105 protein-coding genes are annotated in these 113,949 nt (G+C 62.5%); 52 read left to right on the forward strand and 53 right to left on the reverse strand.

Going from position 1 to position 113,949, the window contains the following annotated elements:
• The first annotated feature begins 466 nt into the window (after positions 1-466).
• The gene (locus R0J92_RS10280) at positions 467-1,366 is read left to right on the forward strand and encodes a helix-turn-helix domain-containing protein (protein ID WP_411051605.1); all 900 of its coding nucleotides are present in this window, start codon (positions 467-469) and stop codon (positions 1,364-1,366) included.
• Between the two features lie 40 nt (positions 1,367-1,406).
• Here R0J92_RS10280 and R0J92_RS10285 read toward each other — a convergent pair whose 3' ends face one another.
• On the reverse strand, positions 1,407-3,506 hold the full coding sequence (locus tag R0J92_RS10285; protein ID WP_411051606.1) for a TonB-dependent siderophore receptor: 2,100 nt from the start codon (positions 3,504-3,506) through the stop codon (positions 1,407-1,409).
• Between the two features lie 342 nt (positions 3,507-3,848).
• Here R0J92_RS10285 and R0J92_RS10290 point away from each other — a divergent pair, with 342 nt between their 5' ends.
• The 5 genes from R0J92_RS10290 (at position 3,849) to R0J92_RS10310 (ending at position 10,518) form a co-directional block, all read left to right on the forward strand.
• A complete protein-coding gene (locus R0J92_RS10290) occupies positions 3,849-4,886 on the forward strand; it encodes an iron-siderophore ABC transporter substrate-binding protein (RefSeq protein ID WP_411051607.1) in 1,038 nt (345 codons plus the stop codon).
• Positions 4,887-4,969: 83 nt separating this feature from the next.
• Positions 4,970-5,947 carry a FecCD family ABC transporter permease gene (locus tag R0J92_RS10295; protein WP_411051760.1) on the forward strand — a complete coding sequence of 326 codons (978 nt, stop codon included), beginning with the start codon at positions 4,970-4,972 and terminating at the stop codon, positions 5,945-5,947.
• The gene (locus R0J92_RS10300; RefSeq protein ID WP_411051608.1) at positions 5,944-6,993 is read left to right on the forward strand and encodes a FecCD family ABC transporter permease; all 1,050 of its coding nucleotides are present in this window, start codon (positions 5,944-5,946) and stop codon (positions 6,991-6,993) included. The genes R0J92_RS10295 and R0J92_RS10300 overlap by 4 nt, the downstream gene beginning before the upstream one ends.
• Positions 6,990-7,808 (forward strand): ABC transporter ATP-binding protein, encoded by an 819-nt coding sequence (locus R0J92_RS10305; RefSeq protein WP_411051609.1) that lies wholly within the window; start codon positions 6,990-6,992, stop codon positions 7,806-7,808. The genes R0J92_RS10300 and R0J92_RS10305 overlap by 4 nt, the downstream gene beginning before the upstream one ends.
• Before the next feature lie 229 nt (positions 7,809-8,037).
• Entirely contained in the window at positions 8,038-10,518 is a 2,481-nt protein-coding gene (locus tag R0J92_RS10310) for an ATP-binding protein (RefSeq protein ID WP_411051610.1), read from the forward strand.
• Between the two features lie 88 nt (positions 10,519-10,606).
• Here R0J92_RS10310 and R0J92_RS10315 read toward each other — a convergent pair whose 3' ends face one another.
• Genes R0J92_RS10315 through R0J92_RS10330 form a run of 4 tightly spaced genes read right to left on the reverse strand, consistent with a single transcriptional unit; the run spans position 10,607 to position 14,381 of the window.
• Complete coding sequence (locus tag R0J92_RS10315; protein ID WP_411051611.1) at positions 10,607-11,425, reverse strand: heme ABC transporter ATP-binding protein; 819 nt, start codon at positions 11,423-11,425, stop codon at positions 10,607-10,609.
• On the reverse strand, positions 11,386-12,474 hold the full coding sequence (locus R0J92_RS10320) for a FecCD family ABC transporter permease (RefSeq protein ID WP_411051612.1): 1,089 nt from the start codon (positions 12,472-12,474) through the stop codon (positions 11,386-11,388). Before R0J92_RS10320 ends, R0J92_RS10315 begins: the two co-directional genes overlap by 40 nt.
• Positions 12,475-12,477: 3 nt before the next feature.
• On the reverse strand, positions 12,478-13,326 hold the full coding sequence (locus tag R0J92_RS10325) for a hemin ABC transporter substrate-binding protein (RefSeq protein WP_411051613.1): 849 nt from the start codon (positions 13,324-13,326) through the stop codon (positions 12,478-12,480).
• On the reverse strand, positions 13,326-14,381 hold the full coding sequence (locus R0J92_RS10330) for a hemin-degrading factor (RefSeq protein ID WP_411051614.1): 1,056 nt from the start codon (positions 14,379-14,381) through the stop codon (positions 13,326-13,328). The genes R0J92_RS10325 and R0J92_RS10330 overlap by 1 nt, the downstream gene beginning before the upstream one ends.
• A gap of 254 nt (positions 14,382-14,635) precedes the next feature.
• Here R0J92_RS10330 and R0J92_RS10335 point away from each other — a divergent pair, with 254 nt between their 5' ends.
• From R0J92_RS10335 to R0J92_RS10380, 10 genes are all read left to right on the forward strand, one after another.
• Positions 14,636-16,627, forward strand: a complete 1,992-nt coding sequence (locus R0J92_RS10335; protein ID WP_411051615.1) for a TonB-dependent receptor domain-containing protein — start codon at positions 14,636-14,638, stop codon at positions 16,625-16,627.
• 13 nt (positions 16,628-16,640) lie between these two features.
• The gene (locus R0J92_RS10340) at positions 16,641-17,087 is read left to right on the forward strand and encodes a hypothetical protein (protein ID WP_411051616.1); all 447 of its coding nucleotides are present in this window, start codon (positions 16,641-16,643) and stop codon (positions 17,085-17,087) included.
• Positions 17,084-17,764 (forward strand): MotA/TolQ/ExbB proton channel family protein, encoded by a 681-nt coding sequence (locus R0J92_RS10345; RefSeq protein WP_411051617.1) that lies wholly within the window; start codon positions 17,084-17,086, stop codon positions 17,762-17,764. Before R0J92_RS10340 ends, R0J92_RS10345 begins: the two co-directional genes overlap by 4 nt.
• Complete coding sequence (locus tag R0J92_RS10350; protein WP_411051618.1) at positions 17,764-18,156, forward strand: ExbD/TolR family protein; 393 nt, start codon at positions 17,764-17,766, stop codon at positions 18,154-18,156. The genes R0J92_RS10345 and R0J92_RS10350 overlap by 1 nt, the downstream gene beginning before the upstream one ends.
• A gap of 4 nt (positions 18,157-18,160) precedes the next feature.
• On the forward strand, positions 18,161-18,556 hold the full coding sequence (locus R0J92_RS10355) for an ExbD/TolR family protein (protein ID WP_317385348.1): 396 nt from the start codon (positions 18,161-18,163) through the stop codon (positions 18,554-18,556).
• Positions 18,553-19,467 (forward strand): TonB family protein, encoded by a 915-nt coding sequence (locus R0J92_RS10360; RefSeq protein ID WP_411051619.1) that lies wholly within the window; start codon positions 18,553-18,555, stop codon positions 19,465-19,467. The genes R0J92_RS10355 and R0J92_RS10360 overlap by 4 nt, the downstream gene beginning before the upstream one ends.
• 233 nt (positions 19,468-19,700) lie before the next feature.
• On the forward strand, positions 19,701-20,948 hold the full coding sequence (locus R0J92_RS10365; RefSeq protein ID WP_411051620.1) for an NAD(P)/FAD-dependent oxidoreductase: 1,248 nt from the start codon (positions 19,701-19,703) through the stop codon (positions 20,946-20,948).
• 36 nt (positions 20,949-20,984) lie between these two features.
• Positions 20,985-21,962, forward strand: a complete 978-nt coding sequence (locus R0J92_RS10370) for a TRAP transporter substrate-binding protein (protein ID WP_411051621.1) — start codon at positions 20,985-20,987, stop codon at positions 21,960-21,962.
• 79 nt (positions 21,963-22,041) lie between these two features.
• Positions 22,042-22,755, forward strand: a complete 714-nt coding sequence (locus tag R0J92_RS10375) for a TRAP transporter small permease (RefSeq protein ID WP_411051622.1) — start codon at positions 22,042-22,044, stop codon at positions 22,753-22,755.
• Positions 22,752-24,056, forward strand: a complete 1,305-nt coding sequence (locus tag R0J92_RS10380) for a TRAP transporter large permease (RefSeq protein ID WP_411051623.1) — start codon at positions 22,752-22,754, stop codon at positions 24,054-24,056. Before R0J92_RS10375 ends, R0J92_RS10380 begins: the two co-directional genes overlap by 4 nt.
• A gap of 58 nt (positions 24,057-24,114) precedes the next feature.
• Here R0J92_RS10380 and R0J92_RS10385 read toward each other — a convergent pair whose 3' ends face one another.
• Positions 24,115-25,566, reverse strand: coding sequence for an aldehyde dehydrogenase family protein (locus R0J92_RS10385; RefSeq protein WP_411051624.1), 1,452 nt, complete (start codon positions 25,564-25,566; stop codon positions 24,115-24,117).
• A 509-nt stretch (positions 25,567-26,075) separates the two neighbouring features.
• Here R0J92_RS10385 and R0J92_RS10390 point away from each other — a divergent pair.
• From R0J92_RS10390 to R0J92_RS10415, 6 genes are all read left to right on the forward strand, one after another.
• On the forward strand, positions 26,076-28,850 hold the full coding sequence (locus tag R0J92_RS10390; protein ID WP_411051625.1) for a methyl-accepting chemotaxis protein: 2,775 nt from the start codon (positions 26,076-26,078) through the stop codon (positions 28,848-28,850).
• Between the two features lie 194 nt (positions 28,851-29,044).
• A complete protein-coding gene (locus tag R0J92_RS10395; RefSeq protein WP_411051626.1) occupies positions 29,045-31,135 on the forward strand; it encodes a 3-hydroxyacyl-CoA dehydrogenase NAD-binding domain-containing protein in 2,091 nt (696 codons plus the stop codon).
• Between the two features lie 23 nt (positions 31,136-31,158).
• Complete coding sequence (locus R0J92_RS10400; RefSeq protein ID WP_106163897.1) at positions 31,159-32,337, forward strand: acetyl-CoA C-acyltransferase; 1,179 nt, start codon at positions 31,159-31,161, stop codon at positions 32,335-32,337.
• A 243-nt stretch (positions 32,338-32,580) separates the two neighbouring features.
• Positions 32,581-33,375, forward strand: coding sequence for an IclR family transcriptional regulator (locus R0J92_RS10405; protein ID WP_411051627.1), 795 nt, complete (start codon positions 32,581-32,583; stop codon positions 33,373-33,375).
• Between the two features lie 73 nt (positions 33,376-33,448).
• Entirely contained in the window at positions 33,449-34,186 is a 738-nt protein-coding gene (locus tag R0J92_RS10410; protein WP_411051628.1) for a DUF1868 domain-containing protein, read from the forward strand.
• 203 nt (positions 34,187-34,389) lie between these two features.
• A complete protein-coding gene (locus tag R0J92_RS10415) occupies positions 34,390-35,352 on the forward strand; it encodes an ROK family protein (RefSeq protein ID WP_411051629.1) in 963 nt (320 codons plus the stop codon).
• 73 nt (positions 35,353-35,425) lie between these two features.
• Here the strand turns inward: R0J92_RS10415 and R0J92_RS10420 are convergent, their stop codons facing one another.
• Both R0J92_RS10420 and R0J92_RS10425 read right to left on the reverse strand, forming a co-directional pair.
• Positions 35,426-36,532 carry a Gfo/Idh/MocA family protein gene (locus R0J92_RS10420; RefSeq protein WP_411051630.1) on the reverse strand — a complete coding sequence of 369 codons (1,107 nt, stop codon included), beginning with the start codon at positions 36,530-36,532 and terminating at the stop codon, positions 35,426-35,428.
• An 11-nt stretch (positions 36,533-36,543) separates the two neighbouring features.
• On the reverse strand, positions 36,544-37,266 hold the full coding sequence (locus R0J92_RS10425) for a GntR family transcriptional regulator (protein WP_106163892.1): 723 nt from the start codon (positions 37,264-37,266) through the stop codon (positions 36,544-36,546).
• A 111-nt stretch (positions 37,267-37,377) separates the two neighbouring features.
• On the opposite strand from R0J92_RS10425, the gene R0J92_RS10430 reads away from it, so the two are divergent.
• The 7 genes from R0J92_RS10430 (at position 37,378) to R0J92_RS10460 (ending at position 43,957) form a co-directional block, all read left to right on the forward strand.
• Positions 37,378-38,532 (forward strand): LLM class flavin-dependent oxidoreductase, encoded by a 1,155-nt coding sequence (locus R0J92_RS10430; protein WP_411051631.1) that lies wholly within the window; start codon positions 37,378-37,380, stop codon positions 38,530-38,532.
• Entirely contained in the window at positions 38,532-39,422 is an 891-nt protein-coding gene (locus R0J92_RS10435) for an aldo/keto reductase family oxidoreductase (RefSeq protein ID WP_411051632.1), read from the forward strand. Before R0J92_RS10430 ends, R0J92_RS10435 begins: the two co-directional genes overlap by 1 nt.
• 13 nt (positions 39,423-39,435) lie before the next feature.
• Positions 39,436-39,945: a flavin reductase family protein gene (locus R0J92_RS10440; RefSeq protein ID WP_106163939.1), complete on the forward strand. Its 510-nt coding sequence runs from the start codon at positions 39,436-39,438 to the stop codon at positions 39,943-39,945.
• 61 nt (positions 39,946-40,006) lie between these two features.
• Positions 40,007-40,597 (forward strand): TRAP transporter small permease, encoded by a 591-nt coding sequence (locus R0J92_RS10445; protein WP_411051633.1) that lies wholly within the window; start codon positions 40,007-40,009, stop codon positions 40,595-40,597.
• On the forward strand, positions 40,597-41,886 hold the full coding sequence (locus R0J92_RS10450; RefSeq protein ID WP_106163888.1) for a TRAP transporter large permease: 1,290 nt from the start codon (positions 40,597-40,599) through the stop codon (positions 41,884-41,886). The genes R0J92_RS10445 and R0J92_RS10450 overlap by 1 nt, the downstream gene beginning before the upstream one ends.
• A gap of 36 nt (positions 41,887-41,922) precedes the next feature.
• Positions 41,923-42,984 (forward strand): TRAP transporter substrate-binding protein DctP, encoded by a 1,062-nt coding sequence (gene dctP, locus R0J92_RS10455; RefSeq protein ID WP_317385363.1) that lies wholly within the window; start codon positions 41,923-41,925, stop codon positions 42,982-42,984.
• A gap of 178 nt (positions 42,985-43,162) precedes the next feature.
• A complete protein-coding gene (locus R0J92_RS10460; protein ID WP_106163886.1) occupies positions 43,163-43,957 on the forward strand; it encodes an ORF6N domain-containing protein in 795 nt (264 codons plus the stop codon).
• 34 nt (positions 43,958-43,991) lie between these two features.
• On the opposite strand, the gene R0J92_RS10465 is transcribed toward R0J92_RS10460, so the two are convergent.
• From R0J92_RS10465 to R0J92_RS10475, 3 genes are all read right to left on the reverse strand, one after another.
• Complete coding sequence (locus R0J92_RS10465; RefSeq protein ID WP_411051634.1) at positions 43,992-44,669, reverse strand: FadR/GntR family transcriptional regulator; 678 nt, start codon at positions 44,667-44,669, stop codon at positions 43,992-43,994.
• Positions 44,660-45,496 (reverse strand): sulfite exporter TauE/SafE family protein, encoded by an 837-nt coding sequence (locus tag R0J92_RS10470; RefSeq protein ID WP_411051635.1) that lies wholly within the window; start codon positions 45,494-45,496, stop codon positions 44,660-44,662. The genes R0J92_RS10465 and R0J92_RS10470 overlap by 10 nt, the downstream gene beginning before the upstream one ends.
• A gap of 110 nt (positions 45,497-45,606) precedes the next feature.
• Complete coding sequence (locus R0J92_RS10475; RefSeq protein WP_106163883.1) at positions 45,607-46,803, reverse strand: ROK family transcriptional regulator; 1,197 nt, start codon at positions 46,801-46,803, stop codon at positions 45,607-45,609.
• Positions 46,804-46,989: 186 nt separating this feature from the next.
• Between R0J92_RS10475 and R0J92_RS10480 the strand changes: the two genes are divergently transcribed.
• The 5 genes from R0J92_RS10480 to R0J92_RS10500 all read left to right on the forward strand — a co-directional run bounded on the left by R0J92_RS10480 (position 46,990) and on the right by R0J92_RS10500 (position 51,315).
• Positions 46,990-48,006 carry a sugar ABC transporter substrate-binding protein gene (locus tag R0J92_RS10480; protein ID WP_106163882.1) on the forward strand — a complete coding sequence of 339 codons (1,017 nt, stop codon included), beginning with the start codon at positions 46,990-46,992 and terminating at the stop codon, positions 48,004-48,006.
• Between the two features lie 143 nt (positions 48,007-48,149).
• Positions 48,150-49,211: an ABC transporter permease gene (locus R0J92_RS10485; RefSeq protein ID WP_317385367.1), complete on the forward strand. Its 1,062-nt coding sequence runs from the start codon at positions 48,150-48,152 to the stop codon at positions 49,209-49,211.
• On the forward strand, positions 49,211-49,987 hold the full coding sequence (locus R0J92_RS10490; protein WP_106163880.1) for an ATP-binding cassette domain-containing protein: 777 nt from the start codon (positions 49,211-49,213) through the stop codon (positions 49,985-49,987). The genes R0J92_RS10485 and R0J92_RS10490 overlap by 1 nt, the downstream gene beginning before the upstream one ends.
• Positions 49,987-50,610 carry a nucleoside triphosphate hydrolase gene (locus tag R0J92_RS10495; RefSeq protein ID WP_411051761.1) on the forward strand — a complete coding sequence of 208 codons (624 nt, stop codon included), beginning with the start codon at positions 49,987-49,989 and terminating at the stop codon, positions 50,608-50,610. Before R0J92_RS10490 ends, R0J92_RS10495 begins: the two co-directional genes overlap by 1 nt.
• A 39-nt stretch (positions 50,611-50,649) precedes the next feature.
• Positions 50,650-51,315, forward strand: a complete 666-nt coding sequence (locus R0J92_RS10500) for a D-lyxose/D-mannose family sugar isomerase (protein WP_411051636.1) — start codon at positions 50,650-50,652, stop codon at positions 51,313-51,315.
• Positions 51,316-51,414: 99 nt separating this feature from the next.
• Here R0J92_RS10500 and R0J92_RS10505 read toward each other — a convergent pair whose 3' ends face one another.
• The 10 genes from R0J92_RS10505 to pgi form a co-directional block, all read right to left on the reverse strand.
• Entirely contained in the window at positions 51,415-51,966 is a 552-nt protein-coding gene (locus R0J92_RS10505; protein WP_106163877.1) for an AAA family ATPase, read from the reverse strand.
• A 218-nt stretch (positions 51,967-52,184) separates the two neighbouring features.
• On the reverse strand, positions 52,185-53,060 hold the full coding sequence (locus R0J92_RS10510) for an NAD(P)H-binding protein (protein WP_411051637.1): 876 nt from the start codon (positions 53,058-53,060) through the stop codon (positions 52,185-52,187).
• A 206-nt stretch (positions 53,061-53,266) separates the two neighbouring features.
• The gene (locus tag R0J92_RS10515; RefSeq protein WP_411051638.1) at positions 53,267-55,456 is read right to left on the reverse strand and encodes a molybdopterin cofactor-binding domain-containing protein; all 2,190 of its coding nucleotides are present in this window, start codon (positions 55,454-55,456) and stop codon (positions 53,267-53,269) included.
• Positions 55,457-55,460: 4 nt separating this feature from the next.
• Complete coding sequence (locus tag R0J92_RS10520) at positions 55,461-55,925, reverse strand: (2Fe-2S)-binding protein (protein ID WP_106163874.1); 465 nt, start codon at positions 55,923-55,925, stop codon at positions 55,461-55,463.
• A 340-nt stretch (positions 55,926-56,265) separates the two neighbouring features.
• Positions 56,266-57,297 (reverse strand): helix-turn-helix domain-containing protein, encoded by a 1,032-nt coding sequence (locus R0J92_RS10525; protein WP_411051639.1) that lies wholly within the window; start codon positions 57,295-57,297, stop codon positions 56,266-56,268.
• A 309-nt stretch (positions 57,298-57,606) separates the two neighbouring features.
• Positions 57,607-58,581, reverse strand: a complete 975-nt coding sequence (locus R0J92_RS10530) for an alpha/beta hydrolase family protein (RefSeq protein WP_411051640.1) — start codon at positions 58,579-58,581, stop codon at positions 57,607-57,609.
• A gap of 342 nt (positions 58,582-58,923) precedes the next feature.
• Positions 58,924-59,574 (reverse strand): bifunctional 4-hydroxy-2-oxoglutarate aldolase/2-dehydro-3-deoxy-phosphogluconate aldolase, encoded by a 651-nt coding sequence (gene eda, locus R0J92_RS10535; protein WP_411051641.1) that lies wholly within the window; start codon positions 59,572-59,574, stop codon positions 58,924-58,926.
• 3 nt (positions 59,575-59,577) lie between these two features.
• Positions 59,578-61,389 (reverse strand): phosphogluconate dehydratase, encoded by a 1,812-nt coding sequence (edd, locus tag R0J92_RS10540; protein WP_411051642.1) that lies wholly within the window; start codon positions 61,387-61,389, stop codon positions 59,578-59,580.
• A gap of 52 nt (positions 61,390-61,441) precedes the next feature.
• Entirely contained in the window at positions 61,442-62,893 is a 1,452-nt protein-coding gene (gene zwf / locus R0J92_RS10545) for a glucose-6-phosphate dehydrogenase (protein ID WP_106163869.1), read from the reverse strand.
• 30 nt (positions 62,894-62,923) lie between these two features.
• A complete protein-coding gene (gene pgi / locus R0J92_RS10550; RefSeq protein ID WP_411051643.1) occupies positions 62,924-64,534 on the reverse strand; it encodes a glucose-6-phosphate isomerase in 1,611 nt (536 codons plus the stop codon).
• A gap of 359 nt (positions 64,535-64,893) precedes the next feature.
• On the opposite strand from pgi, the gene R0J92_RS10555 reads away from it, so the two are divergent.
• Positions 64,894-65,025 carry a hypothetical protein gene (locus tag R0J92_RS10555; RefSeq protein ID WP_411051644.1) on the forward strand — a complete coding sequence of 44 codons (132 nt, stop codon included), beginning with the start codon at positions 64,894-64,896 and terminating at the stop codon, positions 65,023-65,025.
• 136 nt (positions 65,026-65,161) lie between these two features.
• Here the strand turns inward: R0J92_RS10555 and ureG are convergent, their stop codons facing one another.
• The 10 genes from ureG to R0J92_RS10605 form a co-directional block, all read right to left on the reverse strand.
• Positions 65,162-65,803 carry an urease accessory protein UreG gene (gene ureG / locus R0J92_RS10560; RefSeq protein ID WP_411051645.1) on the reverse strand — a complete coding sequence of 214 codons (642 nt, stop codon included), beginning with the start codon at positions 65,801-65,803 and terminating at the stop codon, positions 65,162-65,164.
• Complete coding sequence (locus tag R0J92_RS10565) at positions 65,800-66,444, reverse strand: urease accessory protein UreF (protein WP_411051762.1); 645 nt, start codon at positions 66,442-66,444, stop codon at positions 65,800-65,802. The genes ureG and R0J92_RS10565 overlap by 4 nt, the downstream gene beginning before the upstream one ends.
• Before the next feature lies 1 nt (position 66,445).
• Positions 66,446-66,976 (reverse strand): urease accessory protein UreE, encoded by a 531-nt coding sequence (gene ureE / locus R0J92_RS10570; RefSeq protein ID WP_411051646.1) that lies wholly within the window; start codon positions 66,974-66,976, stop codon positions 66,446-66,448.
• 49 nt (positions 66,977-67,025) lie between these two features.
• Positions 67,026-67,253, reverse strand: coding sequence for a DUF1127 domain-containing protein (locus R0J92_RS10575; RefSeq protein ID WP_106163864.1), 228 nt, complete (start codon positions 67,251-67,253; stop codon positions 67,026-67,028).
• Between the two features lie 138 nt (positions 67,254-67,391).
• Positions 67,392-68,006: a hypothetical protein gene (locus R0J92_RS10580; RefSeq protein ID WP_411051647.1), complete on the reverse strand. Its 615-nt coding sequence runs from the start codon at positions 68,004-68,006 to the stop codon at positions 67,392-67,394.
• A gap of 33 nt (positions 68,007-68,039) precedes the next feature.
• On the reverse strand, positions 68,040-69,752 hold the full coding sequence (gene ureC, locus R0J92_RS10585; protein WP_411051648.1) for an urease subunit alpha: 1,713 nt from the start codon (positions 69,750-69,752) through the stop codon (positions 68,040-68,042).
• A 324-nt stretch (positions 69,753-70,076) separates the two neighbouring features.
• Positions 70,077-70,382, reverse strand: a complete 306-nt coding sequence (locus R0J92_RS10590; RefSeq protein ID WP_411051649.1) for an urease subunit beta — start codon at positions 70,380-70,382, stop codon at positions 70,077-70,079.
• Positions 70,379-70,546: a hypothetical protein gene (locus tag R0J92_RS10595; RefSeq protein WP_165798122.1), complete on the reverse strand. Its 168-nt coding sequence runs from the start codon at positions 70,544-70,546 to the stop codon at positions 70,379-70,381. Before R0J92_RS10595 ends, R0J92_RS10590 begins: the two co-directional genes overlap by 4 nt.
• A gap of 25 nt (positions 70,547-70,571) precedes the next feature.
• Positions 70,572-70,874, reverse strand: coding sequence for an urease subunit gamma (locus R0J92_RS10600; RefSeq protein WP_106163859.1), 303 nt, complete (start codon positions 70,872-70,874; stop codon positions 70,572-70,574).
• 4 nt (positions 70,875-70,878) lie between these two features.
• Positions 70,879-71,673, reverse strand: coding sequence for an urease accessory protein UreD (locus R0J92_RS10605; protein WP_411051650.1), 795 nt, complete (start codon positions 71,671-71,673; stop codon positions 70,879-70,881).
• A gap of 468 nt (positions 71,674-72,141) precedes the next feature.
• Between R0J92_RS10605 and R0J92_RS10610 the strand changes: the two genes are divergently transcribed.
• Positions 72,142-73,254, forward strand: coding sequence for a CaiB/BaiF CoA transferase family protein (locus R0J92_RS10610; protein ID WP_411051651.1), 1,113 nt, complete (start codon positions 72,142-72,144; stop codon positions 73,252-73,254).
• A gap of 7 nt (positions 73,255-73,261) precedes the next feature.
• Here R0J92_RS10610 and R0J92_RS10615 read toward each other — a convergent pair whose 3' ends face one another.
• Complete coding sequence (locus tag R0J92_RS10615; protein ID WP_411051652.1) at positions 73,262-74,062, reverse strand: helix-turn-helix transcriptional regulator; 801 nt, start codon at positions 74,060-74,062, stop codon at positions 73,262-73,264.
• Positions 74,063-74,190: 128 nt separating this feature from the next.
• Between R0J92_RS10615 and R0J92_RS10620 the strand changes: the two genes are divergently transcribed.
• Complete coding sequence (locus R0J92_RS10620; protein ID WP_411051653.1) at positions 74,191-76,179, forward strand: CocE/NonD family hydrolase; 1,989 nt, start codon at positions 74,191-74,193, stop codon at positions 76,177-76,179.
• A gap of 83 nt (positions 76,180-76,262) precedes the next feature.
• On the opposite strand, the gene R0J92_RS10625 is transcribed toward R0J92_RS10620, so the two are convergent.
• From R0J92_RS10625 to apbC, 4 genes are all read right to left on the reverse strand, one after another.
• Positions 76,263-76,811, reverse strand: coding sequence for a hypothetical protein (locus R0J92_RS10625; protein ID WP_106163855.1), 549 nt, complete (start codon positions 76,809-76,811; stop codon positions 76,263-76,265).
• A 156-nt stretch (positions 76,812-76,967) separates the two neighbouring features.
• Positions 76,968-77,447: a DUF6505 family protein gene (locus tag R0J92_RS10630; RefSeq protein WP_106163854.1), complete on the reverse strand. Its 480-nt coding sequence runs from the start codon at positions 77,445-77,447 to the stop codon at positions 76,968-76,970.
• 15 nt (positions 77,448-77,462) lie between these two features.
• Positions 77,463-78,167 carry a DUF4444 domain-containing protein gene (locus tag R0J92_RS10635; RefSeq protein WP_411051654.1) on the reverse strand — a complete coding sequence of 235 codons (705 nt, stop codon included), beginning with the start codon at positions 78,165-78,167 and terminating at the stop codon, positions 77,463-77,465.
• Complete coding sequence (gene apbC / locus R0J92_RS10640) at positions 78,164-79,234, reverse strand: iron-sulfur cluster carrier protein ApbC (RefSeq protein WP_411051655.1); 1,071 nt, start codon at positions 79,232-79,234, stop codon at positions 78,164-78,166. The genes R0J92_RS10635 and apbC overlap by 4 nt, the downstream gene beginning before the upstream one ends.
• Before the next feature lie 92 nt (positions 79,235-79,326).
• Between apbC and R0J92_RS10645 the strand changes: the two genes are divergently transcribed.
• The gene (locus tag R0J92_RS10645) at positions 79,327-80,097 is read left to right on the forward strand and encodes a hypothetical protein (RefSeq protein WP_411051656.1); all 771 of its coding nucleotides are present in this window, start codon (positions 79,327-79,329) and stop codon (positions 80,095-80,097) included.
• 18 nt (positions 80,098-80,115) lie between these two features.
• Here the strand turns inward: R0J92_RS10645 and R0J92_RS10650 are convergent, their stop codons facing one another.
• Complete coding sequence (locus tag R0J92_RS10650) at positions 80,116-82,074, reverse strand: 4Fe-4S binding protein (protein WP_411051657.1); 1,959 nt, start codon at positions 82,072-82,074, stop codon at positions 80,116-80,118.
• Between the two features lie 368 nt (positions 82,075-82,442).
• On the opposite strand from R0J92_RS10650, the gene R0J92_RS10655 reads away from it, so the two are divergent.
• From R0J92_RS10655 to R0J92_RS10695, 9 genes are all read left to right on the forward strand, one after another.
• A complete protein-coding gene (locus R0J92_RS10655; RefSeq protein WP_165798126.1) occupies positions 82,443-82,976 on the forward strand; it encodes a DUF3305 domain-containing protein in 534 nt (177 codons plus the stop codon).
• Positions 82,973-83,644 carry a DUF3306 domain-containing protein gene (locus tag R0J92_RS10660; protein ID WP_411051658.1) on the forward strand — a complete coding sequence of 224 codons (672 nt, stop codon included), beginning with the start codon at positions 82,973-82,975 and terminating at the stop codon, positions 83,642-83,644. The genes R0J92_RS10655 and R0J92_RS10660 overlap by 4 nt, the downstream gene beginning before the upstream one ends.
• Entirely contained in the window at positions 83,641-84,279 is a 639-nt protein-coding gene (locus R0J92_RS10665; protein ID WP_394805004.1) for a molecular chaperone, read from the forward strand. Before R0J92_RS10660 ends, R0J92_RS10665 begins: the two co-directional genes overlap by 4 nt.
• A gap of 111 nt (positions 84,280-84,390) precedes the next feature.
• Positions 84,391-84,579, forward strand: a complete 189-nt coding sequence (locus R0J92_RS10670; RefSeq protein WP_317385395.1) for a twin-arginine translocation signal domain-containing protein — start codon at positions 84,391-84,393, stop codon at positions 84,577-84,579.
• A gap of 112 nt (positions 84,580-84,691) precedes the next feature.
• Positions 84,692-87,703, forward strand: a complete 3,012-nt coding sequence (locus R0J92_RS10675) for a formate dehydrogenase subunit alpha (RefSeq protein ID WP_411051659.1) — start codon at positions 84,692-84,694, stop codon at positions 87,701-87,703.
• A 12-nt stretch (positions 87,704-87,715) separates the two neighbouring features.
• Positions 87,716-88,309: a formate dehydrogenase FDH3 subunit beta gene (gene fdh3B / locus R0J92_RS10680; protein ID WP_106163847.1), complete on the forward strand. Its 594-nt coding sequence runs from the start codon at positions 87,716-87,718 to the stop codon at positions 88,307-88,309.
• Between the two features lie 118 nt (positions 88,310-88,427).
• A complete protein-coding gene (locus R0J92_RS10685) occupies positions 88,428-89,642 on the forward strand; it encodes a formate dehydrogenase subunit gamma (RefSeq protein WP_411051660.1) in 1,215 nt (404 codons plus the stop codon).
• 323 nt (positions 89,643-89,965) lie between these two features.
• A complete protein-coding gene (locus tag R0J92_RS10690) occupies positions 89,966-90,091 on the forward strand; it encodes a hypothetical protein (protein ID WP_279327903.1) in 126 nt (41 codons plus the stop codon).
• 9 nt (positions 90,092-90,100) lie between these two features.
• Positions 90,101-91,450 carry a sigma-54-dependent transcriptional regulator gene (locus R0J92_RS10695; protein WP_106163845.1) on the forward strand — a complete coding sequence of 450 codons (1,350 nt, stop codon included), beginning with the start codon at positions 90,101-90,103 and terminating at the stop codon, positions 91,448-91,450.
• 57 nt (positions 91,451-91,507) lie between these two features.
• Here the strand turns inward: R0J92_RS10695 and R0J92_RS10700 are convergent, their stop codons facing one another.
• The 9 genes from R0J92_RS10700 to R0J92_RS10740 all read right to left on the reverse strand — a co-directional run bounded on the left by R0J92_RS10700 (position 91,508) and on the right by R0J92_RS10740 (position 100,594).
• Entirely contained in the window at positions 91,508-93,487 is a 1,980-nt protein-coding gene (locus tag R0J92_RS10700) for a cache domain-containing protein (protein WP_411051763.1), read from the reverse strand.
• A 146-nt stretch (positions 93,488-93,633) separates the two neighbouring features.
• Positions 93,634-94,365 carry an SDR family NAD(P)-dependent oxidoreductase gene (locus R0J92_RS10705; protein ID WP_411051661.1) on the reverse strand — a complete coding sequence of 244 codons (732 nt, stop codon included), beginning with the start codon at positions 94,363-94,365 and terminating at the stop codon, positions 93,634-93,636.
• Positions 94,362-95,084, reverse strand: a complete 723-nt coding sequence (locus R0J92_RS10710) for an SDR family NAD(P)-dependent oxidoreductase (RefSeq protein ID WP_411051662.1) — start codon at positions 95,082-95,084, stop codon at positions 94,362-94,364. Before R0J92_RS10710 ends, R0J92_RS10705 begins: the two co-directional genes overlap by 4 nt.
• On the reverse strand, positions 95,081-95,644 hold the full coding sequence (locus R0J92_RS10715; protein ID WP_411051663.1) for a DUF3833 domain-containing protein: 564 nt from the start codon (positions 95,642-95,644) through the stop codon (positions 95,081-95,083). The genes R0J92_RS10710 and R0J92_RS10715 overlap by 4 nt, the downstream gene beginning before the upstream one ends.
• Positions 95,641-96,864, reverse strand: a complete 1,224-nt coding sequence (locus R0J92_RS10720) for an MFS transporter (protein WP_411051664.1) — start codon at positions 96,862-96,864, stop codon at positions 95,641-95,643. Before R0J92_RS10720 ends, R0J92_RS10715 begins: the two co-directional genes overlap by 4 nt.
• Positions 96,861-97,373, reverse strand: coding sequence for a chalcone isomerase family protein (locus tag R0J92_RS10725; protein ID WP_411051665.1), 513 nt, complete (start codon positions 97,371-97,373; stop codon positions 96,861-96,863). The genes R0J92_RS10720 and R0J92_RS10725 overlap by 4 nt, the downstream gene beginning before the upstream one ends.
• Positions 97,363-98,523, reverse strand: a complete 1,161-nt coding sequence (locus tag R0J92_RS10730) for a class I SAM-dependent methyltransferase (protein WP_411051666.1) — start codon at positions 98,521-98,523, stop codon at positions 97,363-97,365. The genes R0J92_RS10725 and R0J92_RS10730 overlap by 11 nt, the downstream gene beginning before the upstream one ends.
• Positions 98,523-99,287 carry a DUF1365 domain-containing protein gene (locus tag R0J92_RS10735; protein ID WP_411051667.1) on the reverse strand — a complete coding sequence of 255 codons (765 nt, stop codon included), beginning with the start codon at positions 99,285-99,287 and terminating at the stop codon, positions 98,523-98,525. The genes R0J92_RS10730 and R0J92_RS10735 overlap by 1 nt, the downstream gene beginning before the upstream one ends.
• The gene (locus R0J92_RS10740) at positions 99,284-100,594 is read right to left on the reverse strand and encodes an NAD(P)/FAD-dependent oxidoreductase (protein ID WP_411051668.1); all 1,311 of its coding nucleotides are present in this window, start codon (positions 100,592-100,594) and stop codon (positions 99,284-99,286) included. Before R0J92_RS10740 ends, R0J92_RS10735 begins: the two co-directional genes overlap by 4 nt.
• Positions 100,595-100,893: 299 nt before the next feature.
• On the opposite strand from R0J92_RS10740, the gene R0J92_RS10745 reads away from it, so the two are divergent.
• Positions 100,894-101,415, forward strand: a complete 522-nt coding sequence (locus tag R0J92_RS10745) for a sigma-70 family RNA polymerase sigma factor (RefSeq protein ID WP_207796919.1) — start codon at positions 100,894-100,896, stop codon at positions 101,413-101,415.
• Positions 101,412-102,047 carry a ChrR family anti-sigma-E factor gene (locus R0J92_RS10750; protein ID WP_317385404.1) on the forward strand — a complete coding sequence of 212 codons (636 nt, stop codon included), beginning with the start codon at positions 101,412-101,414 and terminating at the stop codon, positions 102,045-102,047. Before R0J92_RS10745 ends, R0J92_RS10750 begins: the two co-directional genes overlap by 4 nt.
• A 129-nt stretch (positions 102,048-102,176) precedes the next feature.
• Here R0J92_RS10750 and gap read toward each other — a convergent pair whose 3' ends face one another.
• A complete protein-coding gene (gene gap / locus R0J92_RS10755) occupies positions 102,177-103,181 on the reverse strand; it encodes a type I glyceraldehyde-3-phosphate dehydrogenase (protein WP_317385405.1) in 1,005 nt (334 codons plus the stop codon).
• A gap of 343 nt (positions 103,182-103,524) precedes the next feature.
• Between gap and R0J92_RS10760 the strand changes: the two genes are divergently transcribed.
• The 3 genes from R0J92_RS10760 (at position 103,525) to R0J92_RS10770 (ending at position 106,298) form a co-directional block, all read left to right on the forward strand.
• Positions 103,525-105,267, forward strand: a complete 1,743-nt coding sequence (locus R0J92_RS10760; RefSeq protein WP_411051669.1) for a sugar phosphorylase — start codon at positions 103,525-103,527, stop codon at positions 105,265-105,267.
• Positions 105,268-105,461: 194 nt separating this feature from the next.
• The gene (locus R0J92_RS10765) at positions 105,462-105,719 is read left to right on the forward strand and encodes a YjhX family toxin (RefSeq protein WP_106163834.1); all 258 of its coding nucleotides are present in this window, start codon (positions 105,462-105,464) and stop codon (positions 105,717-105,719) included.
• Between the two features lie 84 nt (positions 105,720-105,803).
• Entirely contained in the window at positions 105,804-106,298 is a 495-nt protein-coding gene (locus R0J92_RS10770) for an N-acetyltransferase (RefSeq protein WP_317385407.1), read from the forward strand.
• 27 nt (positions 106,299-106,325) lie between these two features.
• On the opposite strand, the gene R0J92_RS10775 is transcribed toward R0J92_RS10770, so the two are convergent.
• The 6 genes from R0J92_RS10775 to R0J92_RS10800 all read right to left on the reverse strand — a co-directional run bounded on the left by R0J92_RS10775 (position 106,326) and on the right by R0J92_RS10800 (position 113,866).
• Entirely contained in the window at positions 106,326-107,552 is a 1,227-nt protein-coding gene (locus tag R0J92_RS10775; RefSeq protein WP_411051670.1) for a glycosyl transferase, read from the reverse strand.
• Positions 107,545-108,324, reverse strand: coding sequence for an HAD-IIB family hydrolase (locus R0J92_RS10780; RefSeq protein ID WP_106163831.1), 780 nt, complete (start codon positions 108,322-108,324; stop codon positions 107,545-107,547). Before R0J92_RS10780 ends, R0J92_RS10775 begins: the two co-directional genes overlap by 8 nt.
• Positions 108,325-108,733: 409 nt before the next feature.
• Positions 108,734-109,333 carry a sarcosine oxidase subunit gamma gene (locus tag R0J92_RS10785; protein ID WP_411051671.1) on the reverse strand — a complete coding sequence of 200 codons (600 nt, stop codon included), beginning with the start codon at positions 109,331-109,333 and terminating at the stop codon, positions 108,734-108,736.
• Entirely contained in the window at positions 109,326-112,277 is a 2,952-nt protein-coding gene (locus R0J92_RS10790) for a sarcosine oxidase subunit alpha family protein (protein WP_411051672.1), read from the reverse strand. The genes R0J92_RS10785 and R0J92_RS10790 overlap by 8 nt, the downstream gene beginning before the upstream one ends.
• On the reverse strand, positions 112,274-112,579 hold the full coding sequence (locus R0J92_RS10795; RefSeq protein ID WP_411051673.1) for a sarcosine oxidase subunit delta: 306 nt from the start codon (positions 112,577-112,579) through the stop codon (positions 112,274-112,276). The genes R0J92_RS10790 and R0J92_RS10795 overlap by 4 nt, the downstream gene beginning before the upstream one ends.
• A 36-nt stretch (positions 112,580-112,615) precedes the next feature.
• Positions 112,616-113,866: a sarcosine oxidase subunit beta family protein gene (locus R0J92_RS10800; RefSeq protein WP_411051674.1), complete on the reverse strand. Its 1,251-nt coding sequence runs from the start codon at positions 113,864-113,866 to the stop codon at positions 112,616-112,618.
• Positions 113,867-113,949: the final 83 nt, after the last annotated feature.

Genomic DNA, 113,949 nt, shown 5'->3' on the forward strand with positions numbered 1-113,949 from the left:
CTCTTGGCATACCCATCACAGAGCCCGTAGGATAAGTCCGTCTGGGGAAAGGGGAAGCCAGCTCAAAACCTGATTTGCGCAACAGAGCCCCCATCACCACTAGCTGAAAACTGTGAAAACACTCTTTTTGCGCTTGAGCCGCGGCAACAGACCGAAGTGGTTGGGTTTGCTTGAACAGGGTCCGGGCGTCTTCTCAGACGTTCTCCGCTGAACGAAGCTAATGAACGGCGCGTTTTGCCCGCGTGTCAGGCGGGCGCATATCTGCGGGTAGTCTGCCTTGCGATGCGTCGGCGGCATGAATGCCGGGTGGCCGATGGACAGTTGCATTGGTGAGATGTATTCAGCGGATCAAATCTACCTGAAAGCCCGCCATGCCCAGAGGGCGGTTTGATCGATAGCAATCGGTTTCGAGCCCCTGGTACAGCCTCGCCATCAGACAATCTGGACAGAGCGTGGAGAGACCGCGGTGGGGTTGCTGCAAAATTTCGAAGGAAAGACCGAAGGGATTGAGGTCACGGTTCCGGCCCGTTGGCGACGCTGTGCGCGGATGCTGGGGATACACTGGGAGGCCAGAAGTGATGTGGGGGCCCATGGGTCGTATTGGTCGGATGTGCCCCGATTGATGATCTTTCTCGATGACATGTCCTGCGTGCGCATCAGTGAGGGTCACGACACTGCAGCGCGGAGTGGCCAGTCGCTGTCGACGGCTCTGTTCGTTCCGGCGGGGCAGTCACTGAGCAGCTATTTTAGCAAGGCGCATGAATTTCGCCATCTGGACCTGCATTTCGAAGCGGCCTGGTTGCGTCAATTGTTGACGCCCTCGCTGGGGGAGCATGTGGTTGATGACATGTTCAGCCGCACAATCAGCACCGAAGGCTCTCCTCAGGTCGAGGCCCTTGCGCATCTGTTGATGTCGGAGATTTCCGATCCGGCGCATGATGAATTCTACTTTGAAAGCCTGTCCTGCGCGATGGTGATTGCAGCGCTCTCTCCGGCGCTGTCCAAGGCAAAACCCAGTGCCGGGCGATTGACTGCGCACCAGATGCGAAAGCTGCGACAGGGATTTGACCAGCGCGGTGGGCAGCGCATGTCGATCTCTGAGATGGCGCAATTGGTCGGCCTGTCGGAAAGCTGGTTCTCGCATGTCTTCAAGAGCACCACTGGTCTGACACCTGTCAGGTGGCAGAAGAACCGGCGGGTGAGCAACGCACAACGGTTGCTGAGAGATACGGATTTGAGCGTTGCAGACGTGGCGGCACGGCTCGGGTTTTCGGACCAGTCCCATTTCACCAAGGTGTTTCGGGATGTCTCCGGACATACGCCAGCAAGCTGGCGGCGGCTGTTGAATGATCGCGAAGGTGTGTAGCCCGGCCCCATGACAGGGCCGGACTGAAGCAAAGCAGCGTTTACCAGGTACGGGTCAGGGTGGCGCTGATGGTACGTGCGGGTGAATACCAGTTAGCGCCGATGCCACCTGAAACGTGTTTCTTGTCAAACAGGTTGGTGACGTTGAGGCGAAGGTTGGTATTCTCTCGGATGTCGTAGGAGAACGAGGCATCGACCACTGTGAAGGAGTCTCCCTCGCGTGTGTTGGCATTGTCGTACCACATTGTGCCTGTGTAGCGCGCACCAAGCCCGAACACCATGTCGCCCCGATTGCCAGCGCCCTCCAGCGTGTAGTTCACCCAGAGCGAGCCGACATTGCTGGGAACAAACTGCAGTGCATTGCCTTCATTGCCGCCGTCACCGTCATCGACGATTTCGGAATCCAGGTGCGAGTAGCCTGCAATGATCGAGAAGTTCCGGTAGAGGTCAACCTTCGCTTCGAGATCGAGACCGCGCACGCTGGATTCGCCGATGGTCTCATCCATCATGGTGGTCGGGTTCGTGACCGTCATGTTGTGTTTGGTCAGATCGTAGATCGAGGCGGACAGCAAGGCACGCCCACCGGCCGGACGGTATTTGACGCCTGCCTCCAGCTGACGACCGCGTTCCGGTTCAACAGTAAGGCCGGCCGGGACCACGGATTCAGAATAGCTGCCGTAGACGGACAGGTCCGGCGCGACCTTGTAAAGGAGACCCGCCCGCAGGGTTGTCTCGCCGTAGTCGCCGCTGGACGTGGCGCCGGTCTGCAGGTTGGTCTGCGTGGTTTCACCTTCGTCGTAGCGCAGGCCGAAGTTGGCGATCCATTGCTCGTTGAAGGTCAGCTCTTCCTGCAGATATACGCTTTTGGTGGTCTGATCTGTACGGCGCACCTGGTAGGGCGCGATACTGTCGAGGTCATAGCCGCCGCCTGTATAGGCGAAATTGGTGTGGTCGATCGGGTCGACGGCGGACCACCAGGCGGTATTGTAGTCGCTACTGTCGGAATATTCGATACCGACCAGCGTGCGGCTGTCGATGGCGCCAAAGCTGGCATCATACTGAAGATTTGCATTTATGACAAAGTCATCGCCGGATGAATCGTTGGCGAACAGAAAACGATCCACCACATTGGCGCCGGGCGCGATGTTCCTGCGGTCATCAAGATAGACATAGCCGTAGTCGGAGGCGCTGTCGGTGTAGCGCGCGGATACACCCAGCTGTAGCCCGTTGTCGAACTCATGATTGAACATGAGGGAGGCCGTGGTGCGATCAACGCCACGATAGTTGAAATCAGGCTCGCCAAAATAGCGGCTGGCGTCATAGTCCGTGTCCATTGGATGGCCGCCACCGCCCGGGACGCCATCCCGGTGCAGCCGATCCACCGCAAAGACGAGGCTGGTCATCGCAGTTGGACGCCAGGCAATGCTTGCGCCCAGGTAGGTCTCGTCATCACGCGAAAAATCCCATTCGGCATCTGCGTCGCGCACCAGGCCAACCAGACGATAGGAGAGGGTCCCATCCGCATTCAGATCGTCGCCGAAGTCAAACCCGACTTCTTTGCTGTTGAATGAGCCGAACGACAAATAGGCCTCGCCGTGGCGACCCTGTTTTGGCGTCTTGGTGACAAAGTTCACCGACCCACCGGGATCCGACACGCCAAAGGTGGTGGAGTTGCCGCCCTTCACGACCTCGACCCGTTCAAACGCATAGGGCTCTTCGCGCAGCCCACCGAAGGAGGCGCCGACCCTCAACCCGTCCCGATAGGTGTAGGCATCAAAACCACGGATTCTAAAGTAGTCGAAACGACTGTCTGCGCCGTAGTAGTCGGTCACCACGCTTGCAGTATAGTTCAGCACCTGCTCGATCGTCTGGGCGCCGCGCTGTTGGATTTCGCGTGCGGTTACGACCGAGACTGTGGCGGAGGTGTCCATCACATCCGTCGCAAGCCCGGAGCCGGAGGTCACTTCGCTTGCCACCAGCGTTTGCGTGTCGTCCTGAGCTTGAACCGTGATCGGTTCAAGCACGATCAATTCGTCATCGGCTTGCGCGATGGCAAGGCTCGGAACGGCGATCAGGGCCGTGCAACCTGCCATCAAGGCGCGCAGGCGTCGGCCTTTGATGTTTGGCGTTTCAAGGGTCATCCTAGAGGTCCCATTTGGTTATTGTTTTTCTGTTTCTGAGGCTTCGTTTGATGGTCCAAGAGCCAGGACCACCGGGCGAGGGGAACAGAGCACACGGGGGACTGGCGGCACTCACCCGAGGGAAAGTGGTTGCGTGGCTGTGGCCGGGCGTATGTTCGCGCCGCTGCCTATCCGCCGGGAGGGTGGCGCGTATTGTAAAAACCGACTTTTTTGGTCAGTTTATCTGGTTGTTTCCGCCTTGGTGGCGGTTTGGCCCTGATTTTCCTGCCTGCTTCGGTTGACCGGTGAGGGGCATCGTGAAACTCGAAATGGCAATGGAGATCATTGGCGTCGAGGAGGTTCATGATGTCTCAGCTGTTCCGTCGTTGTATGAAACAGGGGCGTTCCGGCGTCCTGCTGGCCTTTGCAGCGCTCGCGGCTATTGGCGCCGTCCCGGCCATGGCACAGGAGGACGCCAGCTTCGCTGCGCAGACCTTCCCTGTCGTTGTGGAACACGCGCTGGGCACCACGGTCGTGACGCAGAAACCCACCCGTATCGCGGCGATCGGCTGGAGCAATCACGAAGTCCCATTGGCGCTTGGGGTGGTGCCCGTGGGCTTTGCCAAGGTCAACTTCGGGGATGACGACGACAATGGTGTCTTCCCTTGGGTCGAAGAGAGGCTTGCCGAACTGGATGCGGACATGCCGCCGCTGTTCGACGAGGGCGATGGCATTGACTTCGAAGCCGTCGCCGCCACCGAACCCGATCTGATCCTCGCCGCCTATTCCGGCATCAGCCAGTCCGACTACGATACTCTGAGCAAGATCGCTCCGGTGGTCGCCTATAGCGTCGGGCCCTGGGCCACCAGCTGGCGTGAGGTGATCCGCCTCAATTCCACCGCTATGGGAATGGCGCAGGAAGGGGAGGCACTTGTCGCCGAAGTCGAGGACAAGATCGCAGCGATCACCGCCAAATACCCGGAAATCGCCGGAAAACGCGCGATGTTCATCACGCATCTGCGGGCACGTGATCTGAGCGTCATTCGATTCTATTCGGCCAATGATCTGCGGGTGCAGTTCTTTGAAGACCTCGGCATGATTTCCCCCCAAAGCGTGCGCGATGCGACTGAGGCGGGACGATACTCGGGCGAGATCAGCGTGGAGCGGATCGACAGTTTCACCGACGTCGACATTGCCGTGACCTACGGCGGGCAGGACCTCTTGGAGAGCCTGAGGAACAATCCCCTGACCGCGCGCATGCCGGTGATCGAGAATGATGCGCTGGTGCTGATGGCCAATGACCCGATGGGAACCGGAGCCAACCCGACGCCGCTGGCCATCGACTGGGTTCTCGAGACCTATGTTGCCCGCCTCGCTGAGGCTGCGCGGAACGCCGAATGACATCGACCGCCGAGGAAGCGACCACTGGCTGCACGGGGCGAAACGCACCCGCACCGCCCTCGTCTCGCCGCTACCTCGGCGCGATGGGGGCGGTCCCTCTGCTGCTGGCGCTGCTGTGCGTTTCGGCATTTCTGTCATTGGGCTACGGCGCTCGAGACGTGAGCTGGGGCGACGTCCTGGGTGGTCTGAGTGGGCGGAACGAGACGTTGGGGCAGGCCGTTGTTCAGATGCGTTTGCCGCGAACGCTCCTTGCGGCGCTGGCCGGGGCGGCGCTGGGCGTTTCCGGAGCGGTCATGCAGGGGCTTACCCGGAACCCGCTTGCCGATCCGGGCATTCTTGGCGTCAACGCCGGCGCGGCGATGGCTGTTGTGATTGCGGTCGCGTGGTTCAACATGCAGTCGCTGACTGGCTTCCTCTGGGTGGCAAGCGCAGGCGCAGCAATTGCCGCGATCTTTGTCTATGCGGTTGGCAGCCTTGGTCGCGGGGGGGCAACCCCGTTGAAGCTTGCGTTGGCGGGTGCCGCCACATCGGTCGCGCTCGCATCTCTGACACTCGCGATCATCCTGCCGCGCGGGGATATTGCCGGGGGAATTCAGCTTTGGCAGATCGGCGGTGTGGGCGGTGCCACCTTCGAGGCGATCCGCCCGATGTTGCCCTTCTTTGGCGTGGGCCTGCTCCTGTCGCTTCTCAGCGCGCGCGGGCTCAATATGCTTGCGCTTGGGGATGAGGCCGCAGCGGTGCTTGGAACACGGGTGGCCCGGCTGCGTTTCATGGCGGCGCTGGGGGCAGTTCTTCTCTGTGCCGCAGCCACGGCGATCTGCGGGCCGATCGGGTTTGTCGGTCTTGTGGTCCCGCATGCCTGCCGATTGATTGCGGGCGTCGATCACCGTCTGCTGTTGCCGCTCAGCGCTCTGGGTGGCGCAGTCCTGCTTACACTGGCGGATGTGCTGGGCCGTTTCCTGGCCCGCCCGGGAGAGCTGGAAGCTGGCGTTGTCACCGCCTTTGTCGGCGCGCCGGTCTTCATTGCGATCGTGCGTCGCAAGAGAATACGTGAGCTATGAAAACCCTCGCAGCGCCTGCGCCATTGATCCAGAGCATCCGCCTGCAGCGCGACCGCCGTCGCCGAGAGCTGCGCAGCCTTTGCGTGCTGCTGGGCGCGCTTTTGATGGCGTTGGTATGTGTTACGCTGGCCATCGGGCAATCCGTGACTGCGCCGCTTGATGTGATCCGGGTGCTATGGGGGCATGAGGTTCCAGGAGTCGGGTTCACGGTGCGTGAACTGCGCCTGCCACGGGCGGTTCTCGGGGCGGTTGGCGGCCTCAGCTTCGGCCTTGCCGGGGCGGCGTTCCAGGTCTTATTGCGAAATCCGCTTGCCAGTCCTGATATCATCGGAATTTCCGCCGGAGCGGGGGCCGCAGCGGTCTTTGCCATCGTCTTTTTCGGAGCATCCGGCGGGCTGGTCTCTGTGTTTGCCGTGCTGGCCGCGCTTGTGGTCGCCATGGTGATCTACCTGCTGGCGTGGCGCGATGGCGTGGCAGGCGGGCGGCTTATCCTGATCGGGATCGGCGTTGCGGCGATGCTGCAGAGTGTCACCGCCTACACGCTGTCCAAAGCCCCGGCCTGGAGCCTGGAAGAAGCCCTGCGCTGGCTGACCGGCACCTTGAACGGCGCGACACTGATGCAAGCGGTGCCGGTGATCGTAACACTGGGGATTTGCGGCGGCATGCTTCTGCTGCAGGGGCGGGCGCTCGGTGCGCTCCAAATGGGGGATGAGGCCGCAGCGGCCATTGGGGTCTCAGTGGCGCGCACCCGCTTGCTTGTCGTTCTGTCGGCGGTAGGGGTGATCGCGGTCGCCACCGCCGTCTGTGGTCCGATCGCCTTTGTTGCGTTCCTGTCTCGCCCGATTGCCTCGCGGATGACACGCGCCAGTGGCCCGCTCTTGATAACGTCTGCGCTGACGGGTGCCGTGCTTGTGCTCGCTGCCGATTATGCCGGGCAGTTTCTCTTGCCGTCGCGTTATCCGGTCGGGATTGTCACCGGCGCATTGGGGGCACCCTATCTGCTCTATCTTCTCATTCGCATGCACCGCAAAGGAGCGCTGTCTTGAACCAGCATCTGAGACGGAAATCCCTGATCGCGACCGGACTGGAGACCCGATACGGCGACCGCGCCGTACTCGAGGGGCTGGATTTTACCGTGCCGGAGGGGCAGATCACGGCAATTGTCGGTGCAAACGCCTGTGGCAAATCCACCTTGTTGCGTAGCCTGTCGCGCCTGCTGCGACCTTCCAAAGGCGAAGTGCTGCTTGACGGTGCATCGATTCACCGCATGCCGCCAAAGGAATTGGCACGTGCTATGGGTCTGTTGCCACAAAGCCCGGTTGCGCCGGACGGTATTTCGGTGCTCGACCTGGTTGGCCGTGGGCGCCACCCGCATCAGGGGTTATGGGCAAGGTGGTCGGCGGAGGATGACGCTGCCGTCGCCACGGCGCTGGAGGCCATGGGCATTGCCGCCCTTGCGGACCGCGATGTTGACGAACTGTCTGGAGGGCAGCGCCAGCGGGTCTGGATCGCGATGGCACTTGCGCAGGAAACCGGCATATTGCTGCTGGACGAGCCGACAACGTTTCTCGATATCAATCACCAGATTGAGGTTCTTGACCTTCTCGTGGATCTCAATCGCACGCGCGGCACGACCATCGTCATGGTGTTGCACGATCTGAACCTAGCTGCGCGCTATTGCGATTGGCTCGCGGCGATGGTGGCCGGTCGGCTTGAAGCAATGGGGCACCCGTCTGATGTGCTGACGCCGCAAATGGTTGGCCGGGTGTTCGGGCTGAAGTGTCAGGTCGTTTCCGACCCGGTCTCAGGTGCGCCGATGATGCTTCCGATCGGGCGTCATTGCGTCCTCCGGGATCAGTGAACGCCCGCGCGGTCTAGGATTGCATTGGCATGGCGTTGCGCCCCAGTTGCGCGTGATGCCGATCAACCTCTTGCGTTTCCTGCTCAATAGATTTCAATCTTTCAAAGAGTCGCATGTCCTCAGGGCTGGCGCCGGAATGATTGTGGGTTAACGATCCGGGAAGTTTTAGCTGCGACAATGTAGCCAGTCATCTTGTTGAGGATCCTGTTATGACACGGAGGCATAAGCGGTGCGCCATTGGGGCCGAGTAGCCGGTTTGGCTGTGGTGAACCGGACCTATCTGCCAACATTGATCGCTTTGCTTGTGGTCATTGTCGCGCTGATTTTCGCAGAGCAACAGAACCGGACGATCCACCAACAGAGCCTGCGCGCGGATGTGCAGAGCGAGGCCGGTTTGATCCGATCTCGTCTTGAAGGGCATCTGAATGCCGACCTCCAGCTGATCAAGGGACTGGTGGCCGTTCTGGCGCTTGATCGGACCATGTCACAGGAGCGTTTCAGCGAGATCGCCTCCATCGCCGTCGGCGACATGCCAGAAATCCTGAACATCGCGGTTGCGCCAGATCTCGTGGTGACGATGGTCTATCCTTATGAACGCAACAAGGCCGCCCTCGGCTTGGACTACAATCAAAACGATGCCCAAAGAGAAGCCGCACTGCGTGCGCGCGACATTGACAATGTGGTGCTGGCAGGCCCTGTCGAGCTGGTTCAGGGGGGGCGCGGGTTCATCGGTCGTTTTCCGATCTTTGTCGATGAAGGCGAGGAACGGCGATTCTGGGGCATCGTTTCAACGGTTGTGGATGCCCAGATTGTCTATGCGGATGCCGGACTGACAGACGCAAGCGCGACACTCGATATCGCCTTGGCTGGACGTGATGGCATGGGAGAGCAAGGCGACGTCTTTTACGGAGATGAGGCGATTTTTGAGCGCGATGCCGTTCTGATGGATATCGCCCTGCCGACGGGAACCTGGCAAATGGCAGCGACCCCGCGCGGTGGCTGGTCCAGTGAGCCGCACAATCTGTGGCCTATGCGCTTGATCCTGCTCACGGCCGGCGTTCTGATCATCGTTCCCACCTATATGGCCTGCCGGTTGTCCGCTATCCGGCGCAGCGCGATCAAGATACTGCGCACGCGCGAACAGGAGTTGCAGCACAAGCAGGTGGAGCTGGAGCAACTGTCGACCGTGGCTCAGAATGCCTCCGACAGCATCATTCTTTCCGGAGCTGACGGCTGTATCTTTTGGGTCAATGCCGCCTTTACCCGAATGACCGGCTACAGCATCGAAGAGGCAAAGGGGCAGCGGCCGGGCGATCTTTTGAACGGGGCGGAGACCGACCTGACCACGGTTCGGGAGATCGCCGAACATATCGCGCGCGGTGAGCGTCTACACCGGCAAATCCTGAACTATACCAAGTCGGGCGAGAAAATCTGGGTCGATACAAACCTTGTGCCGGTGCAGGATGAAACTGGCGAACTGCGCATGGTGATCGGGATCGAACGCGATGTCACTGCCTCCAAACGCAATGCGGCAGAGCTTGCCGATGCAAAGCTGGCCGCCGAAAAGGCAGACCGCGCCAAGTCCGAGTTCCTTGCGAACATGAGCCATGAAATCCGCACGCCCATGAACGGTATCATCGGGATGGCTGATCTCCTGTCGGAGTCCGATCTGCCGGAAGAGGAAGAGCAATACGTGCAGGTCATTCGCACGTCGTCCAAGGCGCTTCTGAAGATTATCAATGATATCCTTGATTTGTCTCGTCTCGAGTCGGGTAAGCTGTCGCTGACAGATGTGGATTTCAACCTTGAAACATGTGTCGAAAGCGCGGTCGACTTGTTGCGGCCTGTTGCGCAGGACAAGGGGCTTTTGCTGAACGTCGACTATGCGCCCGACCTGCCGGACCGGGTGCGCACGGACGATGGTCGGTTGCGGCAAATCCTCGTGAACCTTGTCGGGAACGCCGTCAAATTCACCTCTTCCGGCCGGATCGATGTCCGCGTGATGCGTGCCAAGGGCAACCCCTATGCGTTGACCATTGATGTCGACGATACCGGTATTGGGCTGTCGCAACTTCAGTTGCGGAATATTTTTGAGCGGTTCTCACAAGCGGATGCAGCGACGACGCGTGCGTTTGGTGGTACCGGGCTCGGTCTTACGATTTCCCGCCATCTGGCCAGTCAGATGGGGGGCGACATCACCGTGTGCTCTACGCCGGGCGAGGGCAGCTGCTTTTCACTCTATGTCCAGTGCAAACCGCCGGTGGGCGAGCTGGAGGCACCCGCGGCCAGGTTGGAACCCGATCTGGACCGCATTCGCGGCAGCAAGGTTCTCCTGGCGGAGGACAATCGCACAAATCGTCTGTTGATCCGCAAATATCTCTCTGACCTGTCGGTTGAATTGATCGAGGCACAGAACGGGCTGGAGGCGGTTGAGCTCTGCGCGAGTTGTCAGCCGGATGTGGTGCTGATGGACATGTCCATGCCCGTGATGGATGGGCTCACGGCCACGCGCTTGATCCGCAACGAGCAGAGCTTTCAACCACCCATAGTGGCGCTGACCGCCAATGCCTTTGCCAGCGACAGGGAGGCCTGCGCGGCGGCTGGCATGAATTCCTTCCTGTCCAAGCCGATCAACAAGCAGCATCTGCTGCGCTGCATGGCTTCGGTGATGGCAGGGCCCGATACCGTGTCCCAGGTTGCGTCGGCTTGATTACGGTGCGCGGTCTTGGGTATTCGAAAAACCAAAGGCCCGCTGTGGTGAAGCGCGGGCCTTTGGCATCGGTGTCAGGGCGTTTAGATCATGTTCTTGCGGTTTGTGGCAGGACAAATACGCCCACATCTGGCGGCACGATCCCGGTGCGCAGGGGGCAGCCGTAAACATCTGACAGCCGCGCGTCGGTGAGGACCTCGGCAACCGGGCCAGCACCTGCGGTGTGTCCCGCGGCCATGACATGCACATGGTCGGCATACATTGCGGTCAGGTTGAGGTCGTGCATCACTGCAATCACCCCGCCTCCGCCCTGCGCAAACTCCCGCGCCAGATCCATCACCGTCAGCTGATGTGCGATATCCAGACTGGAGACCGGTTCGTCGAGAAACAGCCAGCACGGATGACCATCACGCCGGGGTTGGCCAACTTGCGCCAGGACGCGGGCAAGCTGAACGCGTTGCTGCTCTCCGCCGGAAAGCTCCTGATAGAGGCGCCCGGCATAGCCGTCGAGGTCCACCCGGGCGAGCGCTTCAAACGGGCGATCAGGGTGGTTGGCGTCGATCCCGGCGGCAAGGCCGAGGCGCACAACCTCCAGAACGGTAAAGGGAAAGGCCAGCGTCGTTGCTTGTGGCAGGACCCCGCGTAGACTTGAGAGTTCCCACGGTTTATAGCCCTGCAAACTGCGCCCGTTCAGGGTGAGGTCGCCATCGCAGGGCAACTCTCCCACCATGGCTTTCAGCAGGGTGGACTTGCCGGATCCGTTTGGGCCGACGATGGCAGAGACCTCTCCGGGGCGTGCGGTGAAGCACACGTCGTCGAGGATCTGCTTCTTGCCGATGGTCAGGCTGATGTGATCTGCGTGCATGGTCATTGATCCACCAGCCCCCGACGCTTCAGCAGGATCCATAAGAACACCGGCGCCCCTAGGACGGCCGTGACAATGCCGATGGGCAGTTCCGCCGGCGCGATGATTGTGCGGCTGATCAGGTCTGCACCCAACAGTAGTGCTCCGCCCAGCAGTGCTGCATTCGGGAGCAATGTGCCGTGATCCGGCCCTGTCGCCAGGCGCAGCACATGCGGCACCACGATGCCGACAAAGCCAATGCCTCCGGTTGCAGCAACCGCGACACCCGTGGCCGCCGCCACCGAGAAGATGGCAGCATTCTTCATGCGCTGGACTGGTATCCCCATATGCGCTGCCGCCGCTTCTCCCAGTGCGAGGCAGTTCAAACCATGCGCCAGCCAGGTTGAGCCCGCGATGGCCAGCAGGATCACGGGACCGGCGATCATGGATTTTTCCCATGTCGCGCCCGCCAGCGACCCCATTGACCAGAACGTCAGGTCACGCAGTTGCTGATCGTCCGCCATGTAGACAAGGATACCCGAAACTGCGCCCGCCAGAGCCCCGAGGGCAATCCCAGCCAGCAACATGGTCGCAACCGAAGTGCGCCCGCCCCTCGTGGACACTCTGTACAGGACCAGAGTGCTGCCCCAGCCACCGACAAAGGCTGCGACGGGCGTGACATAGCTGCCAAAAAGGCTTTGCAGCCCAACGGGCAAAAGCCCGCCGAGAACGATGGAGATGATCGCCCCCAGTCCCGCTCCGGCCCCGACGCCCACCAGTCCGGGGTCCGCCAGAGGGTTGCGAAACAATCCCTGCATCACCGCGCCCGAAACCGCCAGCGCCGCGCCCACCAAGACGCAGAGGATGATCCGAGGCAGGCGAATGTCCCAGAGGACCACGCGCTCCAGCGTCGTCAGCTCCTCGCCCGAGAGAAGCTTGCCAAGCGCCCCCCATAGCGAGATGTCTGAAGCCCCCAGCGCGAGGTTGATCACAACGGCGATGGCGAGCAGGCCAACCAGAAGGACGCTAAGCCGTCGCGCCAAGATGCGGCGGTCAAGGGGGCGTGCCTGGTCTGTGAGGCTGTGAGGGCTGGTTTCACTTAACGCGACCATGGATCACAACCCCTCATAAAGTGCGCGGGCGAGATCCATCGCGGCGTCGGCTGTGCGTGGGCCGAACCCTAGCAGATAGAGGCCATTCATCCGCACAACGGATTTGGTCTTGGCCGCCGGGGTGGTGACAATGGCAGGCAAGGCAAGCAATTCGGCATCGGGTGCACCATGATCGCCGCCCCGATCCATCATCAGAATAACCTCTGGGGCTGCCCGGGATACGGCCTCATCGGTCATCAGCTTGTAGCCCTCGAAATCGCTCAGCGCGTTGATGCCACCCGCCATCCGGATGATGCCATCAGCGGCTGTATGCGTGCCTGAGGCCATGATGCGCCCACCGCGGGTGGAAAGGATAAACAACACGCGTTTACGCTCCGTTTCCGGCAGCGATGCAGTCTTTGCGGCAACCGCGTCCAGCCCGGTGCTCAGGCCTTCGGCAAGATCGGCGGCTTCCTCTTCCAGCTCGAGCGCGGTGCCAACGGCTGCGACCTTTGCGAGGATGCCCGCGCCATCAAACCCATCGGGCACTTCGACAAAAGGAATTTCTGCACGGGTCAACACCTCCAGCGTTTCCACCGGGCCAGCGCCAGCTTCTGAGATGATAAGGTCCGGGTCCACCGACAGCACCCCTTCGGGCGACAGGGCGCGGATGTAGCCGACGTCCGGCAGGTCATTGGCAGCCTCTGGGTAGGTGGAGGTGGTGTCCCGGGCAATCAGTCGATCACCGGCGCCCAATGCGTAGATGATCTCAGTGACGGAGCCGCCGATGGACAACACCCGATCCGCAGCCTGTGCGGCGAGGGAAGAGCAGAGCAGGGCGGACAGGCTGGCGGCGAGGAGCGTACGACGCATCAGACCAGCTCCTCTTCCTGACTGCGGGGCAGGGCGGAGAGGATCTCCTGCCACGCCGGGCGGCTGTCGAGTTCTTCGGTGCGGCGGCCAAAGATCTGCAGGATGATGCCCCCCTCGGCATCAAAGGCCTCCAGCGACAGGGCGGGGCCGCGCTGGGTCGGTTTGCTGACCGCATAGACCTCGGCAATATGGTCCAACCGCAGATGCAGGTTGAAGCGCGGATCCATCACGTTTTGCCACGGGCCCATCGCCTTCAGCGTTTCGATTGCACCGCCGTGGATCTGGATGCAGCCGCGGTTGCCGACAAACAGCATCACCTCGGTGCCGCTGCCCGCCAGCGCCTGCAGGGCCGCGTCCACGGCGCCGGTGTCGAGGCGATCAACATAGGGCGCGCCGACGTGGCGATAGGCGCCCAGACGGTTCATCTTCAGCTTCGAGGTCAGGCGCAGGAACTGATGGGTGTCGGTCATCTTGGACCATTCGCTGCGCAGCAGGTCCAGCTTGTCATGGTTGACCTTCGGGGTCTCGGCCGGCTTGCGGGGCGCGACCTCCAGCGTGTCGGAGCTGTCGCCATTGGCCAGTTCGGCGATGACTTCTGCCCAGGTCGCGTGGTTTGAGGTGTCACGCAGGTGGATCTTGTGCACCGCATCGCCCGCCGCATCAAAGACCTGGATCGAGCGTTTTACGCCCGCGTCGGTCTCGGTCTCCACCGCAAAGGCGCTGACCCAATGGGATGGGAATAGCCGCAGGTCGATCTCCGGTTGCAGGATCATCGCCGCATGCGGGCCGCTTTTGTAGTTGCCATAGGTGCCAACGCGCTCATGCACGCAGGAGGCGTTCCGCGTCAGCGCCATCACTTCGCCCAGTCGTTCGATGCGTGGCATCAGCTCATCAGGATGTGCCGTCAGTCGTGTCGATCCGTGGCCAGTATAGGCCGCAACAAGCTGCGCCTCTGCCAAGCCGTAGGTGTCGCAGAAATCCCGTGCGCGCAGAGAGGCTTTCTCGGCGCGCAGAGTGCGAATGTCTTCTGCCGAAGTGGGTCTGTCCTGATCCATCAGGGTCCTCGATTCTTGTGTCTGGGGATACTGCTGGCGTGCGCCCATGGGATGGGGCGATCAGGCTGACATCCGGTGCGAGAGAGTCATATGCGCATCGGGATATTTCTTGACAGAATTAATAAATTAAATTAGGCGCCGCAAGTGCGAAGGCTTGATGACAGAGAATAATCGGGCCACTCAACGCGCCAGACACCAAGCCAGCCCCAAGGCGAGCATGCGGTATCGACTTGCATCAGACCTATGGGGACGACATGAAAATCAACAAAATGCGCCGGGCACTGTTGTGCTCTGCATCAGGCATGGCGCTGGCCGTGACTGCAACCGTCAGTGCGGCACAGGATCTGGATGACGGTGACGGGTTCCTCGGCCTGCTCGTGCTTGGCAACAACAAGCGCGATGTTCAAACCGATACCGCGACGCCGGAAACCGTTATCAACGCCGAGGAGATTCAGGACCGTCAGGCAGGAAGTGTTGCCGAACTTATCGATTCCGTTCCCGGCGTGACGCTGGTGAACGCTGGCACGCCCACCGGCGCGGGGATCAACATTCGCGGCTATGGTGCCGATGGCACCTACGGGTCGAACCAGAAGGTTCAGATCCAGCTTGATGGCGCGACGATGGGGTCCGAAGAACTCTATCGCATCGGCACTCAGCTCTATACCGATCCGGCTTTGTTCCGCGAGGTTTCGGTGATCCGCGGCACCGTGGGGTCCTACGAGTATGGCTCGGGCGTGATCGGTGGGGTGGTGAACCTGCAGACCATTGACGCCGCTGATCTGACCGAGGGCGAGATCGGCCTCTCCGGTCGGCAAACGTTTGAGTATTACGGCAACGCCAACACCCGCGTCAGCTCCACCATTCTTGGCTGGCAGCCGACCGAGAACCTGGAATTCCTGCTGAACTACACCTACCGCGAGCAGGGCAACTATACCGATGGCGATGGCAACGAGGTGGCCAACACCGGCTACGAGCTGCCATCCTATCTGGTGAAGGGGCGGTACAGCTTTGGCGACAACGCCAACCAGTCGCTGACGTTCTCGCATTCGCAGACGACCTCGGATGAGAAGGACGTGCCCTATGACGCCTTCGCCAGCATCCCGTTTGGCAATGTGGACCGCTATACCGAGACCACAACAACCAGTCTGCAATATGCCTACAACCCGCTGGGCAACGATCTGGTCGACCTGACCGCGACCCTGTCCTACGCTGATCAGTATATCGAACAGGATGAGGTCGGCAGCACCGGCTCTGCCTTGCTCAACGCCGACCATCGGTATGAGACCACCAAGCTGACGGTGAAAAATACCTCGCTGTTCAATGCCTTTGGTGCGGAGCACAATCTGCGGGCAGGCGGGGAGATCATCCACAAGGAACGTCTCGATGCCTCCTCCGCGCCGGGCGGTACTGACAAGCGGTTTGCGCTGTTTGCGATCGACGAGATCGACTTTGGCAATGGGTTCAGCCTGACCCCGGCGATGCGCTACGAGACACAGGACATCAGGTCCAGCTCGGACGGCAGCTATGTCACCGCAGGCGAAAGCTTCGACAACAGCGAGTTGATGGGCGGGATCTCCGCACGCTACGCCTTTGACAGTGGTTTTGCCGTGTTCGGCTCGGTGGCTTATACCGCTGGCCTGCCGATCCTCGATGATTTCGACTATGCCACCTACGCAACATACATGACCCAGAGCGAGAAGGCCGTGACCTATGAACTGGGCGGCTCCTACACTAAGGTCGGGGTTTTCAGCGGTGATGACACGCTGCGGGCGAAGGTGAACCTCTGGCAGACCCGGCTATGGGACTACACGTCGGGCACCGACTACGCGAGCGTTGACCGTGTAAACACCGAGGGTGTGGAGATCGAGGCGTCCTACAGTCATGGCTCCGGCGCCTACGTGGACATGAATGCGAATATGTCCAGTGGCGAGTGGTCCTATGTGGACGGCACCACCGCCGACTATACCCGCATGCCCGCCAACAGCCTTGGCCTCACTGTCGGTAAGAAGTTCAACGACACGCTGGATCTGTCGTGGGAAGCAGTGCTGACCAAGGACATCCGCAGCACGCCCGGCTATGCGGTCCACAATCTGCGCGCCACCTACGCCATCGACACCGGGTTCCTGAAAGAGGCGGAGCTGCGTCTGGGCGTCGAGAACATCTTTGACAAGCAGTACACGCCGCATCTGGCGACCCGTGCCGCGTCTGGCCGCAATATCAAGCTCTCTCTGGCTGCAGCCTTCTAAAGGAGTAGATGTCATGACTAATCCGAGCCAGGTCCATGCCTTTGCTCTTGCGGCAGCTGTCCTTTCCTCCCTCGGGGGGGCAGCTGCAGCCGGGGCGGAGGATACCCCGCCACAGTCGGGTGTTCAGATCGAACTGAACGCGCTTCAGGATCAAGGCAGCGCGTGTCGCTTGTCTTTTCTCGCGCAGAACACCCACGCCACGGATATCGAGGAGGCGGTCTACGAGACCGTCCTCTTCGACCAGTCCGGAGGCGTGATGACCTTCACCCTGTTTGATTTTCGCGATCTGCCAGCGGGGCGTCCGCGGGTCCGGCAGTTCGATCTGCCCGATATTGCCTGCGCCGATGTGGGCCGGGTTCTGATCAATGGTGCCAGCAGCTGCATTGCGGATGGCGGCAATGCACTCTGCGAAAAGGGGCTAGACCTCAAAAGCCGCACCGACGTGGAGCTTCTGGGATGATGCAGCTGTCTGATGTCTGGTCTGGCCTGCTGGGGTCGCTCGCGGAGGTGGTCGCGATCGGTGGACCCGTGGTTGTCCTCCTGCTGGCCCTGTCCGTGGTGAGTGCGGCGACGGTGCTTTATAAATTCTGGCAGTTCCGCCGCGCAGGTGTGGGGCGGCATCGTCGCGTCAAACTGGCTCTCGCGGCCTATGAGCGTGGCGACTGCAAAACTGCGGAGGCACTCTTGTCAGACTCGCAAAGCTACCTTGTCGCGCCGGTGAAACGGGCGTTGCGTGGAACTACGGCTGATGATGCCTCTGCAGTGTCTGATCGCTGCGATGCAGAGGCCGAAGCACTGTTCCTGCGGCTTGAGACCGGACTGGGCTTTCTCGATATGGTCGCACAGCTCGCGCCCCTCATTGGCCTGTTTGGCACGGTGCTGGGCATGATCGAGGCGTTTCAGGGGCTGCAATCTGCGGGCACCTCGGTGGATCCCACTGTGCTTGCAGGTGGCATCTGGGTCGCACTGCTGACCACTGCGGCGGGGCTTGCGGTTGCGATGCCGGTGGCGGCTGTCCACGGCTGGCTCAGCGGCGCGGTTGAACGGGACCGCGTCTTTGCCAACACGGCGCTGCGGCAGGCCTTCGCCCCGGATGCAGACTGCGTGGCACAGCACACCCCGCGCGAGGCGGCCTGATGGCACTGCGACTGAGCAAACGGCATGCGCGGCGGTTGTCGATGACCTCGCTGATCGACGTGATTTTTCTGTTGCTGCTGTTCTTTATGCTGTCGTCGACATTTTCCCGGTTCGGCACCGTTGACCTGATGGCAGCGGAGGCCGGGCAGGGCACATCGGGCGAGACACGCTCGCTGTTTCTCAGACTTACGCCAGACCAGATTTCCCTCAACGGTGAGGTGGTGGCGGTTGACGCGATAGAGGCGCGGTTGATCGTTCTGAGGTCGGACCGTGACGCCGAAGAAACCCAAGTACTGGTCAGTCTGGCTGGCACGGTGACCTCTCAGCGGTTGGTCGATGTACTGGCGGTTCTGCGTCAGCAGCCGAAACTGGCCGTGACGGTGCTGGGGTAGGGCCATGCTGTCACGCCGTCGCGCAAACAAAAGCCATCGTGAACCGACCATTGCCCTGATCAATGTGGTGTTCCTGATGCTAGTGTTCTTCATGGTTGCGGGCTCGCTGGCGCCATCGATGGATCCGGCCGTGCGTTTGGTCGAAGCCTCCGATCTGGAGGCCAGCCCACCGCCGGATGCGCTGGTAATACGCGCCGATGGCAGTCTGAGTTTTCGGGGTGCGGAACTGACCTCGCCCGAGGCCTATGTACGCATCGTGTGGGAAGAGCAGGAGAACTTTGCGGCGCGGCTTGTTCCGGATCGTGCCCTGCCTGCCGCGCAGCTGTTGCGTGTCGCCAAGGAGCTGCGCGCACTGGGGGCCTCCCGCATTTCGCTGTTGTCGGAACGGAATATGCCATGATCCCTCGGTCACCACTCATTGCCAGCCTTTCGGTCTGTGTGGCGCTCGCGGCGCATGCGGCGTTCCTCGTGGATATGGGGGCGGCCTCTGTCGAGATTGAGGGCGGTGGCAGCGTCGCGCCAGCGGCATTGGGCAGCAGCTTCGCCGATCTCGCGCAGGGCCGCGCATCGCCGGTGGAGGCAGAGACGTTGCCTAACACCCAGCAGGTCACAGAGCCGGTGCCGCCGACGCAAACCACATCGCAACCGACAGTCGCGCCGACGTCGCCTGCACAGGACGTGACCGCAGTGACGCCTGTTCCCGAAGCGGTCGCAGCTGTCGAACAGCCTACACTCTCGGCTCCTGCATCTACGTCGATATCCCCCACCGATGCGGTTTCTGTGGTGGCGTCGGTGCCGGTGACAAAGGTTGCTGCGGTCCCGCAGTCAGACCTTGCGCCCGACAGTGGTCCGCGCCCCCCTGAGCGCCCGACACCGCCCCCGGTGGAGGCGACCAAACAACCTGAAAAGCCTGCTGTAAAACCGGCGACTGCAGCGCCTCGCGGGAACAGTGTCACTAACGCAAGGGCGGGAACCGAAAGCGGGGCGGAAGATCAGCGTGCTGCCCGGGCAAGCAGTGCGCGCGCGGGCAAGTCGACGGATGCTGGCAATGCGGCTGCATCCAATTATCCGGGCCAAGTCATGCGCAAGATTTCGCGTCAGCGGAAACCACGAACCTCGGCGCGCGGGGTGGCGCATATAGCATTTTCCATCGGGGCCGGAGGGCAGTTGACCACGGTGCGGGTGGCAAAGAGTTCCGGATCTGCAGAGCTCGATCAGCTGGCGGTGCAGCAAATACGACGGGCGGGCCCGTTTCCGCCGCCCCCCGCAGGCGCGCGGACCCGGTTCACCATTGCCATAAAAGGGCGCTAGGGTCTGCCGCTTTCCTGCGATGCATCAAGCTGGCCTGACCCCATGTGAGAAAGCGCGCGATGGAATTGCCCGGCCGGCCAAGAGCGCGGTGGATGTCATGAAGCGCCCGGATTTGATGCAAGCGGCACTGCGTCGGCTCTATCATCTCCTGTGATCGGTGAGCGGATGATTTGTATTTGAAATGATGTGTGGTTCCCGACAATCTGATCCGCAACAGGACATAGGGTAGAGACATGGGAACTCAGCATATCGTGGTGGTTGGCGCCGGTATCGTGGGCGCGGCCAGCGCCATCTGGTTGCGTCGGGCGGGGCTGGAGGTGACGCTGGTGGACAAAGGCGCGCCGGGCATGGGGGCCTCATATGGCAATGCCTGTATCCTCGCACGCAGCGCCATCGTGCCGGTCACGACGCCAGGTCTGATCCCCAAAGGGCCACGTTACCTGTTCGATCCGAACTTTCCGCTTTTCATGCGCTGGTCTTATTTGCCGCGGTTGCTGCCCTGGCTGGCCAAATATCTGAAAAACGCCAATGACGCAGACACCCGGCGGATTTCGAGAGGGCTGGCCACCGTCGTGGGGGACAGTGTCGAGCAACACAAAGCGCTGACCGACGGCATGCCCGCTGCGAAATGGATACAGGACAGCGAGTATAATTTCGTCTATCGCGACCGGGCCGCGTTTGAGGCGGATGCCTATACATGGGCCTTGCGCCGCGAGGCCGGGTTTGTCCCAGAGATCATCGAAGGCGACGCCGTGCGGGAGCGCGAGCCGATCCTGTCACCGGACATGCGCCTTCTGGCCGTGAACAAGGATCACGGCTTCATCCTCAATCCGGGCAGCTATGTGCAGGATCTGGTGACACAGTTTGAGGGGATGGGCGGGCGCTTTCTGCAGGCTGAGGTCAAAGATTTTGAACTCATGGGCGGCCAGATCACTGCTGTCGCGACCGATCAGGGACGCCTCGCGTGCGATAAGGCGGTTCTCTCCGCCGGGGTCTGGTCCGGCGCCTTGATGAAGAAACTGGGGCTTGAGGTGCCGCTGGAGGCGGAGCGCGGCTATCACATCATCTTCAAGAACCCGAGCCAGCGTCCCAACAATCCGATGATGCTGACCGAAGGCAAATTTGTCGCCACGCCCATGGATCAGGGTCTGCGCTGTGCCGGCATTGTCGAATTCGGCGGCTTGAGCGATGTGAAATCCAGAAAACCGCTCGAGATGCTGCGGCGCACGGTGGCGCGGACCTTTCCCGACCTCGATTATACGACCGAGGAAGAGTGGTTGGGCTTCCGGCCTGCGCCCACGGACAGTCTGCCGCTGATTGGCGAGGTGCGAGGCAGCGGGGTCTACACCGCCTTCGGGCATCACCACATCGGGTTGACAGGTGGCCCAAAGACAGGCCGACTGGTGGCCGACATGATTGCGGGCAATTGGCCCAATGCCGATGTGAGCGCCTTTGATCCGATGCGCTTTGCCAAGACATAACGATAAAAACCTATTCAACACGGGAGAACCGAACCTATGAACAAGACACTTTTGAGGACCACCGTTGCCGGTTTTGCGGTCGTCATCGCCGCTGGCGCCGCGCAGGCCGAGACATGGGATATGCCGATGGCCTATGCGTCCTCGAACTTCCATTCCGAGATGGGCGTGGTCTTTGCCGACAAGGTGCGTGAGTACACCGATGGTGAGATCGACATCACCGTGCATCCCGGCGGGTCCCTCTTCAAAGGCGGCGAGATCAAGCGTGCGGTACAGACCGGGCAGGCCCCAATTGGCGAACGTTTCATGTCTGCGCACGCCAATGAGGTGCCTTTGCTGGGCTGGGACAACCTGCCGTTCCTTGCCACATCCTATGCGGACAATGAAAAACTCTGGGCCATCGCCAAGGACAAGGTCAACGCGCAGCTTGCCGATCAAAATCTGGTCACGCTCTATACCTGCCCATGGCCGGGGCAGGGGTTCTATTTCAACAAGGAAGTGAACTCTTCCGAGGACACCCAGGGCGTGAAATTCCGCTCCTACAATACCGCAACGGCCACCTTTGCGGAGGAGCTGGGAATGATCCCGGTACAGGTCGAGGCCGCCGAACTGTCCCAAGCCCTTGCGACCGGCGTGGCGGAAGCGTTCATTTCATCCGGTGCCACCGGCTATGATCGCAAGGTCTGGGAACAGCTCAGCCACTACTACAAGGTGAACGCATGGCTGCCGCGCAACTACGTGATGGTGAACAAACAGGTCTGGGACGGTCTTGACGCCGAGGTGCAAACCTCGGTCGAAAAAGCCGCCGCAGAGACCGGCGCCGCCTGTGCTGCCAAGTCCGAGGAGCTGGCCAATTGGTATTTTGAGCAGCTTGAGGCCAATGGCATGAATGTCGTTGAGGCCGGACCGGAGTTTCTGGCTGAACTGGAAATGATCGGTGCAAAAATGACCGAGGACTGGCTCGCCACTGCGGGTGAGGATGGTCAGGCGATCCTCGACGGTTTCAAGGCAAACTGATCCGCGACGGAGCCGGGAGGCCTTCAGGGCAACCGGCTCCGCTTTCTCCCGATCAGTCTATTCATCCAAAGGACAAGACATGCGTGACTGGCAACCTGTTCTGGGCTTGCCCCTGTGGGTCTGGCTCTTCGTTGTGCCAACAGCTCTGATGCTGCTGTGCATTTTGAGACCGGCCGCGATGCGCCGGGTGCTGCAACCGCTCTGGGGCGCGCTGGATCGAATCTATAACGGCGCGGGCGCAATCGCGGCGCTGTTCATGGTGGCGATCCTGCTGTTGATCGTCGGGCAGATGGGGGCGCGCTGGGCGTCACTGACCTTTCCCGGCTCGACCGAATATGCGGGCTATGCGATGGCCGCGACGTCGTTTTTTGCACTGGCCTACACATTGACCCACGGGGGGCACATCCGGGTGTCGATCTTTCTGAGCCTTGGTGGGCGGCACCATTTCTGGCTCGATGCGGGGGCGATGTTGATTTCGGCTCTGACGGCCACCTATTTTGCCCGCTACGCCATCAAGACAAATGTCCTGTCGGAGATGCTGAATGATCGCACGCAGGGACAGGATTTCGCGCCTGAGTGGCTGCTGACAGCGGTGTCCATGTTCGGAACCTGGCCCTGGAACTGGGCCGCGCTCTGGGCCGAGAGCGGTTCGGGCTGGGTCTATACGCCGGTCTGGCTGCCGCAACTGCCGATGTCGATCGGAACTGTTCTGCTGGCCATCGCGCTGTGGGACTACCTCGCCCGGATGCTTGTGACCGGTGCGCCGCAGATCAAGGGGGAGGTCCTCGAATGATCGAAATCTACACCACGGTCATTTTCCTCTTTGTACTGTTCGCGCTTCTGGGCGGGTCCGTGTGGATTGGCCTTGCGCTGATGGGCGTCGCTTGGGTTGGGATGGAGCTTTTCACCTCCCGTCCGGCAGGGGATGCCATGATCACCACCATCTGGAGTGGCGCCTCCAGTTGGACGCTCACCGCCTTGCCGCTTTTTATCTGGATGGGAGAGATCCTCTATCGGACCCGATTATCCGAGGACATGTTTCGTGGTCTCGCACCCTGGATGCGGTTCCTGCCCGGCGGGCTTTTGCACACCAATATCGCGGGCTGCACGATCTTTGCCGCTGTCTCCGGCTCCTCGGCGGCAACGCTCAATATGGTGGGCAAGATGTCGATCCCGGAGCTGCGGGCGCGCGGCTACCCCGAGTATATGATCATCGGCACATTGGCAGGTGCCGCCACACTGGGTCTGATGATCCCGCCCTCGCTGACGCTGATCGTCTATGGTGTCAGCATCAACGAAAGCATCACCAAGCTGTTCATGGCGGGCGTCTTTCCAGGCCTCGTTCTGGCCGGACTGTTCATGCTCTATATCATCGGGTGGCATTTCTTTAGCCCCGCTCAGCGCCCCAAGCCAGAGCCGCGCCTGTCACTGGGCGAAATGATCGCCGAGAGCCGCTTTCTAATGCCGCTCTTTGGTCTGGTCTTTGTGGTCATCGGGTCGATGTACACGGGATTTGCCACCGCGACCGAAGCCGCCGCAGTGGGCGTTCTTGGCGCCTTGGGCCTGTCACTGATGCAGGGTAGCCTCAATTGGGCAACGTTTGTCGAAAGCCTGATGGGGGCCACGCGCACTTCCGCGATGATTGCCTTCATCCTGATGGGGGCAGCCTTCCTGTCGCTGTCGATGGGGTTCACAGGTCTGCCGCGCGCGCTGGCTGGGCTGATTGATAGCTACAACCTGTCGCCCATTGCCCTGATTGCGGTGCTCACGGTGTTCTACCTGATCCTCGGCATGTTCATGGACGGTCTGTCCTCCGTGGTCCTGACCATGGCCATCGTGGAGCCGATGATCCGGCAAGCGGGAATTGACGTGATCTGGTTTGGTATCTTCCTCGTCGTAGTGATTGAGACCGCGCAGGTGACGCCGCCCATCGGCTTCAACCTCTTTGTGCTGCAAGGCATGACCCGGCACGAAATCTCCTACATTGCCAAGACCGCAGTGCCGATGGTGGCGCTGATGCTTCTGATGGTGGTGATCCTTGTGGTCTGGCCAGAACTGGCCACATGGTTGCCGGAGAATATTCGGCGGCAGTAGGACGCTTTAACGGCAAAGGCCGCCCCGGAGTGGGCGGCCTTTGCGTTTCGCTGATTGCTCAGCGCAGGCGGATTGCAATGTTCTTGGTCTGCAGGTAGTTCCACAACGCTTCGCGCCCTTTTTCGCGGCCATAGCCGGATTTTCCGACACCGCCAAATGGCGTCTCCACCCCACCGGCATACCATTCATTGACGAACACCTGACCTGCGCGGATCTGACGGGCGGCGCGGGTGGCGCGGTCCAGGTCGCGGGTAAATACGCCGCCGACCAGCCCATAATCCGTAGAGTTGGCGATCGCGATGGCCTCCGCGTCGTCCTTGAAGGTCAGGACGGACAGAACCGGACCAAAAACCTCGTTGCGCGCGATGTCCATGTCCGGGGTCACGTCGGCGACCACCGTTGGCTGCAAAAAGGCACCCGGATGGTTTGGCGCCCGCCCCCCTGTCACCAGGCGCGCGCCCTGTTCCTCTGCTCGCGCCACCATGGCGACGGCGCGATTGCGCTGCGCCTCAGAGACCATGGCCCCCATGTTGGGCCCGAACTCCGTGCGCTCAACTCCGGGCCCAACCGACAGGCCGGTTGCAATGGTTTCGGCGCGCGCGATCAGTTCCTCGGCGCGGCTCTCATGCACGATCACCCGGCTCATGGCCGAACACACCTGTCCGGCGTTAAAGTAGATCCCCCAGCGAATATCGTTCTCAAACGCTTCCAGATCGGCGTCGTCGTGCACGATGGCCGCGGACTTTCCACCCAGCTCAAGCACGCAGGGCACTACGTTTTGCGCTGCCGCCTTGGCAATCGCGACCCCGGTAGGAACGGAGCCGGTAAAGACGATCTGGTTCACATCCGGGTGGCCTGCCAGCGCGGCACCTGCCTCATGCCCATAGCCGCAGATCACGTTCACCGTGCCCGCCGGAAACCCCGCGGCCGTTGCGGCATGGGCGAACCAGGCGTTGGTCAGTGGCGTCAGCTCCGGGCTCTTGATCACGCAGGCATTGCCGGTCGCCAGCGCCGCCGAGAGCGAGCGGGCCGTCATCTCCACCGGATAGTTCCACGGGATGATTTGGGCCGACACCCCCATTGGTTCATAGTCGGTGAAGTCGTAGTAGCCTGCGCCGAGCGGGATTGACCGGCCTTCGACCGTACTGGCCTGGTTGCCGTAGTATTCGAAGTAGAGGGCAGCGCCTTCCACCTCGACCACCGCTTCCCACAGCGGTTTGCCCTGTTCCAGGACCAGGGTAAGCGCAATCTCGTCCTTGTGTTCCAGCAGGTAGCGGCCCATGGCCTGCACCATACGGCCCCGCTCGATCGGGCGCATACAGCTGAGCGCGCCGGAGAGATGCACGGCCCGCGCGGCCCGCACGGCGCGATCCACATCAGCAGCGTCTGCCATGGCGTGTTCGGCAATTTTCTCGCCACTGGCCGGGTCCAAAACGTCAATACGCCCCGCACCGCCATCCACCCAGTCCCCGGCGATGTGGTTTTTCCAGTAGGCAGGCAGCTCGGTCATCGTTCTATCCTTTGAGTGGCGGCACTCTGCGCCGCGAGTTTTAGGGCCGGAGCATTCATGCGCTGCGTATCGGCGCAGCCGAGTGGAGCAGAGGCGGCACGCTGTTCCAAACGGGAAAACGGCGTGTAGGCCCTCCGAGGCGACATGGTGGCGTTGAAATCAGTGTGGTGAATTTGAACTAAATCGCTCCAAAAGAAAGGCGCAAATTCGCGTTATTCTTCCGTGAGGGCAGCGGAGTATATGCGTAAAGCGCCTTCGATTTCATCGAAAATTAAGGGCGTGCAGAGCAGTCTTCTGGCTGAATGATACTGGAGATGATGTTTGGCCCTCGTTGTCACTCAGCAATGCAAAATGCGCCAGCGGACCTGTTTCGATGGGCATGATACCGCTCTGCCAGCCGCGATCTGCTTTGCCAATCTCTCCTTGTGTCTGCCCGATCTTCTCCTGTCCATGCGATCGCGCGCTATCCTCAGCGCCAAGCGTGGCTTTCCAGCGCGCAGAGTGAGCCAATGACCGATACTTCCACTATCAAACCCGCCCGCCGCCGTCGCTTCGGTCTGCTGCGCAGTATTCGCGCCAAGATGGGAATGATCCTGCTGCTGATGGGCATCTCGTTCGGGCTGTTCGCCTACATGATGTATTCGGTCTTGAACAAGATCGATCAGGACATGACCAATCTCAATACCGAGAAGCTTCCGGACTTGGTGCTTGCCGGTGAGATATCGCTTGCGGCCGGGCTTGCCAAAGACGGCATGATCTCTTTGATGATTGCAGATGATACCGCGGGCATCGATGCCGCGGTGGCCAAGGTCGCAACCTCAACTGAGATGCTGCTGGCGTTGATATCGGACTTGGATGAGACCATGCAGCCCGAGTTCGAAGCGGGCGCGTCGGAAGTGTCGGACGCCCTGACTGATCTGGCCTCGGCCCGGCGGATGGCATTGGAAAGCGATGCGCAGATCGATGTCGGAGTTGAAGACTTGCATCGGATCAGCAGTGAGCTGCGTGGGTTGATGATGGAGCTGACACAGTCCGCCTCGGTTGAGCTGAACAAGGGGGCGGTGGCCACCTACAGCGCCATCGATGACTCCCTGAAGACGCTTGTAGAAGTGGACTTTCAGAATCTGAAAATGCTGCTGGAGGCTCGAGCGGAACTGAACCTGCTGGCCGGCACGGCTGTGGCATTTGGTGGAACCAAGGATCCGACAACACTGGCGGAGTTGCAGAAGCTGGCCGACAGTTCAGATGCCCGTTTGCTGGAGCTTGCCGATCTTATCGAGGCGAACGCGCCCGAGTTGCTTGATGTTTCCCTGCTTCGGAATGCGTCCTTCACACTTCAGTCGGTGATCGCACAGAGCCTGTTTCCATCGGAAACTCTGCGTCAGGCGGCTATGAAGGCGCGTGCGGATACGGAGCGCTTTATCGTGATGGGGATCGACGCGCAGGTCGACAAACTCTCCATCGCAGCTGACCGGGCGAGCAAGGAAAACGGGGATGCCCTGCGCCGCCTCATGAAAAACGAAGTCGGCTTCCTCAATACGCTGATGGATATCAGTGCCGGGGTCAACGCGTTCCAAGTGGCCGCCCTTGATGTGATCACTTCGAATGACGAGGCGCTTGTCAACGACGCCGCGTTCGATATGTCGAGTGCGAGCATGAACCTGTCCTTTTATGAGGACTTTGAAGACGCTCGCGTGGGCGATTTGCTGAAGAAACTCGGTGCCCTCAACGCGCCGGAGACGGGCCTTGCAGCGCTTCGGATCAATGTTCTCAATGCCCGGGCTGCCGCAGACGTGGCCACCCGCGAAACCGAGGTAACAGTCGTCGGAATTGCAGAGCGCGCAGCGAACTTTGCTGCGGGGTCGCTGACGGGCATTGGCGGCATGGCGCGCGACATCTCTGCTGAAATCGCAACGGCGAACCGCAACCTGATTGTGTCTCTCGGCTGGATTGCTGGGGTATTCTTGACCGCGTTGCTGTTGATGCAGATGCTGGTCATGCGTCCATTGAACCGCGTCAGCGCCAGCACCGAACGGCTTGCAAATGGCGATCGTAGCCCGGTTGTCGGTTTTGAACGGGCCAGCACCGAGATTTTCCGCATTGCGCGGTCTTTGTCCGTATTCCGTGACGGTATCGTCGAGAAAGAAGAAATGGAACGGCTTGCCGAGGAAGAGCGCAGCCAGCGCATGGCCGCTCAGGAAAAGGCGGTGTCGGCCCTGGGGAATGGGTTGTCCCGCTTGTCCGAAGGGGATCTGACCGCGCGGATAGACTATGAACTGTCCGAAGGCTATGAGCAGTTGCGTGCAGACTTCAACCGCACCTTGGATACGTTGAACGAAACGGTGGGGCAGGTGGTGGAGACCTCGTCTTCGATCCGCAATGGTGCGTCTGAAATCAGCCAAGCCTCGCAAGATCTGTCCCATCGCACTGAAAGCCAGGCCGCCACTCTGGAGCAGACCGCGGCTGCCCTTGATGAGATGACCGCAAGCGTAAAATCCGCAGCGGAAGGCGCACGCGATGTGGAGAACACCACGAATGAGACGCGCAGTGAAGCCGAGGCGAGTGGTGATATCGTCAAGAACGCCGTGTCTGCCATGACCGAGATCGAGCAAAGTTCCAGCAAGATCTCCCAGATCATCTCTGTGATTGATGACATTGCGTTCCAGACCAATTTGCTGGCTTTGAACGCAGGCGTCGAGGCCGCTCGGGCCGGTGAGGCCGGTCGCGGCTTTGCGGTGGTGGCCTCTGAAGTGCGGGGGCTCGCACAACGATCTTCCGATGCCGCGCTGGAGATCAAGAACCTTATCAGTGATAGCTCAAAACAGGTGGAACGCGGTGTTGATCTGGTTGGTAAGGCTGGTGGTGCCTTGGAGAGCATCCTTCAACGCGTCGCTCATATCTCACAGTTGATTTCTGGCATCGCCACTGGCGCACAGGAGCAATCCACTGGTTTGGTGGAAATCAATACCGGCATGAACCAGCTCGATCAGGTGACCCAGCAGAACGCCGCAATGGTAGAACAGGCGACCGCCGCTGGTCAGTTGCTGAATTCTGATGCTCAGACCCTGGGCGAGTTGGTCGCGCGTTTCCAGACCGCACAAGCGACAAACCTCTCTGTGGAAGCGCCGCAAGACGCGCCCGCTGAAATCGCCCCTGAGCCAACCAGTTGGGGAGATGGCGATGGAGCGGAATGGGAGACCGCAGAGCCCATTGCGGCGCCGGAAACCGATTGGACGGACTTCAATTGGGACGAGAACGGTCAGCAGGCCACCGGCACGTCCTGAAAAAATCACAGCAACTGAAACGTACAAACCCCGGCTGGTCTCATGACCAGCCGGTTTTTTCATGGGGTCATGGAGTAGGGGCCATGGAATAAATTCCACATTGAAAGACATAATTCCGCATATTGAAATTTGTGGAGGGATCATCTAGGCCTTTCAGGCAAATGCGCCCTGCGTCTTGGAAAGAGGAACCGCCCGTGTCGAACCCTGTGTCCCTGGAAACCACTGATGCTATTGCAGTCATCGCCATCGCCAACCCGCCGGTGAACGCGCTGAGCCATGCGGTCCGCGCCGGACTCGATGCGGCCTTCGCCGAAATTGCGGACCGCAAGGACCTAGAGGCAGTGGTCCTCTATGGCACCGACCGGACCTTTATCGCGGGCGCGGATATCCGCGAATTTGGCAAGCCGCCGCAGGAACCCTTTTTGCCCGACCTCATCAACCGGATCGAAGCCTGCGATTTGCCCGTCGTTGCGGCGTTGCACGGCACGGCGTTGGGGGGCGGGCTTGAGGTCGCGATTGGCGCGCACTACCGCGTTGCGGTACCGTCCGCGCGCTTTGGGCTGCCTGAAGTGACGCTTGGTATTTTGCCCGGAGCGGGGGGTACGCAGCGTCTGCCGCGTTTGGCTGGGGTGGAGGTCGCACTCGACTTGATCACCTCCGGTCGTCAGATCGGTACAGAAGAAGCGCTCACCGCAGGTATTATCGACAAGATCGCCGAAACGCATGATCCGCGCACTGCCGGTCTTGCCTATGCCCGCGAGTTGATATCGGAAGGCGCAGGCCCGCGCCGTACCAGCGAGAGCAGCGTCGCCATCGGGGACGTCGATGTTTTTGATGAGACGCGTCGGAAGATGGCCAAAAAAGCGCGAGGCCAGATCGCCCCGCAGAACTGCATCAAGGCGGTGGAGGCTGCCGTCAACTTGCCCTTCTCCGAAGGGCTGGCCCAAGAGCGCGCCCTGTTTCAGGAGTTAATGGAAAGCGATCAGAGGTCGGCGCTGATCCACGCGTTCTTCTCAGAGCGGCAAGTGGCGAAAGTGCCTGATATCAAGGGGGTGCAACCTCGGGATACGGACCGGATCGGTGTGATCGGTGGCGGGACAATGGGGGCGGGGATCGCTGTATCAGCATTGCTTGCGGGCCTTGATGTGACGTTGATTGAACGCGATGCGGAGGCCGTTGCCCGGGCGGAAAAGACCGTTTCCGCAACGCTGCAAGGCTCTGTCAAACGCGGCAAGCTTGCTCAGGAGAAATATGACGCCATCATGGCCGGTACCTTCCGTGCCAGTGACGACTACGCATCCCTCGCGCAGGCCGACATCGTCATCGAAGCCGTGTTCGAGAGCATGGAGGTGAAGAAGGATGTCTTCACCAAGCTGGACGCAATCTGTAAGCCCGGCGCCATTTTGGCCTCCAACACCTCCTACCTTGATATCAACGAAATCGCAGCGATGACCTCTCGGCCTGCGGATGTGATTGGCCTGCATTTCTTCTCGCCTGCCCATGTCATGCGGCTGCTGGAGATCGTGGTGGCCGACAAGACGGCGCCAGAGGTCACTGCGACCGGCTTTGCCCTGGCCAAGCGGCTGAAGAAGGTCGCCGTGCGTGCGGGTGTGTGCGATGGCTTTATCGGCAACCGCATCCTCAGCCATTATCGCAAAGCGGGCGACGGCGCCGTGCTGGCCGGGGCAAGCCCGTTTGACGTGGATCGGGCGCTCACGGAGTTTGGTCTCGCCATGGGTCCCTATGCGGTGAGCGATCTTGCTGGGCTGGATATTGGCTGGGCCACGCGCAAGCGGCTCGCCCCCACCCGCGACCCGCGCGAAACCTACGCCGAATTTGCCGACCGCCTGTGCGAGGCGGGCGACTTTGGGCGCAAGACCGGCAAGGGGTTCTACATCTACGAGGATGGCGCACAGACTCCCAATGACGCGGTGTTGGATCATATCGCCACCGAACGCGCGGCCAAAGGGATCACGGCGCGCGACATCTCGGATCAGGAGATCGTCGACCGCTACATGGCCGCAATGGTCAACGAGGCCGCTCGTGTGGTCGAGGAGGGAATCGCTCTGCGGCCGCTGGATGTCGATGTGACGCTACTGAATGGCTATGGCTTTCCACGCTGGCGCGGCGGACCGATGCATTACGCCGACAGTGTTGGCCTCGACAAGATCCTCGCTGATATCGAAGGCTTCGCCGCCGAGGATGCGTTCCTCTGGCAGCCCGCACCGCTCCTGAAACGCTTGGTCGCTGAGGGTAAGACCTTTGCTGACCTCAACGCTGCCTGATCACCTCGAAGAGGAATTTTCCCATGAAACAAGCTGTTATCGTCTCCACCGCCCGGACCGGCCTCGCCAAATCCTATCGGGGTGCGTTCAATGACACCCATGGCGCGCAGATGGCGGGGCATGCCATCGAACACGCGGTCGCGCGCTCGAAGGTTGACCCGGCACTGATTGAGGACGCTTTCATCGGCTGCGGCTATCCCGAGGGCTGGACCGGCGGCAATATCGCGCGTCAGGCCGTGCTGCGTGCCGGATTGCCGGTCACAGTGGCCGCCGCCACCGTGAACCGCTTCTGCTCTTCCGGCCTGCAGGCGGTGGCAATGGCCTCGCACGCGATTACCATGGAGGGCGCCTCTGCCGCCATCGCTGGCGGTGTCGAGAGCATCAGCCAGATGCCGCCCTCGCGCCCGGCGCAGCGGCGCGACGACTGGCTTGAGGCAAACAAGCCCGAGGTCTACATGACCATGATCGAAACCGCCGATATCGTGGCGCAGCGCTATGGCATCAGCCGGGACGCACAGGATGCGCTGGCGCTGGAAAGCCAGATGCGCACCGCCGCGGCCCAGAGCTCGGGCAAATTCGATGATGAGATCGTGCCGATCACCGTCACGCAGAAGATCACCGACAAGGAAACCAAGGAGGTCTCCTACAAGGAGGTCACCTTCGCCATGGATGATTGCAACCGTCCCAACACCACGCTGGAGGGTCTGTCCGGCCTGAACCCGGTGCGCGGCGAGGGCAATTTCGTGACTGCGGGCAATGCCTCGCAACTGTCGGACGGGGCCGCCGCATTGGTGGTGATGGACGCCGATCTGGCCGCACAACAGGGGCTGGAGCCATTGGGCGCGCTCAAGGGGTTCGTGACCGCAGGCTGCGAGCCGGACGAGATGGGCATCGGCCCGGTCTTTGCCGTGCCGCGTCTGTTGGAACGTCACGGGCTGAAGGTCTCCGACATCGACCTGTGGGAGCTGAACGAAGCCTTCGCGAGCCAGGCGCTCTATTGTCGCGAGCGGCTGGAGATCGACCCGGCGATCTGCAACGTCAACGGGGGCTCCATCTCCATCGGCCACCCCTTCGGCATGACTGGCGCGCGGATGACCGGGCACTTGCTGCTGGAAGGCAAGCGGCGCGGTGCCAAGCTGGGCGTTGTCACCATGTGCATCGGCGGCGGTCAGGGCGCAGCTGGCCTGTTCGAGATCTTCTGATCGGAGGCCTATACGCGCCGGAGCAGTTTAGTCGGCGCGTGTTGAGGGTCGCCCCTCAGTTCGCCGGTGTCGGCAAGCAGCGAAATCGCTCCACTCAGCTGGGGCGCCTGCCAGGATGTTGCGCACCACTCTTGGTGCACGGGCCTAAGCAAATCGCGTGCTGCGGGGCGACGAATGTGCTTTTCTTGATGCGAGTTAGGGTCTTATATGACGCCCCCGGATGATCCAACAGGACGGAAAACCATGCGTGAGCTTGAGCAGGACCGGCGATACGCCAATACGCTGGCCCGTGGCCTTCGTATCCTGCGTGCCTTTCGCCCGTCCGACAATGGTCTGGGAAATCTCGAAATCTCCGAGCGCACAGGCATCCCAAGGTCAACTGTGTCACGTCTGACCTTCACACTATGTGCGTTGGGATACCTGACTCACGGGCGTCATTTCGACAAATATCGCCTCGGACCGGCGGCGCTGGCATTGGGAAATATCGCATCAGCGGCCTTTGGCTTTGTGTCGGTTGCGGCACCGATCATGCAGGCGCTTGCCAATCAGATGAACGCGCTGGTTGGCGTGTCGATCCAGGACGATGGCAATATGCTGATCGTGAAAACCTGGCGGCCCGAAGGTTCACGCACCATTTGGCTTGATGTGGGGTACCGTATGCCGGTGCTGACGTCCTCCTCCGGTGTCGCATATCTCGGTGCGCTTTCGCGCGATGAGCGGGAAAAGCTGGAAGCCTTGTTGTCGGAGGCCGACGCAGAGGCATGTGAAGAGGTCTGGCAGCGCGAACGCCTGCAGCTGCAGCGCGAGGGCTATGTCTGTGTCGAGGAGGAGGCCCGCTATTCGCGCGCCATCAACGCCGTCGCGACGCCGTTCCGCCCCTCCGAAATCGGCGAACCGGTCTCGTTCTTCTGCGGGGCAAATGTCGATGACCTCAGCGATACGCGCATCCACGGCGAAGTGGGCGCGGAACTGGTGCGTGCGGTCAACAGGCTCAAATCTCTAACCGGACATGCCGTGTCAGCGGTCTCGTCCGAGTAGCTGCCATGTGTCAAACCATTGACATGTAAGGCGCGTAGACCTGTTCGGTAGGACTATCAAAGGACTTTGCCCCATGGCCACTTTTCGCCCCGATCCGATGCGTTTTCTGACTGGCGCCGATGCCGAAACGTCTCGCCCGAAGGCGATTTCCGACCCGGGGCAAGGTGGAAAATTCACCCCCAATGGTGAGGTGCTGCCCTTTCCCGGCAACACGGTACTCTGCCACATCGACCCGGCGAGTGATGTGCACGCGGCCCTGTGCGACATGCAGGATGAAATCCGGCAGAGCGATTTCGGTGCTCTGTTCACCTATTTGCCCCCCGCTAGCCTGCACATGACGGTGTTTCAGGGCATCGCTCCCGATGAACGGAACTGGCCCGCAGATATTCCGGTCGAGGCGACCCGCGATGAGGTGACAGCCGCATTCCGGCAGCGGCTGGACGGGCAAGATCTGCCTGCAACCCGCCGTGTCTGCGCGCGCGGCCTCTACGGTGGACATTCACTGACGCTTGAAGGGGCCGACGAGATCGAAGAGGCCCGCCTGCGGGCAACCCGTGTTTCTCTGCGAGAGCTGACCGGATTGCGGCAGGACCATTTTGACACTTACACGTTTCATGTGACCCTTGCCTATCTGTTGCGCTGGCTTGATGTGGCAGAGGCGGCGGATCTGCTGTCATTCTCCGATGAGCTCTTTGCCCGCTATGCGGATCGGCTGGCTGTGATAGAGCTTGGACCACTGGAGCTGTGCACGTTCGAGCATATGCACCATTTTGAACCGGTGGCTTATCTGACACGCGCGGCGTCATCTTGATGAACTGTTTGCGCTAACGCTTGCCTTACGTGATCTCACAGGCAACAGTCACGCGACTCCGAGGATAGGGCCCGCAAAGCGGTCATAATCGACGTGCAGGTCTTGACCTGCGCCATGCGAGGCTGTTTGACCCTTGGCAACTGACAACCTGAGCATCGGGTCCGGCCACCCTTATGGGCAGGCACCGGACTGGAGGGGCAAAGATGTGGAATCTCATCGCCGACGTTGGCGGAACCAACATGCGACTGGCAGCTGTGAACGCCGAGGGCGATATTCTCGAACGCGCCCGCTATGATACCAAGGGCACGCTGAACCTAGAGCAGGCCTGCGCGGATTTCGCAGCCCATCGCGGTAGTGCGCCGGGCCGGGCCGTGATTGCGGCAGCGGGTGTCGTGCGCGACGGCTCCGTGCAATTGACCAATGCAGATCAGAGCTTTTCCGAACGCGGTATCGCCGTGGCGCTTGGGATCGAACGCGCAAAAGTGCTGAATGATTTCGAGGCGGCCGCCTGGTCTCTGGCCACGGTTGCAGAGGGGGATGTGACCGTCCTTCAAGGGCAGGCGGTGTTTCCGCGCGAACCCTGCCTGATTGTTGGTCCCGGGACCGGCCTCGGGGTGGGGGCGCTGGTCTGGGCCAATGGTGAACCCTGCGTGATTCCGGGCGAGGGCGGGCATGTGGCGCTTGGTCCGCGCACCCCGGAGGAGGTACCGATCTTTGAGGCGCTGCGCAAAGAATGGCCCGAGATTGGCATGGGGCCGGGGTTGGTGGTCGAAGCCGAAGCCATTCTTTCGGGCACCGGTTTGCCATATTTCTATCGCGCGGTGGCCAAGAGCATGGATTTGACCGCCCCACTGGGGACAGGTGCTGAAATTTTCGAGGCCGCGAAAGCGAGGCTTGATACCGCCGCGATACGCGCGGTTGAGCTGTTCGTGCAGTATCTCGCGGGTGTCGCTGGCGATCTCGGCCTGGTCTTTGCGGCCAAGGGCGGCGTCTTCATCAGCGGGGGTGTGGCCGCGGCCAACCCGTGGATTTTTGATGAGGCTTTTGTTGCGGCCTTCAACGCGGGTGGGCGGCATACGTCCTGGCGACAGGAGCTGCCGCTGCACCTCTACCATCAACCCAACTTCGGCCTGATCGGGGCTCGCAACTACCTGACGGCGCGGTAGCTGCAGAGACAAGAGTAGGTACGCGTTTAAAAGGCCGCCTCCGTGGGGGCGGCCTTTCGCAAATTCTGTGACGTCACAGCAGCTCTGCAATCTCCACGGCGCGATGCTCGGTCATGGAAATCTGCGCCGCCATGCCCATCAGCACCGCAATGCGACCGTCCTCCAAGCTCACGTCGGGTTGCGCGCGCAGGCCACGCACAAGGTCTAGAAAACCCTTGTGCTGATAGAAGGTCGATCCATTGTGGTCGCCGGCTTCCAGCAGCGTGGGGTCGACCGGGATGTCGCGAATCTCTGGCCCCTTGGGGGCGCGTGGCGAGACTACAACCTGCGGAACCGGCGGTTCGCCCAGATGGTCCGGCCAGAACCGGCCCGGCCCCGGCACCAGCGCCTCGATCTTGCCCTTTGGACCCACGGCAGAGATTTCTTCCTGATAGCGGGCGCCCTCGGCGAACATGCACAGCTCCAGCATGGCGCGGGTTCCATTGGTAAAATCGACAATGACATAGCCGTTGTCGAGGATATCCGGCGCCTCGTCGTCATAGCGTTCACCCAGATGGTTCACATCCGCGCCCCCTGAGGCCAGCACCCGAACAGGTTCCGACTTCAGCGTCAGCCGCATCAGGTCGAAGAAGTGGCAGCATTTCTCCACAAACGTCCCACCGGTGAAGCGGTTGAAACGGTTCCAGTCGCCGACCTTTTCAAGGAAGGGAAACCGGTGCTCGCGGATGGTCAGCATCTTGATGCCGCCAGTGGCCGCCTCGGCCTCGGCCAGCAGGGTCGCCACGGGCGGCATGTAGCGATATTCCATCGCCACCCACACCGGCGCGGGGTAATTGGCGCGGAACGCCGCCAGTCGCTCCGCATGTGCGGGGTCAGTGAAGAGCGGTTTTTCCACCAGCACCGGCAGCGGACGATGGGCCGCCAGGGCCTCCAGCTGTTCAACGTGGCGATAGTTGGGGCTGGCGATCAGGATGCAGTCCAGCGCCTCCACCGCCAGCAGCGCGTCCACGCTGTCCACAAACTGCGCGTCGGGTGCGAACTTGCGGCTCTCCGTGGCCATTTGGGCGTCCGGCTCAAAGATCGCCGCGACGCGTGTGTCGTCCAACAGTGCGATGTTGCGCAGGTGTTCCTGCCCCATCATGCCGCAACCGATGACGCCGTAATTGATGATTTGTGACAAGAGTGTCTCCCTCAGATCAGGCGCTGTACATAGAGCGCCTTGTTCGTGTCGAACCAGGTTCTGGAAAACTCCACCGGGGCCGCAACCTCGGCCCAGCTGAAGCGTTCGATATAGCCGGTGAGCGTTCCGGGGCGGAGCGCAAAGCTGTTCGGGGCCCAGTCGGGCACATGGCCGATGGACACGCGGTCCTCGGCGCGGGCGATGATCAGGCCCAGTTGCATCTGATACGTGCGGTAGAGCGAATCTGACATCTGCTCGGGCTTGATGATGCCGGCGTCCCCATCGAGCCAGATCTCCTCTACCGCGATCGGAATGCGGTTGAGAAATCGCAGGCGGCGTACCCGCGTGCCGTGATCTGCGGTGCCAAACACTGGCAGATCTGCCGGTTTTTCGACGGCAGCCACCTCCAGAATATCGGCAGTGGGCAGGCCCCCGCCCGTGGTCAATTCGAGCCGGAACATCGAATAAACGCTCTGCGCCTTGTGGTTGGCGTGGATGTAGTTTCCGGAGCCCTGCACACGTTCCAGAAGCCCTTTTTTCTCCAGCTCATACAAGGACTTGCGCAGGGTGCGCACGGTGGTCCCATGGCTCTTTGCCATCTCCCGTTCTGGCGGCAGGCGTTGCCCATCGACCAGTCGCCCGGCGGCGATCTCGCGGATCAGGAATTCGCTGATCTGCATGTAGATCGGCAGGGCGGTTGGGGTGTCTCGGTCAAGGTCGTTCAGCGGGGTCATGCGGGGTCCCATGCGCAAGAGTGTGGACGGGCGGAAATAATTGATGCACCATTGATGTACTTTAAATCCGCTGCTACGCAAGAGGAAATTCGACTGTTCCAGGAGAGCCAAATGACCGTCGTTCCCATCACATCGCCCGATCTGGACGCTGCCGAAGTCTCGTGGTTTTCTGCCCTGTGTTCGGATGACTACCAGTTCCTTGGCGTGCCGGATGGCGACCTTCGGTCATCCTGGGCCCATTGTTCCGAGATTGTGAAAACCGCCGAAGCGCAGGGCTTCCGCAACATCCTGTGTCCCTCCTCCTATCAGGTGGGGCAGGACACGCTGTCGTTCGTCGCTGGGTGTGCTCCGATCACCTCGAAGATCAACATGCTGGCGGCGGTGCGCTGTGGTGAGATGCAGCCCATCATGCTGGCCCGCACCCTCGCGACGCTCGATCACATGCTGGAGGGCCGCCTGACGGTGAATATCATCTCTTCCGATTTTCCGGGCGAGAAGGCCGAGAGCGCGTATCGCTATCAGCGCTCGCGAGAGGTCGTGGAGATCCTGAAACAGGCGTGGACCCGGGACGAGATCAACTACGAAGGTGAGGTCTATAACTTCTCCGGGCTCACCACGGATCCGGTAAGGCCGTATCAGACCGGTGGCCCGTTGCTGTATTTTGGCGGCTATAGTCCCTCGGCGCTGGAGCTGTGCGGGCAGCATTGCGATGTCTACCTGATGTGGCCGGAAAAGATGGAAGAGCTTCAGGGCCGCATGCAGGCCGTGCACGCGGTGGCGGAACGATACGATCGTACACTGGACTACGGTCTGCGCGTGCACACCATCGTGCGCGATACCGAAGCAGAAGCGCGCGAATATGCCGACTATATCGTGTCGCAGCTCGACGACGGGCAAGGCACCGCCATTCGGGAGCGGGCGCTGGATGCCAAATCGCTCGGGGTGAGCCATCAGGCCAAGAACCGCGAGATCGCGGATGGTGACGGCTTTATCGAGCCGCATCTTTGGACTGGCGTTGGCCGTGCTCGTTCGGGCTGCGGCGCGGCATTGGTTGGCTCCACCGACCAGGTGATGAGCAAGCTGGAGGCCTATCAGAAGATGGGCATCCGCGCCTTCATCCTGTCGGGCTACCCCCATATCGAGGAAGCCGAACACTTCGGTGCGCGCATCCTCCCCAACATGAAAACCTGCTCGCTGCCCGAGGCCTATGGCCGGGTGCCGGCGAGCCCCCCAGAAACACCCCTTGGTGTAGGAGTGCGCCGCTGATGGATCGCGTAAAGCTAGCTGACGACCTTGAACTTTCCCGCCTGATCTACGGCATGTGGCGGATCGGTGATGATGCCGATACATCCGTCAAACATGTCGAAGCCAAGATCCACGCCTGCTTGGAACAGGGGATCACCACCTTCGATCAGGCTGACATCTATGGCGACTACGGCGCCGAAGCGATCCTTGGCACAGCGCTCAAATCGAACCCTGCGTTGCGGGCGCAGATGGAGATCGTGACGAAATGCGATATCGTTGCGCCCATCGGCATCCACAGCGACAAGCCGGTCAAATACTATGACACGTCGCGCGCCTACATCGAGACTGCGGTAGAGCGCTCCTTGCGCGAAATGAACATTGAGCAGATCGACCTGTTGCTGATCCACCGTCCGGACCCGCTGATGGATCATCACGAAACCGGTGCAACGCTTGATGATCTGGTCAAATCGGGCAAGGTGAAAGCCGTAGGTGTGTCGAATTTCCGCCCCTGGGACTGGAACCTGCTGCAATCGGCGATGACCAGCCCCCTGGTGACCAACCAGATCGAGATTTCGCTTTCTGAGCCTTCGCCCTTCACCAATGGCGATCTGGCGTTCCACCAGATGAACGCCCAGCCAATCATGGCGTGGTCGCCGCTTGGCGGCGGCAGTCTGATGACTGGTCAGGGGGAGCTGGCCTCGCGTCTGGATGAGATCGCGACCGCGCAGGGTGTCGACCGCGCCGCCGTGGCTGTGGCCTTCCTGTTGCGTCACCCGGCGATGATCCTGCCGGTGCTGGGCACCAACAACCTGTCACGCATCCAAAACATTTCGGACGCGCTGAAGGTGGAGCTGGGCCGCCAGAGCTGGTTCCGTCTCTACGAGGCCGTCTTGGGCCAGGAGGTCGCGTAACATGGGCCTGCACATGAGCAACAAGACACAACAGGCCTTTGTGCCGGACGAGAGCAACACCCGACTGCTGCGCGATGCCTTTGGCCGCTTTGCAACCGGCGTGACCATCGTGACGGCGCAGACGCCCGAAGGTGTGGTGGCGATCACCGCCAGCAGTTTTTCCTCGGTTTCACTGACCCCGCCGATGGTTCTGTGGTCGCCGGACCGCAACTCGCGGCGCTTTCCCTATTTCGAGGCCGCAGAGCACTACGCGATCCATGTCCTTGCCGCCGATCAGCAGGACCTTTGCTACAGCGTGGCCAAGGATGCGGCTGGGCTGCGTGATCTCGACCTGGCGCTGAATGCGGAGGGCGTGCCGGTGCTTGAGGGCTGTCTGGCGCGTTTCGAATGTAGCCGCCATGCGGTCTATGACGGGGGAGACCATGCCATCGTGCTGGGCGTCGTGAACCGGGCGGAGATGCGTGAGGAAGGCGAGGCGCTTGCCTTCTTCAAAGGGCAAATGGGCCGCGTCACCGGGCACTGACAGGTGCGCTGTCGGGGTGTCTGGGAGGGCGCTTCGAAGTTCGGGTTCTGGGAGGAGCAACATGAACGCATTGATGGCGGTGGTGACACCGCTGTACTGGATCAACTCAACCCTCTTGCGCATCGGGCGCTGGCTGGGATGTGCCGCTGTGGCGACCATGGTCGTGGCAATCCTGATTCAGGTCTTTTGTCGCTACGTTCTGAACAACGCGCTGCCCTGGCCTGACGAGGCGGCGCGGTTCTGCATGCTCTGGATGACCGGGTTGATGGCGCCGACGGCGTTTCGCCAAGGTGGGTTTGTCGCCATCGATACGGTCTCTGCGATGTTGCCGCAGCGGGTCGGTTCGCTCCTGTCGCTCATCCTTCTGGGGCTCAGCCTGTTGGTGATGATCGTGGCCATCCAGATCGGCTACAAGGAGGTCACCGGCATCGGTGGTCGCTTCGCCACAGCCTCTCTCTACCTGCCCACCTCCATCGCCTTTGACAGCTGGTTCCGCTTGCCGCGCAGCTGGATGATGCTCTCGCTTCTGGTGGGGCTGGCGTTGCTGATCCTCGTCAATGTGGAGCTGATCCTGCACCGCCTTGTTGCGCTTCTCGGCGGGGCGGACCGCCTGCCTGAAATTGAATTCGCCACTGCCAAAGGAGCCGAGTGATGCTGATCTGGTTCTTGCCGCTTTTCCTGCTGTTCCTGATGGTCGGCCTGCCGGTGTTCTTTGGCCTTCTGGCCGCGCCGGGCCTGATGCTGTGGCTGAACGGGCAGGAGCGCGACATCACGCTTTTGTACCGCAACCTCTATAACGGCATGGACAGTTTCCCGCTGATGGCGATCCCCTTTTTCATGCTGGCGGGCGAATTGATGAACCGAGGCGGCATCACGCTGCGGCTGGTTGAATTCTCTCAGGCGCTGATGGGGCATCTGCGCGGGGGGCTTGCGCATGTGAACGTGCTGTCGTCGATGCTGTTTGCCGGTCTGTCCGGCTCGGCGGTGGCGGATACCTCGGCGCTCGGCTCCATGCTGATCCCGGCGATGGAGAAACAGGGCTACAGCCGCAAGTTCGCCGCCGCGATCACCGCCGCCAGCTCTGTCATCGGGCCGATCATTCCGCCGTCGGGCATCATGATCATCTACGCCTATGTGATGGGCGAGAGCGTCGCGGCGCTGTTCCTGGCCGGGCTGGTGCCGGGCATCCTCGTCGGGGTTGGCCTGATGGTCATGGTCAAGGTCATGGCCGACAAATACGACTTCCCCGTCGCCTCGCGCCGCTATTCCTGGGGTGAGCGGGGACAGGCAAGCCTCAAGGCGTTCTTCCCGCTGCTGACCCCTGTGATCATCCTCGGTGGCATTCTTGCAGGGGTCTTCACCCCGACAGAGGCCGCCGCCGTTGCCGTTGCATATGCGCTGGTGATCGGTCTGTTTGTGCTGCGGACGCTTAAACTGGGCGAGCTGTCAGATGTCTTCACCCGGGCCGGTATTACCTCGTCCGTGGTGCTGTTGCTGGTGGGCGCGGCGATGTCGTTCAAGACGGTGGTGTCGCTGAGCCATGCGCCAGAGCAGCTGGCTGAGTTCATCCTGACGCTGACGGAAAACCCGCTGCTGCTGCTGTTCCTGATCAACCTGTTGCTGTTTGTGGTGGGGATGTTCCTCGATGCGGGACCGGCGATCATCATTCTCGGTCCGATCCTTGGCCCGGTGTTTGCAAGCCTTGGCGTCGATTCCGTGCATTTCGCCATCATCATGTGCGTGAACCTCACCGTGGGGCTGGCGACACCGCCGATGGGGCTGGTGCTGTTTGTGGCCTCTGCCGTTTCCGGCGAGCGGGTCACCACCATCGCGCGCGCCATCCTGCCGTTTCTGGCCGTCGAGATCGCGGTGATCTTCCTGATCACCTTCGTTCCGGCCATTTCCATGACGATCCCGCGTCTGACCGGGTTTGTGAATTGACTGCATAAAAGAGAAGAGCATCAGGGAGGACACTAAATGCTCAAGAAAGCCCTCAAGACGGTCGCCGTTGCGGCCCTTATGGCAGGGAGTGCGGCGACATCCGCATTGGCCGCGGATTACACCATCCGCGCCACCGCCAATTCCAACGAGAACGACGAGGACTATGACGGTCTCGTGGTGTTCAAGAACTATGTCGAGGCGGCCTCCAACGGCGCCATCGAGGTGGAATTGTTCATCGGCACCCAGCTGTGTTCGAACGGCGCGGAATGCCTGCAGGGCGTGGCGGATGGCTCCATCGACGTCTATATCTCCACCTCCGGTGGCGCGGCGGGCCTGTTCCCTTACGTGCAGGTGCTGGATCTGCCCTATCTGATGGCCAACGACCGGGTGGCGGAGCATGTGCTGTCGGGTGATTTCACCCGGACCATTCGCGATATGGCGCTGGAGGATTCCGGCGATACCATCCGCCTGATGACCATCGGCAACACCGGCGGCTGGCGCAACTTTGCCAACACCAAGCGCCGTGTGGCAGAGCCGTCTGATATGGAAGGCCTGAAGATCCGTACCGTGGTCGCGGATCTGCCGCAGGAACTGGTCAAGGCGCTGGGCGCTTCGCCGACCCCGATCCCATGGCCGGAGCTGTTCACCTCCTTTCAGACCGGCGTGGTCGAAGGCTCCAAGAACGGCATCACCGACATCATGGGCATGAAGTTCCCGGATGCGGGGCTGCAGTACATCACCCTGGACGGTCACGCCTATATGGGCGCCCTGTGGTGGATGTCGAACGAGTCCTTCCTGGCGATGCCCGAAGATATGCGCCGGGTGGTTGTCGATGGCTTCTACGCGCTGCAGCAGGCCACTTTTGCCTCGCCCAAGCGCAAGTCGATCGCAGCCTACGAGGAATTCGTCGCGGGCGGCGGGGATCTGTATGTTCCGTCACCTGAGCAGAAAGCCGCCTTCAAAGAGGCTGCTTCGCCGGTCTACGACTGGTTCAAGGCCAATGTGACCAAGGGCGAGGAGGCCTTTGCTGCGCTGACCGATGCCGTCGCGGTTGCAGAAGAAGAGATCGACGCGGCCCGCGCCAAAGATCTGCAATAATCCGAAGATTGCGAAATCGCAGGGACGGGCGGGCCATTGGTCCGCCCGTTCTGGTTTGCATATGTGCGGCGGTGCCGGGCGTGTGTCGGACGGCGGTCAGTCTCGGCTTGATCTTCCGGTCCGGAAGATCAACCTTGGGGTCATTGACGTTTCACCGACAGGAGCCCCGCGCGCCCGCATGACGGATCAGACATTGACCACACCGCAGATTTTTACCTTTCGCGGCCAACCGGTGATCCGCGACGCCGATTTGGCCGCATTGTTCGATTACACCACCGGCAACCTCAACAAACTGGTGAGCAACAACACCGATCGTTTTGGCGAGGATTTTGCCTTTCGCCTCGATGCAGAAGAATTCGCCGACTTGAAATTCCAACTTGGAATATCAAAAGGCCATGGTGGCCTGCGCACGCCGCCGCTCATGTATACAGAGCATGGCGCGGTGATGGCCGCGACGCTGATGCGCTCACCACGCGCGGCCGAAGCGTCGCGCTTTGTGATCAAGACCTTTGTCGCCGCCCGCCGGGGACTGCTGGCAAAGGCCAAGGGCCAGAACTTGCCTCTGTCGCTGCCGGTGAATGACCTGCTGCCCATTGCCGGAGGCGAGCGCAGCGGGCTGGTTGCAAAACTGGATGCGGCGCTGGGCAGGGTGCTTGACGCGATCGCCGACCCGGAGCAGGAAACCACCGTGCGTGACGAGGCCCGTGCCATCGCGCTGGAGGGGCTGTCCGCGATCAAGGCGCATCTGAAGAAACAGGATATCGCCAATGAAAAGACCCTCGCCGAGGTGCAGAAACTGCTCAAGGAGGCCGAGGCCATCGACGCCGAAATCTCGGCCCGTCACATCGAGAACAACCACCGCCAGCTTGCCTATCTGGCCAAGCAGCTCCGGATTGTAATCGAGGTGCAGCGCTATCTGGAACAGGGAGACGTCGACAACCTGCTGGCGGTTCTCAAGGACCTTGGTGGCTGACAGGACGGAGCCGCCACCGGGGCTCGTACGCTTTTCAGCCCTCTGCGCGCTCCAACGTCTGCCAGACCTGCTCCAGATGCGCGCGCATCGCAAGACGCGCCGCTTCTGACTGGCCGGCGCAGATCGCGTCACAGATGGTCGTATGCGCGTCGGAAATCCGCGAGATTTCGTCCACGCCGAGAACGTCTTGCCGCAGGCGTGTCCAATCTGCTGCCTGCCGCAGGCTGCGAATTTCCTCAAACAGCGTCAAAAAAACCGCGTTCCCGGCCATTTGCGCGATCTTGTAGTGAAACAGATCATCGGCCCGTTCATAGCTGGCGGCGTCGGCCGCAGATCGAGTGGCTTTGGTCAGCTGTGCCAGGCGCGCCTTGTCCTCTGCGCGGCCTCGCTCTGCCGCATGCGCGGCCAGTGCGGGTTCCAGATCAAGGCGAACCTCCATCAGATCGTGGGGAGAAACACGCTGGGCCAGCGCGCCGAGCCGCTCGGCGCCCTGCACAGGTGGCGGCTGCAAAAAGGTGCCCTGCCCATGGCGGCGAAAGACCAGACCGTCGCTGGCCAGATCATCCAATATCCCGCGCAGTTGCGCGCGGGATACGGACAGTCGCTGCGCCAACGCACGTTCCGGCAGCAGGCGCCCGTTTTCTGCCAGCTCCCCGCTCAGGATCGCCTGACGCAGGGCCTCGGCGCCGGGGGCAGGTGGCTTCAGAGCCATCCGGCCTGCTCGGCCAGATCCGCAACCATGCGCAGTGAGGTCGCCATCAGGAACAGTCCGAACGACAGCTTCAGCGCCCGGCGCGGGATCGAATGGGCGAGTTTCACGCCCACGCGCGCAAATGTGGTGGACAGTGGGATGATGATCGCCGCCAGCAGCAGGTTCACATAGCCCAGCGACATCGGTGGCAGACCTTCGGCACCGAACCCCGTCGCCATGTAGATCAGGGCGCCCGGCAGGCCGATGATGAACCCGATCGCGGCTGATGTGCCGACCGCCTTGCGGATGTCATAGCCAAGAAAGCTGAGCGTCGGCACGCAGACGGAGCCACCGCCGATCCCCATCATCGCGGAGACCGCACCGGCGAACACGCCCAGACCAGCCCAGACGGGTGTGGAGAATGATCTCGGTTCTGGGGTTTCCTTGGGTTTGCGCAAAATCATGTCGAGAGCAACAGCCATGGCAACGGTGGCAAAGACCACGATGAGCACATTTCCGGAGACCAGCCCGCCCAAAACCCCGCCGATGACGACACCCGCCAGGATCGACGGCGCCCAGAGCTTCAGTAGCGCCATGTCGATAGCGCCTTTCTTGTAGTGCCCATAGCCCGACGACAGCGCAGTAAAGACGATGGTGGCCAGTGACGTGCCAACGGCAACCTGCATGGTCAGCGCCGGATCCATGCCGGTCAGGGCCAGTGCGAAATAGAGTGCGGGCACGATGACAATACCGCCCCCCACACCCAGCAGGCCGGCAAGAATGCCCCCGGCAACCCCTGCAGCAGCGGCAACGCCCGCCAGGGGCAATAGCGTTTCAATTTCCAACATGTGTCTCTCGCCCTGACTTCTGGCCTCGATGGGAGGCAACCAATTTGAGATTGGTTGTAAGCCGCGCATAAATCACCCGTCAACCCTCGCCGGTGGGGCAGGGTCGCGTCTCAGGACGCCGGAGCAAACCCGGCGTGCGTGTCCATCAGATATTGCGCGATCAGGGGTTTGGCAGCGGCTCCAAGGGCAGAGGCATGGGCACCAATCTCACCCTCTGCCACAACGGGTCGGATCAAACCGCGTGCGTCCAGCGTTGGCAGCTCGGCACGTACCCGATCCACGAGACGCGCGCGCAGGGATGGGGGCATGGCGCCATCTATCACCACAGCCTGAAAATCGATGACGGCACAGGTTGCAAGAGCCGCGCGCGCCAGCGCAACAGCGGTGTCTTCCAGCCATTGCGCCACATGCTCTTCCAGACGGCTCCAGTCCTGAGGTTGCGTCCACAGCACGATCGGATCGATATTGACCTCCACCAGTCGCCGTTCCAGCTCGCGGATCGACGCGGTGTCGAGCAGGCGTCCGTCGCTTCCATCGGGACGGCGCGTGGGCAGCGGGCCAAGCGCCCCTGCGTTGCCCATGCTGCCCTCATAGACAGAATTGTTCAGGACCACGCCGCCGCCGGCAAATGATGCGATGAAGAAGTAGATGCTGTCCCGCCAGGCGCGGCTGGCGCCGAACATGTGCTCCGCGCGACAGGCGGCGGTCGCATCGTTGATGACAAAGCATCGCAGGGGGCTGAACCGGGCGATTTCGGTCACCGGGCACAGTTCTTTCCAGGCCTGAAGACTGGTCTTTGGTGCGCCGGCCTGTGCGTGCCAGCGCCACAGGTCAAAGGGGGTCGCGACGCCGATACCGCAGATGCGGTCGCGCTGGTCTGCGGTCAGGTCGGACCCGATGTCGCGCAGGCTGGTTTCGATAAAGCCGAACACCTCGTCAGGTTGCGGGTATCGATACCGCAGGCGGCGCTCGGCGCGAATGCCTCCGCTGAAATCGATCAGCATCAAGTCGGTGCTGCGCCGCCCGATCTTGATGCCATAGGAAAACAGCCCCTCGGGGTTGATGCCCATGGGCACCGAGGGTTTCCCGACGCGTCCCTTCTGGCTCTCACCACGCAGGATCAGCCCATCCTGCTCCAGTTTGCGCAGAATGACCGACACCGTTTGCGACGACAGGCCGGTGCGCCGTGCCATCTCGCTGCCCGGCATGGCGCCGTCCTGATGCAGGACCGACAGCATCAACCGTTCATTATGCGCGCGCACCTCGCTCTGATTTGCGCCGCTGGTATAGGGACGTGTCTCTGGCATGTGCGGTCTATGCGCTCCTCCTCCACATGAGGCAAGAGCGTGCCGCTGGATAGTTAATAAATCAAGTTGAATTATTTATTGACAGTGGCGAGGAATCGCGGCTTTCATGCGGGCAGGCGACGCACCCGCCAAGGGAGAACAGGGTGGGGCGAAGCGACATGAAATACGCGTTTCTGGGAGGAGACCATGAAGAAACTTCTGCTGACCACCATCGCTGGTGTGGGCCTGATTGCAGGTGCCGCACAGGCCGATGACAAGGTGACCGCCTGCCTGATCACCAAAACCGACACCAACCCCTTCTTCGTGAAGATGAAGGAAGGCGCCACCGCCAAGGCCGAAGAGCTTGGCATGGAGCTCAAGTCCTTTGCCGGCAAGATCGACGGCGATCATGAAACGCAAGTCGCGGCGATTGAGACCTGCATCGCGGATGGGGCCAAGGGCATCCTGCTCACCGCGTCCGATACCTCGTCCATCGTGCCCGCAGTGCAGCAGGCGCGCGACGCGGGCCTTGTGGTGATTGCGCTGGACACGCCGCTCAGCCCGATCGACGCGGCGGATGCGACCTTTGCGACTGACAACTTCCTCGCCGGTGAGCTGATCGGCCAATGGGCTGCCGCTGCACTGGGTGAGGACGCAGCCGACGCCAAAATCGGCATGCTCGATCTGGCGGTCAGCCAGCCCACCGTTGGCGTGCTGCGCGATCAGGGGTTCCTTCAGGGCTTTGGCATCGACCTTGGTGATCCCAACAAATGGGGCGATGAGGACGACGCGCGCATCATCGGCAATGACGTGACAGCCGGGAATGAAGAGGGCGGTCGCAGGGCGATGGAGAACCTGCTCGCCAAGGATCCGATGATCAATGTGGTCTATACCATCAACGAACCCGCTGCCGCCGGTGCCTATGAGGCACTGAAATCCATCGGACGTGAGAATGACGTTCTGATCGTCTCTGTCGATGGTGGCTGCCCCGGCGTGCAGAACGTCAAGGACGGCGTGATCGGCGCGACGTCGCAGCAGTACCCTTTGATGATGGCGTCCCTCGGTGTTGAGGCCATCAAGAAATGGGCCGACGAAGGCGTGAAGCCTGAACCGACACCGGGCAAGGATTTCTTTGACACCGGCGTTGCGCTGGTGACCGACAAACCCGTGGATGGCGTTGACAGCATCGACACCGAAGAGGGCACCAACCTCTGCTGGGGTTGAGCTGACACGGAGGGGACGTATGCGCCCCCTCTCTCCACACACAATACCAATGGGGTGGACATGCTTGCCCGCCCCATTGGCCTCTCGGACCACAAGAGAAAGTACACCAACCCCGCTGACATCGGGTGATTTGGAGGAGCATCATGTCTACCCCGCAGAGCTATGAAGCCGCTGTCACCGGAAGCCCGGATCAGGTGGCAGAGTTCGATCAGGGCCATCAGAGTTTCATCCAGCGGCTCCAACACGCGCTGCATGTGACGCCCTCGCTGGTGCCGCTGATCGTGCTGATCCTGTCCATCGTGACCTTTGGTGTGCTGCTGGGGTCGAAATTCTTCTCTCCCTTCGCGCTGACCCTGATCCTGCAGCAGGTGGCCATCGTTGGCATCGTGGCCAGCGCGCAATCGCTGGTGATCCTGACGGCGGGCATCGATCTTTCAGTGGGCGCGATCATGGTGCTGAGTTCGGTGGTCATGGGCCAGTTCACCTTCCGCTACGGGCTGCCGCCGGCGCTCGGGGTGGCTTGCGGGCTGATGTGCGGCGCCGCCTGCGGTTTTGTGAATGGCTGGCTGGTCGCACGGATGAAGCTGCCGCCCTTCATCGTGACCCTCGGTATGTGGCAAATCGTGCTGGCAGGCAATTTCCTCTATTCCGCCAATGAAACCATTCGCAGCCAGGAAATATCCGCCGAGGCACCTTTCCTGCAGTTCTTTGGCGAGAAGTTCAAAATCGGCGGTGCGGTCTTCACCTATGGCGTGCTGTTCATGGTGCTCTTGGTGCTGATCCTCGCCTATGTGCTGCGCCACACCGCTTGGGGGCGACACGTCTATGCGGTGGGCGATGACAAGGAGGCGGCGGAGCTGTCCGGCGTCAACACCGACAAGGTACTGATCTCGGTCTACATGCTGTCAGGCCTGATCTGCGCCTTTGCCGGCTGGGCCCTGATCGGGCGCATCGGCTCGGTCTCGCCCACCTCCGGCCAGCTCGCCAATATCGAGAGCATCACCGCGGTGGTGATCGGGGGCATTTCGCTCTTTGGCGGACGCGGCTCGGTGTTGGGCACCTTCTTCGGCGCGTTGATCGTCGGGGTCTTCACCCTCGGGTTGCGGCTGCTGGGGGCGGACGCGCAATGGACCTATCTGCTCATCGGTGTGCTCATCATCGCTGCCGTCGCAGTGGACCAGTGGATCAGAAAGGTATCGGTGTAATGGAACCCATTCTCAAAGGCCGCGGCCTGGTGAAACGCTACGGGCGCGTGACGGCCCTCGATCACTGTGATTTTGAGCTGATGCCGGGGGAGATCCTGGCGGTGATCGGTGACAACGGCGCTGGCAAATCCACCCTGATCAAGGCCCTGTCGGGGGCGGTGATCCCGGACGAGGGCACGGTGGAGCTGGACGGCAAGCCGATCAATTTCCACTCGCCCATCGACGCACGCGAAGCGGGGATCGAGACAGTTTATCAGACCCTCGCCATGTCTCCGGCGCTGTCGATCGCCGACAATATGTTCATGGGGCGCGAACTGCGCAAACCGGGCTGGCGCGGGCAGGTTCTGCGGCAGCTGGACCGGGCTCGCATGGAAACGATGGCGCGGGAAAAGCTCAACGATCTCGGGCTGATGACGATCCAGAACATCAATCAGGCGGTGGAAACCCTGTCCGGTGGCCAGCGTCAGGGCGTCGCCGTGGCCCGCGCGGCGGCCTTTGGCTCCAAGGTCATCATTCTGGATGAGCCGACGGCGGCGCTTGGCGTCAAGGAAAGCCGCCGGGTTCTGGAGCTTATTCAGGACGTGAAGTCGCGCGGCATTCCGATCATCCTGATCAGTCACAACATGCCGCATGTGTTTGAGGTCGCCGACCGCATCCATGTGCATCGACTGGGCAAGCGGCTCTGCGTGATTGACCCAAAACAGCATGAGATGTCCGATGCGGTGGCCTATATGACCGGCGCCAAGGAGCCAGAGCAGGAAATGTCGGTGGCGTGATGCTGCGACGGATGGAAGAGCTGTGTGATGCGGTGCTTGCCCGGCTGGACCTGTCGGGCGGGGGGCGTCGACTGGTTGCCCTGTCCGGTGCGCCGGGCAGCGGTAAATCGACCCTTTCGGAGCCGCTGGCGGCCATGCTGACAGAGCGCGGCGTCCGGTCTGAGGTCGTGCCGATGGACGGGTTCCACTTGGACAATCGCTTGCTGGAACCACGCGGATTGATGCCGCGAAAGGGCGCGCCGGAGACATTCGATCTGGGCGGTTTTAAGCGGCTCTGCCATGCGCTGCGCGCGGATGATGAGGTGATCTACCCGCTGTTCGACCGCAGTCGCGATCTTGCCATCGCCGGTGCGGCGCATGTGGGGCAGGACTGCAGCGTGGCGGTCATCGAAGGCAACTACCTGTTGTTTGACGAACCCGGCTGGCGCGATCTGGCGGATCTGTGGGACGTATCGATCCGACTGGATGTTCCGCTTGCGGATCTGGAGGCGCGGCTGGTGCAGCGCTGGTTGACCCATGGCCTTGATCAGGCCGCGGCAGAGGCGCGGGCGCGGGGCAATGATCTTGCCAATGCTGAGCGCATCGCGAGCGCCAGACTGCCCGCCGATCTGACATGGCGTTGAGGCGGGGCGTAGCAAAAATGACGATCAAGGAGACCGGGCATGAAACGCTCTGAGGTAAACGATATTCTGGACCGCAGTTGGTCCTTCATCAAAAGTCACGGCATGCATCTTCCGCCCTTCGCCCATTGGACGCCGGAGCAAATGCGCGCTCCGGAGGCTGCAGATATCCGCACTCGTGGCCTTGGCTGGGATATCACGGACTACGGGCAGGGTCGGTTTGACGAGCTGGGTCTGTTCCTGTTCACCACCCGCAACGGCAGCCACGCCGATCTGAGCGCCGGACGAGGGATGCTCTATGCGGAGAAGGTCATGATCTCACGCCGCGATCAGCTGTCGCCGATGCATCGTCACGACATCAAGGCCGAGGACATCATCAACCGCGGTGGCGGCACCTTGGTGATTGAGCTGTTCGCGCCGGATGCAGAAGGCGGCATTGACCGTTCGGCCGATGTGACTGTGCCTACGGATGGGATTGCGCGGACGCTGCCTGCCGGTGGCAAGCTGATGCTGCAACCGGGGGAGAGCGTCACCCTCATGCCCGGCATCTGGCATGCCTTCTGGGCGGAAGGGGGCGATTGTCTGATCGGCGAGGTCTCGACCGTCAATGATGACCGGACCGATAATGTGTTCGAGATGAAGATCGGTCGCTTCAGCGATATTGACGAGGATGTCGCACCGTCTCATCTGCTGGTGTCGGACTACTGATCCGCGCGCCGGGTGATGGCGGTTTGCGGCCTTCATCATGGGCAATCTAGGTGCAATATCTCGGGGCTTTCCGTGCCATGCAGCGCGCAGACTGCGCAGCTATCCCGTCTGTATGCCGCCTGTGGGAGTTCCACCGGTCTGGTTTGCCGACAGGCTGTCGAGGAACCTGTCGACGTCGCGCAGGGTGTGCAGAACATGTACGGATTTCTCCGCCCGGGCCTGCGTAATCAGACGTCTGATCTGGTCGCGCGAGGACCGGCGGGTGCGCCAGATAAAACGATAGAACTCCAAGCTGAACCGCTCCGGGCAGCCTTCGGGCATGTCGGGACGGCTGCGCCCCCAGTAGAACAGCGAACGCCGGATCACCCGCCAGATCCGCCGCCCCAGCGGCACATCAAGCCAGATCACCGTATCGGCCCGCGCCAGTCGCTCGGCCCAAGTGGCGGAATGGCCACCCTCGAAGATCCATTGAGCGCGCGCGTGGACCTCTGCGCAAAGGCGGTTTTTTTCGTCGCGCGGACGCTCGACCCAGCCCGGGGACCAGTGGATATGATCGATGTGAAAGACCGGCAGTCCGGTGCGGGCGCCGAGCTTTTGCGCCAAGGTGGATTTGCCGGAGCCCGGCTGTCCAAGGATCATCACCCGTTGCATCGCGACCTCCCGGTGTCCGCAGCTGTGCAAATTCAAGGCGACGACGGCTACCACCACAGGTTGCGCAATACAAGAATTGTTTCCGGACGATAGGTCAACTCTCCTGACGCAATGTTTCGCGCGCGAAACAATAGGTCAGGAGGTGTGATCTATCATACTGATTTTGTTAATCTTTAATGACGGTTCGTGATGTGGGCGTCCGGCGCAACGGCTACGGTTCAGCCGGTGGGGAAGGTCTGGCTCAGGTCCCTGTGCTGCGGCGTCCAGCCGGTGGCCTCGATTAGGCGTCTGGCCGAAAGCCGTTGATCCAGCATCGGCCCGTCGGCCCAGTCCCCCTCGCGGGCGAGCACCTCGGCGCGGGGACGGCAGGTCAGCTGGCCGTCATGCCCGGATGCGCGGGCGAGGGTCGCGGCGATCCGACCAATCTCGACTCCGGTCTGGGCGACGGCATTGAAGTGACCGGTGAGGCCCTGCATTTCTGCCAACAGCTGGTAGGCAAGAGCGAGGTCATCGCGATGGACCAGTGGCCAGCGGATGTCGGGGTGGCCGCGGATCTCGATGGGGCGGTGGGCACGGATGTCGGCAAGCATGTCATCAAACACGCCGCCGCCCGCGTGATAGACCATGGCGGGGTGGATCACCGCTGTGGAGAGGCCGGGGCATCGCATCAGCAGATCAGCGTGGTCGAGCATCCAGGCAAAGGCGGGGATCGGGGCAAATCCGGATGCTTCGTCGACGATCCGCCCGCCTGTGTCACCATAGAGCCAGCAGCCCCCGGTATAGACCACCCGCAGCGGGCTGTTGCGGGTCGCGCCCACCTCGAGAAGCGCATCCACCACCGCGCGGTCGGCCTCTGCCATGTCGGTGTCGAAGGTGGCGGCGGCCTGGATCACCGCGTCCTGATCTCTCAGCGCATGGGCCCAGCCCCGGGGTGCGCGCATGTCGCCGCGTTGGACGGCGGCGCCCCGTCGCGCCACGGCAGAGGCGCTGTGGTCGGAGCGGCAGAGGGCGGTGACCTGATGGCCCGCTGCCACGAGGGTGCCGAGGATTGCGCTGCCGATGGAGCCGGTGGCGCCGAGAAGGAAAATTCGCATGTGCATGGTCTCCGATAATTGCGGTCGGAGACCTTTGTCGCGGCTCAACCATGGTTGAGGGCAAGTGGTTTTTCAAACAGGTGCGATGACAGCGGCAACGTTCGGTGCAACGGCAGGCGCAAACGCAGGACAGCCGGCGCATAAAAAGGGGCGCCCGAAGGCGCCCCTCTGCTGTCATTGCAAAGTCCTGACTACCGCAGGCGGGATCAGGCGAAGTAGACGCCGGCCTCGGCCATCGGCAGCTCCGCCACCAGCTCGCTGTCCTCGGTCAGGGCGGCAATGGCATTGGCCAGAGCCGGGGCGGAGGGCGGTGTGCCCGGCTCGCCGATGCCGGTGGGGGCGACGGTCGAGGGCATGATATGGGTCTCGATCATCTTGATGTCCGAGATCCGCAGCGGCTCGTAGTCGGGGAAGTTCGACTGCTCCACCGCGCCATCGGACAGGGTGATCTGGTCGCGCATGGCGTGCCCGATGCCATAGCCGATACCGCCCTCGATCTGGGCCGTGATGACATCCGGGTTGATGGCGATGCCGCAGTCGACCGCCGCCGTGACCTTTTCGATCACGATGCCATCGTCGATGTTGCCTGAAATCTCCACCACCTCCGCGACGTAGGAGCCGAAGGATTTATGCACCGCGATGCCCTGAGTGCGGCCCGCAGGTGCCTTGCCCCAACCGGCCTTGTCGGCGGCCAGTCTCAGCACGCCAGCCTTGCGGGTCTGGTCGGCCTCATCGCCGGTCAGATGCGCCAGGCGGAACTCCACCGGGTCGCGACCTGCGGCGCGGGCGGCCATGTCCATCATGGTCTCCATCACATAGGCCGTGTGGGTGTGTCCGACCGAGCGCCACCACAGCACCGAGGTTGCCTTTTGCGTGTCGGTGAGGCCGACGGCCATGCCCGGGATCTGGTAGGGGCTGTCGCCGATGCCTTCGACGGAGGAGTGGTCGATGCCGTCATGCACCATCATCGGCTCGAACGGGGTGCCCTTGGCGATGGATTGCCCGGCAACCTGATGCTCCCAGCCGGCGATCGTGCCATCGGCGTTGAGGCCCACGCGCACCCTGTGGCCGACGGCGGGACGGTAGTAGCCGCCGCGGATGTCGTCCTCGCGGGTCCAGACCAGCTTCACCGGGCGGGTGCGGTCGGTCATCACAAAGGCGAGGCCTGCCTCCACCTGATAATCCGCATCCGGCGTTGCCCGGCGACCGAAAGAACCACCCGCCAGCATGGTCTTGATGTGGATCTTCTCGGGCGGCAGCTCAAAGATCTGCTGATAGGCCATATGCGGCCCGGTCGGCATCTGCGCGCCGTCATGCAGCACGATGTCACCCTCGGCGGTCTGCTCGATGGTGCAGTTCAGCGGCTCCATCGGGGCATGGGCCAGAAGCGGGAAGTAGAAGGTCTTCTCCACCACCGTGTCGGCGCCATCAACGGCGGATTTCACCGCTGCACGCTCGGCCTTGTTGACGTTGTAGGTGGGCTCTGCGTCAAGGGCGGCCATGATTTCATCGCGGATCTCATCGCTGGAGCGGGTTTCTGCCGCGGCCATGTCCCATTCGACCTCCAGCGCCTCGCGCGCCTGGATCGCCGCCCAGGTGTTTTCCGCATAGACCGCGACGCCGTGTTTGGTGGGCAGGATCTGGGCCATGATGAAGCCCTTGACGTCCTTCGCGGCGCTGTCGTCGAAGGAGACCACAAGCCCGCCACGCTGGGGTGTGCGCTTGATCATGGTGACCATCTGGTTCGGCAGCTGCACATCCATGGCGAATTGCGCCTGACCGTTGACCTTGGCCGGGCTGTCGAGGCGGCGGGTCTTGGGGTTGCCGATGATCTTCCACTCCGACGGATCGCGCAGGCGCGGCGCTTCGGGCGGTGTCATCTCGGCTGCGGCGGCGACAAAATCGCCGAGCGGCGCGCTGTTGCCCGCACCGGTCACCTGACCGTCGATGATGTCGAGCGCAGTGGCCTCAACACCCCAGGCCTGTGCGGCGGCGGCGATCAGCATTTCGCGGGCGGTGGCGCCGGCGGTGCGATACTGCTCCCAGGAATTGGCGATGGCGGTGGAGCCGCCAGTGCCCTGAAAGGCGCCGAAGAACAGGTTGTTGTAGACCGCCGGATCCGACGGTGCGAACTCAAAGCCGATCTGCTCCATCGTCACGCCGACTTCCTCGGCGATGATGGTGCTGAGGCCGGTGGCGGGGCCCTGACCCATCTCAAAGTGCTTGATGATGGCGATCACCTGACCACTGGCATCGATCTTCACAAAGGGGGTCAGCATGGCGTCGGCGCTCTGGCCTGCGGCCATGGCGCCCTTGGCGGTGGCGCCGACGAACAGGACGGCACCGGCGGCGGCAGCGGATTTCAGGAACCCGCGACGGGAGGTGTTCAGTGTCATGATCTCAGGCCTCCATGATTTCGGACGCGCGCAGCACGGCGGCGCGGATGCGTTGGTAGGTGGCGCAGCGGCAGGCGTTGCCCCACATGTAGCTGTCGACGTCTTCGGCGGTGGGCTTGGGCGTTTCGCGCAGCAGGCCGACGGCGGACATGATCTGGCCGGATTGGCAATAGCCGCATTGCACCACGTCAAGCTCGGTCCAGGCCTGTTGGACAGCGGCGCCGATCTTGTCGTCCTGGATCGCTTCGATGGTGGTGATCTCGGCGTTCTCGATGTCATCGACATAGGTCTGGCAGGAGCGCACCGGCTCGCCATCCAGATGCACGGTACAGGCGCCGCAGGAGGCCACGCCGCAGCCGAATTTGGTTCCGGTCATCTTGAGGTCATCGCGGATCACCCAGAGTAGGGGGGTGCCCGGTTCGGCATCGACGGTCTTGGTCTCGCCGTTGATCTTGAGGGTAAAGCTCATGGCTTGCGGTCTCCTGTTGGGGTGGCGGCCCGCATGCGTGCGGCGGGCCAGTGCCTGCAGGTCAAGGTGGGCGGATCGGGTTGGGGCCGGTCAGCCGTCTGGTGACTTCTCAATAAATAGGGTGCGGTGCGAGGGGTTCAAAAACAATTGGTGCCAAACTTCATGCAGATGTGGCTAGAGGGGTTTCGCGTCAGGCGTTGCCTGACGCGACCAGCGGGGGCGCGGGCTCTGCGAGCCCGCGCCCCCGCCCGGCCCAACCGACGTGGCTGCATCTGTGATGCGGCGACGTTGGGCGGGAGAGCCCCCGGTCGTCTGGTGAAACGGGCCGATGCGGGTGGCCTCAGAGCGAGGTTATCAGATCGCCGGCGGCCAGTCGGGCGCGGGCCTGCAGCGGTGTCAGCCCGGTCCAGTTGCGAAAGGCCCGGTAGAAGGAATTCGGGTCGCTATAGGCCAGGAGATAGGAGATCTCCTCGACGCTGATGTCGTCTTGGCGCAGGTAGTGCAGCGCCAGCTCGGTGCGTGTCTCGTCAAGGACCGACTGGAAGGTCACGCCCTCCTGCGCGAGGTGACGGTAGAGCGTGCGTTTCGACATCACCACCTGACGGCAGACCGAATCTGCGGTGGAATGGCCCGAGGGCAGCAGTTCCAGCAGCGCCGACTTCACCCGCGCCGAGGTCGGTTGACTGGCGCGCCAGTCCAGCATCTGGCGGCGCAGCTCTTTCTCGAAGGCGGGCCAGACCTCGGTGGCCTCGGAAATCAGCCTGCGGGTGCTGTCCTCGGCTGACAGCAGAAAGCTGAGGCTTTTGCCCATGGTGATCCGGCAGCCGACCTCGGCTTCCAGATCCGCCAGATCAAGGTCCAGCGCCAACACCGAGGCCGGAAGCGTGACCGTGATCGGCACTACGTGATGCGCCGTGCAGGCGCGGATCACCTCCAGGAAGAACACCAGCTCAAAGACCGACGTTGCTGCCGGGATCGGACAGTCCGGCAGGGTCGAGGTGATGATCACTCGGGTGCGCCCCTCCATCCGGGCACAGGTGATCTGCACCGGGGCGACCAGCGGCTTGAAAACGTTGAGCCTCTCCAGCCCGGTCACCACGTCGGGGCTACAGGAAAACGCCAGAAGCGCTGGTTTGAACGGCGTGCGCGCGGACGTCTTGGCCAGATAAAACGCCCGCTCCAACGAGCCGGCTTCGGCAAAGGTTGCCTCCCAGAGGGCAAAGATCTGGTGGCCCGAGACACCACGTTCCTCATGCGCCAGCATCTCGACCGGCAGACCGGCGCGGCGCATGATGTGTTCCGGCTCCACCTGCAGCACGGCGCAACACCCTTTCAGTGTTTTGACAAAGGGGAAACGCTCTGCTTGCGCCATGGGGACCTCATGTTCCGGGTTGGCCTGTGGGGGCAGGGAAAGGATACCAGTAGATCGGCACATTTCGTCGCAGTGCAAGGGGCGAGGCGGCGGATTCGCGGCAGTGGCACGATTTGCAGGTGGCTTGGCACGATTTATTCAGGGCACGGGGCCGGGTCACGCGCGCGTGCCGTCAAGGCTGAGACGTGTTTGCCAAGGCATCAGGGGATGGCCTGGCATGATGTGACCGCATCGAACCCTTGTGTCCGAAGCGGTCATGCGCAGAGCGTGCAGCCCGCGGCGGGTCGGATCCCGGCGGGCCCAAAGCTTCTACTTCGCACCAAGGAAGGTGCTGATCTTTGCGGCAATGGCTTTGTGGACCGCCAAACGGTTTGCCTGCGGTCCGGCGCATAATGTGTCGTCACCGCCATCCTCGCGTAGAATATCTGCCCCAGCTTTGGTGCAAACGGAAAACGCGTCCGGGGCTGTGGCATCGGAAGACACAACAGAGGCGTCTTGTCCTGCTGCTTTTGACGACAGCCCCTCGCTGCCAAATGACATCAGAAGGAATGGAGGGTTTGCCGAAGAGGCATCTGGATCAAATGCGGTCAAGTATTCGGGGGCCAGCGCCACAGCAGAGGTGATGCGGGCGTCGCTCAAGGGCTGTTCCAATGGGGTCACATCTGTTTTGGACAGATCAACACCCTGACCCGCGTACCAGTCGCAATCCCGATTTCCGGCGTCTCTCCGCGCGCAGGATTGCCTATAGTGATCGGCATTAAATGCGTGGCCTGCCACCAGAAGCGCCGCCGTGCCGCCCAATGCAAATCCGACAGCAGAAATCTCGGTGTGATCAATGTGATCGCCCCAGACCGGGCTGCTCAGCATATGGTCTACGGCACGGGTTATGTCTTGGGGGCGCTGCCAGATTTCCCCGGTCGCGGCGGGTCCGTTTTGGGGGCGCGGCGAGTTTACTTCGACCACGATAGACCCGGCCTGTGCCAATGCCGCACTGAGCCATGCGCCTGTATCCACAGCCGAGCGCAAACCACCATGAGATACGATGATCAACGGATGTCGAGAGGTGGGAGTTGAAGCATCAACTGAGGCGGGTGTTCCGACGAAAACTGCATTGCCGCCGATCTTCGCCGAAGCCGTCTCGTCAGAAGGGTACCATACTGACAGTGTAAGTTGGCGGTCGTTTAGAGTTGTGTCTTTGAGGCGCGTGTAACCGGGGGCGGCATCCGCGAACAATGGTGTCGTGATCGCTACAAGCGCGATGGCAAAGGACTGAATGAATTTCATCTGGATCTCCACAAAACTGAGCGGGATAGAAGCTGATTCCACTCTGGCTGGCAATGACAGGGTTGTCCGCCAAGCCGCTTTCCTTGACGCTGGTGCCGATGGCAGTTTGCGTCATTGGTCAGCCGCCTGGCGGCAATCTCCGGGATGCAAATGGCAACGTGGTCCAAGCCTGTCAGTCCGTGTCATTGTTGCCGTATCGGCGCGGGATAGTGTGGCAGTGAATGATGCGGCACCTGCGCGAGACATGACAAAACGCCCGCTCTCGGTACAGAGAGCGGGCGTTTCAGAGCTGTATGCAGGCGGCGATCCTTGGCCCGCCGTCAGCCTCGCGTCAGTCGGCTATCAGCCGCGCGGCAGCTGGCTGGCTCCACGGGCCAGCTCCTCGATCGCCTTCCAGTCGCCGGCCTCGATCAGCTTTGCGGGTGCAACCCAGCTGCCGCCAGCGCAGACCACATTCGACAGGCTCAGGTAGCTGTCGGCGTTTTGCGGGCTGACACCGCCGGTGGGGCAGAAAGAGATCTGCGGTAGCGGCGCGCCGATGGCTTTTAGTGCCGGGGCACCACCGGAGGCCTCGGCGGGGAAGAACTTCAGCATGTCATAGCCCCGCTCCAGCAGCGCCATGGCCTCAGATGCGGTGGCAGCCCCCGGCAGCATCGGCAGGTCGGCGGCCAGTGCGGCATCCAGCAACAGAGGAGTGGAGCCCGGCGAGACGCCGAACTTGGCACCCGCCGCCACGGCGGCGCTCACGTCGGCAGGGGTCACCAGCGTACCGGCGCCGACCACACCGCCCTCAACCTGCGCCATCTCGCGGATCACGTCGAGTGCTGCGGGCGTGCGCAGGGTCACCTCCAGAGCGGGCAGGCCACCGGCGACCAGCGCCTCGGCGAGGGGGCGGGCGTGGGCGACGTCATGCACCACCAGGACGGGCACGATGGGGGCCAGCGCACAGATCTCGCGCGCCAGTTTGCTGGCGTCTTGCGGGGTAAGGGCCATGGGTCAGACTCCAAATACGGTTGCGCCGGTGTCGGCGGAGGTGACGGAATTGCGGAACAGGGCGAAGAGTTCGCGGCCCGTTCCGTGCTGATAGGAAGACAGATCGGCGGTGACGGCGGGGCGGTCGAGCACCCCTTCGCTCAGCACCTGCAGATCGCCGGTGAGGGCATCCACCCGCACCACATCGCCATCCTGCAGTTTGGCGATGGGGCCGCCGTCAAGGGCTTCGGGCACCACATGGATCGCCGAGGGCACCTTGCCGGAGGCGCCGGACATGCGTCCGTCGGTGACCAGCGCCACCTTCTGGCCACGGCCCTGCATGATCGACAGGAAGGGCGTCATGGAATGCAGCTCGGGCATGCCATTGGCCTTGGGGCCCTGGAAGCGCACCACGATGACCACGTCGCCGTCGTTGAGTTCGCCCGCCTTGAATGCGGCCTTGGCCTCATCCTGATCGTGGAAGACCCGCACCGGGGCTTCGACCACGCGGTGTTCCTCGGCGACGGCGGAGATCTTCATCACCCCAGTGCCGAGGTTGCCGCTGAGACGCGACAGCCCGCCAGTGGGCTGGAAGGGATCGGAGGCCGGGCGGACGATCTTGTCATTCAGCGTCTCGGTGCTGCCCTTGCGCCAGGTGAGGGCGCCCGCGTCGAGGAAGGGCTCCATCAGATAGGCGCAGAGACCTTCGCCTGCGACGGTCTTGGTATCGGGATGCAGATAGCCCGCATCCAGCAGCTGGCCGATCATGTAGCCCAGGCCGCCTGCGGCGTGGAAGTGGTTCACATCCGCCAGCCCGTTGGGATAGACCCGCGCGATCAGCGGCACCACGTCGGAGATTTCGGAGAAATCCTGCCAGTCGAGGATGATGCCGCCCGCGCGCGCCATGGCGATCAGGTGGATCAGCAGGTTGGTGGAACCGCCGGTGGCCATAAGCCCGACCATGCCGTTCACGAAAGCCTTCTCATCCAGGATGTCGCAGGTCGGCGTATAGGCATTGCCAAGCGCCGAGAGCGACAGCGCGCGTTTGGCGCCTTCGCGGGTCAGCGCATCGCGCAGTTCGGTGCCGGGATTGATAAAGGAGGAGCCGGGCAGGTGCAGGCCCATGAACTCCATCAGCATCTGGTTGGTGTTGGCGGTGCCATAAAACGTACAGGTGCCGGGGCCGTGATAGGCGGCCATCTCGGCTTTCAGCAGCTCATCCCGGCCAATCTCGCCCTTGGCGAATTTCTGGCGGATCTGGGCCTTTTCATCGTTTGAGAGGCCGGAGGTCATCGGCCCGGCGGGCAGGAACACTGCGGGCAGATGGCCAAAGGCCTGCGCGCCGATCACCAGACCCGGCACGATCTTGTCGCAGACCCCGAGGAAGACGGCGGCGTCAAAGACGTTGTGGCTGAGGGCGATGCCCACCGACATGGCGATGCTGTCGCGGGAGAAGAGCGACAGCTCCATACCCGCCTCGCCCTGGGTGATCCCGTCGCACATGGCCGGAACGCCGCCCGCCACCTGCGCGGTGCCGCCCGCCTCGCGCACGGCTTCGCGGATCAGCATCGGGTAGGTTTCAAACGGCTGATGCGCCGAGAGCATGTCGTTATAGGCCGTGACAATACCGAGGTGACCGCCGCTGCCGGTGGCCAGCGTGTCCTGATCCTCGCCCGTGGCGGCATAGGCATGGGCCTGACCAGAGCAGCTGAGGTGCGCGCGCGCGGGGCCTTTGGAGGCGGCGGCGCGCATCCGGGCCAGATAGGCCTCGCGGGTGGGGCGGCTGCGTTCAATAATCCGGTCGGTGACGGCGGCGAGTGTAGCGTGGAGCGACATTGGCGTGCCTCCTTATGGTGTCGAAACGGGATGGGATGGGTCAAAGCTGAGGTCATGCGCCGATGGGACGCCAGCGGCGGCCATCGCGATGCAGGAGCAGGAGCGCGTCTTCGGGGCCGGAGCCGCCCTGATCGTAGGGTTGCGGCGCGCGGGTGGAATTGTCCCAGGCCCCGACGATGGGATCGGCCCAGGCCCAGGCGGCCTCGACCTCGTCGCCGCGCATGAACAGGGTCTGGTTGCCGCGGATCACATCCATGATCAGCCGCTCATAAGCGTCCTGTGGGCGTCCCGCCTCGGGCAGGCTGTCGGCAAAGGTCATGTCCAGATCCGCCGAGGTCAGGCGCATACCACCGGGGCCGGGATCCTTGATGGTGGTCTTGAGCGTGATGCCCTCGTCCGGCTGCAGGCGAATGACCAGCATGTTGCCGTCGATGGCGTTGTCCTCGCCAAAGATGTTGTGCGGCGGCTTGCGGAAGTAGACCGCGATCTCCGACACCCGCTCGCGCAGGCATTTGCCGGTGCGAAGGTAGAAGGGCGTGCCGGCCCACCGCCAGTTGGCCACCTCGACCTTCATCGCGACAAAGCTCTCGGTGCGGCTGGCGGCATCACCCGCATGATCGCGGTAGCTGTCGTCGCCCGCCTTGGCGCGGTACTGGCCGCGCACGATATTGTCCATCGGCGTGGCCTCGAGGCTCTCGATGACCTTGAGTTTTTCGTTGCGCACGGCGTTGGGTTCAAAGGTCGAGGGCGGCTCCATCGCAGTCAGGCACAGAAGCTGCATCAGGTGGTTCTGCACCATGTCCCGCATCGCGCCGGATTTGTCGTAGTACTCACCACGCCCCGCCACCGAGATGCTCTCGGAGACGGTGATCTGCACATGGTCGATGTGATGCGAGTTCCACTGCGGTTCAAACAGCGAGTTGGCAAAGCGCAGCGCCATCAGGTTCTGCACCGTTTCTTTGCCCAAGTAGTGGTCGATCCGGTAGATCTGGCTTTCCTCGAAATGCTCGCGCAGGGCGGCATTCAGCGCCTGCGCCGAGGCGAGGTCATGTCCAAAGGGTTTTTCCACCACGATGCGGCTGTCGTCATCGGCAACACCTGTGGCCTTCAGCCGTCCGGCGATGTCACCAAACAGCGAGGGCGCCACTGAAAGGTAGAAGGCCCGCACCACGCCGTCGCGCAGCTTTGCGCCGAGGTCGGACCAGCCGCCATCGCCCTTGGCATCCACCGAGGCATAGTCCAGCAGCGCCAGGAACCGTTCCACATCCGGCTCCGCATCGGCGGGGATGTCGCCGAATTCCTTCAGCGCGTCGCCCACGAGCGTCTGGAATTCGCCCTGATCCATCTTGGAGCGTGACGCCCCGATGATGCGGCTGGCCTCGTCGAACTGGCCGATCTGGAAACGGTGGAACAGGCTGGGCAGGATCTTGCGCCGTGCCAGGTCGCCGGTGGCGCCGAACAGGACAAAGTCGAAACTGTCTACGGGGATGACGCGGGATACCATGAATGTCGTCCTCTTGGTTGGCGGGTGGGCTCAGGTCGCGAGCTTTGCAAGCAGGCCGCGGGTGGAGGCGTCCTTGGCCGAGGCATCTTCGCCCTCGACCATGGGCAGCAGGCGGGTGGCCAGCTCCTTGCCCAGTTCGACGCCCCATTGGTCAAAGGAGTTGATGCCCCAGATGGCGCCTTCGGTGAACACACGGTGTTCATATAGCGCGACGATCTGGCCAAACACGAATGGCGTGAGTTTGGGGTAGGCGAGGGTGATCGAGGGGCGGTTGCCGGGGAAGGACAGATGACCTGCCATCCGCTCCGCCTCGGCACCGGTAAAGCCGCGGCCTTCGGCGATGCTGTGGGCCTCCTCATAGGAGCGACCCAGCATCAGGGCCTCGGATTGGGCGAGGCAATTGGCTTTCAGGAGGTTGTGCTGATGGGCCAGATCCGGCTCGTGGCCGGTGGCGGCGATGAGGAACTCGGTGGGCACGACCTGGGTGCCCTGATGCAGCAGCTGATAGAACGCATGCTGGCCATTGGTGCCCGGCTCGCCCCAGACCACCGGGCCGGAGGCGCGGGGCAGCGGGGCGCCGTCGAGGTCAACGGATTTGCCGTTTGATTCCATGTCGAGCTGTTGCAGATAGGCGGGCAAGCGCGCCAATCGCTGATCATAGGGCAGCACCGCGCGCGAGCCATAGCCGCAGATGTTGTTGTGCCAGATGCCGATGAGGCCGAGCAGGGCGGGCAGGTTCTCCGCCAGCGGTGCGGCGCGGAAATGGGCGTCCATCGCCGCCGCGCCATCAAGGAATGCGCGGAAGTTCTCCGGCCCCACGGCGATCATGATCGGCAGGCCGATCGGGCCCCAGAGCGAATAGCGCCCGCCGACCCAATCGGCAAAGCCAAACACCCGGGCGTCGGGGATGCCCATGGCGGCGGTCTTGTCCATCGCGGTGGAGACTGCGGCAAGATGGCCTGAGACATCCTCGCCCAGGCTGGCCTGCAGCCAGGTGATCGCGGTCTGCGCGTTGGTCATCGTCTCGATGGTGGTGAAGGTCTTGGAGGCGATCACGATCAGCGTGGTTTCTGGGTTCAGTCCCGCCAGCACATCATGGATATGGGCACCATCCACGTTGGAGACAAAATGGCAGGCCGGGCCGTCATGGTAGGGTGCCAGCGCCAGCGTCGCCATCACCGGACCCAGATCGGAGCCGCCGATGCCGATGTTGACCACATCTGTGAAGGCCGCGCCGGATTTGGTGCTGTAGCTGCCATCGCGCAGGGCGGTGGCAAAGCCGCCCATGCGGGTCAGCACCTCGTGAATGCCGGGCACCACGTTTTCACCGTCCACCTCGATCACCGCATCGGCGGGGGCGCGCAGGGCGGTGTGCAGCACCGCGCGGCCCTCGGTGGTGTTGATCTTTGCGCCCGACATCATCGCGTCGATCTTGCCTTGCAGGTCGCAGCGATGCGCCAGCTCTAGCAACAGGTCGCGGGCAGTGCCATCCAGGGCGGTCTTGGAATAGTCCATCAACAGCCCGTCCGCCTCGGCCGAGAAGCCGGCGAAGCGCTGTGCGTCCTGATCGAACAGGGCGGCCAGCGGGGTGTCTTTGGTGGCGGCGCGGTGGTCGGCGAGTGTCTGCCAGATATCGCTCATCGGATCAGCTCCTCAGGGGTCTCGTTGGGGGTCCGCGCGACGCGGCACGGCGCGAGAGATCCAGTCTCGCGGTCTATATGCCAAGTTAGCGCTAACAATTCCAGTTCTAATTCTCAAATTTCATATCAATGTCGCAAAGGGTTTGGTGTTGAAAGGGATTGCTGTTGTCCTGCCCTTGTTCGACCGCTGCCCTGACGCCTGCGTCGGCCCCCTGTATGGCACGGAGCGGAAAACGGACCAAGGTGGATCAGAGATTTTTCCGCCCTTGTGTGAAGCGGTTCATATTTCCGGCGTTGATCCGCTGCTAGCGTCGGATCAATGGGGCACATGCCCAGTCCCGATTGCCGGAGGGTACGGATATGATTCAACACATTAAAACAATTTCTTTGGCCGCCCTTGTTGCAGGCGTCTCTCTGACGAAGGTCTATGCCGAGGGCATTCACTGCACGTCCGGAACCTCTGCTGATTATGCCATGGTTCGCAGCGACTGACGCTCGGGGGCGCAGCGTTTTGGCAGCCGGACATCCGAATACAAAGACGATATCTCATGTGCCCGACGGTCTAATGGCCTCGGGCACACTCGTGTTTGGGCCCATTGGGAGAGGGCCGTCATCGCAGCGCCTGAGCTTAATTGCGCTCGGTCAGAGCGGCGGGTGAGTCGAGACCGCCGATCTCGCACAGGTGCCGGATCACCTCCTGCACCCCCTCGCCATGACGCATGGCGGCAAAGACAAAGGGCAGCCCCCGGCGCATGCGGGTGGCGTCGCGTTCCATCACGTCGAGGGACGCGCCAACGTGGGGCGCAAGATCGGTCTTGTTGATGATCAGCAGGTCGGAGCGGGTGATCGCGGGGCCACCCTTGCGCGGGATTTCCTCGCCAGCCGCCACGTCGATCACATAGAGCGTCACATCCGCCAGTTCCGGTGAGAACGTGGCCGACAGATTGTCGCCGCCCGACTCGATGAGCACAATCTCGATCTCCGGGTGGCGGTTTTGCATTTCCGCCACGGCGGCAAGATTGATCGAGGCATCCTCGCGAATTGCGGTGTGGGGGCAGCCGCCGGTCTCCACCCCGATCACCCGGTCCTGCGGCAGGATCTGCTGGCGCATCAGCGCCTCCGCATCCTCCTGCGTGTAGATGTCATTGGTGATGACGCCGATGGAGTGGTGATCCTTTAGTGCGCGGGCGAGTTGCGCGGTGAGCGTGGTCTTGCCAGCGCCGACCGGGCCGCCGATGCCGACGCGCAGGGGGCCGTTTGGAGTGCTCATGAGCGAAAGATCCTCGAATATTGGGTTTCATGGCGCATGGAGGCGATATCGGCGGCAAAGCTTGCCCCGAACAGGTCGTCGCGCGTCGCGACCAGGGCAGATGCCGCGGTGTCCCGCAGCAAGGGCGTTAGCGCAGCGAGGCGATGTTGCGCCTCCTGCTGGCCAAGCGCCAGCAGGCGTTGGCCCGCGGCGATGAGATTGGACATGAAAGCCTGCAGATACATCTGCAACGTGGGCTCCAGCGGAATGTCGTGCAATTGCGCCGCGCGGCCCACCGCAACCGGGTAGGTGAGCGCGGGGAGGGCGTCGCCCCAGATCCCGGCGGTGGTCCGGCAGAAGGCATCCCCCTGCAGGTCGGTTTCGCGCAGGCGCTCCGCCGAGGGGCAGAAGGCGCGAGCGACTTCGTCGATCTCTGCCAGCTCTTCGCCCGTTTGCGCCCGCCAGGCGCAGGCCAGAAGAACCGCATCCGATTGCGCGCCGCCCTGGCAAAGCAGATCGGCAAGCCAGTCGCTCAGCCCTGCACCATCTTGGACGTGCCCGTCGGCCACGGCGGTTTCCAGCCCGTGGGAATAGGCAAAGGCCCCCACCGGATAGGCCGGAGAGAGCCATTGCATCAGCAGAAGCGTCGCCGTGCTGCTCATCTCAGTGCTCGTGGCTGTGGTCATGACCGTGGTCGTGATCGTGTGCATGAGAGTGGCCGCCATCGTGGTGGGTATGGCCGTGTTCATGTGCATGGGTGCGCCCGTGACCATAGGCGCCGCCCTCGGGGGTGAAGGGTTCCTCGACCGCGCGGCAGGTGGCGCCCAGATGATCCAGCATGGCGCGGATCACGTGGTCGCGCTGGATCAGCAGGCGGTTGTCCTCGATCTGGCAGGGGGTGTGGCGATTGCCGATATGCCAGGCAATGCGTGGCAGGTGACCATCGGTCACTTCCAGAAGCGGTTCCGGGGCTGCGACCACACGCACCTCGCCGCCATCCTCCAGCAGCAATACGCCACCGTGGTCGAGCGAGGTTGTCTGTGGAAGGTCCACCAGCAGCCGCGCTCCGCTTGCGCAGGTCAGGACCTTGCGGCGCAGAAAACGGGCGTCATAGTCGAGCACGACGCTGTCGCACGGGCTCGGGTCATGGGCGTGGCCATGGTAGCGGCGGGCGGTCAGCCGGGGGGCGCTCATGTGCGGCCCCCCAGGCGGATATTTTCAGTACCGTCGAGCGCGCGGTGGCTCAGATATACATGATGTCGCCAAAGACGTGTTTCACCACATCGTCGCGTTTCATGCCGCGCTGTGCCAGCTCTTCGTCCGACAGCGCCATCAGCGTGCGCGCACGGTTCACGCGGTGGTTCGATTCCGCGATGTGCACCAGACCGTTGCCGATGGCGCGGAAGAAACCGGCGATCAGTGCCAGCGGATTGAAGCTGTTGTTTGCTTGTGCGTTCGTTGCGTATGCCATTGGGAATTGCTCCTGTGTTCAAGACTGTGGCTCCCGTGGCTTCAACATAGCTGCGTTGCAGCAAATAGGTTAGTAGTTCTGACGCATTCCCGTCATGCGTCAAAGGCAAGGCTATTGAGATTGCTGAAAAAACTTGCATTATTTCAATGCCCTGATGGTTTGATAGTCATAAATATCCTCGCCGCCGTCATACGCTACGCTGGCAAGGTAAGAGATCCCGAGGTCCGGCAGGAAATGCAGCATTTCGATCTCTTCTCCGGTATCGGTGGTGTAACGCATCTGGATGGGAATCATCGGATAGGCACAGTCGCCATAGCTTTTTTCCTCCTTCGGCATGACCGTATAGACCTGCGTTTCACTTCCAAGGTCACCGCTGAAGTTATGAGCAACGGTAAAGGTCCATTCGGTGCGGGGTGAGGTCTCGAGGTCAGGTAGTGGGAGTTGGGACGGGGCAACCGGGAAACTGTAGGCGCCCCGGCTGTCGGGAGTGATGTCGCCGTTTTCCAGGTCCACCAGCTCCAGCACATACAGACCCTGCGCCAGCATTGCCCGAGTGCCGTTCCCTGGATCGCCTTCATAGGCGTAAAAGCTTTCGATCAGGCCAGGGCGTTTCTGGCGAAAGATCTCGATGTCGATCCCGTTGACATCAAAGGCGATACCTCCGGTGGTCAGATCTGCGGCAACGGGACAGATCTCTGCCCACAGCGGCAGGGGCAGCATCAGCGATGCGACAAGGGCGGGCAGGCGGGACATGGGCAGGCTCCTCTAGTTAAATGCGTCGTCACCTTAAAACAGGAAATATCTCTGGGCCATCGGCAGCTCTGCCGCCGGTTGGCAGGTCAGCAGTTCGCCGTCGGCGCGCACCTCGTAGGTCTCCGGGTGCACTTCTATATGCGGTGTTGCGTCATTGAGCTTCAGCGCCGATTTGCCAATGCCGCGCGTGCCCTTCACCGCCAGTGTCTGTTTCGCCAGCCCCAGCGATTTGCCGATGCCCGCGGCCTGCGCGGCCTCGGAGACAAAGGTCACGGCGGAGTGTTCGACCGAGCGGCCATAGGCGCCCCACATGGGCCGTGAGTAGACCGGCTGAGGTGTCGGAATGGAGGCGTTGGGGTCACCCATCTGGGCGCAGACAATGCTGCCGCCCATCAGCACCATTTCCGGCTTCACGCCAAAGAACGCCGGGTTCCACAGCACCAGATCGGCGCGTTTGCCGACCTCGATCGATCCGATCTCATGGGCGATGCCATGGGCGATGGCCGGGTTGATGGTGTATTTCGCCACATAGCGACGGACGCGAAAGTTGTCGTTCTCGCCGGTTTCATCGCTCAGTCGTCCGCGTTGTTTCTTCATCTTGTCGGCGGTCTGCCAGGTGCGGATGATTACCTCGCCAACGCGCCCCATGGCCTGGCTGTCCGATGCGATGATCGAAAACGCGCCCATGTCGTGCAGGATGTCTTCGGCCGCGATGGTCTCGCGCCGGATGCGGCTTTCGGCAAAGGCCACGTCCTCGGGGATCGACTTGTCCAGATGGTGACAGACCATCAGCATGTCGAGGTGTTCTTCCAGCGTGTTGACAGTAAAGGGCCGGGTCGGGTTGGTCGAGGACGGCAGCACGTGTTCCTCGCCGCAGATCTTGATGATGTCCGGCGCATGGCCGCCGCCCGCGCCCTCGGTGTGAAAGGCGTGGATGGTGCGGCCTTTCATGGCGGCAACAGTGTGCTCGACAAAGCCGCTCTCGTTCAATGTATCGGTATGGATCATCACCTGCACATCCATCGCGTCGGCAACGCTCAGGCAGCAGTCGATGGCGGCGGGGGTGGTGCCCCAATCCTCGTGCAGTTTCAGCGCGCAGGCCCCGGCGTTGACTTGTTCCTCCAGCGCCGCGGGCAGCGAGGCATTGCCCTTGCCCGCAAAGGCCAGGTTCATCGGAAAGGCATCCGCCGCCTGCATCATGCGACCAAGGTGCCAGGCACCGGGGGTACAGGTGGTGGCCAAAGTGCCATGGGCTGGCCCGGTGCCTCCGCCCAGCATGGTGGTGAGGCCCGAGTGCAGCGCGTCCTCGATCTGTTGCGGGCAAATATAATGGATGTGGCTGTCAAAGCCGCCCGCGGTCAGGATGCGCCCTTCGCCGGCGATCACCTCGGTGCCGGGGCCGACGATGATGTCGACACCCGGTTGCGTGTCGGGGTTGCCTGCCTTGCCGAGGGCGGCAATGCGACCATCCCGCAGGCCGACATCCGTCTTGTAGATCCCGGTCCAATCAAGGATCAGCGCATTGGTGATGACGGTATCCACAGCCCCCGCGGCGCGTGTTGCCTGAGACTGCCCCATGCCGTCACGGATCACCTTGCCGCCGCCGAATTTCACTTCCTCGCCATAAGGGCCGGTGAGGTCGCGCTCCACCTCAACGATCAGATCGGTATCGGCCAGCCGCACACGGTCTCCGGTGGTGGGGCCATACATGGCGGCATAATCGGCGCGGGGGATTTTGGCGGGCATGTCAGGTATTCCTATTTGGCGATCACTTGTCTTAGGACAGTTTAAGTGCTATATGTTGAGGCAGCTGAGTAATCCGCTACCAGCGGCGGTGAGGTGATCCCACCTCGGTAAATTTGGGAACTGCGAGAAAAGAGCTGCCCGCAGGGCTGACTATCTAGAGCGAGATCTTCACCTGAAGCACGTCCGCTCGGTGCGTATCCAAATCTAATTTTCTCTAACACGGAGGGTGCCATGGATTGGCTTCCTGACCTGTTGAAGGTCGCTGGATATGTGATGATGATCGCGTCCATCGTTTCCAAATATATCTGACAAATAGATGGGGGGTTACAAATCCCCCATCACCTGCTGGTTGAAGCCATAGACCCGGCGCGCGCCGGAGATCGGGATCAGTTGCACTTCGCGGCGCTGACCGGGTTCGAACCGCACGGCGGTGCCCGCAGCGATGTCCAGACGCAGGCCGTGGGCCGCCGCCCGGTCAAAGTCCAGCGCCGGGTTGGTTTCGGCAAAGTGATAGTGGCTGCCCACCTGCACCGGCCGGTCGCCGGTGTTGGCAACCATAACCGTGATCACTTCGGCGTCGGCGTTCAGGACCAGATCACCGGGGGCCGGGAACATCTCGCCGGGGATCATTTGCGCCCTCGCATCAGTTTGATGCAGCCCACCACGATCACCGCAACCACCGCGAGGGCGATCCAGACCTCCGCGCCATGCGGATGGATATGCGCGCCGCCATGGGCCAATGCCGGTCCGGCAGCGATCATCAGGGCGAGTGTCAGAGCGGGCAGGTGTTTCATAGGTTTGGGTCTCCGGATTATACTGTCAGCGAATGGGGTTGTGGACGGTCACCAGCTTGGTGCCATCGGGAAAGGTGGCCTCGACCTGCACCTCGTGGATCATCTCGGGCACGCCCGCCATGCAGTGATCGCGGGTAATAACCTCGGCGCCCGCCTGCATCATCTCTGCCACCGAGCGGCCATCGCGGGCGCCTTCGACCACCGCGTCGGTGATCAGCGCGATCGCCTCCGGGTGGTTGAGCTTGACGCCGCGCGCCAGCCGTTTGCGGGCCACCTCGGCGGCCATGGCGACCAGCAGTTTGTCTTTCTCTCTCGGGGTCAGGTTCATCGCGTCAAAGTCTCCAGCAGCGCGGCAGACCGCCATTGGTCAGCCGGTCGAGAATGGGCAGAAGGCTCTGGCGCAGGACAAAGCTGTCGGTCGCCAGAAGCCTGAGGTGAAGAAGGTCGGCGGCCAGCAGAGAAGCACCCCCAAGGGCGGTGCCGCCAGCGGGCAGGGCGCTGCGGATCCAGTCCAGCGCCCCCTCGGCCTCCGGTGCGGCCAGAACCAATGTGGCCATCGCGCCGCAAGGGGCCGACAGGACTCCGGCAAGACCGGGGCGGGCCATCTGGGCTGTAATGTCGCCGTGCAAGCGGATCGCGTCATGATAGACCCGCCGACCGGCACGAAAGATCTCGATACGGTCGCAAAACTGCGCTGCGGTCAGCTGCTCTCCCATGGCGGCACGGCCCAGCACGAGGGGTTCCACCAGCAACAACCGCGCATCGGCGGCCAGATCCGCGCGCAGGGACCGACGATAGCTGCTGGTCTGAAACAGGATCGTCTCCTGCGGCAGCCAATTCAATCGTGCGCCACCTGCAACTTCAAGCGTGGTGACCATCTCGCCGGTCTGATCCGGCTGCGCGCGGTAGACGCGTTCTGCTGCCTGTGTGGTCAGGGTGAGCTGACTGTCCGGACCAGCGGTCGCCGCAACGGCAAAGCGGTCGCCGCCGGTGATGCCGCCAGCGGTATTGACCATCACCGCCTCCACCGGCGGGCGGCCCTGCGGGAACAACAGCTTCAGCGCGCCGGATTGGCGCAGCCCATCCAGTGCGATGCACCCATCGGTGCGGCGCTTGGATGACACCATCGCACGACCCACAGCGCGCGGCTGATCCGCCGTCGCCAATGCGGCCTGCTGCGTGCCCTGCGTGCTGATATGAGCGATGTGAGTAATCGCGCGCCTCCCCCGGTGTGGCGGCCCGCGCACGCTGCGCCGAGGCCCAAACTCCGTGACTGTTTTTTCCCAGTCTGGTTGCGAAACTGCCATTTAAGTCCGCAAACTTGTGATGTGGGGGCGGGCGTGTGGCGCATTTTGCGGCGATTTGCGCAAAGTCTGCTTAAGAATTAATCAGCCGAAGAGTCTGGCAATGCTGGCGCTGCCCTCTCCAAGCCATGCGGCGCTGCAATGACATGCATGCGTGTTCGGATGGCGCAGACAGAGGCTGCGTTTGACACGGCCTCGGCCCTTATGTCGCGTGCGGCAAGGCTTGGCCTTTGGTGTCGGTGTCGGCTATGCAAGGCAAAACAAGTGTTTAACATGCAAAGGATGGCGCTCATGACCCCGCTTCAAGGCCTCAAGGTGGTGGAACTCGCCCGTATTCTCGCCGGCCCCTGGATCGGGCAGGCGCTGGCGGATCTGGGTGCAGATGTGGTCAAGGTGGAAAGCCCCGAGGGCGATGACACCCGCCGCTGGGGCCCGCCCTTCATCGAGCGTGATGGCGACAGCACCGCCGCATATTATTATGCCGCGAACCGGGGCAAAAGCTGCGTGACGGCTGATTTCCGCACGCCCGAGGGGCAGGCGAAGGTGCGCGCGCTGGTGCAGGATGCCGATATCCTGATCGAGAATTTCAAGGTGGGCGGGCTGGCAAAATACGGCCTGGATTACGCCAGCCTACAGGAGATCAATCCGCGACTGATCTATTGTTCGGTCACGGGGTTCGGTCAGGACGGACCTTATGCAACGCGGGCGGGCTATGATTTCCTGTTGCAGGGCATGTCGGGGCTGATGTCGGTCACCGGCGCCGCCGACGGTGAACCGCAGAAAGTGGGTGTGGCGATCACCGATGTGGTCACCGGGCTTTATGGCAGCATCGGCATCCTGGCAGCGGTGGAGCAGCGCCACCGCACCGGGCGTGGGCAGCATATCGATATGTCGCTCTTGGATTGCGCCACGGCGATGCTGGCGAACCAGAACATGAACTACCTCGCGACGGGTGAAAGCCCCAGCCGCATGGGCAATGAACACCCCAATATCGCGCCCTATCAGGTGATGGCGGTGCGCGATGGCCATGTGATCCTTGCGGTGGGCAATGACGGGCAGTTTACCCGGCTTTGCGATGTGCTGAACCTCGGTTCACTGAAGGGCGATCCGCGCTTTGCGACCAATCAGCTGCGGGTGGCCAACCGGGGCGACCTGACGCCGGTTTTGGCGGCGGCGCTGGCGCAGTGGGGCCAGGCGGATCTGCTGGCCGCGCTGGAACAAGCCACGGTGCCGGCCGGGCCGATCAACACCATTGGTCAGGCTTTTGAGGACGTGCAGATCCAGCATCGCGGCATGCAGATCGCCCCCGAGGGCGTGCCTGGCGTGCGCGGGCCATGGGTGTTCTCGGATGCGGAGCTGGCGCTGGAGCGCTCCGCGCCGGTGTTGCCGCGCGATACGGACTAGGTGCAGGTCAACTGGGCGGAAAGACGTCCGGGGTGAGGGTCAGGGGCGTGTCCGCGCCCAGCAGGCGGCGGATCTTCGGGTCCAGCCGCGGGCTGTCCTGCGCCAGCGCGCCGGTGGCGGCAAGGGCAGCACGGGCGGTGATCTTCTCCTCCAGCCGCAGCCAGACGGTGCGGGCGGAGAACGGACGACGGCTTGCGCCCGCAGAGACCCCAAGCACCAGCCCCTGTAGGTAGGAGATCTGATGCGGATGCTCCGGCATCAGGATCGTCTCCGCAATCGCGCCAAGGTCGTTGCGCGGTGCTTCACACAGGCAGATGCGCCCGCCGCGCAAGGCGACCAGACCCTGATAGACACTGCGCTGCTTTATGCTGCCGTCAGCAGCGCGGGCGCGCTCAAACGTGTGGCTTACCACATGGCCGTCTTGTTCCTTCAGGTGGATGAGCGAGCGCAGCACCTGACCGGGCCAGGTCGGGGTGCGGTAATACCCGTGATAGCTGCCCAGGAAACGGCGCAGGTGGCGCGCCTGATCGGCAAAGCCACGGCCCAAATGGGTCAGCGGGGCAGGTAGGTTGGGGGCCGCGACGGGCCTGCGGGCGGCGGCAAAGCGCGCAGGGTCCGCAAACAGATCCGCCTCCGCCACCGCGAAGTGACGGGCGATGCGGCGCAGGTTGTGGGCGGAAGGCAGCCCCGCGCCCGACAGGTAGCGGTTGAACTGCTGCCGGTTGAGGCCGATCTCGCGGCAGACCTGCGCGATGGAGGGCGCCTCGGCACAGAGGAACCGGAGGTTCTGACTGAATGCAATGCTCATGACATGCCCTTTCGCGATCTGACGCGAGTATGCGTAAAGATACGTGCAATTGCGTACAAGCGCGCAGTTTCCCCTCACGTTGATTTGGCGCAGGGTCGGGGCCAAAGACGCAAGAGCAGGAGGCCGGCATGTCAGACCAATATCAGATCACCGAGACCGAGCACCTCTGGATCCCGCTGCCCGATGGCCGCCGTCTGGCGGCGCGGATGTGGTTGCCGGAGGGCACGGGGCCGTTTCCCGCGATCCTTGAATACCTGCCTTACCGCAAACGCGACGGCACCGCGCCGCGTGATGCCACCACGCATCCGGTGTTCGCCGCCCAGGGCTATGCTTGCGTGCGGGTGGATATCGCAGGCTCCGGCGATAGCGACGGGCGCTTCGACGATGAGTATTCCGAACAGGAATTGTCGGACGGCGAGGCGCTGCTGGACTGGATCGCGTCGCAGGATTGGTCCAGCGGCAAGGTCGGGATGATCGGCATTTCCTGGGGCGGTTTCAACGGCTTGCAGATGGCCTACCGGCGCCCCGAGGCACTAAAGGCGGTGGTCTCCGTGGCCTCCACCGTGGATCGTTACGCCGATGACATCCACTACATGGGCGGCTGCCTGCTGAGTGACAACACAAACTGGGCGAGCCAGATGTTCGCCTATATGACCCGCCCGCTGGACCCGGTGTTGCGCCCCGACTGGCGTAGCGAATGGCTGGGACGGATCGAGGATCTGCCGTTCATGGCGGCGGATTGGCTGCGGCATCCGACGCGGGACGGGTTCTGGAAGCACGGCTCCATCTGCGAGGACTGGTCGGCGATCACAGCGCCGGTGCTGGCGATTACTGGCTGGGCCGATGCCTATGTGAACGCGCCCCCGGCGATTGCGGCAAAAATGACCAGCGCGCCCGCCAAGGCCTTGATGGGTCCGTGGGAGCATCGCTACGCGCATATCTCGCAGATCGAGGCCGCGGATTTCCATGGCGAGGTGCTGCGTTGGTTTGATCAGTACCTGAAGGACGAGGAGGCCGGGGCAGACAGCCTGCCGGACTATCGCGTCTTCATGCAGGAATTCACCCCGCCAAGCCCGAAGAATGTGCCCCAGAATGGCCGCTGGGTGGCGGAGGAGGTCTGGCCCTCACCGAGCGTTTCCGAGGTTGTCTGGCCGCTGGCCGAAGAGGGGTTCGCACCCGACCCGCAGGCGGGCACGGCGCGGGTCAAGAGCCCGGCGACAGTGGGGCAGGCGGGCGGCTATTTCTGCCCCGGCATCCGCATCGACAATGAACGCCCGGGCGATCAGACGGTGGATGATGCGGCATCGACCTGCTTTGACAGCACGCCCTTGCTGGCGCCGATGGAGCTGTTGGGCCGCCCGCGTGTGCGGCTGGCCTTCAGCGTTGACCGGCCAGTGGCGCAGGTGGTGGCGCGGCTCTGCGACGTGGCGCCCTCGGGGCAATCGCAGCGGATCACCTATCGTCCCCGCAACCTGTGCCACGATGACAGTCACGAGGTCGCAACGCGACTGGAGCCGGGCAAGCGCTACGAGGTAGAGTTCGAGCTGAACGAATGCGCCCATCGCCTGCTAGCGGGGCATCAGCTGCGGCTGGCGCTGTCCACCTCCTACTGGCCCATCGTCTGGCCCGCGCCGGAGGCGGCGGAGATCACCCTGCATCTGGAGGGCTGCGTGCTGGTGCTGCCGGAACGCCGGGTGGACACAGAGATCGCCCCGCAAGCGCCAGCCCCGGCGCGGGAATATCCGACCTATCAGGCGGAGGTGCTGGAGGCCCCCTGGGGCGAGGCGGAAACGCGGGTGGAGGCCGATGGCACGCAGGTGTTGGAGAGCTTTGACAGCTATGGTGCGGCGCGCAACGCCAGCCACGGCCAGCTGGTCGGCAGCAATGTGCGCATGCGCTATGCGATCCACCCCGATGACCCGGCCACAGCACAGTTCGACTGCAATTGGGTGTTCGAATTCGCGCGCGACGACTGGGCGGTGCGGATCGAGACGGACAGTCGCATGACCTGTGATCGAGAAACATTCTACCTTTGGCGCGGGATCAAGGCTTATGAGGGCGAAGAGCTTGTGCTGACTCGCGAGTGGCAGGAGGAGATCCCGCGCGGGTGTCACTGAGGCCGGCGGCGGGATTGTGAATAAGGGGGGCGGTCAACCCGCGCCCCTCGGCTGTACCCCTTCGGAGGGTCAGGTTCGGAGTGTCAGGACTGGGGCAGCGCGCCTGGGTCGAACTGGCACATCTCGCCCGCCTTGGCGAGCGCCTGATCCAGCCCGTCAAGCGAGAAGCCACCGTAGAGCCAGGTTTCGCCCTCGGCGGCGCGCTCTACCGCAAAGCCGAAATCGCTCTGGGCTGACAGCATGGCATCGAGAACTTCGGGAATGAAACCGGGCGTCATGCTTGCGCCATAGGTGAAGCCGGGGCCGGTGTAAAAGAACATCTCGTCGCCGAACCAGACTTGTTCGTCATCGATATAGAGCGTGACAAAATCTTCCGACTCGTCCCAGGGTGGGTCGACCTCGTCCGGGGTGTAGGGCGTATAGATATAGTCAAACGTTGCGTTGAGACCTTTGTTCTTGAAGGTAAATTCAAGATAGCCGGAGGTGTCGCGCGCCGATGACACGGTATAGACGTGGCAGGTGTTGCCCTTGTAGACAGCGGCCCAGTTGCCCGCTTCGGTAAAGAGATTTGCCGCATTGCCCAACCCCGCAACGCAACACAGGGCCAAAGCCCCAAATGTAGTTTTCAGCATATTTGATACCCTGTTGAATGTCTGGTTCGCGCCACGATATGACGCAATCCATGCAGGAAGCCTAATGCGAGATGTGGGGTCGTGCCAGCCCTGCCGTCCCCCTATTGCATGTTCTTTCCTCGCCTGTGCCGCGTCTGGGTTGGCAAGGTTCATCCGTCAGCTTTCAGGGGTGGCGTGGATGGCGAATTGCTCCAGCCCTGCCGACTGTGCCTCGATCACACGAAAGCTCTCGCGCACCCCGGCATCCGTCAGCTCGCGCGCGACGGTCAGCAGCGTGTTGGGCGCGTGATCCTCGCACAATTCCGCCATGTGATCGAGCTCGGCTTCGGCCACCGGTCGTGCAGTCGCCAGATCGGGAGCGCCGTAGAGGGTGACGAAATGCGCGGCGAGTTGTTCGATCAGGGCAGCAGCCTCATCGCTCTCGACCTGGGTGACGGCGACAAAGGTCACGCGCCCTCCGGTTTCCAGACCCATCCAGCCGTTGGCAAAGGCCTGGCGCTGTTTGCCGACCAGATCGCCTTCGCTCCAGTTGGAGAATTCAAAGCCGCCAGAGATGCACCACTCGCCGGTGCGGGCGGGGCTGGCAAAGACGTTCATGTCGCTTTCGTCAAAGTGGATGGCACGGGCCAGTTTCATGTCGTCTCTCTCCTGTCAGTCCCGCACCAACACGGTGGTCAGCGGGATCAGGTGGGTCGTTGTGTCATCGCGCAGCAGCATGCCGAAATCTGCGTCCACGCCAAGGAATGTGCCGTCGAGGCCGGCCTGTTGCCGATCCTCGCCGATGCCATGGGCCAATCCCTGCCATTCCGCATGCAGCGCTTTCAGGTCGCCCTCGTCCCAGCGGTTGATCCAGTGCAGGCAATGGCGGGTCCAGCTCTCCAGCAGGCGCGGGGCGGTGACCTCGGCGCAGCCTTCGGCATAAAGCGCGGTCTGATCCGGGGTCTCGCCACCGTCGCCCTGAGGCCAGAGCGGCAGCTCCAGCGCGACCACTAGCCAGTCGGGTTGCGCGGCGGGATCATCGGTGCTGGCGGCAATGCGCAGGCTGCCGCAGCGGGCCCCGTTGATACGCAATCCGCCCTCCCAGTCCAGATGGACGGCCACCTCTGGCGGGGCCAGCGCGCCAAGGGCGTTCTGGAAACCGACGCCACAGGTGGGCAGCATCGCCATCGCCTGTGCCAGCGGCACCTCCGGCGCCAGCACCAGCGCTGCGCGCAGAGTGTCGGCGCCGAGGTCATACACCACCAGCCCTGCGTCCACGCCCAGCTCTGCCTTCTGGCGCGCCAGGTCAAAGGGATCCTGCCCCGGACCGGCAGCGTCGCCCGTCATCAGGGGCGGAAAGGTGACCTCCTCGCTCATGCGGCGCCGCGCTCCACCAGCCCTGCCGCGATGTCCTGAAACGCCTTGGCCTGCGGGCTGTCGGGCTTGGAGACCACGATCGGCGCACCCCCGTCTGAGGACAGACGCACATCCAGATGCAGGGGCACTTCGGCCAGCAGCGGCACGTTCAGCTTTTCCGCCTCTGCGGCAACGCCGCCATGGCCGAAGATATGCTCCTCATGGCCGCAGTTGGAACAGATATGGGTCGACATGTTCTCGATCAGGCCGAGGATCGGCACGTTCAGCTTCTGGAACATGTCGATGCCCTTGCGCGCGTCGATCAGCGCCACGTCCTGCGGGGTGGAGACCACGATGGCGCCGTCCACCTCGGCCTTTTGCGCCAACGTCATCTGCACGTCGCCGGTGCCCGGTGGCAGGTCGACGATCAGCACGTCGAGTGCTCCCCATTGCACCTGCATCATCATCTGCTGCAGCGCGCCCATCAGCATCGGGCCACGCCAGACCACGGCCTGATCGTCATTGGTCATCAGGCCGATCGACATCATGGTGACGCCGTGGTTGCGCAGGGGCAGGATGGTTTTGCCATCGGGGCTGGCCGGGCGGCCCGAAACCCCAAGCATGCGCGGTTGCGAGGGACCGTAGACATCCGCGTCCAACAGTCCGACGCGACGACCTGCCTGCGCCAAGGCACAGGCCAGGTTGGCGGAGACGGTGGATTTGCCGACTCCCCCTTTGCCGGAGGCCACGGCGATGATTTTTGCGACGCCGGGGATCTTCTGCGGGCCTTGGGGCTGTGCAGGTTTGCTGCCGGCCTTGAGATCCGGCGGCGGTGCCTTGGCGCTATGCGCGGTCATCAGGGCGGAGACTTTCTCCACCCCGGGCAGGTCGCTGACCAAGGCCTCGGCTTGATCGCGCAGCGGAGCGTAAGTATCTGATTTTGCTGGGTCTATTTCCATCACAAAACGCACATTGGCATCTTCGAGTGTGAGGGCACGAACGATCCCGGCGGCAACAATGTCGCTGCCGCTTACGGGATCCTTGAGGGTCTTGAGGGCGTCGAGGACGGCGTCGCGGGTGATGGACACGCGGGGCTACTCCTTGGTTGGTCTGTTGAGGTCTTGCGGCTGCGCGGGGCAGGACGCTTGACGGATCTCTTGCGGGCTATCTAGCATGGCATATGGCTCGGGCGACAGGGATAAGCGGTCTGATCGGGGGGGCGCTGCTGGCAGTGCTGCCGGGCGGGCCGGACAGGTTTGGCGCGCAGGAGGCGCGCAACCTGCGCCTTGCCGCGCCACAGGTCTTGGTCGACGCTGGCCTGTTCGACTACATCCTGCCGCGATTTTCCCTGAAAACACAGGTGCGCGTGTCGCTGGTGCCCAGCGGTGCCCCGGCAGAGGCGGTGATCGCCCGCGACGGCGTGGCGGTTTTCGCCGACCAGAGCGGCAGCTGGCACCTGCAGGTGCTGGCACCGGATCATGCGGGCGCCGACCGGTTCGCCGACTGGCTGCTGTCGGAGGTCGGGCTGCGCACGGTGTTGAGCTTTGCGCCAGAGGGCGCGACGCTGTTCCACGCCCCGGAGGTTGCGGCGGAAGCGGCCGAGGAGCAGGTCTTCGACGGCGATGCCGAAGCAGGGCAGGCGCTGTCGCTGCAGCACTGCGGACGGTGTCATGTGGTTTCCGAGCAGAACCGAATGAAGGCCATCGGCTCGACGCCGTCGTTCTCCGTACTGCGCGGTTTCGCCGACTGGGAGGAGCGGTTCAGCGCGTTTTTTGTGCTGAAACCTCACGGTGCCTTCACCCAGATCGAAGACGTAACAGCGCCCTTTGATGCGGAGCGCCCGTCGCCCATCGTGCCGGTGGAGATGACACTGGACGAACTTGACAGCATCCTCGCCTATGTGGCGCTGATGGTGCCCGCCGACCTCGGCCAGCCGCTGCAGATGAAGTGACCTCATTGCGCCGCGCCCTCAGTGGTCGCGGCGTTTGCTGAGGTAATCCTCGGTGGTGCGCACGCGCGGACGCTCCTTGCCGGCAAAAGGCGAGTTTTGCTGATGGAACTGGGCGTTGACCCGGCAGTCATCACACATCTGGATCATCTTCGCGGCCTCGGGATTGCCGAACATCGAGTGCTTTCCGGCCAGCTTCTCGGTGATCTTCTCGACCGTGGATTTGACGCCAAACAGGCTGCCGCATTCGATGCAGGCAAAGGGTTCTTCCTCATGCAGCACAACCTGATCCAGCGCCGAGGCGGCGAGGTTGAGGCGGGGCTCGTAGGTGATTGCATCCTCCGGGCAGACATTGGCGCAGAGGCCGCATTGCAGGCAGGCGTCCTCCTGAAAACGCAGCTGCGGCAGGTCCGGATTGTCGCCAAGCGCGCCGGACGGGCAGAGCGACACGCAGGAGAGACACAGGGTGCAGGCGTCCTGATCGACCAGAACCGCCCCGTAAGGCGCGCCTTCGGGCAGCGGCAGCTGAGTGTCCGCTGGCGTGAGGGCCAGCGCCGCCTGCCGGGTGATTTGACGGCGGGTGCCCATGGGGCGCTGGGGTGTTTCGACAGGGGCGGGCAGGGTGCGCTCGGCATAAAGCTCATCGCAGAACGCTTCAGGCTCGCTCGCCTGCAGCACCCGGGCGGCGCCCAGAGCGATGGCATCGGCAAGTGCGATCTCCCGCATCTGCACCTCCATGTCGGTGCTGGGGCCGGGCAGGAGGGAGACGTCGAGGAAACCTGCGGCGCGGGCGGCGAGGATCTCGGCGTGACCAAAGGTGTTGAGCGCTTCGACCTCCAGCGGGATCATGGCGGCGGGCAGACCACGTTCAAAACGGGCGGCCAGACGGATCATCTCGGCGCCATGGGCGTCGACCACCAGCAGGCGCGGTTCGGTGCCCCCGGCGTCGAGATAGGCCTTGGCGAGGGTCTGGATGCGGCGAAACAGGCTCTCGGCGGGCGGTGCATCATAGGTGATCGCGCCAGACGGGCAGAGCGAGGCGCAGGCACCACAGCCCGCGCAGATCATCGGGTCGATGGACACACTGTCACCATCGGGCAGGATCGCGCCGGTGGGGCAGACGTCCAGGCAGCGGGTGCAGCCGGTTTGCCGGGCGCGAGAATGGGCGCAGAGCAGCGGCTCGGTTTTGACATAGAGCGGCTTTTCAAACGTGCCGACCAGCTGACTCGCGGCGAGAATGGCATCGGCGACTGCGGTGGGCGATTTGGGGTCCGCACGCAGATAGCCCTCGCGTTTTTCCGGAGCCGGGAACAGGGGGTGGCCACCGCTGAGGTCGAGAATGATATCGCACTCCGACTGGCCGCCATCACGGGGGGGGCTCCAGGTCCAGGTGCGCCCGGTGACATCGAGCGATTGCAGCGCGTCGACCGTGATACGAAAGCCGCCAAGGGCGCCGCGCGCGCTGCGCAGCTGACCGCGGATGGCGTCGAAACCGCGCGACATTGGCGGCTCTTCCGTGTCGCTCAACAGCACCGTGACCCCAAGAATATCCTGCAATTTCGCCGCGGCGGGCAAAACCACATCAGCCGCGCCGAGAATGAGGCAGAGGCCTTCGCTGATCACATCCAGCGTCTTGGCCTGGGTGCCGCCCATCTGTGCTTCGGCGATCAGGGCGGACATTTTGGGTATCACCGCCCCCGGTTTTTCGGCCTCGGTGGACCAACCTGCCCGGTCCCGGAGGTCGAGGAAGAGGGGGGAGGCGGCGCCGGTTTCCTCGGCAAGTTCGGCGAAAAGTCGGGTTTCCTGACCACAGCAAATAATTGTGTCAGGCTCGTGAAGAGCCGCCACCGCGGCCTCTGTTTCCCGGGTGCACAGGGCGGAATGGACCTTGGAACACGGCAGTCCGGTCGCGTCGGTCAATGCCTCCGGATCGAGGGGTTGTGATCCGGAACAATCACACAATATCAAACGTTTGGTCATTGATTTCTCGCTCGCGGTCAGGCTGGCATTTGGCGCCGATTTTACGGTTTCGGCCCTCACCCTAGACATGTTTTCATCCGGTCGTAAACCACTGGTCGCACGGCGGGTGATGCGCGGCTCTGCATCGATAGGCGAGGTGATTCGCGCCGTCATCACAAAAACTGAATGCCTGATAAAAAAACTAGAATTAGACAATTCGTCCACTGTTGTCCGGGGTGGGCAAAACGGGCTGCCAAATTGTCCAGCGCTGATGAAAATACGGGCAGGAGATGCACTGTGTGCTTTTGCATGCAGCATGGTTTGCGGCAGTGTTGCGGGAACCAAGCCAAGGATGGGCCGTGGACCAGAACAGCTCAAAGATCGACGTGATGCCGCTGGGCGTCGTTATTCGGCGAACCCCCGGGGTGACGCCCTGGGCGCGTTGGGCGTGGACCGTCGTGGCCGTGCTGCCGGGGGCGGCGGATGCGGACTGGGCTCTGCTGCGCGAAGAGGATGGGGCGTGTGAGTTTCACGCGGCCACCCTGACGCTGGAATTGCACCGCGCCGATGCCGAGGCTTACATGCAGGGGCTGACCGCAAATCCGCCGAGCATCTACGTGGTGCTGCGCCCGGGTCCAAATGCGCGCCCGGAAGTGACGCTGGTGACGGCCTCGCCGTTTGAGGCGCAGGACTATGCCGACACTGGCGAGGATCAGGTGGAGAAGGTGGACATGCCCGCCGGGCTGGTGGCCTGGGTGCGGGATTTCACCCTCACGCATTTCAAGGAAGAAGAGTTCAAGAAACGCCGGCGGGATCGCCAGCGGGTTGATCTTGAGGAAGATGGCGTGGGCGATGCGCGCATTCCGCAACTGACCGATGTTTATCGCGCGCCGGTCAAGGCCCGCAAGGAGCGCCTGCAATGAGCGCGCGGGATTTCTGGTCCCGCCGCCGCGCTGCGGTCGAGGCTGAGGCGGCCACCGAGGCGCGCGCTGTGGCGGAAATCGAGGTCGCCGAGCGCGAGGCCGCACTGGCGGACCGTGACGAGGCGGAGCTGCTGGCCGAGCTGGACCTGCCGGACCCGGACACGCTCGGGGCGGGCGATGATTTCAAGGCCTTCCTGTCTGATGCGGTTCCGGCGCGGCTGAAGACTCGGGCGCTGCGTCGCTTGTGGCTGACCAACCCGGTGCTGGCCAATGTCGACGGGCTCTTGGATTACGGTGAGGATTTCACTGATGCGGCAATGGCGGTGGAGAACATCCAGACCGCCTATCAGGTCGGCAAGGGCATGACCGCCCATGTCGAGGAACTGGCGCGTCAGGCGGAACTGAAAGCAGCGGCTGAGGCCGGCGATGTCGGGCAGGCCGACCAAACCTCTCTCGAAGAGGATGACGGCGCGGAGGCAGACGCCGGGATGGCTGAGGCTGAGGACCAGGATGCGCCAGCGCTGCCAGAGCAGGCAGACGATGTCGCGGATCTCCAGCATGAGGCGCAGCAACAGGTCAGCACCTTGCTCTCTGAGGAAGAGGTCTCTGGTGTGGCCCCTTCTCGGCGAATGCGCTTTGCGTTTGATGGGGCGGAGACAGAAACATGACGGAGGAGAGCCGGATGACAGAGGCAGCGTTGAGCGCGTCAGTAGAGCAGCCCATGGCACATGAAGAGGATCGCCTGCGCGCGGATCTCTACAACTACCTCGGGCTGATGCTGGCCTCCGCGCCGGACCAGATGCTGCTGGAGCAGACAGCTGGGCTGAGTGGCGACGATACCCCGCTGGGGCAGGCGATCACGCAGCTGTCGCGGGTGGCAAAACGCACCAAACCTGCCGGAGCGGAACGAGAGTTCAACGCTCTGTTCATCGGCCTTGGCCGGGGCGAACTGCTGCCCTACGCCAGCTACTATCTGACCGGGTTCCTCAATGAAAAACCGCTGGCGGCGCTGCGCAGTGACATGAGCGTTCGTGGCTTGAGCCGTGCGCCCAACAGCTTTGAGCCCGAAGACAACATCGCTTCCTTGATGGAGATGATGGGCGCAATGATCGTGGGGCGCTTTGGCGCTCCGGCCACGCTCGACGAACAAAAGACGTTCTTCAACAAACACATCGGTCCCTGGGCGACGCATTTCTTTGCCGACCTTGAGGGGGCAAAGAACTCGGTGCTCTATGCGTCGGTCGCCTCGGTGGGGCGTGCCTTCATGGAGATCGAGGCAGAGGCGTTTCGCATGGGCGGCTGATTGGCCCCGGCGAAGTCCATTTATGACGCGCGTGGTGGGCACGCGCAGGGTGAGGCGACCCGAACGCCTGAAGAGTTGGACCCGACAAGACCAAAGAGGAGGAGGATCCACATGTCACGGAAAGAGGATGGCGCAAGCCGCCGCGACTTTCTGAAACTGGCTGCAACCACCACGCCCGTAGCGGCGGTGGCGCTTGCAACCACCGGAGGCGAGGCCGAGGCCGCGACCCCGGACCTGTCATCGGACAAGATGCAGGATACCGCGCACACCCGCGCCTATTACGACAGCACCCGGTTCTGATCGGTTGCCATTCATGCCTGAGCCGACTGGTTGCGTGACGCCCGACTGAGCGAAGGTTTCTCAATGAACCCAGCGCGTTCCTGACTGCAGGGACAAGCAAGGGAGGTTTAAAATGCTTAGGAAAAAGACCAACGGGGTAGCGCGACGCCCCCAGCGGACCAGTATCCTGTCCAAGGTCGGCGAAACAGCCGTCGACCGCCGCGCGTTCCTGCGCGGCTCAGGCCTTGCCATCGGCGGGCTTGCAGCGATCAGCGCCACCGGCGGGACCGTGACGCAGGCCAATGCGGCGGCTTCGGCAACCGGTAAGGTCGAAACGATCAAATCTGTCTGCACCCACTGCTCGGTCGGCTGTACCGTGATTGCCGAGGTGCAGGATGGTGTCTGGACCGGTCAGGAACCCGGTTGGGATAGCCCCTTCAACCTTGGCTCGCATTGCGCCAAAGGTGCATCCGTACGCGAACACGCCCACGGCGAGCGTCGCCTGAAGTACCCGATGAAGAAAGAAGGCGGTGAGTGGAAGCGCATCAGCTGGGAACAGGCGATCGACGAGATCGGCGACGGCATGATGCAGATCCGCGAAGAAAGCGGCCCTGACAGCGTCTATTGGCTCGGCTCGGCCAAGCACAACAACGAACAGGCCTATCTGTTCCGCAAGTTTGCCGCCTACTGGGGCACCAACAACGTGGATCACCAGGCGCGGATTTGTCACTCCACCACCGTTGCGGGTGTTGCGAACACATGGGGCTACGGCGCCATGACCAACAGCTACAACGACATTCATAACTCCAAGGCGATCTTCATCATCGGCGGCAACCCTGCCGAGGCGCATCCGATCTCGCTCTTGCACGTGCTGAAGGCCAAAGAGCAGAACAACGCGCCGCTGATCGTGTGCGATCCGCGTTTCACCCGCACCGCGGCCCACGCGGACGAATATGTCCGTTTCCGTCCCGGCACCGATGTGGCGCTGGTCTGGGGGATCCTGTGGCACATCTTCGAGAACGGTTGGGAGGACAAAGAGTTCATCCGCACCCGTGTCTGGGGTATGGACCAGATCCGCGACGAGGTCGCCAAATGGACGCCCGAGGAAGTTGAGCGCGTGACCGGCACCCCCGGCAGCCAGCTCAAGCGCGTGGCGCGGACCATGGCGAACAACCGTCCCGGCACCGTGATCTGGTGCATGGGCGGCACGCAGCACACCAACGGCAACAACAACACCCGTGCCTATTGCATCCTGCAGCTGGCGCTTGGGAACATGGGCACCGAAGGTGGCGGCACCAATATCTTCCGCGGCCACGACAACGTGCAGGGCGCAACCGACCTTGGCGTTCTCAGCCACACGCTGCCGGGCTACTATGGCCTGTCGGCTGGCGCATGGGGCCATTGGAGCCGTGTCTGGGGTGAGGATATCGACTGGCTCAAGGGACAGTTCGAAACCGTCAAATCCGCCGACGGCAAGGACAAGAACCTGATGAACCTGACGGGCATTCCGGTGTCCCGCTGGATCGATGGTATCCTTGAGGACAAAGAGAACATCGACCAGCCCAACAATGTGCGGGCCATGGTTCTCTGGGGCCACGCGCCGAACTCTCAAACCCGGATGACGGAGATGAAGACGGCGATGGAAAAGCTCGACATGCTTGTCGTGGTGGACCCATATCCGACCGTCTCTGCCGTGCTGCATGACCGGACTGATGGCGTCTACCTGCTGCCCGCTTGTACTCAGTTCGAGACACGCGGCTCGGTGACGGCGTCGAACCGGTCGCTGCAGTGGCGCGACAAGGTGGTCGAGCCTCTGTTCGAGAGCCTGCCGGATCATGTGATCATGGCGAAATTCGCCAACAAGTTCGGCTGGGCAGATCGTCTCTTCCGCAATATCGAGATGGAAGACGCCGAGACCCCCAACATCGAGAGCATCACGCGCGAGTTCAATCAGGGCATGTGGACGGTGGGTTACACCGGCCAAAGCCCGGAGCGCATCAAGCTCCATATGGCGAACCAGCACACGTTTGACCGCACCACGCTGCAAGCGGTCGGTGGTCCGGCGGATGGCGATTTCTACGGTCTGCCGTGGCCCTGCTGGGGCACGCCGGAGATGAACCATCCGGGCACGCCGAACCTCTATGACATGTCCAAGCCGGTGGCGGATGGCGGTCTCTGTTTCCGCGCCCGCTTTGGTGTGGAGCGCGATGGCGACAATCTGCTTGCCGAGGGCGTCTCGAACCCCGGTGCGGAAATTCAGGACGGCTACCCTGAGTTTACCATGCAGATGCTGGTCGACCTCGGTTGGGACAAGGATCTGACCCAAGAGGAAAAAACCGTCATCGCAGGTGTCGCGGGCGTGCAGCTCGATGGCATGGGTGAGGCCGGCACCAGTGGTACTGGCAATCAGGGCGCAGGCGAAGAAGTGGGCGAGCAGTCCATGTCTCCGTTCCCGTCCGATTTCAACACCAAGACCGCTTCGGTGAACTGGAAAACCGACCTTTCGGGCGGTATCCAGCGGGTCGCGATCAAACATGGCTGCGCCCCCTTCGGCAACGCCAAGGCACGTGCTGTGGTGTGGACCTTCCCGGATCCGGTGCCGCTGCACCGCGAGCCGCTCTACACCAACCGGCGTGATCTGGTGGTGGATTATCCGACCTATGAGGATCGGAAATTCTACCGTCTGCCCACCATGTATGCCTCGATCCAGAAGAACGATGTCTCCAAGGAGTATCCGATCATCCTCACGTCCGGCCGTCTGGTCGAATATGAGGGCGGCGGCGACGAGACCCGGTCAAACCCGTGGCTCGCCGAACTGCAGCAGGACATGTTCATCGAGATCAATACGCGTGACGCCAACGACATCGGCGTGCGCGATGGCGCTCAGGTCTGGGTCGAAGGCCCCGAGGGCGGCAAGGTCAAGGTGATGGCCATGGTGACCGAACGGGTAGGGGCCGGCGTGGCCTTCATGCCCTTCCACTTTGGTGGTCACTTCCAGGGCGAGGATCAACGGTCCAAGTACCCGGATGGCGCCGACCCCTATGTTCTGGGCGAAAGCACCAACACGGCGCAGACCTACGGCTACGACTCGGTCACTCAGATGCAAGAGACCAAAGCCACCCTCTGCAAAATCATGCCAGCGTAAGGAGACGGATAAATGGCACGAGCTAAATTCCTGTGCGACGCCGAACGCTGCATCGAATGCAACGCCTGCGTCACCGCGTGTAAGAACGAGCACGAGGTGCCTTGGGGCATCAATCGGCGCCGTGTTGTGACCATCAATGATGGCAAGCCCGGTGAACGGTCCATCTCGGTCGCCTGCATGCATTGTTCCGATGCACCCTGCATGGCGGTCTGCCCGGTGGATTGTTTCTACCAGAACGAGGAAGGGGTGGTTCTCCACTCCAAGGACCTCTGCATTGGCTGCGGCTACTGCTTTTACGCGTGCCCCTTTGGCGCGCCGCAGTACCCGCAGGCGGGCAACTTCGGCTCCCGCGGCAAGATGGACAAATGTACCTTCTGTGCCGGTGGTCCCGAAGAAAACAACTCGCAGGCCGAGTTCCAGAAGTACGGGCGCAACCGGATCGCGGAAGGCAAATTGCCGATCTGCGCCGAGATGTGCTCCACCAAAGCGCTCCTGGCGGGTGATGGGGACGTGGTGTCCTCGGTCTACCGTGAGCGTGTGGTGGCCCGTGGCTTTGGTTCCGGCGCCTGGGGCTGGGGCACAGCCTACGAACAGAAGGGCGGCTGACGCCGGCCTTTGTTCTCAAGGCACGCCGACAACAGGAGGCGGCCCGCCATGCGGCGGGCCCCTTCCGGTGTGCCCTCTATTCAATTTTTCAAATCCGGCTTAACGGGGAGTTCCATCCATGCCGCGCCTGATTTTCGTATTCGTTCTGAAGCTGGCCTTGATGTGCGGCCTTTCGGCCTATGCACAAGACGCCGCCCCGACTGCCCCCGACCGCAGCGCGACGGGTGGGGCGCAGACGCTGGAGGACATCATGGCCCGCCAGCGTGGCGAGCCGATTGATGATCGATTCCGCAGTGAGGCCACCGGCAACCCGGACGCGGCCGCCGCGATCAACGAGCACTTGGGCACCCTTGGTGGCCAGTCCGACCCGGAGCTGTGGCGGGCCTTGCGCTACAATTCTGCCGACATTCGCGTCTCGGCGGGCGGCGAAGTGGCCACTGTCCTGGTGCAGGATGGCGGCATGAGCTGGCTGACCTTCCGCGAAGGACCCTTGCGCCAATATGGCGGTTGGCTGCTCCTCGGCACGATGGGGGCGTTGGCGCTGTTCTTCCTGCTGCGAGGGCGGGTGCGTGTCGATGGCGAACAAACCGGTCGCACCGTGACCCGTTTTGAGTTCATCGAGCGTCTGGCCCATTGGATGCTGGCGGGATCTTTCATCCTGCTCGGGGTGACCGGCCTGTTGACGCTGTTCGGACGTGTGGCGATCCAGCCCTATCTGGGCAAGGACGTGAATTCCCTGCTGCTTATCGGCTCCAAATGGATCCACAATTCGGTGTCCTGGGCCTTCATGCTGGCCCTGATCATGGTGTTCTTCATGTGGGTTGCGCATAACATCCCCAACAAGCTCGATCTGGTCTGGATCAAGCAGTTTGGCGGCATCGTCGGCAAGAAACACCCGCCAGCAAAGAAGTTCAACGCAGGCCAAAAGGTGATCTTCTGGTCGGTGATCTTGTTCGGCGCGTCGATATCAATTTCCGGCCTGTCGCTGCTGTTCCCGTATGAACTGCCGCTCTTTGCCAAGACCTTCAGCATCCTCAACGATCTCGGTCTGCCGCAATGGCTGGGGTATGGTGCCTTGCCGACCGAGCTGGCGCCGCAGGAGGAAATGCAGTTGGCGCAGCTGTGGCATGCCATCGTGGCCTTTGTGCTGATGGCGATCATCATTGCGCATATCTACATCGGCACGGTGGGCATGGAAGGGGCCTATGATGCCATGGGCACCGGCGAGGTGGACGAGACTTGGGCGCACCAGCACCATTCGATCTGGCTTGAGGAAGTTCAGGAGAAGGAGCGGGCGAAGTCCGGGACTACGGGCGCTACTCCGGCAGAATAGGACCATGGGGCGACTGATACCTGGCCTGCGCCTTGTGACGTCGCCCCGGTTGGCAAACCGGAAGACGGAGATCATCACTGGTAGCCGCAAGGGGATGCTACAGGGCTCTTCCCTCGGGTGATCTTCCTTCTGAAGTGCGTTCAGAAATGAGGAATGCCTTGAACGCCGGGGCTATAGATGTGCTTTTAGATCACCGGCTGGAGCGCTATATTAAGGCCTGTCGGCTTCACTGAAACCAATGACGCAGATCGCGGCCCACATCGACCGGGCGGATCTGCAAGACCACCTGACAACTGCGACAACACACCAAGAGGACATCTGATATGAAAGCCATGCTTGCGGGCTTTGCCCTCATCGCCGTGATCGCCGTCGGCGCGGACTTTGCGCTGGAGCGTGCAGGGTTCTCCGCGCAGGATCAAAACTCTGGCGCTGCTGTACGCCTGAACTGATTGTATCCCATGAACGTCACCGCCCTTCGCGATGAGTATTCCGCGTCGCTGTCCTCTGCGTCGATCCTGGTGATTGATGACGAACCGGGCATGCGCCATTTCATGACCAAGGTGCTGGAGCCTCATTGTAAGCGGGTGGAGCAGGCGGCTTCGGCGAAGGACGCCTCTGACATCCTCGACAAGGCGCATTTCGATCTGATTGTGCTGGATAATATCATGCCCGGAAAGACGGGGCTTGAGTGGGTCGCCGAGCAGCGCCGAGTGGGGCTTTTTGCAGATACCATCTTGGTGACGGCCTATGCGGATCTGGACACTGCCATTCAGGCGTTGCGGATCGGGATTGCGGATTTCGTGCTCAAACCTTTTCGCGCCAATCAGATCCTGAACGCGGTAGCGCGGGCGTTGGATCGCAAGTATTTGCGCCGCGAAAACTACCTGCTGAAACATGAGCTCTCGGCAGAGAACGCGGGCGCCCGCGGGCGGTTGCTGGGCAAATCCGTGGCCATCGGCAAGGTCCGCCAGATGCTGCAACGTCTGGCACCGCTGCCGACGCCGGTACTGTTCACAGGGGCGTCCGGCACCGGCAAGGAGATTGCGGCGCGCACGCTGCATTCGCTGTCTGACCGGGCCGAACAGCCCTTTGTTGCCGTCAACTGCGCCGGCCTGTCGCCGGATCGGCTGGCGGAGGAATTGTTTGGCGTGATCGATGCGCAGGACCGCCGTCGCGACGGGCTGTTCCTGCATGCCGATGGCGGCACGCTGTTCCTTGATGAAGTGGCGCAGATGCCCGAACAGGTGCAGGCGGCGCTGTTGCGGGTGCTGGAGGATCAGAAGGTGCGCCCGGTGGGAGCAGAGCGGGACATTCCGCTGAATTTGCGCTTTCTTTTTGCCACCAATGCTGACCTGCAGCAGGCGGTCGAAAGCGGGCGGTTCCGCGCTGACCTCTATCACCGCATCAACGTCGTGAACATCGAGATGCCGCCCCTGCGACAGCGCATCGAGGATATCGTCGAGCTGGCGGCGCTGTTCACGGAACAATTCGCCCTCAGCCTTGGCATGCCAACCCTGGAGCTGGATGAGGAGACGTTGCTGAAATTCTCCCGCTACGACTGGCCCGGCAACGTGCGGGAACTGCGCAACCTTGTCGAACGTTCGGTGATCCTTGGTGCCTTTCCAGAGGAATTCACAGGCACTGGGTCCGTCACCGGAGTGGAGGCGGTCGAAAACCTCGATATGGTGATGCAGCGCCATATCATGCATGTGCTCGATGCCTGTGAGGGCAATCGGGCAGAGGCGGCGCGGCGGCTTGGGGTCTCGCGCAAGACCATTGACAGGAAATGTGCCAGCTGGGGCGTTTGAGACGCCTTAGCCAACGGCTGAGTGCAAACCCTGACAGCGGTGTGTTGGGACGCCGTGCTAGTGCGGGGCGGTGAGCTCTGCGGCGGACGATGAAGGATCCGGCAACCAGATCAGGAACTCTGCGCCACGCGCTTTGCGGTTGCGCACCGTGATGCGGCCCCCGGCGCGCTGGATCAAAGTCTGGCTGATCGACAGGCCAAGCCCGGTGCCCTCTCCTTGTTTGGTGGTGAAGAACGGATCGAAAATATGATCGATCCGCTCGGATGGAATGCCGGGACCGGTGTCTGCGATGCGCAGGGCGGTGCCGTTCTGACCCTCGCGGGATGCCGCCCAAATGGAAATCGCCAGTGTGCCCCGCCCATCCATCGCCTGGGTGGCGTTGATGATGATGTTGATCACAACTTGCTGTAACTCACCGGGGTCGATGCAGACGCAGGGTGTGTCGTCAAACTGGGTGAGGACCCGGATCTCCTGCTTCGAGATCACATGATCCACCAATACCAGACAATCCCGAACCACGGCGGCCACGTCTACATGTTCCGCAAAGGTGCCAAAGTCTGATGGCCTTGCGAATTGCAACAGCTTTCCGACGATGGCACCGATCCGCATCACCTGATTGTCGATCAGATCGAGTTCGGTCTGCACCGGGTCGGCGGCCTCGCCCAACGTCATGCGCATCACATCTACGTTGCCTTGAATGACGGCGACCGGATTGTTGATCTCATGCGCCACGCCGGCGGTGATTTCACCGATCGACGCCAGCTTTTCGCTCATCACCAACTGCCGGAATGTCTCCTCCAGTTTGGTGTTGGCGACTTTCAGCTCCCGGGTGCGTTCCTCGACGCGGGCATTCAGCTCGTCCGCCCAGTTGCGCAGGCGCTTGTCCCGCTCCTGGACCTGATCCAGCAGAGTGTCGAGATGGCTGGCGACCTGGCCGATTTCGTCACTGCGCCCGATGGTGCCATTGCGCGCAGTCAGATCGCCGCGCTTCACCCGCGCCATGGTGCGGGTCATGCGTTCGAGCGGGGCAAAAATCCCCTTGGCCAGCCACAGGAACAACGGCGCGGTCAAGGCGATGACCAGAACAAAGGCGCCGGCAACCGTCCAGTAGGCGGCTCTCTTTGCGGTCTGGTAGGGGGCCTCCAGAAAGCCGACATAGAGCATGCCGACCCGTTTCCCGAAACTGTCGGTCAGCGGCATGTAGCCTGAGATATACCAGTCGTTCACGACAAAAGCACGATCAAGCCAGGTCTCGCCGTCGCCTAAAACCGCGCCGCGCACGGCAGCCGAGACCCGCGTTCCAAGCGCCCGCACATCTTCGAACAGACGCACATTGGTCGAAATGCGGGTGTCGTCGAGAAACAGTGTTGCGGTGCCCTGACGGCTGACATCCGATTGCCCGTGCAGATAGACCAGCGCGTTGATGGTATCGATGAAATCAAGGTTGCGGTTCAGCAACAATCCACCAACCAACACCCCGTCGGCGCCGCTGACGCGCACCGGGGCGGCGGTATGGACGACCATGCCCCGATCCTCGACGTCGTGATCGGTGGGGGCAGCTGCTTCGGTCTCGATCAGGTCTATGCTCGCCTGCGCCGCCAGGGCAGGAGATACATCCATGAGTTCTGCGGCAGAGAAGATATCTATTTCCGACGCCATGCGGCCAGCAGCGGCTTCGTGGATGACCGGCCATTTCGCCTTGGCCGCCGTCAAGGCGTCGCCTTGCAACAGATAGAGGAAATCGAGCTGCAACGCGCTCTTTTGGGTGGTGAGAAAGCGGTCAACCTGAAGCGCGCCAGAGGACAGCACCGTTGCCAGACGCGCCGAATCTGCCAATCCCTGCAAGGTGCGGGCGGAGTTGCCCTGGAGCTGGCCGAGGTATTGTTCGGCGATCCGCAGGTCACTTTCGACATTGGCGATCAGGACCTTGTCATAATCTGCATTCCATCGCGCCATCGCGACGACCATCAGCAGCGGCATCAGGACGCTAAGGGGCAGCAACGCAAGGATCAGCAGGCGCAGGCGAACGGATTTCAGCACAAGCGGTGGTCTCCTTGCGGTGCCACCGACGCAGGTGGCAATAGTCCGTCAGTGTCGCCGGATCGACGCCGGGGGGCAAGACCACAGGCGAGGACCTAACGGACCCGACAAAGTGGCCTCGCACTGGCAGCGTTTGGATGGTGTTATTCCGGGATCTTTTTGCCGGCCCAATCAAACTGTCCGCCGCTGTCCTTTGGGTTCAATCCGTCAAGCACCCCTTGCAGACAGTTGGCGGCATAGTCGGGTGCGAACAATTTGTCCTCGGGGACATTGGACTGAAACGGAGCCGACAAGCCTGTGTCGACGGTTCCCGGATGCAGGCAGACACAAATCGCATCCGGGTTCTTGCGCGCCACCTCGATCGCATAGTTGCGCATCAACATGCACAGCGCGGCCTTGGACGCGCGATAGGCATGCCAGCCGCCAAATCCATTGTCGGAAATTGACCCGACCCGCGCGGACAATGCCGCAAAGACCGTGCGGCCCTGACGCGGCATCCGCCCCAGCAGGTGTTTGGCCACCAGCCCGGGGCCGAACGTATTGACGCGGAACACCTGTTCGAAAGCGGCCATGCTTTGCTGGCGATAGGATTTTTCCGGCTTCAGCCCTGTTTCGGGGTCGCTCAGCAGGCCGGTGGCCACCAGAACCAGATCCGGTTCTCCCAGCTGTAGCGCCAGCGCCTCTAGGTCCGTCTCGCAGGTGATGTCAGCGCGGTGCGGAGTGATCTTCTCGCCAGTTGGCAATGCATCAACGCGACGCCCGACGGCATGGATGCGGGTGACGCTGTCGCGTGCGGCGTAGGCCGCGACCAATGCACGCCCCAGCCCTCCTGACGCGCCGAAAATGACGACTTCGCGGGGAGCGCTCTGCGTCATATGAGCCTCGTGACAAGTTTGCGTGGCAGATACGCCGCGATGCGAAAGACCCAGGAAAATGGCGCGGGAAAGGCGCTTTGAAACCGGTTTGAGCGCAGCGCTTTCATGCAACAGGCCGCAGCGTCCTCGGGGCTTTGAATCATCGGCATCGTGAAGTCGTTCTTTGCGGTCAGCCGGGTCTTGATGAAGCCGGGGTTTATCACCTGAACCTTCACATCCGTATCGCGTAGATCACGGTGCAGGTTTTCGCCCAGATGCATCACCGCCGCCTTGGAGGCACCATAGCCGATGGCTCCGGGCAAGCCTGTGTAGCCAGCAAGCGAGCCGATCAAGGCGATATGCCCGCGCCCCCGCTGCGCCATGCGCGGGGCCACTCTGCCCAGCACACGCATGACCCCCATGAAGTTCACCTCACAGATTTCTTCGGCTGCCTCGGGCTCCCAGTCCTGAACCGTCATCGGATCATAAAGACCGGCGCAATAGAGCACCGCATCCGCGTCTTTGGCCGCCTCTGCCGCGGCCGTCACGGATCGCGCGTCGGTCACATCCATCGGCAACGGCACGGCGTCGCGCAGCTCACCGGCCAATTCCGTCAACCTGTCCGGGTTTCGGGCGGATAGGATCAGCCGCGCGCCTTCGCGGTCCAGCGCCGTGGCCAACGCACGACCGAGACCTTCGCTGGCGCCGATGATCCACCAGGTCTTTCCTTCAAAACTCATTGCTTTGCCTCCGTGTCCGGGGCCGGGCGAATGGTGGCGATCAGTTCAGCCACCTTGACGCCGAACTTGCGCATCTCGGAGCGGTTCATGATGGTGCCGTTCTCCATCAGATACATCCAGTCGGTGACGTCCAGCACATGCCCGCCGCCGTCCTCGGGCAGACGGATGCGATAGTCGAGCCGCACGCTTGCGCCGGAGTGCTGGCCGCGCCCTGTGCCGATGATATCGTCCGCCTCGGCAGTGAATGCGCCATCGGGCCCGGCAGTGAGGATCCATTTTCGCGCCTGCGTGCCGCCGCCTGCATATTGGAAGTCTTCGCTCAGCGTGCCGCTGTCGCCCTCCCACTCGCCGGTCATTTCCGCAACGAAACGCGATACCACGCGCCCGGTGGGACCGTAAATCATCCCTTCGGAGATGAAACGCCCGCTCAGATGTTTGCGGATGTCAAAGGCGGGCCCGGTGTTCGCATAGTCCGAGGGCCGCTGGGCACGAAAGCCAAATCCGGGGCGCAGCAGCAGGAGGAGCAGCACGAGGATGATAAGAGCAAGCAGGAGCTTCATGCAGAAACCTCTTTCCGGGGGAGTTGCAGCGCCAGCACGATGGCGACGCATTTGATGAGACAGGGCAGCACTGCGTAGCCCAGCGTTAGCGCGGTGAGGGCGGCGTCGGAATTCGTGGCACCGGGGCGGTAGCCGCTGATTTCCAGCAGGGGCAGCAACAGCACGGCCGCGCTGGCCAGCGCCAGTTTGGCGGCAAAGGACCAAAGGCCAAAGGCGCGACCCGCCTGCAGCCCGGCGCGGTTCAATGCGCCGGCAAAGAGCACCGGCAGGATCACCATATCGGCGCCAAGTGCTGCACCGGAGCCGAGGCAGATCAGCGCAAACCCGAAGGCCGCCTCTGTGGGCAGGGCCGCAGCGCCGATAAAGGCCACTATGGCCAGCCCCATGGCGGGCACCAACACCCGGGCCGGGCCGAAACGCGCAGAGGCGCGGGTCCAGAGTGGGACCGATAGCCCTGCGGCAAGGAAAAACAGGATGAGGAAGGGACCAGCCAGATCCGGCAGGCGCAACCGGTCCTCGACAAAGAACAGGAACAGGGTCGAGGTGATCGCCACCGGCAGAGCGTTGACAAAGGCCAGCCCCAGCAGGCCAAGCGCGCCGGAGCTGCGCAGCTCGGACAGGGACAGCGGGCGTTCTGCCGGTGCCGAGACTCGCCAAAGGGGGCGACTCACCACGAGGGCGATCAGGCAGACCGCTGCCAGCAATAGGCCAAAAGCGCTGTAGCCGCTGCCAGATGCGCCAAGGGCCACCAACGCGGTCGGTGCGGTTGCAGCGAGGATGATCCCGCCGAACGTGCCGGCCTCGCGATAGCCTGCCAGTCGGATCAGCCCGTCGGGGCTGCCGGCGAGGGCAGCGCTCTGGCCATAGAAAAGGATGGTGCCAAGGCTATATGCGGTGAAGACCAGAACCAGCGCCGCGATCAGCCAGGGGATCGTGGCTGTTTCCGGGCGGAGGGTGTAAAGCATCACGAAACCGAGCCCCATGCCAAGCGAGGCCAGCACCGCAAAGGCGGGTTTGCGCGCCGGGTAGCGATCAACCAGCCAGCCAAGCGCCGGGTCCTGAGCAAAATCCATCACGCGGATGCCCGCCAGGATCACCCCGAGGGTCGCAAGGCTCAGCCCCAGTTCACCGGTGGCATAGCGCGGCAGATGGATATAGAGCGGCAGACCGGCAGCCGCCAGCATCAGCGCATAGGTGCTGACGCGCCAGGGATGCATCATTCGCCCCGCAACTGGGCCGAAAGGCGGGCGGACCGGCTGTTGGGCGACAGCCATATCCCGAGGAACCGCTTGCGCAGATCCGGGTGGGAGACACGGCAGGTCCGCGCGCCATTGAGGCGCATTTCGACGGTATCCGGCGTGGTGGACACTGCCACGTAGTGGTCCCCGTCACCCACGGCGCGAAAGCAGGTGGCCAGTTTTTTCAACATTTCCGGTTGATCGGAGCGCGTGCCCTCGATGCGCTGCAACTCCTTGCGGGTGCCCTGCAACAGATCCTCGGCAGAGAAGCCGCGCGCGTAGTCCAATCGCAACGACAAGGGCCGGTCCCAGTCGAATTGATCGGCCCCTTCGGTGTGCAAGGTGGCGGTATAGACCTCAAAGCCGAGAAACCGCAGGGTCGCCTGCCCGAGTGGGACGGGCGCGCCAAGGCCGGTGCCATTGGCATGGCTGATGGCGGGGGCTCCAAGGGTCAGGACCAGTGCAAGTACGGCGCGAAGATCAACTCGCATGGGCCAGCTCCACCTGTACCACATCTGTTTGACGGGTCTCGAACGAGGCGGCGCAGATCTGCAAGTAGAACTGCCAGTTGCGCAGGAAGCTCTGGTCGTAGCCAAGCCCGAGAACCTTGTCCGATGCGGCGCTGAGCCGATCCGACCACATGCGGCAGGTGCGGGCGTAATCGAGACCAAAGCCAAAGTTGTCGGTGACCTTCAGACCTGCCTGCTGGGCGTGATGGGCGATCATCGCATTGGACAGCAGCATGCCACCCGGGAAGGTGTACTGCCGGATGTAGTCCGACCCCTTGCGATAGATGTCGAAATAGGCGTCGGGCACCGTGATTGCCTGCACGACTGCGCGGCCGCTCTCGGTCAGACGGTCCTTCAGCATGGCGAAATACTGTGGCCAATACCGCTCGCCCACCGCTTCGATCATCTCGATCGACACGATGCCGTCGAATTTGCCTTTGGTGTCGCGATAGTCGCAGAGCTGAATTTCCGCCCGCCCGTCAAGCCGCGCATCGGCAAACCCATGCTGGCTGGGCGAGATGGTGATGCCGGTCACGTGGCGGCCATGATCGGCCGCACGTTCGGCAAATCCACCCCAGCCGCAGCCGACCTCCAGGATACGTTCGGCGTCGCTGGCACGGTTGAGGATGCGGTCGTACTTGCGGTGCTGGGCATCCTCCAGACTGCGGTCGCCGGGGGCAAAGAGGGCCGAGGAATAGGTCATGCTTTCATCAAGCCAGAGCTGATAGAACTCATTGCCGACATCGTAATGCGCCTTGATGTTGCGGCTGGCGCCACTGCGGGAATTTGCGCGTAGCAAACGGTCCACGACACGGAATTTCAACGTGGCCAGCGGGCTCGGGTAGGCAAAGGCCTCGAGGTAGTCGAGGTTCAACAGCGCCACCTGGGTCACCGCCTCGATCGATGGTGTATCCCAAAGACCGGCGACATAGGCCTCGCCCAGTCCGATGTCCCCGCGCGAGGCCAGCGCTGTGACCACTGACCAGTCGTTGATCTGCATTTCGGCTTCGGGCGCGCCTTGACCAAAATCATGCACTTCGCCTTCGGGCGTGATCAGCCGCAGGCTGCCGCGTCGTATCCTGGCACAGCTATCGAGAAAATCGCGTTTGACGCGGTTGGTGATGAACAGCATCAGCTTACCTCCTGTTCGGGCGGAAGCGGGCGTCTTCTGTAGCGCGCGCCCTTGAGTTTGAGTTTGAGCGCCTGCCAGTGGATCAGCGCGATGGTGCGCATGGCGCCCAGCGGGCGGCGCAGGGCGGCGGTGATCAGCCGGGAATTGCTCAGGGGATGACGGTCTCCGATCAGCGTGGCGATGACGCCTTCGGAGCCGTTCTCATGGGCAATCCGGATGGCGATCCGATCCTCCCCGATATCAAACGTAAACCGATATGCGCCCGCGACCTCCTGAAAAGGTGAGACATGCATGATTTTCTGTGCCGTGAGGCAGGATTTCGCCGTGATGGGGGCAAAGTCGGGCAGGGCGCAGAGATAGCTGTGCCGATCGCCAAAGGTGTTGGACACCTCGGCAATCACCGCCCGCAGCGCGGTGCCGTCCATCGCCAGCCAGAAGCTGACCGGGTTGAAGATATAGCCGAGGAATGAGGGCTGGGTCAGCAGCATGACGCGCAGCCCGGAAAGTGGCAGCCCGGCCTGCGTCAGGATCTCCTCGGCCCAGACCACACCGCGCCCCTGTCCGGGCGCGCCTCCGTGGCTGAGGTCCTGCACGGAAGCCAGGTTCCAGCGGTTGCGCGAGAACAGGCGCGGCCCGTCTGCGGATTTCGGGTCCAGCAGCACATAATCGACGCTGTAGCGAAACGAATTGCGGATGCTGCCACGCCGGGCGTGGGTGGTGTATCCTGCCAGATGTTCAGGCCATCTGTCGGTGCTGGCGCTCATGCCAGGACCTCTTGCGCATCACGGCTCGGCAGGTGACGGGCCTCCAGCGCCCGGGCCACGCGCACCGCGCTGGCAAAGCCGTCCTCGTGAAAGCCATGGCGCAGATAGGCCCCGGCGAACCAGGTGTTGTTCTGGCCCTGCATCGCCTGCACCGCGTCTTGCGCCCGGACCGCAGCGCGGTCGAAGACCGGGTGGCGAAAGGTCTTTTCATCGTAGATCAGCTTTGCGTTCACCTCCTGCACGGGGTTCAGCGACACAAACAGCGGATCGTTCTCCGGCAGGTTCTGCAGCCGGTTCATCCAGTAGGTAACGCCGATGGCAGGGCGGTCGTCTTGCTGGTCGGCCTTGTAGACCCAGGAGGACCAGCAGGCGCGACGTCGCGGCATCTGTCCGGCATCTCTATGCAGGATCATTTGGTTGTCCTGATAGCGCATGACCCCGAGGGTGGCCTGCTCCTGCGTGGTTGGACGCGCCAGAAGGCGGAGTGCGTCGTCGGAATGGCAGGCAAAGATCACTTCGTCAAAGCCCTCCGACTGGCCATCGGGTAGATGCAGGGTAACGCCGCTGTCGTGGCGCTCGACCGAGCGCACTGGGCAGGCGGCGCGCAGATCGACGCCGGTTTTTTCCAGATGGGCACAGAGGCGGGTGACATATTCGATGCTGCCGCCCTTGACCGTCCACCACTGGTGCTGCCCCGCAGCGGACAGCAGCGCATGATTGCGGAAGAAGCGCACCAGAGAGCGGGCGGGAAAATCGCGGATTTCTTCCGGCGGGGTGGACCAGATGGCGCCACAGATGGGCATCAGATAGTAGCGTTGGAACCACTCGCCGAGAGACAGCTCCTTGACCAGTTCGCCGATGGTGGTGCTGTCGTCGCGGGCTGCGCCTTCGGCGCGGGCATTGAAGCGCAGAATATCGCGCACCATGCCAAAGAAGGCCGGACGTCCAAGGTTGCGCCGCTGACCAAACAGGGCCGTGAGGTCCTTCAACCCGTATTCCACCGCGCCGTTCTGAATGGTAGCGCCAAAGGACATGTCGCTGCGCACGACTGGCACATCGAGTTCGTTGAACATGCGCGTCAGATGCGGGTAGTTCACGTAGTTGAATACGATGAAGCCGGTGTCGACAGGCTGGTCACCGCGAATGCCTGCTGTGACCGTGCGCGCGTGCCCTCCAAGACGCGGAGCGGCCTCGAACAGCGTCACGTCATGACGCGGCCCAAGACACCACGCCGACGCCAGTCCGGAAATCCCCCCACCCACGATTGCAATTCGGCGACGCTGTGACGAGAGGGCATCAAAAGACATGTAAACTCCATTGGTTTTGATGATCTTACGCAAGGCGCGGCCCGGTTGGATCAAAAAAGCAGAAAAGAAAAACGTGGCAGGGTTTCTCGTCGCTTTACGAATTTTTTGCGGGGTACAGAATTTTTGATCCAGCCGGAGCGGGGCGGCGTATGAAAGTCATGTTCGATGTCAGTGAAGACGTTCTTTTGGAAGACAGGCTTGAAGCCGAAGCCGCGCCCGCTAGGGTGGGCGATGGCGCGAAGCGTGCCAGGGAGAACATATTGGTGACAGGCGAACCCTATGCCGAAACAACGGTCTGGATGCTGGCGGTGCGCGACCAGCGGGACAAGGTGGCCTTTGGTCACCTGTTTGATCACTTCGCCCCCCGTTTGAAAGGGGTGATTTGTCGATCCGGCCTGCCGCCGGCTCAGGCGGAGGACATTGTGCAGGACGTCATGCTGACGGTCTGGCGCAAGGCGCATATGTTCGACCCCGGTCGGGCGCAGGTTTCGGCCTGGATATATCAGATTGCGCGCAACCGTCAGATCGACGTGCTGCGCAAGGAACGCCGCCCGGTGCCGGAAGAGTTGAAACCGGCCGAGACGGCAGAAGATGACGCGTCACAGATTGTGGCGCTGGAAGAGGAGACGACAGCTTTGCGGGCGGCGCTGAACAGGTTGAAGCCCGCACAGCGCGAGATGGTCGAACGCGCCTATCTGGGCGAGTTGACCCATGCGGAGATCCGGGCCGAAACCGGCCTGCCGCTGGGCACCATCAAGTCGCGCATCCGGCTGGGGCTGGAAAAGCTGCGTCACGAATTGAAGGGAACGGACAGGACATGACGGGCATAACGCATCATATCCCTGACGAGCTGCTGATTGCATATGCCTCAGGCAGCTTGCCAAAGGCGTTTTCAACCGTGGTCGCCACGCATGTCTCCATGTGTGACGAGTGCCGGGCCCGCCTTGGCGCGCATGAGACGCTGGGCGGCGCGCTGCTGGATGATACACCCGTGCAGGATGTCTCCTCCGACATGAAGGCGCGTCTGTTTGATGCGTTGGATACCCCGGCGGCGACAGAGCGGGTCTATGAGCGCTCCGGCATCTTTCCGGCACCGGTGATGGAGGCGCTGGGTGGCTTGCCACCGAAGTGGAAGCCCCTTGGCCTCGGCGTGCGGCAGATGATCCTGAACCACGACCGCAGCGGCAGCGTGCGGCTGCTGTATATCCCGGGCGGCATGGCAGTGCCGGATCACGGACACAACGGTCTGGAGCTGACTTTGGTGCTGCAGGGGGCCTTTTCGGATGAGACCGGCCGGTTTGGTGTTGGGGATCTGGAGGTTGCAGACGGCGATCTGGAGCATGAGCCTGTGGCCGAAGACGGCCCGGCCTGCATCTGCCTTGCGGCCACTGATGCCGCGCTGCGGTTCCGGTCCTTTGTCCCGCGCATGCTGCAGCCGATCTTCCGGATCTGACGCAAGGGTCTCGCGAGGCTCTGCCTCGCGCTCCGGGATATTTATGCAGAAGATGAAAAGGGCCGCGGCATGTGCTGCGGCCCTTTGGTGTTCGGGTCTGCGGTCTTCAGCTCTGAGCTCTGCTGGAGGTCAGAGGAATTTGCCCATCGCGCGACCCGTGTCGATCATGCGGTTGGAGAAGCCCCATTCGTTGTCGTACCAGCTGACCACGCGCACCAGACCTTCGGAAGTGACGGCGGTCTGCGGCGCAGCAAAGATCGACGACCGGCGGTCGTGGTTGAAGTCGGTCGAGACCAGCGGCTCGTCCTCGTAGCCGAGGATGCCCTTGAGCGGGCCGTCGGCGGCAGCCGCCTGGATCGCGGCGTTGATGCTCTCGACGCTGGCGGCTTTTTCCGGCTGGAAGGTCAGATCGACGACAGAGACATTTGGCGTCGGCACGCGGATGGCGGAGCCTTCCAGACGGCCCTTCAGATGCGGCAGCACTTCAGAGATTGCGCGGGCAGCCCCGGTGGAGGTTGGGATCATCGACAGCGCCGCGGCGCGGGCGCGATAGAGATCCTTGTGGGCGCTGTCATGGGTCGGCTGGTCGCCGGTATAGGCGTGGATGGTGGTCATGTAGCCGGTCTTGATGCCGAATGCATCGTCCAGCACCTTGGCCACCGGGGCCAGACAGTTGGTGGTGCAGGAGGCATTGGAGACGATCACATCCTCAGCGGTCAGATCCGCGTCGTTGACGCCGAAGACCACGGTGCGGTCGACCTCTTTGCCCGGTGCGGAAATCAGTACCCGCTGGGAGCCGTTTTCCAGGTGGCGGGCGGCGGCCTCGCGGGAGGTGAAGAGGCCGGTGCACTCGTATGCGATGTCCACGTCGGACCAGGGCAGCTCTTCGGGGTTGCGGATCGCGGTCAGGCGGATCTCGTGGCGGCCCACTTTCATGGTGTCGCCCTCGATCACCACCTCGGCGCCGAGACGGCCATGCACGCTGTCGTATTTCAGCAGGTGGACCTGGGTTGCGGGTGCGGCGAGGTCATTGATCGCCACGACTTCGACGTCGGTGGTGTCATTCTCCAGCAGCGCACGCAGCACATTGCGGCCAATCCGGCCAAATCCATTGATCGCGATCTTAAGGGTCATTTGCCAATAACTCCGGTTCGGTTTCCGGGCACGGCACCCTGATGGTGCCGCTATCACTCGCGGCTATCGTTAACGCTAACGTCGCCGTCGATCAAGCCCCGTGACGATGCCTGCCCCTCGGCACCACGGCAATTTTCTACCTATTGGAGCGTAGCGCATTTCCGATCCACGTCACGATACCTGCCCGTAAAATGGTCACTTTGCGCAAAACCCGCTCCAAGTGGCGGGCCAGCGGTTTACGCAAGTGCGATGGCGCGGCTAGGCTGAGGCTCAGAGGTCTTTGAGCGAAGCAATTGAAGGCAAAGCGGAAAATGATCCGCGCGCAGCCGGAGGAGGGTCGGACATGGTGCAGCGCAGCGCGTCTTTCGGGGGTCGTCTGACACGGCTCCTGCAGCAGATCTATCCTGAGCTGGACAGCGAGATCCTGGGCTCCCAGGTGGTGGAGGCGTTCTGGCCGCAGGATACGCACCGACGCAAACGGCCGCGCACGCCGGGCAACACGCTCTGGTCCGAGCGGGATGCGCTGCTGATCGCTTATGGCAATTCGCTGGTTGATGGCAGTCACAAGCCACTGGATCTGCTGCATGATTTCCTGCTGACCCATATGCAGGGGGTCGTGGACGGCGTGCATATCCTGCCGTTCTTTCCCTATACATCGGACGATGGGTTTGCGGTCACTGATTATCGCAAGGTCAATCCGGAGCTGGGCGACTGGGCCGATATCCGGCGCATTGGCGGGGCGTTTCACCTGATGTCGGACATGGTTCTGAACCATGTCTCCTCGCAAAGCCCATGGTTCAACGCCTACCGCCAGGGGCAGGCGCCTTTCGACGGGTTTTTCTACGAGGCCAGCCCTGAGCAAGACCTGTCGCAGGTGGTGCGGCCCCGCACGACTCCGCTGCTGCAGGCGGTGGAGACGGCAAACGGGGTGAAACACGTCTGGTGCACCTTCAGCCACGATCAGGTCGATCTGAATTTCGAGAACCCGGAGGTGCTGCTGGAAATCCTGCGCATCATCCGGCTGCATATCGACCAGGGGGTGCGGATCATCCGGCTCGACGCGGTGGCCTTCATCTGGAAACAGGCCGGCAGCCCCTCGATCCACCTGCCAGAAACCCATGCCATCGTGCAGCTTTTGCGCTTGCTGGCGGATTACGCGACCGAGACGGTGGTGCTCTTGACCGAGACCAATGTGCCGCGGGCGGAGAACCTGAGTTATTTCGGCAATCGCAACGAGGCCCATGTGGTCTACAACTTCCCGCTGCCGCCGCTGATCCTGCATGCGATGCTTGCGGGCTCGGCGCGGTTTTTGCTGAAATGGGCTCGGGCGATGCCACCAGCGCCACTGGGCTGTGCCTATCTGAATTTCACCGCCAGCCACGATGGGATTGGCATGAGGCCGGCCGAAGGCGTGTTGCCGCAGGCGGAGATCGATCAGATGATTGAGTGTGTCAGGGAGAGCGGCGGTCTGGTCTCCATGCGGTCGCTACCGGATGGCGGAGAGGCGCCCTACGAGGTGAATTGCACCTATTTCGATGCCATGTCGCGCACCCTGCAGGGGGCGGATGATATGAAAGTTGACCGCTTTATCTGTTCCCAGACCATTCCGATGAGCCTTGAGGGCATTCCGGCCTTCTACATTCATGCGCTTCTGGCGACACCAAATGACCATGACGCAGTGGCGCGGCGGGGGATGAACCGGGCGATAAACCGGCACCGCTGGGATTATCCGGCGTTGTGTGAGCGGCTCCAGGACGCGCAGACGGAGCAGTCACAGGTGCTCTCGGCATTGTCGGAACGGCTACGCCTGCGGGCGCAACAACCGGCGTTTCATCCCAATGCGACGCAGTTCACCCTGCAGTTGGATGACCGGGTGTTTGCCCTCTGGCGGCAATCGCTGGACCGGGCGCAATCGATCTTTGCCCTGCACAACGTCAGCGCCGATGGGGTGATCCTGCCGCCGGGGGCGCTGAACCTGATCGAAGGGGAGGACTGGCAGGATCTCCTGTCGGGCGAGGGCGTGACCTGGGACGCGGAAATCACACTTGCGCCCTATCAATGCCGCTGGATTAGCAATCGGGCTTGAGAAGATTGCCCGCCTGCGATGGGGCTGCTAAGCACGGGGAAATGCCCCTCCAGACAAGGGAATTGTTGATGTTGGAGATTGCAACCACCTGCTGACGGTTTCGGTATTCCCGGAACCTGTCGCACCCGCGGAACGCGCGACGCCTCTGCGCGCGCGTGGCGGTTTTGACGTGGTTCAATCACAGGCAGACTTCAATGAACATCTCGAAACACGAACAGCGCGTGCTGCACGCGCTGGCGCAGGGCGGGCGTATTCTCTATGAGCGCGCGCCAAACGGACGGGTCACCGAGGTGACCTGCGTGACCCGTGACGGGTTGATCCTCAGCAACTGCACGCTGGAGATCTTTCGGCGGCTGAAGCGCAAACGGCTGGTCGAAAGCCGGATGTCCAGCCCTTATCAGATTTCCGAAAAGGGGCGCCGATCAGTGCGTTCACAGGCCGACAATCGATGACCAAGAGGGCGGGTGCGAGGGGGAACCTCTCGCGCCCCCCCCCCAGGATTATTTTGAGTTGGAAAACATGAAAGGAGGATCGGTTTGATCATTCGAGACGAACAGGCCAAGGATGCGGATGCAATTCATGTGGTGACGGAGGCGGCGTTTGCCGGACATCCCCATAGTGACGGCAGCGAGCCGGGCATTGTTGCGGGATTGCGGGCCGCAGGCGCATTGACCCTCTCGCTCGTGGCGGAGGAGGCGGGCGCGGTCGTGGGCCATGTGGCCTTCTCGCCGGTTACCATTGATGGGCGCGATCTGGGCTGGCTGGGGCTGGGTCCGATATCAATTCTGCCGACAAGACAGGGACAGGGGATCGGCTCCGCGCTCATTCATGAGGGGATGGCGCGGCTTACGGGACGCGGCGACCGGGGGATCGTGCTGTTGGGCGAGCCTGCATTTTACGCGCGCTTCGGCTTTGCCTGCCACAGGGGCTTGGTGTTGCCCGGTTTGCCCGCGAGCTATTTTATGGCGCTTGCCTTGCAGGGTGACGTGCCGGAGGGCGTCGTCGCCTATCACCCGGCCTTTGGCATCTAAGCGCGCTACGCCCCGCATCACCCCGGATTATACCGGGGCGTAATCCGCGTCATCGGCCAGGGCTGCTGCCTTCAGATCGCCCAGAAAGCTCGGATTGGCCGAGTGGATGCGGTTCCAGTTGGGGATGAAGGGTGTTTCATGCGGGTTCTCGAGAAAGACCTGCCCCGCTGTCATGATATTGTTGGCGAACATCTCGATCATCTTCTCCTCGCCGTGGCGGTCCATCTCCAGCCCGTTCATGATGGCGTCATGGGAATAGGCTTCCAGCAGATCCAGCGCGGAGCGATAATAGGTCGCTTTCAGGGTGCGGAAGACATTTGGCGTGAATACGGTGCCATCGGCGGCCAGCTTGCGGAAGATCGCCTTGCAGATGTCGGTGGACATGCGGTTGAGACCGGCGCTGGCGTCCTCGGGGCTGAGGCTCTGATGCTTGTGGTCGTAATTGTTGGCGATCTCCACCTGGCAGACCGCCTTTCGCCCGAGGTTGCGCCAAGCCTCCGACAGCACGCCGATCTCCAGCCCCCAGTCCGAGGGGATGCGCAGGTCCGGGAGCAAAGGCATGCGCAGGGCCATTTCGCCCGACAGCGGATAGCGAAAGCTGCGCAGGTAGTCGATGTAATCGCGATCTCCGATGGTGCGTTTCAGGGCGATCAGCAGCGGCGAGACCAGCAAGCGGGAGACCCGGCCATTGAGCTTGCCATTGCCGACGCGGGCATAGAACCCCTTTGACAGCTGATAGGAAAACGCCGGATGCGCCACCGGGTAGACCAGCCGGGCCAGCATGTCCTTGGAATAGGTGGTGATGTCGCAATCATGGATCGCCACAACCGAGCTTTCGGCCTGGGCCAGCAGATAGCCGATGCAGGACCAGACGTTCTTGCCCTTGCCGGGTTCCGGCGGCGCGAGGCCCTGTTCCGCCAGCCGGTCCCCCAATGCCCGCATCCGCGGGCTGTCGTTCCAGATTACCCGGTGGCTCTGGGGCAGGGAGGCGAAATACTGACGCGCGTGGCGATATTCCTCCTCGGTGGCGCGATCAAGGCCGATGACGATGTGATGCAGGTAGGGGACTTTCGCCAGCTCATCGAGGATATGGCGCAGGGCTGGCCCTTCGAGTTCGGAATAGAGACAGGGCAGGATGAGTGAGATCTTGCGAGTCTGGGCAAAAGTCGAAAGCTCGTATTCTAGTTCTTCCACCGGGCGGCAACGTAGATCGTGAAATTGGGCGATATTGCCGTTTTGGTGGAAATCAGCCATGCGCGGCGGCTCCTTTTTGAGTGAAGTTCAATTCGTCGAGTATCTGCAACATCGCGTCGTTCCAACCGGTGGGCCCGGCAAGCGTGGTGCGCAGGATGTGAGGGTAATTGGCCAGACCGGGTAGATCCGGGCTGTGGTCATTGCGCACCACCACGCCGCGGTCAGCGGTGGCGATCATTTCAATGTCATTGGGGGCATCGCCAAGCGCGACGGAATAACTGGGTGCATAGGACCGGCACAACTGCTGCATCTGGTCTGCCTTGGTCGCGCCGAACGAGAGTGTCAGGAAGCGCCCGCCCCGACGCGCAGTGATGCCTTGACGCGCGAGAGCGGCAAGGAAGCCTGCGCTTTGATGGGCGTCGCCCTGCCACACTCCGGGTTCGCTAAACTGGCGGGTCTTGGCGCGGGCAGCATCGACCATGCTCAGCCCCGTCTCGGCGCTCACCTCTGATACGCTCATGTCGCCAAAACCGCGAAAGGGCGCGCCCAAGCTTCGCAAAACCTCACGGATGGCGCGGTAGTCTGCATCCTTTGAGCCGATGTACGCAGGCGATAGGCAGGCTGCCCCGTTCTCTACGATCATCGGCGTGTCCTCCAGACCAAGCGCCTGATGCAACGGCAGCATTTCTGCGGCAGTTTTTGAGCTGGCGAGGATTAGAAGCCCGCCGCGTGCCTTTATGTCCGCGATGGCCGGAAGCGCGGGTGTATAATCATAAGTGTCATGGTCCAGCAAAGTGCCGTCGAGATCGCTGAACACGAGTAACTGGATCATGGTGTGCCTCGTTGAAAGACTGTGCCATTTCTTGATCCTAGGTCGTCAGCAACCTGAGGCAAACGTCCCGACCATGTGTTTTACGCTGAATGGGGCATATCAGGTTAGGTTGCGTGTTTTTTGTGCGAATTTTTTGCTCTCTCTGTTCGACGAAGGGACCTGAACAAGGCGACCCGCAGCAATACTCTCAAGGTCGCGGGTATCTTCGGGTGACCACAGGGGCATGGTGGCGCATATCTTCATCAGATCCGAATTTCAGGCCTGAAAAGAGTGTTTGCGTTGCATGCTGAACAGCGCGCGGGTTTGTTCGAAGAAAGGCCCCGCGCCGGCAGAAGGTAGCTCTGGGGCGCAGGGCCCAGGTGTCCCCGGGGAAGAGTGCTCTTGGGGATCCGTCGGTGCAATGCGCCGTTCAGCTGGGCGTGGCAAGCGCCGCCGCGCTCCTCATTGCGGTGGTCACGGCGTGATGCAGCGACAGTGCAAAGGAGCGGGCGACAAGAATGTCGTAGGACTGGTCGTGCTGCCGACACAACAGGACAACATTCATATGCTCCAGAAGCAGGCGCTGGGCGCTGCCGTCCGGCATCTGCGCAAGGTCCGCCATCACCAGCCGCTCCAGCACCCGGCAGACGCGGGGCCCGCTCAGGTTGAAGACAACCCAGCCGTCGTTCTGCTCCGTCACGGAGGCCATGTCTCCCAGCTCCGTCTTGAGCTGTCGGGCGAGGTCTTCCTGCTGTGTGTGGTCCGCCATCACGAACCACTGGTTTTGTGCAGTGCCAAAGATGTCGTGGTCTTCGCCCTGCGCCAGCTGCCCGAGTGCGACGGCGCCGCCGACGCGCGATGCGAGCCTGTCGGCGACCTGTTGCGGGTCTGCGGCGCGCGCGGCAACGGAGGCCAGGGCGCGGTCCGGGCGCTCTGTCAGCGTCCAGGGGCCGAGGCTGTCGAGGCGGGCTGTGGTGGCGCCGAACGCGGTGCGGGCGGACAGGCGTGGTTTGGGGCTGGGATCAGGCACGCAGACGCTCTCCTTCGGGATCGATGAAATGGGGGCTGACCACACGGGCGATGAAAGACTGGCCTTGCAGCGGGTTGGCGACGGTGACGGTCTCGCCCAGCCGGTCCTGCCCACGGGCAAGAAAGCCAAGCGCGATGGATTTGCCTAGATGCGGCGAGTAGGCGGCGGATGACAGCCAGCCCTCGCTGGCGCCGGTAGGGGTGGCGGTCTTGGCATAGAGATGGCTGCCAGCGGGCAGATCGTTGCCGTCGAGCGCTTCGAACCCCACCAACCGCAGCCCGTCCGGGGCATTCAACCCCTCGCGCCGCGACAGCACAGCGCCGATTGAGTCCTTCTTCGTGGAGACCATGCGGCCCATGCCAAGGTGATCGGCCGAGGTCTGGCCGTTGAGTTCATTGGCGGTGGCGTGGCCCTTCTCGATCCGCAAGACCCCAAGCGCCTCGGTGCCATAGGGTGTGACGTCGAACTCTGCGCCCTGTGTCATCAGTTCGCGCATCAGCGCGTCGCCATAGCGTGTGGGCACCGCGATCTCATAGGCCAGCTCACCGGAGAAGGAGATCCGGAACAGCCGCGCGCGCAGCCCACCGCAGATGGTGATCTCGCCGCAGCCCATGAAGGGAAAGGCGGCGTTGGAGATGTCATGCTCCGGGTCGACGAGTTTCTGCAGCAGTTTGCGGGCGTTTGGCCCTGCCACCGCGTATTGCGCCCAAGCGTCGGTGGTGGAGATCAGCTGCACGTCCATTTCCGGGCACAGGCACTGGCGCACGAATTCCATGTGGCGATAGACCGGCCCGGCATTGGCGGTGGTGGTGGTGACCACGAAGTGATCCTCGGCCAGCCGCGCGGCGGTGCCATCGTCCTTGGCAATGCCATCCTCGCGCAGCATCAGGCCATAGCGGCATTTGCCCACCGGCAGTTTCGCAAATCCGTTGGCGTAGATCAGGTTGAGGAACGCTGCAGCGTCCTTGCCCTGCACGTCGACCTTGCCCAGCGTGGTGACGTCGCAAACACCGACGGAGCTGCGCACAGCAAGGACTTCGCGATCGACGGTCTGGCGCCAGTGGCTCTCGCCGGTGCGCGGGAAATACTGCGCCCGGAGCCACAGACCGGCCTCGACAAAGACCGCGCCCTGTTCCTCGGCCCAAGCATGCGAAGGCGTGCGGCGGGTGGGTTTGAAGTCCTTGCCCGCCGAACGCCCGGCCAGCGCACCCATGGCGACGGAGGTATAGGGGGGGCGGAAGATGGTGGTGCCGGTCTCGGGGATGCTCTGACCGGTCATCTCCGCCATCACCGCAAGCCCGCCGAGGTTGGAGGTCTTGCCCTGATCGGTGGCCATGCCAAGGGTGGTGTAGCGCTTGAGGTGTTCGACGGAGCGAAACCCCTCCTGATGGGCGAGCTTCACGTCCTTGACGGTGACGTCATTCTGCAGGTCGAGCCATTTGCGCCCCTTGCCGTCGGCGACATACCACAGCGGCGCGAGGTCATAGGCGCCATCCTCTGCTTTGGGGCAGGGCAGCGGCGTTGCGCTGAGGCCAAGCGCGTCGAGGGCGGCCACGGCGCTGTCGATGCCGGATTTGAGCGCGGCGGCGGTGGAGAACCTGCCCGCGGCCGCACCGGCAACATGCATGCCCTGCGGCAGGCTCTCGCCGGGGACAAAGCTGGCGATATGATCGTCCCAGACCGGGCGGCCGCGCTGGTGACAGGTGAGCGAGACATGGGGGTTCCAGCCGCCGGAGACACCGAGCGCGGCGCAGCTCAGATGTTCGGTGCCACCATCGGCGCGCCGCAGGGTGACGCCGGTGAGGCCCAGTTTGCCGGTGGTGTTGATGACCTGTGCGCCCGTGAAGAGAGGGTAGTCGCCAAGGGCGGGGGCGCTGGGTCGGCTGTCGACCACGCCGACAACATCCACTCCCAGCGCGGCGAGATCGCGTGCCGTGCGGTGACCGTTGTCATTGTTGGTGAAGACCGCAACGCGCTGCCCCGCCGCCACCGCCCAGCGGTTGGCATAGGTGCGCAGGGCTCCCGCCATCATAACGCCGGGGCGGTCGTTGTTCTGAAAGGCGATCTGGCGCTCGGTGGCGCCCGCACAGAGGACGCTCTGACGGGCGTAGATCCGCCACAGCGTCTGGCGTGGTATCTCGCCGGTGGGTGCGGCAAGGTGATCGGCATTGCGTTCAAGCGCGCCGTAAACCCCGTGATCAAAGGCAGCCAGCACGGTGGTGCGGCGCATCAGGCGCACGTTTGCGAGGCTCTGTAGCTCTGCAACGGCCTGCGCCGCCCAATCTGCGCCGGACTGACCGTCGATCTCCTCGACCTCGGCGTTTAGGCGGCCACCCAAGGTGAAATCCTCATCGGCGAGGATCACCTGCGCGCCGCTGCGCGCAGCCGTCAGGGCGGCGGCGAGGCCTGCGGGGCCGGCACCGATCACCAGGAGGTCGCAGTGCCGGAATCCTTTGTCATAGGTATCCGGATCGGCCTGCATCGACAGCGAGCCGAGGCCTGCGGCGTGGCGGATGATGGGCTCGTAGACCTTTTCCCAGAAGGCGCGCGGCCACATGAAGGTCTTGTAATAGAATCCCGCGGTCAGGAAATTGGAGAACAGATCGTTCACCCCGAGCGCATCAAAGGTTAGCGAGGGCCAGCGGTTCTGGCTCTGCGCGCTGAGGCCGTCGTAGAGCTCCGCCACGGTGGCGCGGGTGTTGGGTTCCTGCCGCGCGCCGCTGCGCAGCTCAACAAGTGCGTTGGGTTCTTCGGAACCGGCAGAGATCACCCCGCGCGGGCGGTGATACTTGAAACTGCGGCCCATCAGGCGCACGCCATTGGCCAGCAGCGCAGAGGCCAGCGTGTCGCCGGGGTGGCCTTTGTAGCTCTTGCCGTCAAAGGTGAAATCCAGCGTCCGGCTGCGGTCGATCTGACCTCCGGAAAGGCGGTTTTGCTGGCTCATGCGTCGGCTCCCTTGTCTGCGGCGGCCCGGCGGGCAAGCACCACGTCGCGGGCCAGTTCGGCGTTCAGGATCTCATGTGTGTTGGTGTCGCGGGTGACGACCAGCCAGGAGCGGTCACCTTGTTCGTGGAACCACAGTTCCTGGTGCTGACCTGCCGGGTTGTCGCGCAGATAGGCATAGGCGTGGAAGTCCTCTGCCGCCGTTGCGGTCCCGGGGTCGGGGCGGTCCAGCAGGCTGGCATCGCCGAGATAGGTGAACTCCTGCGCGTCGCGGGGACCGAGGAGCGGATGGGGAATGATCATGAGGGCGGGTCCGTTGTGTCGGTGTCGCGGGAAGGGTCAGTGCAGGTTCGGCTGTGCGCCGACACCCTTTTCATCGATCATGTGACCGTTCAGGAAACGGTCGAGCCGATAGGCTTGCGCGGTCTCATGCGGCTGATCGGTGGCGAGAAGATGGGCAAAGGCAAAGCCGGATGCGGGCGTCGCCTTGAACCCCCCGTAGCACCAGCCGCCGTTGAAAAAGAGCCCGTCGATATGGGTGCGGTCGATGAAGGGGGAGCCGTCCATCGACATGTCCATGATACCGCCCCACATGCGCAAGAGGCGCGCGCGGCCCAGCATCGGCATTAGCGCCATGCCGCCCTCGGCGACGTCCTCGACCACGGGCAGGTTGCCGCGCTGGGCGTAGGAGTTGTAGCCGTCGATATCGCCGCCAAAGACCAGACCGCCCTTGTCAGACTGACTGACGTAAAAATGTCCGGCGCCAAAGGTGATGACGCCGGGCAGCACTGGTTTCAGCCCTTCGGAGACAAAGGCCTGCAGCACGTGGCTCTCGATCGGCAGGCGCATACCGGCCTTGGCCATCACGCGTGACGAATTACCCGCCACTGCGACGCCGACCTTGCCCGCGCCGATATAGCCGCGCGAGGTTTCGACCCCCTTGATCCGGCCCTCTTCGATGCGAAATCCGGTGACCTCGCAGTTCTGGATGATGTCGACGCCATGCTGGTCGGCGGAGCGGGCATAGCCCCAGGCCACTGCATCATGACGCACGGTGCCGCCGCGCCGATGCACCAGCGCGCCCTTGATCGGGAAGCGCGGGTTGTCAAAGTTGAGGAAGGGCGCTTCCTTGCGGACCTGGTCGGTGGTCAGCAGTTCGGCATCGGAGCCTTGCAGGATCATCGCATTGCCACGGCGGCGAAAGGCATCGCGCTGGGCGTCACTGTGGATCAGGTTCATGATGCCGCGCTGGCTGACCATGGCGTTGTAGTTCAGGTCCTGCTCCAGCCCCTCCCAGAGTTTCAGCGAAAACTCGTAGAACGGCTCATTGCCCGGCAGCAGGTAGTTCGAACGCACGATGGTGGTGTTGCGCCCCACGTTGCCGCCGCCGATCCAGCCCTTTTCCAGCACCGCGATACGGGCCTTGCCGTAGACTTTCGCCAGGTAGTGGGCGGTCGCAAGCCCATGGCCGCCGCCACCGATGATCACGTAGTCATAGGCGGGCTGCGGATCCGGGTCGCGCCAGGCTTGGGTCCAGCCCTTGTGGCCGGTCAGGGCCTCCCAGGCGATGCGAAGCGCGGAATAACGCATGTCTTTCTCCAGGTCGTTTCGCGAGAGTGTAGCAGCGGCGGCAGGCTTGACTTTTCTGATGTGGACTAATTTTGTCCCATTTT

Source organism: Tritonibacter sp. SIMBA_163 (assembly GCF_046535935.1).
Lineage (GTDB): Bacteria > Pseudomonadota > Alphaproteobacteria > Rhodobacterales > Rhodobacteraceae > Epibacterium > Epibacterium scottomollicae.

Bases quoted from the DNA above. Each gene is read 5' to 3' on its own strand.
- R0J92_RS10285 (WP_411051606.1), bottom strand. From the start codon at position 3,506: ATGACCCTTGAAACGCCAAACATCAAAGGCCGACGCCTGCGCGCCTTG.
- R0J92_RS10290 (WP_411051607.1), top strand. From the start codon at position 3,849: ATGATGTCTCAGCTGTTCCGTCGTTGTATGAAACAGGGGCGTTCCGGC.
- R0J92_RS10295 (WP_411051760.1), top strand. From the start codon at position 4,970: ATGGGGGCGGTCCCTCTGCTGCTGGCGCTGCTGTGCGTTTCGGCATTT.
- R0J92_RS10300 (WP_411051608.1), top strand. From the start codon at position 5,944: ATGAAAACCCTCGCAGCGCCTGCGCCATTGATCCAGAGCATCCGCCTG.
- R0J92_RS10315 (WP_411051611.1), bottom strand. From the start codon at position 11,425: ATGGATCCTGCTGAAGCGTCGGGGGCTGGTGGATCAATGACCATGCAC.
- R0J92_RS10320 (WP_411051612.1), bottom strand. From the start codon at position 12,474: ATGGTCGCGTTAAGTGAAACCAGCCCTCACAGCCTCACAGACCAGGCA.
- R0J92_RS10325 (WP_411051613.1), bottom strand. From the start codon at position 13,326: ATGCGTCGTACGCTCCTCGCCGCCAGCCTGTCCGCCCTGCTCTGCTCT.
- R0J92_RS10330 (WP_411051614.1), bottom strand. From the start codon at position 14,381: ATGGATCAGGACAGACCCACTTCGGCAGAAGACATTCGCACTCTGCGC.
- R0J92_RS10335 (WP_411051615.1), top strand. From the start codon at position 14,636: ATGAAAATCAACAAAATGCGCCGGGCACTGTTGTGCTCTGCATCAGGC.
- R0J92_RS10340 (WP_411051616.1), top strand. From the start codon at position 16,641: ATGACTAATCCGAGCCAGGTCCATGCCTTTGCTCTTGCGGCAGCTGTC.
- R0J92_RS10345 (WP_411051617.1), top strand. From the start codon at position 17,084: ATGATGCAGCTGTCTGATGTCTGGTCTGGCCTGCTGGGGTCGCTCGCG.
- R0J92_RS10350 (WP_411051618.1), top strand. From the start codon at position 17,764: ATGGCACTGCGACTGAGCAAACGGCATGCGCGGCGGTTGTCGATGACC.
- R0J92_RS10355 (WP_317385348.1), top strand. From the start codon at position 18,161: ATGCTGTCACGCCGTCGCGCAAACAAAAGCCATCGTGAACCGACCATT.
- R0J92_RS10360 (WP_411051619.1), top strand. From the start codon at position 18,553: ATGATCCCTCGGTCACCACTCATTGCCAGCCTTTCGGTCTGTGTGGCG.
- R0J92_RS10365 (WP_411051620.1), top strand. From the start codon at position 19,701: ATGGGAACTCAGCATATCGTGGTGGTTGGCGCCGGTATCGTGGGCGCG.
- R0J92_RS10370 (WP_411051621.1), top strand. From the start codon at position 20,985: ATGAACAAGACACTTTTGAGGACCACCGTTGCCGGTTTTGCGGTCGTC.
- R0J92_RS10375 (WP_411051622.1), top strand. From the start codon at position 22,042: ATGCGTGACTGGCAACCTGTTCTGGGCTTGCCCCTGTGGGTCTGGCTC.
- R0J92_RS10380 (WP_411051623.1), top strand. From the start codon at position 22,752: ATGATCGAAATCTACACCACGGTCATTTTCCTCTTTGTACTGTTCGCG.
- R0J92_RS10385 (WP_411051624.1), bottom strand. From the start codon at position 25,566: ATGACCGAGCTGCCTGCCTACTGGAAAAACCACATCGCCGGGGACTGG.
- R0J92_RS10390 (WP_411051625.1), top strand. From the start codon at position 26,076: ATGACCGATACTTCCACTATCAAACCCGCCCGCCGCCGTCGCTTCGGT.
- R0J92_RS10400 (WP_106163897.1), top strand. From the start codon at position 31,159: ATGAAACAAGCTGTTATCGTCTCCACCGCCCGGACCGGCCTCGCCAAA.
- R0J92_RS10405 (WP_411051627.1), top strand. From the start codon at position 32,581: ATGCGTGAGCTTGAGCAGGACCGGCGATACGCCAATACGCTGGCCCGT.
- R0J92_RS10410 (WP_411051628.1), top strand. From the start codon at position 33,449: ATGGCCACTTTTCGCCCCGATCCGATGCGTTTTCTGACTGGCGCCGAT.
- R0J92_RS10415 (WP_411051629.1), top strand. From the start codon at position 34,390: ATGTGGAATCTCATCGCCGACGTTGGCGGAACCAACATGCGACTGGCA.
- R0J92_RS10425 (WP_106163892.1), bottom strand. From the start codon at position 37,266: ATGACCCCGCTGAACGACCTTGACCGAGACACCCCAACCGCCCTGCCG.
- R0J92_RS10430 (WP_411051631.1), top strand. From the start codon at position 37,378: ATGACCGTCGTTCCCATCACATCGCCCGATCTGGACGCTGCCGAAGTC.
- R0J92_RS10435 (WP_411051632.1), top strand. From the start codon at position 38,532: ATGGATCGCGTAAAGCTAGCTGACGACCTTGAACTTTCCCGCCTGATC.
- R0J92_RS10440 (WP_106163939.1), top strand. From the start codon at position 39,436: ATGAGCAACAAGACACAACAGGCCTTTGTGCCGGACGAGAGCAACACC.
- R0J92_RS10445 (WP_411051633.1), top strand. From the start codon at position 40,007: ATGAACGCATTGATGGCGGTGGTGACACCGCTGTACTGGATCAACTCA.
- R0J92_RS10450 (WP_106163888.1), top strand. From the start codon at position 40,597: ATGCTGATCTGGTTCTTGCCGCTTTTCCTGCTGTTCCTGATGGTCGGC.
- dctP (WP_317385363.1), top strand. From the start codon at position 41,923: ATGCTCAAGAAAGCCCTCAAGACGGTCGCCGTTGCGGCCCTTATGGCA.
- R0J92_RS10460 (WP_106163886.1), top strand. From the start codon at position 43,163: ATGACGGATCAGACATTGACCACACCGCAGATTTTTACCTTTCGCGGC.
- R0J92_RS10465 (WP_411051634.1), bottom strand. From the start codon at position 44,669: ATGGCTCTGAAGCCACCTGCCCCCGGCGCCGAGGCCCTGCGTCAGGCG.
- R0J92_RS10470 (WP_411051635.1), bottom strand. From the start codon at position 45,496: ATGTTGGAAATTGAAACGCTATTGCCCCTGGCGGGCGTTGCCGCTGCT.
- R0J92_RS10475 (WP_106163883.1), bottom strand. From the start codon at position 46,803: ATGCCAGAGACACGTCCCTATACCAGCGGCGCAAATCAGAGCGAGGTG.
- R0J92_RS10480 (WP_106163882.1), top strand. From the start codon at position 46,990: ATGAAGAAACTTCTGCTGACCACCATCGCTGGTGTGGGCCTGATTGCA.
- R0J92_RS10485 (WP_317385367.1), top strand. From the start codon at position 48,150: ATGTCTACCCCGCAGAGCTATGAAGCCGCTGTCACCGGAAGCCCGGAT.
- R0J92_RS10490 (WP_106163880.1), top strand. From the start codon at position 49,211: ATGGAACCCATTCTCAAAGGCCGCGGCCTGGTGAAACGCTACGGGCGC.
- R0J92_RS10495 (WP_411051761.1), top strand. From the start codon at position 49,987: ATGCTGCGACGGATGGAAGAGCTGTGTGATGCGGTGCTTGCCCGGCTG.
- R0J92_RS10500 (WP_411051636.1), top strand. From the start codon at position 50,650: ATGAAACGCTCTGAGGTAAACGATATTCTGGACCGCAGTTGGTCCTTC.
- R0J92_RS10505 (WP_106163877.1), bottom strand. From the start codon at position 51,966: ATGCAACGGGTGATGATCCTTGGACAGCCGGGCTCCGGCAAATCCACC.
- R0J92_RS10510 (WP_411051637.1), bottom strand. From the start codon at position 53,060: ATGCGAATTTTCCTTCTCGGCGCCACCGGCTCCATCGGCAGCGCAATC.
- R0J92_RS10515 (WP_411051638.1), bottom strand. From the start codon at position 55,456: ATGACACTGAACACCTCCCGTCGCGGGTTCCTGAAATCCGCTGCCGCC.
- R0J92_RS10520 (WP_106163874.1), bottom strand. From the start codon at position 55,925: ATGAGCTTTACCCTCAAGATCAACGGCGAGACCAAGACCGTCGATGCC.
- R0J92_RS10525 (WP_411051639.1), bottom strand. From the start codon at position 57,297: ATGGCGCAAGCAGAGCGTTTCCCCTTTGTCAAAACACTGAAAGGGTGT.
- R0J92_RS10530 (WP_411051640.1), bottom strand. From the start codon at position 58,581: ATGAAATTCATTCAGTCCTTTGCCATCGCGCTTGTAGCGATCACGACA.
- eda (WP_411051641.1), bottom strand. From the start codon at position 59,574: ATGGCCCTTACCCCGCAAGACGCCAGCAAACTGGCGCGCGAGATCTGT.
- edd (WP_411051642.1), bottom strand. From the start codon at position 61,389: ATGTCGCTCCACGCTACACTCGCCGCCGTCACCGACCGGATTATTGAA.
- zwf (WP_106163869.1), bottom strand. From the start codon at position 62,893: ATGGTATCCCGCGTCATCCCCGTAGACAGTTTCGACTTTGTCCTGTTC.
- pgi (WP_411051643.1), bottom strand. From the start codon at position 64,534: ATGAGCGATATCTGGCAGACACTCGCCGACCACCGCGCCGCCACCAAA.
- R0J92_RS10555 (WP_411051644.1), top strand. From the start codon at position 64,894: ATGATTCAACACATTAAAACAATTTCTTTGGCCGCCCTTGTTGCAGGC.
- ureG (WP_411051645.1), bottom strand. From the start codon at position 65,803: ATGAGCACTCCAAACGGCCCCCTGCGCGTCGGCATCGGCGGCCCGGTC.
- R0J92_RS10565 (WP_411051762.1), bottom strand. From the start codon at position 66,444: ATGAGCAGCACGGCGACGCTTCTGCTGATGCAATGGCTCTCTCCGGCC.
- ureE (WP_411051646.1), bottom strand. From the start codon at position 66,976: ATGAGCGCCCCCCGGCTGACCGCCCGCCGCTACCATGGCCACGCCCAT.
- R0J92_RS10575 (WP_106163864.1), bottom strand. From the start codon at position 67,253: ATGGCATACGCAACGAACGCACAAGCAAACAACAGCTTCAATCCGCTG.
- R0J92_RS10580 (WP_411051647.1), bottom strand. From the start codon at position 68,006: ATGTCCCGCCTGCCCGCCCTTGTCGCATCGCTGATGCTGCCCCTGCCG.
- ureC (WP_411051648.1), bottom strand. From the start codon at position 69,752: ATGCCCGCCAAAATCCCCCGCGCCGATTATGCCGCCATGTATGGCCCC.
- R0J92_RS10590 (WP_411051649.1), bottom strand. From the start codon at position 70,382: ATGATCCCCGGCGAGATGTTCCCGGCCCCCGGTGATCTGGTCCTGAAC.
- R0J92_RS10595 (WP_165798122.1), bottom strand. From the start codon at position 70,546: ATGAAACACCTGCCCGCTCTGACACTCGCCCTGATGATCGCTGCCGGA.
- R0J92_RS10600 (WP_106163859.1), bottom strand. From the start codon at position 70,874: ATGAACCTGACCCCGAGAGAGAAAGACAAACTGCTGGTCGCCATGGCC.
- R0J92_RS10605 (WP_411051650.1), bottom strand. From the start codon at position 71,673: ATGGTGTCATCCAAGCGCCGCACCGATGGGTGCATCGCACTGGATGGG.
- R0J92_RS10610 (WP_411051651.1), top strand. From the start codon at position 72,142: ATGACCCCGCTTCAAGGCCTCAAGGTGGTGGAACTCGCCCGTATTCTC.
- R0J92_RS10615 (WP_411051652.1), bottom strand. From the start codon at position 74,062: ATGAGCATTGCATTCAGTCAGAACCTCCGGTTCCTCTGTGCCGAGGCG.
- R0J92_RS10620 (WP_411051653.1), top strand. From the start codon at position 74,191: ATGTCAGACCAATATCAGATCACCGAGACCGAGCACCTCTGGATCCCG.
- R0J92_RS10625 (WP_106163855.1), bottom strand. From the start codon at position 76,811: ATGCTGAAAACTACATTTGGGGCTTTGGCCCTGTGTTGCGTTGCGGGG.
- R0J92_RS10630 (WP_106163854.1), bottom strand. From the start codon at position 77,447: ATGAAACTGGCCCGTGCCATCCACTTTGACGAAAGCGACATGAACGTC.
- R0J92_RS10635 (WP_411051654.1), bottom strand. From the start codon at position 78,167: ATGAGCGAGGAGGTCACCTTTCCGCCCCTGATGACGGGCGACGCTGCC.
- R0J92_RS10645 (WP_411051656.1), top strand. From the start codon at position 79,327: ATGGCTCGGGCGACAGGGATAAGCGGTCTGATCGGGGGGGCGCTGCTG.
- R0J92_RS10650 (WP_411051657.1), bottom strand. From the start codon at position 82,074: ATGACCAAACGTTTGATATTGTGTGATTGTTCCGGATCACAACCCCTC.
- R0J92_RS10655 (WP_165798126.1), top strand. From the start codon at position 82,443: ATGCCGCTGGGCGTCGTTATTCGGCGAACCCCCGGGGTGACGCCCTGG.
- R0J92_RS10660 (WP_411051658.1), top strand. From the start codon at position 82,973: ATGAGCGCGCGGGATTTCTGGTCCCGCCGCCGCGCTGCGGTCGAGGCT.
- R0J92_RS10665 (WP_394805004.1), top strand. From the start codon at position 83,641: ATGACGGAGGAGAGCCGGATGACAGAGGCAGCGTTGAGCGCGTCAGTA.
- R0J92_RS10670 (WP_317385395.1), top strand. From the start codon at position 84,391: ATGTCACGGAAAGAGGATGGCGCAAGCCGCCGCGACTTTCTGAAACTG.
- R0J92_RS10675 (WP_411051659.1), top strand. From the start codon at position 84,692: ATGCTTAGGAAAAAGACCAACGGGGTAGCGCGACGCCCCCAGCGGACC.
- fdh3B (WP_106163847.1), top strand. From the start codon at position 87,716: ATGGCACGAGCTAAATTCCTGTGCGACGCCGAACGCTGCATCGAATGC.
- R0J92_RS10685 (WP_411051660.1), top strand. From the start codon at position 88,428: ATGCCGCGCCTGATTTTCGTATTCGTTCTGAAGCTGGCCTTGATGTGC.
- R0J92_RS10690 (WP_279327903.1), top strand. From the start codon at position 89,966: ATGAAAGCCATGCTTGCGGGCTTTGCCCTCATCGCCGTGATCGCCGTC.
- R0J92_RS10695 (WP_106163845.1), top strand. From the start codon at position 90,101: ATGAACGTCACCGCCCTTCGCGATGAGTATTCCGCGTCGCTGTCCTCT.
- R0J92_RS10705 (WP_411051661.1), bottom strand. From the start codon at position 94,365: ATGACGCAGAGCGCTCCCCGCGAAGTCGTCATTTTCGGCGCGTCAGGA.
- R0J92_RS10710 (WP_411051662.1), bottom strand. From the start codon at position 95,084: ATGAGTTTTGAAGGAAAGACCTGGTGGATCATCGGCGCCAGCGAAGGT.
- R0J92_RS10715 (WP_411051663.1), bottom strand. From the start codon at position 95,644: ATGAAGCTCCTGCTTGCTCTTATCATCCTCGTGCTGCTCCTCCTGCTG.
- R0J92_RS10720 (WP_411051664.1), bottom strand. From the start codon at position 96,864: ATGATGCATCCCTGGCGCGTCAGCACCTATGCGCTGATGCTGGCGGCT.
- R0J92_RS10725 (WP_411051665.1), bottom strand. From the start codon at position 97,373: ATGCGAGTTGATCTTCGCGCCGTACTTGCACTGGTCCTGACCCTTGGA.
- R0J92_RS10730 (WP_411051666.1), bottom strand. From the start codon at position 98,523: ATGCTGTTCATCACCAACCGCGTCAAACGCGATTTTCTCGATAGCTGT.
- R0J92_RS10735 (WP_411051667.1), bottom strand. From the start codon at position 99,287: ATGAGCGCCAGCACCGACAGATGGCCTGAACATCTGGCAGGATACACC.
- R0J92_RS10740 (WP_411051668.1), bottom strand. From the start codon at position 100,594: ATGTCTTTTGATGCCCTCTCGTCACAGCGTCGCCGAATTGCAATCGTG.
- R0J92_RS10745 (WP_207796919.1), top strand. From the start codon at position 100,894: ATGCTGGCGGTGCGCGACCAGCGGGACAAGGTGGCCTTTGGTCACCTG.
- R0J92_RS10750 (WP_317385404.1), top strand. From the start codon at position 101,412: ATGACGGGCATAACGCATCATATCCCTGACGAGCTGCTGATTGCATAT.
- gap (WP_317385405.1), bottom strand. From the start codon at position 103,181: ATGACCCTTAAGATCGCGATCAATGGATTTGGCCGGATTGGCCGCAAT.
- R0J92_RS10760 (WP_411051669.1), top strand. From the start codon at position 103,525: ATGGTGCAGCGCAGCGCGTCTTTCGGGGGTCGTCTGACACGGCTCCTG.
- R0J92_RS10765 (WP_106163834.1), top strand. From the start codon at position 105,462: ATGAACATCTCGAAACACGAACAGCGCGTGCTGCACGCGCTGGCGCAG.
- R0J92_RS10775 (WP_411051670.1), bottom strand. From the start codon at position 107,552: ATGGCTGATTTCCACCAAAACGGCAATATCGCCCAATTTCACGATCTA.
- R0J92_RS10780 (WP_106163831.1), bottom strand. From the start codon at position 108,324: ATGATCCAGTTACTCGTGTTCAGCGATCTCGACGGCACTTTGCTGGAC.
- R0J92_RS10790 (WP_411051672.1), bottom strand. From the start codon at position 112,277: ATGAGCCAGCAAAACCGCCTTTCCGGAGGTCAGATCGACCGCAGCCGG.
- R0J92_RS10795 (WP_411051673.1), bottom strand. From the start codon at position 112,579: ATGATCATTCCCCATCCGCTCCTCGGTCCCCGCGACGCGCAGGAGTTC.
- R0J92_RS10800 (WP_411051674.1), bottom strand. From the start codon at position 113,866: ATGCGTTATTCCGCGCTTCGCATCGCCTGGGAGGCCCTGACCGGCCAC.